Genomic DNA, 87,995 nt, shown 5'->3' on the forward strand with positions numbered 1-87,995 from the left:
TTTCGACGCTGTTGAAGTTGGCTTTCGCTCGCTTCAACCACCTTCACGCTACGTTTCGCTTGGCGCCCCGTGCCGTGTCAGTGGATGCGCATTATAGGGAGCCTGAACTTTTGCGCAAGGGCTTTTTAAAAGAAAACTTTGGATTTAGGCGCGTTCGTTTATTTTGCGAGCTAAACGAATAAAAAAGGGGCATTTCGCCCCTTTTTTACCGCTTTTTGACCTTATGGCCCGAAGAATCGGGTTTCCTGAATCGCTTCTACACCCGGGGTATCTTCGGCAACGACCCTGATATTTATCTTGGTGATAGGACGTTTAAGCTCTACCGGGTCAACCGACACACTGACGGGTAAGGTCAGCACTTCGCCGGCTTTCACCGTGACGCGGGCATCACCAATCCATTTGTGGTTGGCCAGACCTTCAACACTGAGGTTGTACACATGGTCGGCCTCGGTCTTGTTGAGGATCTTCAGGGTAAAGGTGTTTTCAATAAGACCACGGTTGTCTTCACGGTACAGGGCGTTGCGGTCGCGGATAACGTCGATGCGCAGTGGGGAAATGGTCGCAACCAATCCAACAAACACCAGCAGCATTGCCGTCAGTACTACACCATAGCCCACCAGTTTGGGACGAAGCACCTTTTCCTGTTTGCCTTCGAGCTTATTTTCAGTGGTGTAACTGATAAGCCCCTTGGCATAGCCCATACGGTCCATGGTCTGATCGCAGGCATCGATACAGGCGCCGCAGTTGATACATTCATACTGCATGCCGTTACGGATATCGATGCCGGTCGGGCACACCTGCACACAGAGATCGCAGTCGATACAGTCACCCAGGCCCATCTCTTTCGGGTCGGCCTTACGGGAACGTGGGCCACGGGTTTCACCGCGCGCCACGTCGTAACCCACTATATAGGTGTTCTTGTCGAACATGGCGGCCTGGAAGCGGGCGTAAGGGCACATGTGGATACACATGATTTCCCGCATCCAACCGGCGTTACCGTAAGTGGCAAAGGTGAAGAAGATGACCCAGAAGTACACTCCGCCGCTGGCATTGAGTGTAAGTATGTCGAGGTAAAGCTCGCGGGTCGGCACGAAATAGGACACAAAGGTGGTGGCGGTTAAGAAGGAAATCAGCAACCAGCTGGCATGCTTGGCCGTTTTACGCCAAACCTTATCGAAGTCCCACGGCATCTGATCCATCTTGATGCGCTTGTTGCGCGGCCCTTCGAGTTTTTCTTCAAACCAGATAAAGATGAAGGTCCACACGGTTTGCGGGCAGGTATAGCCGCACCAGACCCGGCCAAGGTAGGTGGTGACAAAGAAAAGACCAAAGGCCGCAATCATAAACAGCGCCGCCAGCAAGGTCAGATCCTGCGGCCAAATCGTCAGGCCGAAGATATGAAACTTCTGCTCCGCCAGATTGAACCACACGGCTTGCCTATCACCCCAGGGGATCCACGGCAAGAGCAGGAAAAACAACATAGCCACCCAGCCCATGCGCCGACGCAGGGTGCTCCATAATCCATCAACCGCACGGACATAAATACGGTTACGGGGATTGAATCGGTCGGCCTTGCTGGCATCGGGTTGGTGGATTTTAATCCGCTCGGCTTTCGAGTAGTCCTTGTTGTTTGGATCCGCGTTCATCTGACAGCCTTTTTACTGCTTTAATATTGCTCGAAAAGTGGCTTATTATAGCCATATATATAGTGCACATTCACTCGATTGGACCAAAAGATGAGAGGATGGATTATCATCGCGGCCCTCGCAGGCGGCCTTTATTACCTGTACACCGAAACCGACAAGCTGGATGAACCCATTGCCGAAACCCAGGCCGTACTGAAAAAAATCGAGCGAAAGCTCGACTCCCTCACCGGGACTCAGATAATCCGGGTGGACGGCAGACTGCAGAAACTCAAGTCAGAAATAGGTGAGCGGCTGTCGGCGGCTGAACTTGATGAGTTTGATGCGGTACTGACAGACAAAAACAGCGTGCTCGACTTCAAAGCCGAGTATTGCAGCGGCAGTAAGAACAGCCATCCGGTGTTCGACCGGGAAAACCTGCAATTCATTTGCGACAACCTCTGACAATTTTGTCGGTCATGCCAAGGGTTTTTACTTAAGACATTGACCGCAAATCCACTTGAGCCTAGCCTGTGGCAACTAATATGGACACAGGCAGGCTCTGACATGACTCAAAAAGTTTCTGATATTTTTGATCCAGATCTATGGACAGAAGTACCCGGTTTTGCATTCGACGATATTACCTACCATAGGGCCAAAGATCAGGGAACGGTGCGCATCGCCTTTAACCGCCCCGACTGCCTGAATGCCTTCCGCCCCAAAACCGTAGATGAGCTCTATACGGCGCTGGATCATGCGCGGCAATGGTCGGACGTAGGCTGCGTGCTGCTGACCGGCAACGGCCCATCTGCCAAGGGCCAGTATTCGTTTTCCTCCGGCGGCGACCAGCGTATTCGTGGTAAAGACGGCTACAAATACGAAGGCGCCGAGCCCGGCAGTGCCGATGTGGCCCGCATGGGCAGACTGCACATCCTCGAAGTTCAGCGCCTCATTCGCTTTATGCCCAAGGTAGTGATTGCCGTAGTACCGGGCTGGGCTGCTGGCGGTGGCCACAGTTTGCATGTGGTGTGCGACCTCACGCTGGCATCCAAAGAGCACGCGGTGTTTAAGCAAACGGATCCGGATGTAGCCAGCTTCGACTCAGGCTACGGCAGTGCGTATCTTGCCAAGATGGTTGGCCAAAAGCGGGCACGGGAAATCTTCTTCCTTGGCTTTAACTACAGCGCCGATGAAGCAGCCGCCATGGGCATGGTCAATCGCAGTATTCCCCATGCCGAGCTTGAAACAGAAGCGCTGCGCTGGGCAAAAGAGATTAACTCCAAGTCTCCCACCGCCATGCGGATGCTTAAATACGGCTTTAACCTGCCGGACGATGGGCTTGTGGGCCAGCAGCTGTTTGCCGGCGAGGCCACCCGCCTGGCCTACGGCACCGAAGAAGCGCGCGAGGGGCGTGATGCCTTTTTGGAGCGGCGGGATCAGGATTACAGCAAGTTCCCCTGGCACTACTGACCCAAGCTTGCAATCCACCAGCAAAAGACGCGGCCCCGGCTGCGTCTTTTTGGTTAATCGACTGTCTCGTTTGCCGCTATTGAACAAATTAACTTTACTTGCAATTGATAACTATTATCATCTAAGTTAATTCATCAATGGGGGACATCACCATGCTCAAGACCATGACCTTTGCCATACTGCACTTTACTGTGGCCTTCAGTATCACCTACCTGCTCACCGGCAGCGTGGTTATCGGTGGTGCCGTGGCACTGATTGAACCGACCATCAACACAGTGGTGTTTTACTTCCACGAAAAAGTCTGGAAGCGGATTGAAGCAAAAAAGTCCGCCGCCGTTGCTGAACTCGCGGCATAAAAAAGCCTCCCCGAAGGGAGGCAATGTTCGACATACAAAGGGTTACTCAACCGTCACCGACTTGGCCAGGTTACGTGGCTGGTCAACATCCGTGCCTTTAATCAAGGCCACATGGTACGACAGCAGCTGCAGCGGAATGGTGTAGATAAGCGGTGCCATAAACTCATCACAATGCGGCACCGGGATCACCTTCATGGTCTCATCCGAGGCAAACTCGGCATCCTTGTCGGCAAACACGTACATCAGGCCGCCACGGGCGCGCACTTCTTCCACGTTCGACTTTAATTTTTCCAAAAGCTCATTATTGGGCGCCACCACAATCACCGGCATATCGGCATCAATCAGCGCCAGCGGGCCGTGCTTGAGCTCGCCTGAGGCATAGGCTTCGGCGTGGATATAGGAGATTTCCTTAAGCTTGAGCGCACCTTCCATGGCGATGGGGTACTGATCGCCACGGCCAAGGAACAGCGCATGCTGTTTGTCGGCAAAGTCCTCGGCCAGCGAAGCGATGGCGTCATCCAGCCCCAGCGCCTGCTCAACCTTGGCCGGCAGTGATTGCAGGCTTTGGGTTAAAGACGATTGCAGCTCTGCAGGCATGCCATTGTTGCGGCCAATCACGGCGGTAAGCATCAACAGGCCAGCCAACTGCACGGTAAAGGCCTTGGTAGAAGCCACGCCGATTTCGGCGCCGGCCTTCATCATGTAAGCCATGTCGGATTCGCGCACCAGCGACGAGCCGGGCACGTTACAGATGGTCAGAGTGGCCTGATAGCCCATTTCTTTGGCCAGACGCAGCGCCGCCAGGGTATCGGCGGTCTCGCCGGACTGGGAAATAGTCACCAGCAGGCTGTTGGGGAACAGGTGTGACTTGCGATAGCGAAACTCAGAGGCGATTTCCACGTTGCACGACACGCCAGCCCACTGCTCCAGCCAATAACGGGCGGTCATGCCCGCATGGTAGCTGGTACCACAGGCAATGATTTGCACGTGCTTGATGTCTTTCAAAAGCTCGGCAGCCTTGTCGCCAAAGGCGCTGTCCTGTACCTGCATATTGCTGATACGGCCTTCGAGGGTGCGCGCCAGTGCCCGTGGCTGCTCGTAGATTTCCTTGAGCATATAGTGGCGATACTCGCCCTTGTCACCGGCATCGTGGGTGATTTCCGACTCTTTGGCTTCGCGCTCAACTTCATTGCCGTTCACATCGAAGATGCGCACGCTGCGGCGCATCACTTCGGCCACATCCCCTTCTTCGAGGAAGGCAAAAGTGCGGGTTACCGGCAGCAGCGCCAGTTGATCGGAGGCCACAAAGTTTTCGCCCAGACCAAAACCAATCACCAGCGGGCTACCGCTGCGGGCCACAACCATGCGCTCGGCGTCGCGGCGGTCAATCACCACAGTGCCGTAAGCGCCTTCGAGTTGCTTCACCGTGGCCTGCACTGCCGCCAGCAGGGTGTCGTGGCTTTTGAGTTCATGGTGCACCAGGTGGCAAATCACTTCGGTATCGGTATCTGAATTGAACTGATAACCCAGGCCCTTCAAGCGCTCACGCAGCTTGGCGTGGTTTTCGATAATGCCATTGTGCACCACGGCGATATCGCCCTCGGACTGGTGCGGGTGGGCATTGCGCTCGCTTGGCTCGCCGTGGGTGGCCCAGCGGGTGTGGGCGATGCCGGTACCACCGGCAAGCGGCGCTTCGGTGAGCGCATCGGCCAGCTCCTGCACCTTGCCCACACGGCGGGTACGGTTCATTTCATTGTGGTTGATGATGGCCATACCGGCCGAGTCATAACCACGGTATTCCAGACGACGAAGGCCCTCGAGCAAAATTTCGGCCACATCCCTTTGCGCCACGGCGCCAACGATTCCACACATGCTTGTATATTCCGTAAGGTCTGATAAACGGTTACTGGACGTCGGCCAGATACACCTTCACTCCGTGGGACTCGATGGTGGCCACTGCCTCTTTGGGCAATCTGTTGTCTGTGACCACACAGCTGACCTGACTCCAGGGCAGCTCGAGATTGGGAATGCGTCGGCCTATCTTGTCGGACTCCAGCATGACGATTACCTCCCGCGACACCTCGGCCATCACACGTGACAGGCCGACGAGTTCGTTGAAGGTGGTGGTGCCGCGGCTGAGGTCTATGCCATCGGCACCAATAAACAGTTGATCGAAGTCGTAAGAGCGCAGCACCTGCTCGGCCACCAGCCCCTGAAAGCTTTCAGAGTGTGGATCCCAGGTGCCACCAGTCATCAAAAGCGTCGGCTCCTGCTCCAATTCGTGAATGGCATTGGCCAGTTGCAGCGAATTGGTCATCACCACCAGCCCGCGCCGATGGGCAAGCTCGGGGATAAGCCCTAACGTGGTGCTGCCATAGTCGATGATGATGCGGTTATGGTCGCGGATAAGCCCGGCCGCAGCTTTGGCTATTGCCAGCTTCACCGGCGAAATGGCCACAGTCTGGGCATTCAGCTCCTGCGGCAGCGGCACGGCGCCGCCATAACGGCGAAACAACAGCCCGGCCTTTTCAAGCTCAGCCAAATCCTTGCGAATGGTCACCTCGGAGGTGGCAAACTCGCTCGCCAGCTGATCCACATTCACCTCGCCCTGGGCATTCAGGAGTTCGATAATGCTGCGGCGGCGCTGCTGAGTGTTGCGTTTGGTCATCCGTTTCTTTCATCTTAACTTTCGATTCGAAAGATAGATTATATATAAACGAAACAATTTTACCAAGAATGAAATTTAGCCAATAAAAAAGCAGCCCCAAGGCTGCTTTTTTACGGTTACGATTACGGTTGCGCTGCAAAGCGGAACTGAGCACCGGTCAACTGACGCTCAACTATCCGTTAATGTTCAGAAACGGGCGTTCAGCGCCAGGCTGAAGTTACGCTCCTGACCTATGGTGACCATCTGGTAGTTGCCACCGTCGAGGTAATCGGTGTCGAACAGGTTGCGCACGTTGGCGCGCACATCAAACTCATTGCCACCGATATCGAAGGTGTAGGCTGCGCCCATATCGAAGCGCACATAACCGTCTTTGGTGATGCTGTTCTGGTCGTCGGCAAAGCGCTCGCCCACATACACGGCACCAAAGTTAAGCGCGAAGGCATCGGTCATCTGGTAGCGGCTCCAGATATTGGCCGACCACTCGGGCGCATCTATCGGCGTTTTGCCATTGAGATGGTCGGCGGTTTTGTACTGGGCATCCAGATACATCATCGAGGAGGTCACAAACCAGTCTTCACCAAGCTGCCCCTGTGCGCCCAGCTCAAAGCCCTTGTGGTGCTGAATGCCGTCCTGACGGGTAACCTGGGTAATGCTCTTTTTACCCGGAACATCGATTGGAGTCTCCAATTGCTGCGTCACAATACGGTTATCGATTTCGATATCAAACACGGCACCGGTGAGCAGCAGGCCGCCGTTCATCAGCTCCCACTTGGCACCGAGTTCATATTGAGTACCGTACTCGGGATCAAGCTCTTGGCCATGACTCAGGTCAGCTTCGTCGTTGACCTTGCCCTGGGGCACAAAACTCTTTGAGTAATTGGCGTAGAGGCTTAAATCCTGCTGTGGCTGCCAAATCACCCCAAACTTGGGCGACAGCGCATTGTCGTTGCCGGATTCTTCTTTTTGCTCATCAAAACGCACGCCGGCGAGCAGCTTCCACTGATCATTGAGGCTGATAAGATCCTGCAGGTACACACCATAGAATTCATAGTCACTGGTGGACCAACTGTTATCTGTGGTGTAGGAAATATCAGGGCGGGGCGCAGCCACACCCGGCATCACGGTCTGGCGGCTGCCGGAGGTACGCAGCTGGGCATAACCGTAATCGAGCTTATTGGCACCCAGCAGCAGTTGGTGCGTCATGCCCGCAAGTTCAATCTCGCCATTCAAATCTACATAGGCAGTCTTGTGGCTCCAGTCATCGAAACGGTCAAAGGGGTTGATTTGATAACCTTTGTCCATCGCATCGGCCTTGTAGCGCGGCGCCGAATCGAAACGCTGACGGTTGAACTGCTGCTCGTTATAACCAAGTTTCAGGTTCCAGTTGTCGCTGATTTGCCAACCGATATCGGCACCGAGGTTGGTAATGCTGTTGTCGGTAAAAGCCCAGGGCATGTCCCAGATTTGCTCGCGGCCGCCAATCAGGTTGCCGTCTTTATCGAGCCAGCCACCCACGTCGATGCCGGTCTTGTCTTCGGTGCGGTCATAACGCAAGGACAGCAGCACATCGTCGGTCAGGTCGTAATCCAGTGCCACGAAGCCGAGCCAACGATTGCGCTCCTGCTGCTCGGCCTGCTCGCCCGGCAGTGGCGAATAGCTGCGCCAATATTCGGTATCCTGTTTTACGCCAACGGCGCGGTATCTTAGAGTTTCGGCTTCGTTGATGGCGCCGCCGGCATCCAGCTGAAAGCGGGTCGAGCCTGAATCGTCGGTATCAAAGCCAAGTTCAAACAGCCGCTCATAGGTCGGCTTTTTGGTGACCATGTTCACCAGCCCGCCGGGGCCGGACTGACCATAGAGCATGGACGATGGCCCCTTAAGCACTTCTACCTGGCTTAAGATTTCAATCGGCAGCACGTAGTGGGCAAACAGCTGATGGCCGTTGGCGAGGTAACCTGAGCCGGAGTCCAGCTCAAAACCACGCAGCGAGAACACCTGACGGTTCCAGCGCTGAGTTCCGGCGGTGATGGAGGAGTCGTTGACCAATACCTCGGCGAGGTTGGTGGCGAGCTGCTCGTCGGTCACAAAATCCGGGATCACATTCACCGACTGTGGGGTATCGAGCAAAGACAGGTCACCACGCATGGCGCCATTGGCGCTGCCCACTTTATAGGCGTTAAAGCTGCGACCTTTCACTTCAATCCGCTCAATGTCGCTGCCGGAAACCTTGGTGGATTGGGGATCGTCGGCAAGCGCCAGCGGGGATTGCAACGCGGCCACTACGGCCAGGCTCAGGGTGGAATATTTCTGTGACATGCCGTCCTCTCTTAGAGAATGTGTCGAAAGACTTACAAAACTGGCAGCACTATAAATGAGAATGGTTTGCGTTTAAGTTTCTTTACGGGAATTTACATTCACGGGTGACAGGGATCACAGAACACCATGCGCTCTAAATTGCCCTGAATTTGCCAATAAAAAACGGCGCCGCAGCGCCGTTTAATCAGTCTAAGCAGACTCCATTATTTTGGCTTTTTCACCGGACGTTGCCAGCCCTGAATGTGGCGCTGCTTAACCCGGGTGATCACCAGCTCATCTTCACCGACTTCGCGGGTAATGGTGGAGCCAGCGCCCAGAGTCGCGCCCCTGCGGATAATCACAGGTGCCACCAGCTGGGTATCGCTGCCGACAAACACATCATCTTCAATCACGGTCAGGTGCTTGTTGGCGCCATCGTAGTTACAGGTGATGGTGCCCGCGCCTATGTTCACGCCCTTACCAATGTCGGCATCGCCAAGGTACGCCAGATGCCCGGCCTTGGAGCCTTCACCCAGCACGGCTTTTTTCATTTCAACGAAGTTGCCGATATGGGCGTCTTTGTGCAGCTCAGCGCCGGGGCGCAGACGCGCGAACGGACCGGCACTGGCGCTATCGCCGAGTTTGGCACCTTCGATGATGCTGTACGGCTTGATTTCGGCGTTGTCGGCAATCTCACAGTCGATAAGGATGGCACCGGCACCAATGGTGACGTTATTGCCAAGCTTGACCTTGCCTTCAAAAATCACGTTCACGTCAATCATTACGTCCATGCCCACGGTCACGTCGCCGCGAATGTCGATACGGGCCGGGTCGCGCAGGTTGGCGCCATTAAGCATCAGCTCTTCGGCGCGGCGGGCCTGATAAGCACGCTCCAGTGCCGCCAGCTGCACCCGGTTGTTGGCGCCTTCGGTCTCGATGGGATTGGCGGGGTGAGCGGTATCAATCTCCACACCATCTGCGTGAGCCATGGCAATCACGTCGGTGAGGTAAAACTCGCCCTGGGCATTGTTGTTCTCGAGGCGGCCAAGCCAGCTCTTGAGCCGCTTGCCCGGCAGCGCCATGATGCCGCTGTTGATTTCGTTAATCTTAAGCTGCTCAGGGCTGGCATCTTTCTGCTCGACGATACCAACGACTTTGCCGCCTTCGCGCACCATGCGGCCATAACCGGTGGGGTTGTTCAGATGCACTGTCAGTACCGCCACGCCGTCCGGCTTGCGCGCAGCCAGCAGAGCTTCGAGGGTTTCTTTGCGGGTGAGCGGCACATCGCCGTAGAGCACCAGCACTGTATCATCGTCATTGATGTGGTCAATCGCCTGCGCCACCGCATGGCCGGTACCCAGCTGCTCGGCCTGCAGCACAAAGTTCAGCGGTTGCTCACCGAGTTTGGCCTTCAGCAGTTCGCCGCCATAGCCATACACCAGATTGATGTTATCGGCGTTGAGCTCGCGCGCCGTGTCTATCACGTGCTGAACCATGGGTTTGTGGGCGACGCTGTGCAGTACCTTGGGCAGGTCTGAGCGCATGCGGGTGCCTTTTCCGGCGGCGAGAATGACAACATTGAGTGACATAGGAGGTCCCTTATCTTTAATCTGGCGCAAGTGTACCCGATGGCCGCCTAAAATTCACCGCTGTGTAAAGGAGGCCAAGCGATTTTTGCCCAATAAAAAAGGCGCCCTGGGGCGCCTTTTTTGGGACACATTCACCTTATCTGGCAATGTTCTTCTTGATGGTTTCAACCACACGCAGCTGAGCTACGGCCTTGGCCAGCTCGATGGCTGCCGCGGCATAGTTGAAATCGGCACCGGCTTCGGCCATATGGGCCTCGGCGCGACGTTTGGCTTCCAGAGCCGCCTGCTCATCAATGTCTTCGGCACGCAAAGCCACATCAGCCAGCACAGACACAGAGTTGGGTTGTACTTCCAGCAAACCGCCGGACAGGTAAAACACCTCTTCTTTGCCGTGCTGCTTAACGATGCGCACCATGCCAGGTTTGATAAAGGTCAGCAGAGGGGCGTGACCGGGCATAATACCCAGCTCACCCTCGCCACCGGTCACTTGCAGATGTTCTACCAGACCGGAGAAAATGCGAGTTTCTGCACTTACGATATCAAGATGTACTGTCATGGCCATAGCGTTCTCCATTTAAGACTCAGGCAGGGCCCGATTACTTCTTGTTGGCTTTCTCAACGGCTTCGTCGACGGAGCCAACCATGTAGAACGCTTGTTCTGGAATGTGATCGAACTCACCGTCCAGAATGCCCTTGAAGCCACGGATAGTGTCTTTCAGAGGCACGTACTTACCTGGAGAACCGGTAAATACTTCCGCTACGTGGAAAGGCTGAGACAGGAAACGCTCAATCTTACGGGCGCGGGAAACGGTCATCTTGTCGTCGTCTGACAGTTCGTCCATACCCAGAATGGCGATGATGTCTTTCAGCTCTTTGTAGCGCTGCAGTACGTTTTGAACGCCGTTAGCCACGTCATAGTGCTCTTGACCTACTACTTGTGGATCCAGCTGACGAGAGGTGGAATCCAGTGGGTCAACCGCTGGGTAGATACCCAGAGAAGCGATTTGACGAGACAGTACCACGGTCGCATCCAAGTGGGCGAAGGTGGTAGCTGGGCTTGGGTCGGTCAAGTCGTCCGCTGGTACGTATACCGCCTGTACGGAGGTGATAGAACCAGTCTTGGTAGAAGTAATACGCTCCTGCAGAACGCCCATCTCCTCAGCCAGAGTAGGCTGATAACCTACGGCTGATGGCATACGGCCCAGCAGTGCTGATACTTCGGTACCGGCCAGGGTGTAACGGTAGATGTTGTCTACGAACAACAGTACGTCTTTACCCTCGTCACGGAACTTCTCGGCCATGGTCAGACCGGTCAGAGCTACACGCAGACGGTTTCCTGGTGGCTCGTTCATCTGACCGTACACCATGGCTACCTTGTCCAGTACGCCTGATTCCATCATTTCGTAGTAGAAGTCGTTACCTTCACGGGTACGCTCACCTACACCGGCGAATACTGACAGACCAGAGTGTGCCTTGGCGATGTTGTTGATCAGTTCCATCATGTTAACTGTCTTACCAACGCCCGCACCACCGAACAGACCTACTTTACCACCCTTGGCGAATGGACAAACCAGGTCGATTACCTTGATACCGGTTTCCAGCAGTTCAGTCGTGTTTGACTGCTCTTCATAGGAAGGAGCGGCACGGTGAATAACATAACGCTCTTCTTCACCGATAGGACCCGCTTCATCCACAGGCTCGCCCAGCACGTTCATGATACGACCGAGTGTGGCCTTACCAACAGGAACGGCAATAGCGGAACCAGTGTTTTCAACCTCGATACCACGACGCAGACCGTCAGAAGAACCCATGGCGATGGTACGAACCACACCGCCACCGAGCTGCTGCTGAACTTCCAGCACCAGACCGTTACAGGCGCCTTCACCTGTGATCTTCAGAGCGTCATATACCTGAGGTACGGCATGCTGTGGGAACTCTACGTCCACAACCGCGCCAATTACTTGGACAACAGTACCTGTGCTCATGATTAATCCTCTAAAACTTGTATTCGTTACCTAAGCCTTAAACCGCTGCGGCACCGGAAACAATCTCCGACAGTTCCTGCGTAATCGCAGCCTGACGGGCCTTGTTGTAAACCAGTTGCAGATCATCGATCAGCGTACCGGCGTTGTCAGTCGCAGCCTTCATTGCCACCATACGGGCGGCCTGTTCAGACGCGATGTTTTCCACAACACCCTGGTACACCTGAGACTCGACATAACGTACCAGCAGAGTATCCAGAAGGTCTTTCGGATCCTGCTCGTAGATGTAGTCCCAGTGATGTGCGATGTCATCATCTTCGGATTTTGGCAAAGGCAGCAGCTGCTCGATCACGGGCGTCTGGGTCATGGTGTTCACAAACTTGTTGAATACCACATACAGACGATCCAGTTTGCCTTCGTTGTAAGCCTGCAGCATCACGCGTACAGTCCCGATCAGGTCGGTGAGCTTTGGCGCATCACCGAGGCCTGAGGCGTGGGCTGACACCTTTCCGCCAAAAGCTTTGAAGAACTGCACTGAGCGGGCACCGATGGGGCAGAACTCTACCTCAACGCCTTGCGCTTTCCAGTTCTTCACGTCTGACACAACCTTTTTGAACAGGTTGACGTTCAGACCACCACAAAGACCGCGGTCGGATGCTACAACGATGTAGCCGACACGCTTGGCTTCTCTCACCTCTAAATAGGGGTGTTTGTATTCAAGAGAACCCTGGGCAACGTGACCGATCACCTTACGCATGCTTTCCGCGTATGGACGGCTGGCGGCCATGCGATCCTGCGCTCTGCGCATTTTGCTGGCAGCCACCATTTCCATGGCGGACGTGATCTTCTGAGTGTTTTTCACACTCGCGATCTTGGTTTTAATCTCTTTTGCGCCGGCCATCTCTACTCTCCAATCTGGACCTGAGGTGCCTTATGACACCTCGACGATATTTACCAGGTTTGGGTTGCCACGAACTTCTCGAGGCCAGCCTTCAGCTCAGTTTCGATTTCGGCATTGTAGTCGCCGGTATCGTTGATGAGCTTCATCAGGTTGGCATGCTCAGAGTTCATGAACGCGAGCAGAGCGGCTTCGAAGTCACCGATCTTCTTCAGAGCAACACCCTTCAGGAAGCCTTTTTCCGCAGCGAAGATCACTACGGCCTGTTCGGCTACGCTCATTGGGGCATATTGCTTCTGCTTCATCAGCTCGGTAACACGCTCACCGTGCTGCAGCTGAGCACGAGTTGCATCGTCAAGATCAGATGCAAACTGGGAGAACGCAGCAAGCTCACGATACTGTGCCAGTGCGGTACGGATACCACCGGACAGTTTCTTGATGATCTTGGTCTGGGCGGCACCACCTACACGGGATACCGAAATACCTGGGTTAACAGCTGGACGCAGGCCAGAGTTGAACAGGTTGGTTTCCAGGAAGATCTGACCGTCGGTAATAGAAATTACGTTGGTCGGTACGAACGCAGATACGTCACCGGCTTGGGTTTCGATGATTGGCAGAGCAGTCAAAGAACCGGTTTTGCCAGTTACAGCGCCCTTGGTGAACTTTTCAACGTACTCTTCGTTCACGCGGGAAGCACGTTCCAGCAGACGAGAGTGCAAATAGAATACGTCACCTGGGTAAGCTTCACGTCCTGGTGGACGACGCAGCAGCAGAGAGATCTGACGGTAAGCAACGGCCTGCTTAGACAGGTCATCGTACACGATCAGGGCATCTTCACCGCGGTCACGGAAGTATTCACCCATGGTACAACCAGAGTATGGCGCCAGGAACTGCAGGGCAGCGGCTTCAGAAGCAGAAGCTACCACTACAATAGTGTTGGCCAGAGCACCGTGCTCTTCCAGCTTGCGCACTACGTTGGCGATAGTAGAAGCCTTCTGGCCTACTGCAACGTACACACACTTGATGCCAGAATCGCGCTGGTTGATGATGGCGTCGATAGCCATCGCAGTTTTACCGGTCTGACGGTCACCGATGATCAGCTCACGCTGGCCACGACCGATTGGGATCATGGAGTCAACGGCTTTATAACCAGTCTGAACTGGCTGAGAAACTGACTTACGGTCAATAACGCCAGGAGCAATCACTTCAACAGGTGCGAAACCGTCGTTGTCGATTGGACCTTTACCGTCGATTGGCTGACCCAGAGTGTTTACCACACGGCCCAGCAGACCACGACCTACTGGAACTTCCAGAATACGGCCAGTGGTTTTAACTTTGGTGCCTTCCGCCAGATCGGCGTAAGGACCCATTACTACGGCACCTACAGAATCGCGCTCGAGGTTCAACGCGATTGCATAACGGTTACCTGGCAGTTCGATCATCTCACCCTGCATTACATCGGCCAGGCCGTGTACGCGGATGATGCCGTCACTGACCGCAACGATAGTACCTTCGTTACGGGCTTCGCTGACTACTTCGAACTGCTCGATCCGCTGCTTAATCAGATCGCTGATTTCAGTGGAATTCAGTTGCATGCTCAAACTCCCAATTACGATTGCAGCTTATCGGACAGGCGGGCCAGTTTGCCACGGACGGATCCGTCAATGACCAGATCCCCTGCCTTGATAATTACACCGGCGATCAGGCCGGCATCCACGCTGCAATTCAGCTTAACTTTGCGTGCGAGACGTTTCTCAAGCGAAACGCTAATCTGCTGTTTCTGTGCTTCTGTAAGCTCGGTTGCAGACACCACATCGGCTTCTACTTCCTTGGCCCACTCCAGGCGGTACTCAGCAAACAGCTGAGACACAGCAGGCAGCACTTCCAAGCGACCGTTTTCAGCCATCACCTTGACAAGGTTTTGACCGTGCTCGTTGAGCTGCTCACCACAAACATCAATAAAGAGTTTGGCGAGCGCACAACTGGCCATAGAGCCAGCGAGCAGTGGGCGCATGGTGTCGTTTTCACTTACCAGCGCAGCGAAACCAAGCATTTCTGCCCAGCTTTCCACCGCTTGTTTTTCAACGGCAAAATCAAAAGCTGCCTTTGCGTAAGGGCGAGCAATGGTGGTTAATTCAGCCATAACCCTTCTCCCTTATCAAATTTCAGCGACTAGCTTTTCAACTATGTCACTGTGTGCGGCTTGATCAATCGAACGCTCGAGGATCTTCTCAGCACCCACGAGGGCCAGAGTTGCAACCTGCTTACGCAGTTCCTCTTTCACGCGATTGCGTTCAGCTTCAATTTCAGCTTTACCCTGAGCGATGATACGTGCACGCTCAGCATCAGCCTCGGCTTTTGCTTCTTCAACAATCTGAGCCTTGCGCTTGTTGGCAGACTCGATGATTTCATTGGCTGTAGCTTTGGCTTCTTTGAGCTGCTCTGTGGCCTTGGCCTGAGCAAGCTCCAGGTCTTTTGCAGCGCGGTCAGCATTGGCAAGACCGTCAGCAATCCTCTTCTGGCGCTCTTCGATGGCATTCATCAAAGGGGGCCATACATACTTCATGCAGAACCACACGAAGATAAAAAAGGCGACCGTCTGACCGATTAGGGTAGCGTTGATATTCACAACAGCCTCCTATTTTGAGTTAAGACAGAAGCGGTTTTATTACAGCATTGCGCCCAGTGGGTTGGTGAACAGCATGTACAGAGCGATACCCACACCGATCATGGTTACGGCGTCGAGCAGACCAGCCACGATGAACATTTTAACCTGCAGCATAGGAGCCATTTCTGGTTGACGAGCAGCGCCTTCCAGGAATTTGCCACCCAGAAGACCGAAACCGATAGCGGTACCCAGTGCACCCATACCAATCAGCAGAGCAACAGCGATTGCAGTAAAGCCCAGAATAGTTTCCATCTGTATCTCCAAAATCTAAATCTAAATTAGTTGATGATTTAGCTAAAAAATTTCTTCAGCAATCCTTAATGATCTTCATGAGCCATGCTGAGATAAACAATCGTCAGCATCATGAAGATAAACGCTTGCAGCGTGATAACCAGAATGTGGAAGATCAACCAACCCAGTTGCAGGGTTACACCCAGAGAGGCGATCAGCCAGTTGGCACCATACATCAGCGCAATAAGGATGAAGATCAACTCACCCGCATACAGGTTACCGAATAGACGCAGTGCCAATGAGATTGGCTTGGCGATCAGGGTAACTGTCTCCAGCAGGAGGTTGACGGGTATCATTGCCCAGTGGTTAAAGGGCTGCAGTGTCAGTTCTTTCACAAAACCAGACACTCCCTTGACCTTGATGCTGTAATAGATAATCAGCGCGAACACACCCAGCGCGAGGCTGAGGGTAATGTTCAGGTCAGTCGTCGGAACCACTTTCAGGTAAGGCACACCGAGCAGAGCTGCAGTGTGTGGCAGCCAGTCAACTGGCACCATGTCCATGAAGTTCATCATGAAAACCCATACGAAGATGGTCAGAGCGAGTGGAGCGATCAGAGTGTTGCGGCCATGGAAAGTTTCTTTCACGCTGTTATCGACGAACTCCACGATCATCTCGACAAAGCACTGAAGCTTGCCGGGAACACCGGTAGTTGCCTTTTTGCCAACGCTGCGGAAAATCCACAGGAACAAAACACCAAGACCAACCGAAAAGAGCAACGAATCAATGTGCCATGTCCAGAAGCCTTCACCAACGGCAAGGTTGGTCAGGTGATGCTGGATATAGCCCTGCGGTGTTAACGCTTCACCAGTTGCAGCCATGATTCATCCCACTTTACTTTTGCTTGAAGTATAAAGGCGCTGTCCAATGCACAGTCAAAGCCAGGGTATAACAAACAAAAAGTGGCATGAAAACGACTTTTAGGTTGATAAACACCAGCGAAAACAATGCGATGGTTAACAGCAACTTTACCGCTTCCCCCCAGTAGAAGGTTTTCAGTACCTTCCCTGATGAACTTGCTCCCGAATGGGAAAAAGCGAGGGTTGCGAATACAAAATTAGGGAGCACAGCTACCGAGCCACCGGCCAAAGCCGATACCCCGTATTGCGCCCCCCAGACGACGAAGAAGAGAACCGATACACCCCCGGCCACCGCCGCCTGCATCAACACTAATTTATAGGCAGACCACCGGCCACGACGCGCCAAAACCTTGCTCAATTCTCATTCTCCGCATACGGACTTTTTGTTTCGGTGACCGGACAACAGAATGCCGTAAAAAGTCACAGTACAAAAAGCTTGCGAAAGTATACCTTTTCGGGCCTTCAATGCAACTTTGAGATGCGTAAAATCGCCACTTTTCAGCGGTTCTTCGACCAAAGATTCAAAATGGAAAGATTAACAATCGTCACAAATTTACATGAAACTCTGTTAACCGCACCAAATCAGCGAATTTTGCTGAGAATCCCGTCTAATTCAGCAAGATTTTGGTAGTTAATTACAATTTTTCCCTTGCCCTTACTGCCATGATTTATCGCAACCTTGGCACCGAGCTTCTCAATTAATTGCTGCTCGAGACGGGAAACATCGTGATCTTTTGCGGGCTTTTCAGCTTCTTTGGGGGGATTTAAGCTTCTATTAATTAATCGTTCAGTTTCGCGAACGGTCAGCTCTTTGGCGGCAACCAAACGTGCCAGATTTGTCTGCTCTTCACCCTCAACGGCGAGCAGTGCACGGGCATGACCCATGTCGATATCGCCGTATTCAAGCAAACGCTTGACGGGTTCGTTCAGACTGTTAAGACGCAGCAGGTTGGTGACTGTGGTGCGGGATTTCCCCACCGCATCGGCCACCTGCTGGTGGGTGAGTTCAAATTCTTCCAGCAGGCGCTGCAGCGCAATCGCCTCTTCCATGGCGTTGAGATCTTCGCGCTGAATGTTTTCAATCAGGGCGATGGCCACGGCGGATTCGTCAGGTACTTGCTTGATAATACAAGGAACTTTATCAAGCTTTGCGAGCTGGGATGCGCGCCAGCGGCGCTCGCCGGCGATGATTTCATACTTTTGCTCGGCGATTTTACGCACCACGATGGGCTGAATGATGCCCTGGGCCCGAATGGACTCAGCCAGCTCTTCCAGCGCCTCAGGCGACATGTCTTTACGGGGCTGATATTTGCCCGGCTGCAGCAGATCCACATCCAAATGGACCAAATCATCCTGTTTATCACTGCGCTCGGCCGCCATATCCAGTTTTTTACTGGCGGCGTGGCTGGTGCTTAGCAGCGCATCCAGTCCTTTACCCAAGCCCCGTTTTTTCAAAGTCATTGCTAATCCTTACGCCTGCTTTCTTGCCTGGGTTTGCTCGCCCCGGCGAATCATCTCTCCCGCCAGGGCCAGATAGGCCTTGGCGCCGGCACTGGACTTGTCGTAATACATGGCGGGCGCACCAAAACTTGGCGCCTCAGCCAGACGAATATTACGGGGGATCACAGTGCGGTAAACCTTCTCGCCAAAATGCTGCTTGAGCTGATCGGACACGTCATTGGCCAATCGATTGCGAGGATCGTACATGGTACGCAAAATTCCCTCGATGCCAAGCCCCGGATTGACCATGGCTGCCAGCTTGCCAATGGTGTCGATAAGGGCAGTGAGCCCCTCCAGCGCGAAGTACTCACACTGCATCGGCACCAGAACAGAGTCAGCCGCGGACATGGCGTTTACGGTCAGCATGTTGAGTGAAGGCGGGCAGTCGATAAAGATAAAATCATACTCGTCCCTGACGGCGGCGAGCGCATTGCGCAGGCGCACTTCACGGGCGAAAAATTCCATCAGCTTGATTTCGGCGGCGGTCACATCGCCATTGGCGGCGATGAGGTCGTATTTGCCGGGGGTGTCACGCACCACGACATCGGCAAAGGGCTTTTCTTCGACCAGAAGCTCATAGGCCGTGTTTTCGACCTCGTACTTGTCGATGCCACTGCCCATGGTGGCATTGCCCTGGGGATCGAGATCAATCAGCAGCACTTTACGTCTGGTTGCCGCCAAAGACGCGGCCAGGTTAATGCAAGTAGTTGTTTTTCCTACGCCACCTTTCTGGTTGGCTACGGCAATGACTTTACCCACGATCTCACCCTGTTGTTATTCTGTCGTTTACCCGAGACACAGCGCCTCGGACAAGTTGCTTGATGTTGCGTCCAATTGCAAGGCGCAGACTCACGCTTTGACCAATTTCAGCAGGTGGCGCTGCTCATCAAGCCCGGGCACCTCAAGCCTGATGGTTTCAAGCAAGGTGAATCCGGCGGGGATCCCGGCCATTTCATCCTCGCTGAGTTGGCCCTTGAGCGCATAAAAACAGCCATCGGCGGCGGGCAGGTGATGACACCAGCTGAGCATGTCACCCACAGAGGCAAAGGCGCGGCTCAGAACGCCGTCAAACCCTTGCTCAGGTTGATACAGCTCAACGCGGCTCTCGACTGAGCTGATGTTTTTCAGCCCAAGTTCCAGCGCTACCTGCTTTTGGAAGCGAATGCGCTTGCCGAGGCTGTCGAGCAGGACAAACTCTTTGTCCGGATTGATGATGGCCAGTGGAATGCCGGGCAGACCCGGGCCTGTGCCCACATCGATAAAACGTTCGCCCTTGAGGTGTGGTGACACCACCAGGCTGTCGAGGATATGACGGGTCAGCATCTGCGCCGGTTCGCGCACTGAGGTCAGGTTGTACGCCTTGTTCCATTTGTCCAGCAGCGCAACAAAGCCAAGCAGCTGTTGCTGCTGACTGTCACTGACTGTGAGTCCGGTTTTGGCGATGGCTTGGCTCAGTTGTTTGGCTAACACAGGATGATGCTCCGTCAATGCCACAAGAATGCGGATATTATGAAGGTCTGAAAAAACGAAAGGAAGGGCGCTGGCGCCCTTCCGCTCAGGGATTAACTGATTTCAGGCGCTTTTACGCAGCAAACCGCGTTTTTTCAGGTGCACCAGCAGAATCGATACCGCCGCAGGGGTCACACCGGAGATGCGTGAGGCCTGGCCGATGGTTTCAGGTTTGTGGGCATTGAGCTTGGCGGTGACCTCGTTGGAGAGGCCGGGCACTTCGCTGTAATCCAGATCCAGCGGCAGACGGGTGTTTTCGTTGCGCTCTGCCTTGGCGATTTCATCCTGCTGACGCTGGATGTAACCGGCGTATTTCACCTGAATTTGCACTTGCTCGGCGGCCAGCGGATCGGCAAGGCCCGGGCCAAAGCCGTCGATCTTCATCAGGGTATCGTATTCGATCTCAGGGCGGCGCAGCAGATCTTCCAAAGATGCCTCGCGGGTCAGTGGCGCGCTCAGCACGTCGTTGAGCTCACTCACCTGAGTCGAGTTTACATGCACCCAATGGCTGCGCAGGCGCTGCTGCTCAGTCTCGATGGAATCGCGTTTTTCGTTGAATTTCTGCCAGCGGACGTCATCCACCAGGCCAAGCTCCCGGCCTTTTTCGGTCAAGCGCAGATCCGCGTTGTCTTCACGCAGCAGCAAACGGTATTCGGCGCGGCTGGTAAACATGCGGTAGGGCTCTTTGGTGCCGAGGGTGGAGAGATCGTCCACCAGCACGCCGAGGTAGGCCTGATCGCGCTTCGGCGCCCAGGCTTCTTTGCCCTGAACCTTGAGTGCGGCGTTAAGGCCGGCCAGCAAGCCCTGGGCACCGGCTTCTTCGTAGCCCGTGGTGCCGTTGATTTGTCCGGCAAAGAACAAACCGTCGATGACTTTGGTTTCCAACGAGTTTTTAAGGTCACGCGGATCGAAATAATCGTATTCGATGGCGTAGCCGGGGCGCACTATCTCAGCATTTTCCATACCGCGAATAGAGCGCACCAGATTGATCTGCACATCAAACGGCAGGCTGGTGGAGATGCCGTTAGGGTAAATTTCTGTGGTCGTCAGGCCTTCAGGCTCGATAAAGATCTGATGTGAGTTCTTGTCGGCAAAACGGTGAATTTTGTCTTCAATGGACGGGCAGTAGCGCGGGCCAATGCCTTCAATCACCCCAGAATACATGGGGCTTCTGTCCAAACCGCCACGGATGATGTCGTGGGTTTGCTCGTTGGTGTGGGTGATGTAGCAGGAGATCTGCTGTGGATGCTGGCTCACATCGCCGATAAAAGACATCACTGGCAGCGGCGAGTCGCCTTTTTGCTCGGTCATCACCGAAAAATCTATGGTACGGGCATCAATACGCGGTGGAGTGCCGGTTTTTAAACGGCCAACACGCAGTGGCAGTTCACGTAATCGATGTGCCAATGCGATGGCTGGTTGATCGCCGGCGCGGCCACCGCTGTAGTTTTCAAGTCCGATGTGGATTTTGCCACCCAGGAAAGTACCTGCGGTCAGCACCACGGCTGGCGCTTCAAAGGCCAGGCCCATCTGGGTAATGGCACCCACCACCCGGCCGTTTTCCACCACCAGATCGTCTACCGCCTGCTGGAAGATCTTCAGGTTTGGCTGCAGCTGCAGCATGTTCAGGATCTTGGCCTTGTAGAGCGCTCTGTCTGCCTGGGCGCGGGTTGCTCGCACTGCAGGGCCTTTGCTGGAATTGAGGGTCCGGAACTGGATCCCGGCAAAGTCAGTGGCGATCGCCATGGCACCGCCCAGTGCATCGATCTCTTTGACCAGATGGCCTTTACCAATACCACCAATGGCAGGGTTACAGGACATCTGCCCAAGCGTGTCCACGTTATGGGTGAGCAGCAGTGTTTTACAACCCATGCGGGCCGCTGCCAGAGCGGCTTCGGTACCGGCATGGCCACCACCGACAACTATTACATCAAACCGTTCATGAAATTGCATGACACTACCTTAAACCTGAAATGGGACCGCTGTAATGAGCCGATTATTCTACCATTGCCTGAAGCCAAGTTGAACTTACTCTTTAAGGAAGAAGATCCATTGGGGATCAGCTTATAGATCTTAAGATCTTTATATAGATCTCCTTATTGTTATCTCTTATTAGGATCGCGCTTTTCTGTGGTTAAGCCTAAAAAGCATTTTAAATCATGAGTTAACGCGATCTTGAACCTGTGATCTGTACGCGATCTATCGAGATATAAGGTGGGGATAGATCGCTGTTTTATCCACAGGGTGGATCTTGCAGCAGATCGCCTGTTGAGTAATGCAATGGATGATCAGATCTAAATCATATCTTATCCACAAATTTATACTGAATTAACAAGTTTTGTGGATAAGAATGATCTAACTTGTGGGTGAGCAGGGATAAGATCAGTGAGGCGATCTCAGATTTGGTCGATCCAGCTTTGCAACCACAGAGCGGCTGCCTCTTCCGGCACAGGATCCTGTTGTACATCGATCCGGATCTTATCCACAAAAGCTTGTGCACCGCCGTCGGTCAATAAATCGACAAGCCCTTCTGGGCCTTCACAGAAGGTGTCGTAGCTTGAATCGCCGATGGCGCAAAGGGCAAAACGAACGCCCTGCAGATCGGGCATTGAGAGCTGCACTTCTTTGGCAAAAGGCTGCAAATTATCGGGCAGATCGCCGGCGCCGTGGGTCGAAGAAACCAACAACCACAAGGCTCTCTTGTCCAGTTTTTCCAGGCTGGGTTCGAGATAAGTGCTGCACTCATGGCCGGCCTCGGTAAGAATTGCCGCCAGTTCATCGGCCACATATTCGCTGCCGCCCAGGGTGGTGCCAATCAGAATTTCAATCTTTGCCATGGTTACATCCGTCGCTGAAAAGGATAAAAATGCAGGCGTCATGGTAGCCCAAAGCAAGGACGTGGGAAATGGAGCTGCCCCCGGCTTGCGCTCTTGCTATGGTAAATTGCACAGGCCGCAACTGAGTCCCGGAGCTTGTATATGACTAAAAAGCCAATGAAATGGGCGCTTTTCCTTGCAGCGGTGCTGCTGTTATTGCTGGCCGCTACCCTGAGCAGGCTTGAGATCCCGGATTCTGCCACCCCGGTGCTGGCAGGCGGCAGCAAACAAATGAGCGGCGACTGCGCCGAGTCACGCTTGGACCTCGACGAAAAATCCGACAAAAAAACCAGTCATTCAGATACTTACATTGATGATGCTGGAACTATCCCTGTGCTGGTGTGGAATATTCACAAGCAGGGCGATGGCGAGTGGCCACAGGCGCTTTGGTCTTGGGGCGAGGGCTGGCGGCTGATGATGCTGCAGGAGGTTGGTCTGACGGATGCCTTTAGTTCTGCGCTTGGCCGCGGCGGTTATGATTATGCCGCGCTGCAATCCTTTGCGTTTGCAGGGCAGGGGTATGGGCTGATGACTCTGTCACCGGCGCTGGTTTCAACGGCGTGTGGCTATTTGAGCCGCGAGCCCTGGATAGTAGTTCCAAAAGGATCGCTTGTCGCCCGTTATCGGCTCAGCAGCGGCGACAACTTGCTTGCGATTAACCTGCACGGGGTGAATTTTGCCTGGTCGCTGGAAGACTGGCAGGCGCAGCTTGAGCCACTTTTTAAGGCCGTAGCTGCCCATCAGGGGCCGGTTATTTTTGGCGGCGACTTTAACGCTTGGGGCGAAGATAGGCGGGAGATGCTTAAAAATCTTGTTGATTCACATGGGCTTGCCAGCGCCGCTTTTTCGCCGGATCACAGGCGAAGCGCCTTTGGCAACCGGCTCGACTGGCTGTTTTACCGTGGGCTTAACTTGAAATCGGCGCAATCTCCGGCAACGGAATTGTCGGATCATGCGCCGCTGCTTGCCTGGTTTGAGCTTATGCCCGGCTCAGTGCCTGATGATGGAACGCCAGATGCTCGTCAATAAAGCTCGCGATAAAGTAATAGCTGTGATCGTAGCCCGGCTGCATCCGCAGCGTTAACGGGAATCCGGCCTTTGCCGCTGCGTTCTGCAGCTGGATCGGCATCAGCTCTTTTTCAAGAAAGCTGTCGCCGTCGCCCTGATCCACCAGCATAGGGATATGATCGGCGCCACCAAGGATCAGCTCGCAGCTGTCGTACTCGCGCCAGCTTTCCCTGTCTTTACCCAAATAGTTGCCAAAGGCTTTTTGGCCCCAGGGGCTTTGGCATGGGTTGCAGATTGGGCTGAACGCCGACACGCTGGTGTAGCGGCCGGGGTTTTTCAGCGCTATGGTCAGGGCGCCGTGACCACCCATGGAGTGGCCGGCAATGCTGCGTTTATTGCTGACCGGAAAGTTGGCTTCAATCAGCTTCGGCAGCTCTTTCACCAAATAATCGTACATGCGGTAGTGCTTATTCCAGGGCGCCTCTGTGGCATTGAGGTAAAAACCGGCGCCGAGGCCAAAGTCCCAGGCGCCATCGGGATCGTCGGCAACGCCGTCGCCGCGCGGGCTGGAGTCCATGGCCACTATTGCCAGGCCGAGCGTGGCGGCGAGGCGCTGGGCACCGGCCTTCTGCATAAAGTTTTCATCGCTGCAGGTGAGCCCCGACAACCAATAAAGCACGGGTACGCTTTCGGTTTCGGCCTGGGGCGGCAGAAAAATCGCAAAGCGCATTTTGCAATCCAGGCTGGCAGATTGATGGCTGTACTGCTTATGCCAACCGCCGAAGCTGCGATTGGCACTGACAAGTTCCAGAGTCATGGCCGCTCCTTATTTGCGATCGTAGTGGATCACGCTGCGAATGCTCTTGCCTTCGTGCATCAGCTCGAACGCTTCGTTGATAGCATCCAGCCCCATGGTGTGGGTGATAAAGTCACTCAGGGCAAATTCACCGCGCAGGTACTGCTCAACAATGCCGGGCAGTTCGGAGCGTCCTTTCACGCCGCCAAAGGCACTGCCGCGCCACACCCGGCCAGTGACCAGTTGGAACGGACGGGTGGAAATTTCCTGCCCGGCGCCCGCCACGCCAATGATCACCGACTCGCCCCAGCCCTTGTGGCAGCACTCCAGCGCACTTCGCATTACATTCACATTGCCGATGCACTCAAATGAGAAGTCCACGCCGCCGTCGGTCATCTCAACAATCACGTCCTGAATCGGCTTGTCGTAGTCTTTGGGGTTGATGCAGTCGGTGGCGCCAAGCTTTTTGGCGAGTTCAAATTTGCTCTCGTTGATGTCGATACCTATGATCCGGCTGGCACCGGCCATGGTGGCGCCTATCACCGCCGACAAACCAATACCGCCGAGGCCGAAAATTGCCACAGTGTCGCCCTTTTTCACCTTGGCGGTTTTAAGCACGGCGCCCATGCCGGTGGTGACGCCGCAGCCCAGCAGACACACTTCTTCCAGCGGCGCTTCGGGGTTGACCTTGGCGAGGGATATTTCCGGCAGCACAGTGTATTCGCTGAAGGTGGAGCAGCCCATGTAGTGGTAAATCGGCTCGCCATCTTTATAAAAGCGGGTGGTGCCGTCTGGCATCAGGCCCTTGCCCTGGGTGGCACGCACCGCCGAGCACAGGTTGGTCTTACCCGAGGTGCAGAACTTACATTTGCCGCACTCGGCGGTGTAAAGCGGGATCACGTGGTCACCCACTGCCACGCTGGTCACGCCTTCGCCGACCATTTCGACAATGCCGCCGCCTTCGTGGCCCAAAATCGCCGGGAACACGCCTTCGGGGTCATCGCCTGACAGGGTAAAGGCATCGGTGTGGCACACGCCGGTGGCGACAATCCGCACCAGCACTTCGCCGGGTTTTGGCAGCATCACATCCACTTCTTCAACGGATAAGGGCTGGCCCGGGCCCCAGGCAATGGCGGCGCGGGATTTAATAAAAGATGCTGACATGGGGTTCCTCCCTGATATGTCGGTTTGGGGCAATTAGCCCGAATGGCACAGCCGCGCGCACAGCGTTGCGGCAAGCTTGATGGGATTGATTGTATTTCTTTGCTGATGATTGATAATCGCGCTTATTGGTAAATGACTTTTACTGAATGGGAATAATCATGCGCTGGGAAGGGATTTGTGAATTTGTGGCGGTGGCTGAGGCGCAGAGCTTTACCACAGCTGCGAGTCGGCTTTGCATAAGCACCGCGCAGGTGAGTCGCCAGGTGCGTGAGCTTGAAGAGCGCCTCGGCAGCAAGCTTTTGTACCGCACTACGCGCAAGGTGTCGCTCACCGAAGACGGGCAGCTTTTTTACCGTCACTGCCGCCAGGTGCTCGATGGTCTGGATGAAGCCGAGCGGGCGGTGTCGTCACTTAAAAACGAGCCGCGCGGGCTAATCCGCATGACGGCGCCCGTGACCTACGGCGAGCAATATGTGATGCCAATCGTATTGGAGTACATGCAGCAATTTCCGCAGGTGGAAGTGCAATGCGATCTGACCAATCAACAGCTGGATTTGGTGCAGGGCGGCTTTGATTTGGCGATTCGCCTCGGGGTGTTGCCGGATTCCTCAATGATGGCGCGAAAGCTGGCCGAGCGGGTGCAGTATCTGGTGGCATCGCCTGAGTATGTCAGCCGTCATGGTGCGCCCCATTCGCTGTCGGAGCTCAGTCGTCATCAATGTTTGCTCGGCAGCCTGCCATTCTGGCGTTTTCAGGAGGAGGGCAAGCTTCGTAGCCTGAAGGTGAAAGGGCGGCTTAGTTGCAGCAGCGGCAACACCCTGCTGGCGGCAGCACTGGCAGGTATGGGCATAGCCCAGCTGCCCGGCTATTACGTGGATGAAGCGATTCGTGACGGCCGTCTGCTGGTGTTGCTCAAGCCCTTTCAGGAACCCAAAGAGGGGATTTGGGGTTTGTATTCTCACAATCGGCAGCTGTCGCCCAAGATTGGACGACTGATGGACATGCTGGCGCAAAAACTGCCGGGTGCCTGACCGACGGTTTGCGTTATGTCTAAGACTTGACAGTTTCAACTTGTTGAACGGGACAACAAGTCTTAGTTTAAGGTGTTAACTGTATGGTTTTTCAGCCTACTGGATTTCACAAAAGGTTTTTACGCGTCTGGTTTTCAAACGGCAAAAGGGATTTTCGATGAACAATTTTATGGCGGGACTTAACAACTTCTGGGTGGGGCTCTTTGCCGGCATCATGCTGCCGCTGATTCTGGTGGCGGTGATTTTGTACGCCACGGTCGACAAGCTGACCGGCGTGCTGCAGGACTCGGCCATCGCGCCATTTTTATCCCGCAGCGAACAGACGCTGGATAAGGTCGATAACCTGTTGGTGACCTTGGATGACAAGGTCGACAGTGCCAGCCTTAAGGATTTGAACCTATTGGCGCCGCTTAAGGATGCGCAGCTGTTTCCGGAGTTGCAGGCGCTGGCCACTACCGTCACCGAACTTAAAAAGGCCGCTGCCGGGGCTCAGAATATCGACCGCGACGCTGTACTTAAAAACCTGCAGCAGCGGCTGCAGGACTCGCTGATAGCCAAGTTCCCACCAGAAAAAGCGGCCGCACTGGCCGAAAACCTGCGTCAAATCGCCGAGGTGCTCGCCAGTAACGAGGCGGTGGCCGAAAAACTGAATGCCATTACTGAAAACGCCGGCAACTGAGGTTTATCTCAGGCCGGCGTTTTTATTGCGAGGCGGCAGCTTGTGGCAATAGCAGCTTATTTGCCGATACAGAAAGAGCTGAATATCTTGCCCAGCAGATCGTCTGAAGTGAACTCGCCGGTGATTTCCGACAGCGCCTGCTGCGCCATGCGCAGCTCTTCGGCGAGCAGCTCGCCCGCCTGATAGACTTCGAGCTGCACCTTGCCAAATTGCAGGTGCTCTGCGGCCAGATCCAGTGCCTGCAGGTGGCGGCGGCGGGCGATAAAGCCGCCTTCGAGGTTACTCTGGTAGCCCATCAGCGCCTTGAGGTGCTGCTTGAGTTCCTCCACGCCAAGGCCTGTTTTGGCCGAAATCCGATACACGGCAAAGCCTTGCTCTTCGGTGGCTGCGAGCGACTCGCCGGTCAAATCGGCTTTGTTGCGTACCACGGTAATGCCAAGCCCCTTGGGCAGACGGTCGATAAAATCCGGCCAAATCTCGTGTGGGTCGACCGCAGCCGTACTGGTGCCATCCACCATAAACAGCACCCGATCGGCGGTCTCGATTTCGCTCCAGGCGCGCTCGATACCGATACGCTCCACTTCGTCTGTGGTGTCGCGCAGGCCCGCTGTGTCTATGATGTGCAGCGGCATGCCGTCGAGGTGAATATGCTCGCGCAGCACATCGCGGGTGGTGCCGGCGATGTCGGTGACAATCGCCGACTCTTTACCGGCCAGCGCGTTGAGCAGGCTCGATTTACCGGCGTTGGGGCGACCGGCAATGACCACTTTCATGCCTTCGCGGATGATGCTGCCTTGCTTGGCGCTGGAATGCACTTCGTCCAACTGGTCGATAATGGCGTACAGCGCGGCGGCAATTTTGCCATCACTCAAAAAGTCGACTTCTTCGTCGGGAAAGTCGATGGCGGCTTCAACATACAGGCGCAGATTGGTGATTTTATCCACCAGGGTGTGCACCTTGGCGGAAAAATCCCCCTGCAGCGAATGCAGTGCGCTCTTGGCGGCCTGTTCGCTGGTGGCATCAATCAGATCGGCAATCGCCTCGGCCTGGGTCAAATCCAGCTTGTCGTTCATAAAGGCCTGCTCGCTGAACTCGCCGGGGCGGGCGATGCGCACCCCTTTGACCTTGAGCACGGCGCGGATGAGCATGTCCATCACCACCTGGCCGCCGTGGCCCTGCAGCTCCAGCACATCTTCACCGGTAAAGGAGTTGGGGCCTTTGAAGAACAGGGCTATGCCCTGATCCAGCACAGCGCCGTCCGGGTCTTTGAAATCACAGAAATCGGCGTAGCGGGGTTTTGGCAGGTGGCCGAGCAGGGCATGGGCGACTGCGCTTGCCTGTTTGCCGGAAACCCGGATGATGCCAACGCCGCCACGGCCGGGGGCTGTGGCCTGGGCCACGATAGTGTCTGTAGTCACGTGCTTTTCCGCTTTGCTGTCTGGGTCAAGGAAACAAAAAGGCGACCTCAGGTCGCCTTTTTAGTGTATCGCCTGAAAAATGGGCTTATTTTAAGCCTTTTTTCTCCAGCTGGGCATAAATAATCTTCTGCTGAATGATGGCAACTATGTTACCCACCAACCAGTAGAGTACCAGACCGGCCGGGAACCACAGGAAGAACACGGTGAATACCACCGGCATCCACTGCAGCATCTTTTGCTGCATAGGGTCCATGTTTGGCGCAACAGGCTGCATCTTCTGCATCATCCACATGGAGGCGCCCATCAGCAGCGGCAGCACGTAGTATGGGTCCTGAACTGACAAATCCTGGATCCACAGCATGAATGGCGCGTGGCGCAGTTCAACGCTTTCCAGCAGCACCCAGTACAGGGCGATGAAGATTGGCATCTGCAGCAGAATTGGCAGACAGCCGCCCATCGGGTTTACTTTTTCTTTCTTGTACAGTTCCATCATGGCCTGACCCATCTTCTGACGGTCATCACCAAAGCGGTCCTTGAGCTCCTGCAGCTTGGGCTGGAGGTTACGCATCTTGGCCATGGACACATACTGTGCCTTGGTCAGCGGATACAGGATACCGCGCACTGTCAGGGTAACCAGAATGATGGCCACACCCCAGTTGTGCACCAGGCTCTGGAAGAACATCAGCACCCAGTGGATTGGTACGGCAAGCCACCACAGGAAGCCATAGTCCACTACCAGGTTCAGCGACTCAGACAACGCAGACAGAGCGGCCTGATCTTTAGGACCCACATAGAAGGTGGCAGAAATGGTTTCGCTGGCGCCAGGGGCTACGTCATGTACTGCGCCCTTGAAGCCAATATTGGCCATGCCGCCGGCACTGATGGACGAGAACAGGGTGTTCTTGTCAGAGGCAGCTGGTACCCAGGCTGATACGAAGTAGTGTTGCAGCATGGCAACCCAACCACCCAGAGTGGACTGGTCGAGGTCTTTCTTGCCCATGTCTTCGAAGCTGTACTTCTCGTAACGCACATCGGCGGTAGAGAAGGCGGCACCACGGTAAGTTGGCATCATCATGCTGCTTTCGCTGGCGGCGATGGTGTGCTTGATCTGACCGTACATCTGCAGTTGCAGGGCATTGGCGCTGTTGTTGGTGACGCGGTAATCCACGCCCACATCATATTTGCCACGCTTGAACACAAACACCTTGGTGAACGTCACACCTGCATCGTTGGTCACAGTCAGCGGCACTTCCAACGTGTCCTGGCCGTCAGCGAGGCTGAATTCGGTGGCGCTGGCAGTGAAGTTGGCACGGCCACTGGCGGCGCTGTCGATACCGTCACGGCCAATCAGGCCGCTTTGGGCGATGTAAGTGAAGGCGTTTTTCTGCTCAAGCAGAACAAAGGGTTCGTCTTTGCCTTGCTCCAGTTTATGGGTCAGCAGTGCTGCATGAACTATGTCACCGCCAACAGGGTTAATCTGTACGTCCAGCTGATCGGTTTTAACGTGGATCAGATTCTGGGTAGCGGCCACAGTGGCTGGCACGCCGGCATCGGCTGTAGGAACGTCGCTGTTAATAGCCTGACTGTTAGATTGCGGCGCAGTAGCAGAAGCTACTTCAGTGGCCGGCTTGGGGGCTTTGTCGGATTCCCACTGTTGCCAGAGCAAAAAGCTGACAAACAGAAGGCCGATAAGCAATAGATTGCGTTGTGATTCCATAGCCTATTTATTACACCTGTCTTTTTTTGGAGGGACGGGATCGTTGCCGCCCGGATGTAAAGGGTGACATTTTAATATGCGTTTGATTGCAAACCAACTGCCTTTTATAACACCGTGAAGCGTAATTGCCTCAATGGCGTAATGGGAGCAGGTGGGCTGGAAACGACATTTCGGCCCAAGGATAGGGCTGATGAAGATTTGGTAGCCTCGAATGAGCTTGGTAATCAACCATTGAAACGGCGACTGAGTTTGCGCCATAGCTTGTCTACCAGCTGGTGGAGGGCTTCGTTTTCAAGATCCATCACGCCACTTCTGACCAGCACGACTATATCGACGCCGGGGATTTGGTGTTGATGCAGGCGGAAACTTTCACGTATTACCCGCTTAACCCTGTTACGGTCATGGGCGCGTTTAACCTGTTTTTTAGGTACGGTTAAACCCACACGAGGATGACCCAGTGTGTTACGAACGGCAAGTAAAGTGATTTCAGCGGAAGAAGCTTTGAGAGGATCGGTGAAAACAGCTTTAAATTGCGCGGGAGTTAACAAACGTAACTCCCGCGTAAAGGTGTAGCTAGTCACCTAGATGTCGACCTGAATTAAGCAGACAGACGAGCGCGACCCTTGGCACGGCGACGAGCCAGTACCTTGCGGCCGTTAGCTGTAGCCATGCGAGCGCGGAAGCCGTGAGAACGCTTGCGCTTCAGGTTGCTAGGTTGAAAAGTACGTTTACTCATGGTGGCAATCCGTCTTTACTGGTTAACATTCCTTGACGCTGGTATCAATAATCTGAAATCAGAGACAAGGGCATAAAAAAGAGGCCGAATTGTAATCACCCAAACGTCAGCCGTCAAGAAGAACGGCACACCAGCGACACATTACAGGCCAATTTTTTCCCCGTAGACCCCACAAAGAACCCAACAGGATGTGGATAACTCTGTGTATCCACACTATATCTGGTGGATCCAGAAAGTGTAGATGAGATCGTGGGCCGCGCATTATAGATCAAGGTGGATCCCTTTAGAAAGCAGGATTTCAGTCCAATGGCCCATAAATAGATCCGATTCGATCTTGACTGATCCAAGTTATTCAGATCCAAGGATCTCCCTGTTGATAAATCCATTTTAAGGATAGCGATCCGCAAACAGTCCCGATAGAATACTCCTCCTTTGGGTAGATCTTTTGGGGACGGAACAGGTGGCGGTTTCACTTTGGCAACAGTGTATCGGCAGGCTGCAGGACGAGCTTTCTGCGCAGCAATTCAGCATGTGGATCAGACCGTTACAGGCCGAAATGGATGGGGATACCCTGGTGCTGTACGCGCCAAACCGCTTTGTATTGGATTGGGTACGCGACAAGTACATTAATTCCATCAATCAGTTTTTTACTGAGCAGATGGGTGATGACGCCCCCAAACTGCGTTTCGACATCGGCAGCCGTCCCTCTGCCAAACCCGTGCCGCCTGCGCCCACCGCAGTCAAGGCCGCGGCACCCCAGCCCAAGCCGGGTCACGCCTTTGGCGCGCCGCCTGAGCCTGCGGTCAGCAATCATCGCAGCAATATCAATCCGACCTATCAGTTCGATAACTTCGTTGAAGGTAAATCGAACCAGCTCGGCAAGGCTGCCGCACTACAAGTGGCTGAAAACCCTGGCGGCGCATACAACCCTCTGTTTTTGTACGGTGGCACCGGTCTGGGTAAAACCCACCTGCTGCACGCCGTCGGCAATGGCATTATCAAAAATAATCCCAATGCCAAAGTGGTGTACATGCACTCCGAGCGCTTTGTGCAGGACATGGTGAAGGCGCTGCAAAACAACGCCATCGAAGAGTTCAAGCGTTACTACCGCAGTGTGGACGCGCTCTTTATCGACGACATCCAGTTTTTTGCCAACAAAGACCGCTCGCAGGAAGAATTTTTCCATACCTTCAACGCGCTGCTGGAAGGCAATCATCAGATAATCCTGACTTCTGACCGCTACCCGAAAGAAATCGACGGGGTAGAGGACAGATTGAAGTCCCGCTTCGGCTGGGGCCTCACGGTTGCCATTGAACCGCCGGAGCTCGAGACCCGGGTGGCGATTCTGATGCGCAAAGCGCAGGAAAGCGGCATTAACCTGCCGGACGAAGTGGCCTTCTTTATTGCCAAGCGTCTGCGCTCCAACGTGCGCGAGCTTGAAGGCGCACTCAACCGGGTTATTGCCAACGCAAATTTCACCGGCCGGCCTATCACTATCGATTTTGTGCGCGAAGCACTGCGTGACCTCTTGGCTCTGCAGGAAAAATTGGTCACTATAGACAACATTCAGAAGACGGTGGCCGAATATTACAAGATCAAGATGGCCGACATGCTGTCCAAGCGCCGCTCCCGCAGTGTGGCGCGTCCACGACAGATGGCCATGGCCCTCTCCAAAGAGCTGACCAACCAGAGCCTGCCGGAAATCGGCGATGCCTTTGGCGGACGCGATCACACCACAGTGCTGCATGCCTGTCGCAAGATCGCCCAGCTGCGCGAAGAGAGCCACGATATCAAAGAAGACTACGCCAACCTGATTCGTACCTTATCTTCCTAAAAAAGACAGGGATTGGAGCACGATGAAATTTTCGATTGATAGGGATGCGCTGTTAAAGCCGTTGCAGCTGGTGAGCGGTGCGGTAGAAAGACGCCATAACCTGCCGATTCTGGCTAATCTTTTGGTGGAAGTAAGCGGTCACTCACTTAAGATGACCGGTACAGATTTGGAAGTGGAACTGGTGGGGCAGGCCACGGTTCACGGCGATATTCAGGAAGGCCGCACCACTGTGCCTGCCAAAAAGCTGCTGGATATCGTTAAGTCACTGCCCGAGCAAACCGAGCTTAAAATCGAGCAGCAGGAAAACAAATGGCTGCTGCGCTGTGGTCGCAGCCGGTTTTCGCTGGCTACGCTGCCGGCGGAAGAATACCCCAATGTCGAGGCGTTCCGCCCGGACATCGAATTTACCCTCAAGCAGGGCACCCTCAAGTCACTGATTGATGCCACTCAGTTTTCGATGGCCAACCAGGACGTGCGTTACTACCTCAATGGTTTGCTGATTGAAACCGAAGGCAATGTGCTGCGCGCCGTGGCCACCGACGGTCATCGTCTGGCGCTGAGCCATCGTCCGCTCGAAGCCACCCTGCCTGAAAAGCAGGTGATTGTGCCGCGTAAGGGCGTGGTGGAAATGTCCCGTCTGCTCGACAGCGAAGATCAGGACATCAGCATCGCCATCGGTGACAGTGCGATTCGCGCCACCACTGCCACTGCGGTGTTTACCAGCAAGCTGGTGGATGGTCGTTTCCCCGATTATCGCCGCGTGCTGCCAAAGGGCGGCGATAAAATCGTGATTGCCAGCCGTAACCAGCTCAAGCAGGCGCTGCTGCGGGCCTCTATTCTGTCGAACGAGAAGTTCCGTGGTGTGCGGATTCTGCTGGAAGATGGTTTGCTTAAGATCACCGCCAACAACCCCGAGCAGGAAGAAGCGGAAGAAATCATCGACGTGGATTACAACTCCACCACTCTGGAGATTGGCTTCAACGTCTCTTATCTGCTTGATGTGCTTAACAACCTGCGTTCCGATGAAGTCCGCGTGACTCTTATCGACAGCAACTCCAGCGCCCTGATTGAAAACCACGTGGAAGAAGACTCCATGTACGTGGTGATGCCGATGAGGCTCTAAGACCGTCTGCTGACGAGTCTTTTTCTGTATGAGCCTCAGCCGTCTGTCTATCGACGCCTTTCGCAATATTGATTCAGCCCAGCTTGCCCCAGGCGCCGGGCTGAATCTCATTTATGGCCACAACGGCAGTGGCAAAACCAGTATCCTCGAAGCCATCTATTTCCTCGGCATGGGCCGCTCGTTTCGAAGCCATTTGTCGCAGCGGGTCATTCAGAATGATGCCGATGCCCTGACCCTGTTTGCGCTGGCGGCGGGTCAGAACGGCGAGAGCCGCATCGGGCTTAGGCGCCACCGAAATGGCGACACCGAGGTCAAAATCGACGGTGATAAGGTCAAGCGGCTGTCGCAATTAGCCGAGGCGCTGCCTATTCAGGTGATCACGCCGGAGAGTTTTTCGCTGCTGTTTGAAGGCCCCGGCGCCAGGCGGCAGTTTATCGATTGGGGCGCCTTTCATGCCTCAAAGCAGTTTCATCTGGCGTGGATGAACACACGGCGGATTTTAAAGCAGCGAAATCAGCTGCTTAGAGATGGTTCTTCCTACGAGCACATCGCCTTCTGGGACAGGGAATTAATTCGCTATGCCCTTGAAGTGACAGACATAAGAAACCAATATGTACACTCGTTAAATGCCGTGCTTAAGGGTATAATCGGGGAGTTTTTACCCGATGCAGATGTACGGGTTTCTTTCACCCGGGGCTGGGACAGCAAAACGGAACTTTCCGACCTGCTGCAGACTCAGTATCCACGGGACTTAGCCATGGGCCATACGGTCAGTGGTCCCCACAAGGCAGACCTTCGCTTGCGGGTGGGCAATTTGCCCGCTCAGGATGCGCTGTCCCGTGGGCAATTGAAGTTGTTGGTGTGTGCCTTGCGGATTGCGCAGGGTAAATTGCTTAAACAACAAATAGATAAACACAGCATCTATCTGGTGGACGACTTGCCCTCCGAGCTGGATGCGAAACACAGGCAACTGTTGCTAAAAGAGCTTATCGACACCGGTGCACAGCTGTTTGTGACCGCCATCGAGCCTGCGGCAATTGTGGATTCCTTGCCTGTGCCCCCCGACAGGATGTTTCACGTACAGGCCGGCCGGGTAACAGAGACTAAATAAGGAAGGTGCGGCACTGAAGCGGTTGCCCCTGAGTGCCGTCGCAGTGCTTTTTGGGACTTATTTTGCTCCTTCCATAACCGACGAGAGAGATATATGTCAGAGAATACTTACGATTCGTCGAGTATTAAGGTACTTAAGGGCCTTGATGCAGTACGCAAAAGACCGGGGATGTACATTGGTGACACCGATGATGGCACAGGTCTGCATCACATGGTGTTCGAGGTCGTGGATAACTCCATCGACGAGGCTCTGGCGGGTTATTGCAGCGAAATCACCATCACCATCCACGTGGATGGTTCTGTTTCTGTAAAAGACGATGGCCGTGGTATTCCGGTAGCCATTCACCCCGAGGAAGGCGTGTCCGCCGCCGAGGTGATCATGACCGTACTGCACGCCGGCGGTAAGTTCGACGACAACTCCTACAAGGTGTCAGGTGGTCTGCACGGCGTGGGTGTGTCTGTGGTTAACGCCCTGTCGAAAAAACTGCAGCTGACCATTCGCCGCGAAGGCAAGGTGCACGAGCAGTTCTACACCCACGGTGTACCCGATGCGCCAATCAAGGTTGTGGGCGACGCCACTAAAACCGGCACCGAAGTGCGTTTCTGGCCAAGTGAAGAAACCTTCTCCGACACCCTGTTCCACTACGATATTCTCGCCAAGCGCGTGCGTGAGCTGTCGTTCCTCAACTCAGGCGTGGGTATCCGCCTGGTGGACGAGCGCGACAACAAAGACGAATTCTTTAAGTATGAAGGCGGTATCAGTGCCTTCGTTGAGTACTTAAACCGCAACAAGACACCGGTAAACAAGGACATCTTCCACTTCGCCCAAGAGCGTGAAGACGGTATTACCGTGGAAGTGGCCATGCAGTGGAACGATGGCTTCCAGGAAAACATCTACTGCTTTACCAACAACATTCCTCAGCGTGACGGTGGTACCCACCTGGCGGGTTTCCGCGGCGCGCTGACCCGTAACCTCAACAACTACATGGAAGCTGAGGGTTACAACAAAAAGAACAAGACCAACGCCACCGGCGACGACGCCCGCGAAGGTCTGACCGCCGTTATTTCGGTCAAGGTGCCCGATCCCAAGTTCAGCTCCCAGACCAAAGACAAGCTGGTTTCCAGCGAAGTAAAGAGCGCGGTTGAGCAGACCATGGGTGAAAAGCTGGGTGACTACCTGCTGGAAAACCCCAACGACGCGCGACTGATTGTCGGCAAGATCATCGACGCCGCCCGCGCCCGTGAAGCCGCGCGCAAGGCCCGTGAGATGACCCGTCGTAAAGGCGCACTGGATCTCGGCGGCTTGCCCGGTAAGCTGGCCGACTGTCAGGAAAAAGACCCCGGTCTCTCTGAAATCTACATAGTGGAAGGTGACTCGGCCGGTGGCTCTGCCAAACAAGGCCGAAACCGCAAGAACCAGGCGATTCTGCCGCTCAAGGGTAAGATCCTGAACGTAGAAAAAGCCCGCTTCGACAAGATGCTGTCTTCGCAGGAAGTGGCGACCCTTATCACCGCCCTTGGCTGTGGTATCGGCCGTGACGAGTACGACCCGGACAAGACCCGTTACCACTACATCATCATCATGACGGATGCTGACGTGGACGGCTCCCACATTCGTACCCTGCTGCTGACCTTCTTCTTCCGTCAGATGCCTGAGCTGATTGAACGCGGTTACGTGTATATCGCCCAGCCACCACTGTACAAGGTGAAAAAGGGCAAGCACGAGCAGTACCTGAAAGACGATGCCGCCCTGACGGAGTTTTTGACCACAGGCGCACTCGACGGTGCCTCGATTCACCCGACCCAAGGCGCACCCGGCATGAGCGGCGAGCCACTGGAGAAACTGGTGAATCAGTTCCGTGAAGTGGAAGCCATCATCGCCCGTCTGGATGTGCGTTATCCAGCGGTGCTGACCGAGCGCATGCTGTATCACCCAGTGCTGAACAACGAGATGCTGGCCGATGAAGCCAAGGTGCAGGCCTGGTGCCAAGCGCTGGTGGCCGACTTGACCGAGCGTGAAAGCAGTGGCGTGATTTACAGCGGCGCCGCCGCCCGTGATCCAGAGCGTCAGGTGTATCTGCCCAAGATCACCCTGCGCCGTCACGGTATCGACCATGACTATCAGTTCACCTACGACTTCCTTCAGTCCAGCGATTATCGCAAGCTTGGCGCCATGGCCAATGCCCTCGACGGTCTGATTGAAGAGGGTGGTTATGTGCAGCGCGGCGAAAAGGCCAAGCCGGTGACCAGCTTCGTTGAAGCCCTCGACTGGCTGGTGGGTGAGTCCAAGCGCGGTCTCTACATCCAGCGCTATAAAGGTCTGGGTGAGATGAACCCAGAGCAGCTGTGGGAAACCACCATGGATCCGGAAAGCCGCCGCATGCTGCAGGTGACCATTGAAGACGCCATCGCCGCCGACCAGCTGTTCACCTGTCTGATGGGTGATCAGGTTGAGCCGCGCCGCGAGTTCATCGAGTCCAACGCCCTTAACGTGGCTAACCTCGACGTGTAAGCGACTGTTCAATATGAAAAAAGGGAAAGCATTGCTTTCCCTTTTTGCTTTCTGATGTTTCGTATCCAGAGCAAGCTTGGCTTCTAGCTTTGTTTCATTGGCACAGCGCCGCAGTGTGTTGCCGCCTTATCAGCGTCCGGCGTTAACCAGCTCAATAATCCGCTGTGCTTTTTCGAAGTGATCCAGCCTGTGGGTGTGGATCCACCAGGTCGCGGCTTCCATCAACAGCTCCGGGTCGTCATTTTTGTTGGCAAAAAACGCATAAAAAGAGACCCCGACCTGCTCGCCTTTCTGGGCGATTTTCTTCTGGCAAACCGTGATTATCTTTTCCCGCAGTGAATTTCGCATCGCACCTTCCTCAGTAAAGCACTCATTGTAAACCCGCCCATCGCTTTGGCTTTCAAGGTTTGCAGCCGTCATTTTTGACCAGAAAAACTGCGCAAAATGTGTGGGTTTGTAAGCAGTTATTTCTATTAAAACAAGGAGTTTACCCGAGCTTCGCTGCTTGTTGTCACGGGATTGTCATTCCAGTGTCAAATCGCGTAGAAAAATACCAATGCCGGCCAAAATAGTACCGCCCAAGGCTTGGCTATCCCTGTAAGTTACCTGAAGAAAAAAACAACACCCAACAACAGGGAAGCAAAAACATGTTCAATCAACGGATTTTTAAAACATCCCTTCTGGCCGTGTGCGTGGGTCAGGCGCTGGCGGGCGTGAGTGTGCACGCTGTCGAAGCGGAAGGTCAGGCGGCAGCAGAAAACATGGAAGTGATCGAAGTGCGCGGTATTCGCCGCTCGGTCGAAGCTTCGATGAACACCAAACGCTTTGCCAACGCCGTGGTGGACGCGGTCACGGCCGAAGACATCGGCAAGTTTCCCGATAAAAACATCGGTGATGCGCTGCAGCGGATTTCCGGCGTGTCGGTTGACCGCCAGTACGGTGAAGTGAGCGGCGTAACCATTCGCGGTACCGCACCTGAGCACACCCGTATTTTGCTTAACGGTCAGACCGTTGCCAGCACGTCCTGGTACGATTTGGGCCCGGCGACCCGTACCTTTAACATGGAGCTTTTATCTGCTGAGCAGGTGGCCGGTGTTGAAGTGTACAAGACCCCGGAAGCCTCGATGGAAGAGGGTGCACTTGGTGGTACCGTTAACCTGAAAACCCGTAAGCCGCTGGATTTGGATGCCCATACCTATCAGGTGTCGGGCGAGCTGTCGCAAAGCAGCCTGTACGATGATACCAAGCCAAGCTATTCCTTTCTGGGCAGCTGGAAAGATGACGATTCCAAATGGGGTATCCTGGGTGCCTACTCGGTGGAAGAAATCGTTGATGGCCGCCATGTGCTCGAATCCCTGTCGGGCTATTATGAATATTTCCCGAAAAACACCGGCACAGGTCAGGAGTCCACCGTGGGCGCCTGGGGTATTGGCTCACAGGCGTTCAAGGCCGAGCGTGAGCGTACCAGCAGCCAGGTAACATTACAGTTTGCCCCAACAGAATCCCTTGATTTCACATTGGATTATTTCGCCTTTGAGCTGGATAACCCGCACGTAAACCACAACTTCCTCACCATTGGTGCCCGTGGCGCAGGTGCCAGCGACGTGGTTAACAACAGCAAGGGCGGCACCGAAAAGGCCACCATCAAGCCGGGTTATGCCTCTATCATTTACAACCCTGTGGTGCGCAATGCAGTCAACATGCAGTCTGACGTGCTGAACCTCTCAGGCAAATACAGCGGCGACACCTTTGAGCTGTCGGGCGTGATTGGCCGTTCTACCTCTGAAGGCGGCACCCAGGGCGGCGCGTCGAGCTGGTGGATCCCGGCAACCGACGACGGTGACCGCATTGGCGATCCGGCTTTCCCCAATGGTCAGGGCGGCACAGATGGCGGCTTCACTTACGATGCCACCGGCCCGTATCAGGTGTGGCTGACGAGCCTTGATGCCACCGATGCCAGCCAGCTTAAGTTTGCTCAGGAAGCCAACTACGAAACCACGGTGCAGGATCACGACGTGACCTACGCCCAGCTGGATTTCAGCCTGCCGCTGGATGGCGACTTCTTCAATAAGCTCGAAGCGGGTGTGAAGTACAACACCAGTGACTTTGAGCGCGTTGCCTTTAACCGTAACCCCAAAGAAGTTATCGGTTTTGTACCAAACGGCAACTTCTCCAACTGGAGCGGCGGCGTGTTCAACGGCCTGCACAGCCAGAGCAGCGGCCATACGCTTAACTCTTACGCTTATCTGGATACCGACAAGTGGTGGGCCTTTATCAGCGACAAATACGCCAAGGGCGAGCTGGTGGAAGTGGCCAACTTCGGCAACACCTTCACCGTATCGGAAGACATGCTGGCGCTGTATGTGCAGACCGATTTCAGCGGTGAAAACTTCCGCGGTAACATGGGCCTGCGTTACATAGATACCGACCAGACCTCGTCTGGCTACACCCGTAACGGCGCTGCCGTGTCGCCCTTTGAAGAAGATGCCAGCTACGACAATTGGCTGCCGAGCATCAACTTTGCCTACGACCTCAGCGATGACCTGATCCTGCGTGCCGGCGCCTCCAGCGTGATGTCACGGGTCAACTACAGCGACCTGAACCCGGGTCTGGCCATCGAGGCCAACTTCGGCTCTGCCAGCGGCGGTAACCCCTTCCTCAAACCTTACGAAGCCGATCAGGCCGATTTGGGTCTTGAGTGGTACTTTACCGAGTCATCCATGGCATCGGCCGCCATGTTCTACAAAGATATCAGCAACATGGTCTACAGCACTCAAACCGTTGAGTATGTGCAGGGCTGTGGTCCGACTGAGCCTGAGTGGAACAAGTGCCGGGTGACCAAGCCCCAGAGCGGCGGCGACGGTGAAGTGCTGGGCGTAGAGCTGCAGCTGCAGCACAACTTCGATAACGGCTTTGGCTTTATCAGCAACTACACCTATGTCGACAGCGAAACAGTCACCCCGGGTGGCGACACCCAGATGGTGCCGGGCGTATCCGAAAACACCTTCAACACCACAGTGTTTTTTGAAAACGACTACATCAGTACCCGCGTCGCCTACAACTGGCGCTCTGAGTACATAGGTGTTGGCAGCGTGCAGAACGTACTCAACGACAGCTATCAGCAGGTCGATGCGTCCATCATCTGGCACGCCATGGAAAACCTCGATATCAGCCTCGAAGGGGTTAACCTGACCAATGAAGTGATCCAGTCCTATGATGTGAATTATGGCCTGACCCAAAACACCATCGAGTTTGGTTCACGCTACTATCTGGGCGCGGCTTATCGCTTCTGATAACAGGTAGTTACAAAGAGCCGATCCTGTATCGGCTCTTTGTTTTTTCTGCGAAAAGTGTTTCAAACCAATGCAATCGGAGAGCCGGATGGAGCAAGCAGATGTGCTGATTGTGGGCGGTGGCAGTGCCGGCTGGATGGCCGCAGCGCTGTGCAGCAGCCAAAAGCCGCACTGGCGTATCACGCTGGTGGAGTCAGAGCGGCTTGGCACTATTGGCGTGGGCGAAGGCTCTACGCCGCACTTTGGCAGGCTGATGGCAAGCCTTGGCCTGAGCGAAGCCGAGTGGATGCCCGCCTGTGATGCCAGCTACAAGAGCGGCATCGATTTTGTGAATTGGGGCGGCGATGGTCAGCGCTACTTTCATCCGTTTCTTACGCCGATGGATGTGCGTAGCGCCGAAGTGTTCTTTCATGCCGCCAATGCCCGCCGCCGAGGCCGTGGCAGCTGGACGGCGCCGGACGGGTTTTTTCTTGCCAGCACTCTGGCGCGTCACGGTTTAACGCCAAAGCCGCACACGCCGCTGCCGGCGGCGCTGGAATACGGCTATCACTTTGATGCGCTTAAGCTCGCGGCGCTGCTGCGCGGCTACGCCGAAAAGCGTGGGGCGGTGCGTATTGCCGCCGAGGTGGTCGATGTCAGCCTTGGCGATAATGGCGAGGTAACGGCGCTGCGGTTAAATGATGGCCGGCAACTGTCGGCGCGCCATTACATCGATGCCAGCGGCTTTGCCGCGCGCTTGATAGGCGAGGCTCTCAAGGTGCCGTTTGAATCCTTCGATGACAAGTTGCTGTGCGACAGCGCAGTAACGGTGGCAACGCCGCCCAGGCCGGATAAAAGCCATACCCGCGCCGAAGCCTTAAGCTGCGGCTGGATGTGGCAAATTCCGCTGCCAAGCCGCACCGGCAATGGCTACGTGTACAGTCGCCGTCACTGCTCGAGCGCCGAGGCGGCCAATGAACTGACCACGCGGCTTGGGCTGGCACCGGATACCCCGGTCAGGCATCTGTCGATGCAGGTGGGGATGCGCAGCCGCTGCTGGCAGGGCAATGTGCTGGCACTTGGGCTGGCGCAGGGCTTTGTCGAGCCGCTGGAGGCGACCTCACTGATGGTCACCCAGTTCACGCTGGAGCAGTTTTTACAGCGGGTGGATAGGCCAGAAGATGACCTTCAGGCCGGATTTAACCGCCAGTGGCGCACTTTGATGCACGGCATAGTGGATTACATTCAGGCCCACTATCTCTGCGCCAGGCGCCGCGACAGCCAGTTTTGGCGCGAGGCATCGGCCACAGCGGCAAGCGCGCTGTTGCAGCAGTTGCTCGATACCTGGCGCAGCGGCGGTGATATCGATGCGCTGATGCACGCAAACGACAATCAGCTCGCCTATTTTCGCCCGTCCTGGTATGCCTTGCTGGCGGGGCTCGATGACAGAGACACAGGCCTTAACATGGCATTTCAGGGGCCGGAAGAGGCTATGCTGCGCGCCGCTGCCGATTCGCGCTGGCAACTGTTGCAGCGGCACTTTTTAACGCCTTAGCGCAGTTTTATTGGTGACGGGTTTATTGATGACCGATTCGCTTGACTGTGCGTGTGCGCGGCGGCTTAAATCGCCGCCGGTTTACCGCGAAAACGCTGCCTGAACTGGCTCGGCTGTATGCCTTTTAACTGCAAAAAGCGCCGGTTGAAGTTGGACAGGTTGTTGAAACCGCACTGATCGCTGATGGCCGAAATCGGGCTTTGCTGAGTGATAAGCAGCTTGCACGCCTTGGCGATACGCAGCTGATTGATAAATTCAGTGAGGGTTTTTTCGGTGCGCTTTTTAAAGAAGCGATGGAAATGATTGGTGCTCATGTGGGCGAGGCGCGCCAGCTCCTGCGCGTTTAAGTCGTTGGTGTAGTTATCATAAATATACTCGATCACCCTATCGAGTTTTTTCACCGCGTATTCCTGTTTGCCGCTGTTGGCGTACAGGGTGCTTGAGAGGGCGCAGGCCTCGCTGTCGGCAAGCATCAGCTCAAGCAGCTGCAGCAACAGCAGCAGACGCCGGTAGGGCGATGCCTGTTCCATCGACTGAAACAGCGGCAGCGCCGCCCTGGCCGAGGCGTCACTGAACAGCAGACCACGGCCGGCACGTTCAAGCAAACTCCCCAGCACCGCCAACTCAGGTTGTTCGGTCAGCTGCTGATGCAGCCAGGCGGCGGGAATTTGCGCCACATATACCGTTTGCGGCGTATCACTGAGTTTGGATTGCCAGGCGTGGGGCATGTCGGGGCCAATCAGCACCAGATCCCACTCATGGTACTGGCCTATGTGATCGCCCATGTACCTGAGCCCCTGGCCGCCGAGGGTAAGGCAGATTTCGTATTCGGGGTGATAGTGCCAGTTGAATTCCATTTCCTGCCAGTCGTAGCGGCAAAAACGCCAGGAGCTGTTTTCGTCGGGCAATACCTTTTCACACAAGGGCTTCATTCCTTGAACTCCTCAGTCGGAAACCTCGTCTTTACCGCCAGCTAAATTAGCCAGAATGCCATTGTGCTGTCGATAGGACCTTATGGTGATACCCATCTCGCCTTGGCTGATACTTTTCTCTTATTCGTCGTGATGAAGGCGGCTTTTGCGGCTCGGTGCTGCTGGTTGAAAAGTACCGATAGAGGTGGCGTGGGTATCACCTATGCCCGGTTGCCGGGCCCACAATAGGGAAAAATAACCAATGCGGACGCCATCTTGAATAACCGTATCCTCGTGCTTTATGCGCTGTGCACCTTTTTTGTGATTTCCCTTATCACCAACAGCATGGGGCCGATTTTCCCGGCCCTGATTGAAAGCTATGACATAGGTCTGACCCTGGCCGGATTGTTTCCGTTTGCCTTTTTTATCGCCTACGGGGTGATGTCGGTGCCGGCGGGCATGCTGGTGGAGGCGTTTGGCGAGAAGCGGGTGATGCTGCTTGCCTTTGCGCTGGCGGCATCGGGCTCGGCGCTGTTTTATCTGCTGCCGACCTTCACCGTGGCCATGGTGAGTTTGTTTTGTATTGGCGCGGGTATGAGTTTGCTGCAGGTGGCCATTAACCCCTTGCTGCGGGAGGCGGCCGGTGCCGGGCATTTTGCCTTTTTCTCTGTGCTGGCCCAGCTTGCCTTTGGCGGCGCGGCAACACTGGCGCCAATGATTTATCAGCACATAGCGGCGACTTCGCCAAGTGGCGGCTGGATTGGCATGTATGGTCTGTTTGCGCTGGTGGCGGCGCTGATGTTGCTGCTGACGCTGGCGGTGCCGATAAAGCGCCTTGAACTAAACCAGAGCGAGCGCGTTGGCAGCTGGCAAAAACACAAGGCGCTGTTTGCCGATGCCACAGTGCGTAAATTCTTTTTCGCCATCGCCGCTTACGTGGCGTTGGAGCAGGGCATTGCCAATGCCATCGCGGTGTTTCTTGAGCGATACCACGGCCTTGATCCGGTTGCGGTTGGCGCGTCTGTGGTCAGCGATTTTTGGCTCTACATGACCCTTGGGTGCCTGCTCGGACTTGGGCTGCTTAAGTTTATCGACAGCCAGAAATTACTGCTTGTATTTGCCCTGGGGGCGCTGGGAACTTTCCTCGCCGCCGTCTGGGGAGGAAGCCAACTGTCAGTCATCTGTTTCCCATTGGTTGGCTTCTTTATTTCTATCATGTGGTCGGTGATTTTTTCGCTGGCACTCAATTCCCGCACAGAGGATCACGGCGCCTTTGCCGGCATCCTTTGCAGCGGCATTATCGGCGGCGCTTTGATTTCGCCGCTGGTGGGTTTGGTTACTGAATCGATTGGCAGCCTGCAACTGGGGCTGATGCTGTTGCTGTTGCCGCTTGGCTTTATCGCCTGGGTCGCGGCCAGCGCCAAACCTTTGGTTCGTAACATTACTTTTATCAAAACAGGACAAGCGTCGGAGCAAGGGCGGGTTTCATGAGTATTGTGTGTTTGGATCTGGGGGGAACCAAACTTGCCATCGGGCGGGTAACAGGGGCGCAGGTGGATGGCGTGACCCGACTGGCGGTGCCGCAGCAGGCAGACTACGACACCCTGCTGCAGTTTTTGCAGCAGGCACTCGAGTCGGTGCTGTGTGAGTCGGATACGGGTATTGCCCTTGGGGTGCCGGGCACAGTATCGCTGCAAAGCGGGCAGCTGCTCGAAGTGCTTAATCTGCCGGCGCTCAATGGCCGGGCGTTGGCATTGGCGCTGACGGCGCGTTTTCGCTTGCCGGTCAGCATCAACAACGACGCCAATCTGTTTGCTCTCGGCGAGTCTGTGCTTGGCGGCGGTAAGGATTTGCTCGGCATTACCCTCGGCACAGGTGTGGGCGCCGGGGTGGTTTTTGATGGCAGGCTGTATTCGGGCAAGCATTGCTCGGCGGGAGAAATTGGCAGTTTTCAATATCTTGATGGCATTATGGAGCATTATTGCTCGGGGCAGTTTTTCTGGCGCGCCGGTTTGCGCGGCGAAGAGGCCTACGCGTTGGCGCTTGCCGGCGATGCGGCGGCGCTCGCGCTGTTTGAGCGCTTTGGCGAGCATCTGGGCGAGCTGATGGTGCAGGCGCTGCTGGCGTACGACCCCGCTGACATAGTGCTTGGCGGCTCGGTCAGTCAGGCATTTGAATTGTTTGCACCGGCGATGTGGCGCACCCTGACGGCACGGGTGCCGGCGGCGCTGCTTGATGGCCTCTGTATCCGCCAATCCACCGACCCCAATGCGGCGCTGATTGGCGCGGCGCACTGGTTTTTACAACATATGGGAACGAATACGCATGAAATGGCTGTGGCCTGATATCACGCCGGTGGCAAAGTTGGTCGCCGGTCTTTCACTGTTGAGCCTGCCAGCCGGATTTGCCTGCGCTGGCGAGCAATATCCTGACTCAGACACCCTTAAGCTGAGTTATGCCCTCGAAAACAGCGCCGCCATGCCGTGCCCCGGCAAGGAAAAGCAGTGTTATCTCACCAGTATTACCCTTACGGCGCCGCAAGCGGTCAGCGGCAAAGACTGGGCGATTTACTACAGCCAGCTGTCGCCTGCGTATCAGGTTGAAGGGGATGAGTTTACCGTTACCCATATCAATGGCGATTTGCACCGCCTAAGCCCGGGGCCTGGCTATCAGGGCTTGATTGCCGGTAAGTCGCATCAGGTGCGACTTTACAGTAAGGGCAGCCAGATAACCCGCTCTGAATTTATGCCCAACTTTGTGCTGGTGGCAGGTGATGCCGGCTCGCCGCTCAAGGTAAGCGAAATAGGCTCCACCAGGCTGCAGACCGACCCGCAAACCGGGCTTGAGATCCAGCCGTATCTTGCGCCCTTTAGCAGCATGGCGCAGTTTAAACTGGGCAAGAGTGACAACACGCCGCTGGCGGATGGCCGCTGGCTGTATGACTACTACGCCGCAATTGGTGCAGCTGCTGCAACTTCCATTGAATCAGGCCTTATCCCATCGCCAACCAAGCTTGAGAGGTTCGATGGCGCAGGGCCTTCACTTGCGGCCGGTTTTAAGCTTGAGCTGGCTGGCGCCGATTCTGGCCGTATCAAGCCTGCGGTCGCGTCGGCGCTTACCCGGCTTGCGTCCCTTGGCTTTGCCGAAAAGGCGGGTGGGGCGCCGCTCAGGCTGGTACTGGCGGCAGATGAATTTGCGGGCGATGATGTTGCTGGCGCTAGCGTTATGGTCGAAAAACAGGCCGCCGATAACACGGCATCTGCAAGCCGCAGCGAAGCCTACCGGCTGACGCTGGGCGCTGACGGCATCACCCTGGTGGCCGGTGGAGAGGCTGGGCTTTTTTATGGTCTGCAAAGTCTGGCCGGGCTTATTGCGCCCGGTGAGGCGCAGCTGCCTGCAGTCAGTATTGAGGATAGCCCGCGCTATGGTTTTCGCGGTATGCACGTGGATCTGGCGCGTAACTTCCATTCCCTTGAATTTCTTGAGCGTTTGATAGTGCAGATGGGGGCGTACAAGCTCAATAAGCTGCATCTGCATCTGGCCGATGACGAAGGCTGGCGGCTTGAAATTCCGGGCCTTGCTGAGCTAACCGAAGTAGGCAGCCGCCGCTGTTTTGATTTGGATGAAAACCGTTGTTTGCTGCCACAGCTTGGCAGCGGCATCAGCGGCGAGTCGCAGGTGGATGGGTATTTGTCGGTGGCCGATTATCGCCGCCTGCTCAAGCTTGCCAAGGCACATCATATCGAGGTGATCCCCTCGCTCGATATGCCAGGCCACTCCCGCGCCGCCATTCAGGCAATGGAAGCGCGGTATCGCAAGCTGCTGGCAGCGGGTAAAGAAGAGGCGGCAAAGGAGTTTCTGCTGACCGAGTTCGACGACAGCACGCGCTACTCCTCAATTCAGTATTATCATGACAATACGCTCAACGTGTGCATCGACAGCACCTACAGGTTTGTCGCCAAGGTGGTGGACGAAATCGCCGCGATGCATCAAAGCGAAGGCATGCCGCTCAGGCTCTATCACATAGGCGCCGATGAGACCGCCGGTGCCTGGGTCGACTCGCCTGCCTGTAAGGCATTGAAAGCCAAACAGGGCGATATCCACAGTCTCAACGGTTACTTTATCGAGAAGGTGGCGGCCATGCTGGCCGGTCGCGGCATTCGCGCCGCTGGCTGGAACGATGGCATGGGCGAAACCCGACCCGAGCGGATGCCGGCGGATGTGCAGTCCAACGCTTGGGGCTTGCTGGCTGAGGGCGGCCATAATGTGGCGCATCGGCAGATGAATCTGGGCTGGCAGGTGGTGATTTCGACCCCGGAAACGACCTATTTTGATTTCCCTTATGTCAGCCATCCCGAGGAAACCGGCAATCATTGGGCGACCCGAGCGCTGGACAGCTTTAAAGTGTTCAGCTTTATGCCGGATAACCTGCCGGCCCATGCCGAACTGATTACCGATGTGCGGGGCAAGCGCTTCAGCGCCGACGACACAGAGCCACTTAAACCGGGCAAGCGTGCCGCAGGGCTGCAGGGGCAACTGTGGAGCGAGATGGTTCGCAGCGACGACATGGCCGAGTACATGATTTACCCGCGCATGCTGGCACTGGCCGAGCGCGCCTGGCACAGGGCAGATTGGGAGCTTGAATATCAGGCCGGACGGAATTTCAGTAAGGATACTGCCTATTTTGACAAGGCTTCTGAGCAGGCGCGCGCCCGCGACTGGCAGCGCTTTGCCACCGCCCTTGGGCAGCGCGAGTTACCCAAGCTGGAGCAGGCCGGGATTTTTTACCGCATCGCACCGCCGGGAATAAAGGCCGAGGGCGGGCTTCTGTATCTCAATCACCCTTACCCCGGCACCAAACTCGAGTATCGCCTCGATGGCGGCAACTGGCAGCCCTGGACAGCACCGGTTGCGGTAACAGGGAAAGAAATCGAGGCGCGGGCAATCGCCGCCGACGGCAAACGCCGCTCCCGCAGTGAACAGCTGCGTTTATCTGGCGCATGAATTTCAGATGATGAATGAGCCAAAAGGGAAAGCCATGCTTTCCCTTTTTTATACGCCCGAGGTTAGCAGGTAAAAGTATTCGCCGTATTGCGCTGATTTGCCATGGGCTGCAGCAGTACTGCTGAAGGTCCACCAGCTCTCAGCCACCATATCTTCATATATCTTGTCCAAGCCCTTGGGTGTCAGCTCAAAGCCCCGTATTTCACAGCTGGTTTTTTTGCAGTTGATGGCCTCAATGGCCACCTCGCCGGACTGGGCATGGGTCAGGATAAAATCACTTATTCTCTGTTCCATCACCACCGCCCAGGCATCATCTTTAGGTTCGGTTTGCAGGGTGTTGAACAGTTCGGCAATCATGCCTTTCTTGTTGGCCATCAAGCCCGAGAAAGGCGCGGGCAGATTGAGCTCTGCTTCCTGCTCACTGACAGCGTGCACATCCTCGTTGGCTGGATTGGATGAAGGTGGCTTAGATTGCTCGGCCGTTATTTCATCAAGCTCGGCCTTAAGATAGTGATTCTCACGGCTCAGGTTGGCAATGGTTTGCTCGAGCGCTTCTACTCGGTGCTCTTGCTCGGTCGCCTGCAATAACGCGCTGGTGTCTGCGCTTTGCGCGGCTGTGCTTGATGATGAGACAGGGTCGCGGCGCTCTGCCGCTGGCTGAGGCTCAAGTGCGGCACTAAAGGCTTGGCTATCCAACGCCTTTGCGTCTTGTTGGCTGCTGTCCTGGTCTGCGCTTATCCAGACGCCGGCGCTGAGCCCCAGTGCAAAACAGCCTGCACCAAGCAGTGAATATCGTAAAACTGTCACTCAAACCTCCCTGTTTTCCGGCTGCGCCGGTCATGTATTTTTTGCGCCGCACCGCCTGCGGTTGAACCTTATCCGCTGAGTAAGTTGCGGTTACCGTTTTGCTAGTTTGGTGGGCGCCAGCTTTCAACGATGCTATTTATTGGGCCGGTTGCCCCGTGACTGCACCTGAGCCGATGCCAGCTCATTCATCAGCTTTGGCCGTTTTATAAGCTATTTGTTTGCCAAGGCTTTATCAAGTACTTGCTGAATAAAGAAAAAGGCAAGGCTGTACTTTGAAGTTCTCTTATGCCGATAGGCCGATACCTGCGGTGTAAAGTGCTGGTACAGCTTTTCAAAGGCGGCGATATTGCCCGCCTGCGCCTCGAGTACCCACAGCTCCAGTTGTGCCTGTTGTTGCAAGTCTCCTCCCTGTGTTGGCTGGGTTTGTACCTTAAAGACGAGCGGCGCAGGTAAAAGGTTCACCGGGCGCTGTTATCACGGGAAGATCAGAAGGCGGCGCTTTGCACCTGGCCAGTAAAGTCGAGGCATTCGCGTACCCGGCGCTGCTGCACCTGGCTAAGGCTGTCGATATCAAAGAAGCGGTATTCGCTGTGCTCGGCGCTCAGGATTATGTCGGCTTGGGTTAAGCGGGCACGAAAGATAAAGGCCTGTGAGTTGTAGGCCGAGTGAAAATAGACGCCGCTGAGGTAGTCGATGGTGACGGGCTGACCCAGCTCTTCAAGGCACTCGCGAAGCAGCGCCTGATGTATGGTTTCGCCGGGCTCCAGTGCGCCGCCCGGCAGTCCCCAATGGCAGTTGCCGTAATTGGCTTTGAGCAGCAGCACCTGGCCCTGGTCATTGGTGATAACCCCATGGCTGCTTAACCTGAAGGTATCGTCGAACGCCATCAGTGGGTTACGCCTGCGCTCTCGTGGATGTCGGTGGCTGTGGTGGCCGCGGTTGCCAGCATCAGCCGCAGGCCGTGAATAACGGTTTCCAGCGCCATTGATGGGTTGCCGGGGTGGCTGATGACCTGCTCGGGCGCAAAGGGAATATGCAAAAAGCCGGCGCGGCATTCGGAAATGTCCGCGAGCTGATGCAACAGGCCAAACAGCACATGGTTGCAGACAAAGGTACCGGCACTGTTGGAAATAGATGCCGGAATACCTGCTTCCCGCAGCGACTTCACCATCGCCTTAATCGGCAGGGTGCTGAAATACGCCGCCGGGGCGCTGGCGTTTACCGGAGTGTCGATGGGTTGATTGCCACGGTTGTCGGCGATGCGGGCATCGTCGATATTGATGCCGATGCGCTCAAGCGTCAGCTCGCTGCGCCCGCCGGCCTGACCGACACAGAGCACCAGCACAGGTTCGTGCCTGTCTATCGCCTCAGTAAGCACCGCCAGCGATTCGTGAAACACGCAGGGCAGGCGGATGGCCTTGATGCGGTGGCGGCAAATCAGCTCGCCGTCCAGGTGTTTTACTGCTTCCCACGACGGATTGATGTTGTCGCCGCCAAAGGGTTCAAAGCCGGTCAGTAATATCAGCGGAACGGGTTTCATAGGCTCGCCTTAATCAAACACGATGAAATACATCAGCAGAATATTGGTCGCCAGCAACGTCAGCGCCGTTGGGATCTGCACCTTGATAACCTGATACTTGTCGTCCAAATCCAGCAGCGCTGCCGGAACTATATTGAAGTTGGCGGCCATCGGGGTCATCAGGGTTCCACAGTAACCCGAATACATGCCAATAGCCATCAGCGGCGCCGGGCTGGCGCCATGCTGCTCAATCAAAAATGGCAGCGCTATTCCGGCCGTCATCACCGGAAACGCGGCAAACGCATTGCCCATCACCATGGTAAAAAGCGCCATGCCAATGCAATAAATGGCCACCAGCGCAAAGCGGTTGTTGGGGTCAACAAACAGGCTCACCAGCGCCTTGATGCTGTCACCGGTTTGCGCCACCACAAACACGCCGCCGAGCATGGCCAGCATCTGCGGCAATATCGCCGCCCAGCCTATGCTGTCCACCAGCCGGCGCGACTCGGCCACCGCCTTGAGCGGGCTATCGCCGGTCAAACGCCAGCCCGCGATAAGGGCAAGGGTGCAGGCAAGGGTCAGCGCCGCCAGTGTCTGGTGTTTGGGATCAAACAGCATCAGCTCGCCGGTGCTGACATCTGACAGCAGCAGGGTGGCGGCAACGGTAAAGAGTGGAATAAGCAGCGCCGGCACAAACACCTTGTTGCCAAGGGCTCGGGCGCTTTGCTGCTTTTGTGCATCGCTTCGCGGCGTATAGCTGCCGGCGCTGACCTTGCCCATGCCCGCAAGCAGGGCGATGACTATTACCATGGCGCCGGCAATCCGGTGGGCAAGCTGCTCACCAAGCCAGGTTACCGCCAGATCGCCAAATAAAAACAGACTGCCGAACAAGCCCCAAAACAGGGCGGTGGTGAGCCGTTTGGGATGGGCTTTGTCTTTGAGGGTGTGCCACACCAGATACATGACTATCAGGCCAATCAGCAGGTAAATACGCTCGATACTGATAAGGCTCACAGGTCACTCCCCGCTGTTTGGCTGCTGGCCGGAGTATCAGCAACCTGGCCTGATGAAGGCACTTCTTGCTGATTCGGGTGCTGATTCGCTTGCTGGTGGCGGGCGATATCTCGCCTGATCCTCGCTTCGAGCCGTGATAAACGGAACAGATGAATAACCAGCGCTGCCAGCGCCGTTGGGATAGCCCAAAGGCCGATGTGCAGCGGCTCAATGCCGGCGATGCCGTTTTCTTTGAGAAAGGCATCCATCAGCAGCACGGCGCCAAAGGCGATAAAAATATCTTCGCCAAAAAACAGCGCCACGTTGTCGCAGGCGGCCGCGTGGGCGGCAATGTTATCGCGCACCGGTTTTGGCAGCGGGCCATATTGATTGGTCGCCGCCGCTTCGGCCATGGGCGAGAGCAGCGGCCGCACAGTTTGGGCGTGGCCACCAAGGCTCAATAGCCCGAGGGCGGCGCTGACTTCGCGCACCACAAAATACAGGCTCAGAATTCCCCTTGTGGTCACGCCCTTGACCGTGGCTATCCAGTTTTGTGCGTGCTCCTTCAGGCCGTGGCGCTCCAGCAGGGCAATGACAGGCAGGATTAGTAAAAACGATGCCAGCTGGCGGCTGGAGAGAAACTTGTCGCCAAAGGTCTCAAGCAGCGCAAACATATCCATATTGACTGCCCAGCCTGTGATGAGGCCCGCCACTGTCACCACCAACAGCGGATTGAAGCGCAGCGCAAATCCCAGCACCACCACAGGAATGCCAATCAGCGGCCAATAGTTGAGTTGCAGCAGCTGCTCAAGCATAGCGGCGTTCATCCAGTAAGTGGCGAATTCGCCCGGCAAAGGCCAGCGCCTCGGGATTGTCGCCATGCAGGCACAGGCTGTCGGCATAAAGCCTAAGGCGGCTGCCATCCACGGCGCACAGGGTGCCATCCAGAATTGCCGTTACCTGAGTTATGGCATCGGCCGGATTGTCTATTAGAGCACCTGGCTGTTGGCGCGACACCAGCGCACCGTTTGGCTGATAGCGCCGGTCGGCGAAGGCCTCGGCAAGCACCTCGATGCCGGCGGCGGTTGCCTGCTCAAGCAGCGGGCTTGCTGCCAGCGCCATCAGCTTAAGGCTCGGGTCGACGGTTTTGATGGCCTCGATAACACAGTTGCCGATAAGGGGATCGAATGCAGCCTGATTGTAGAGTGCGCCATGGGGTTTCACGTGGAACAAACAGGCTCCCTGCAGCTGGCAAATTCGCTGAAGGGCGCTGATTTGAGCGACCAGACTCTCGGTTAAGTCGGCCGCTGTTATGTTCATCGGCTGGCGGCCGAAATTGGCTTTATCCGGGTAAGAGGGGTGGGCGCCAATCAGACAGCCATGTTGCCTTGCCAGCGTGACGGTGGCGCGCATACTGGCGTCATCGCCGGTATGGCCGCCACAGGCGATATTGGCGATGTGAACCAGGGCCAGAATTTGCCCATCATAGGGATAACCTTCGCCGACATCGGCGTTTAGCGTCAGTGTGTCAGGCATGGGGTGCTCCTGCGCCCAGGGCTCGGCCCAGACGATAAAAATACTGCTGCCAGCGCTCGCCCACTGCTCTGGCTTCATCAAGGCTTACCGGCACAAATTGCAGCGTTTGCCCCGGTCTGGCCTGGGCCAGTTTCCACATGTCGGCTTCAATTACCGTGGCAATAATGGGATAGCCGCCCGTGGTTTGGGCATCATTTAACAGCACTATGGGTTTACCGGATGGCGGCAGCTGGACAACGCCGGGGAACACGCCGCGGGAGCCAATTTCCAGCGGTGTGTGGAGACTCAGCGGCTCGCCATCGAGGCGTGCGCCCATGCGGTTGCTGCTTGGCAATAATGTCCAATGGCTTTTGGCAAACTGAGCCGGATTGGCCAGCCAGTCAAAGTGTGGGCCGGCGAGTACGCGGATTTGGTTATCCCACAGCCGCTGCATGGCGCCAACCGGATGCTTGAGATTGTGCTCCTTGCCAAGCGCCAGCCGGTCACCGCTTTTGAGCGCGCGACCTTCAACTCCGCCAAGGCCACTGGTTAAGTCTGTGCTGGCGGAGCCCATAAAGGTTGGCACCTGTATGCCGCCGTCCACCGCCAGATATGCCCGCATACCAGCTTTGGGGCCGTGCAGGGTGAGGGTTTGCCCCGACTTGATGGCGGTGCGCCAGCCACACCAGGCGCTCTTGCCATCGATTTGGGCATTGAAATCGGCACCCGTGAGGGCAATCCAGGCATCGCGGTAAAATCTAAGCCGCGACAGCCCCAGCGCAAATTCGAGCACAGGCGCATTGTCGTCATTACCAAGCAGGCGGTTGGCGAGCAGCATGGCCTGGCTATCCAGTGCGCCACTGCGGGGCAGACCAAGATGGCCAACGCCGATGCGGCCAGCGTCCTGCACCGTGGTCTGAATACCGGCCTGTATGACCTCAAGCATCAGCAGTCTCCTGCCACAAATTGCAACCTGTCGCCCGGCGCCAGCAGGCAGGGCTCAGTTGCAGCTGCATCGAACAGTGGCACCTGGGTGTGGCCTATCAGTTGCCAGCCGCCGGGCGCCGTCGCGGGGTAAATGCCGGTTTGGCTGCCGCCAATGCCAACGCTGCCTGCCGCGACCTGCAGCCGGGGCTCGGCGCGTCTTGGGGTGTGCAGCTGCTCGGGCAGGCCGCCAAGGTAGGCAAAGCCCGGCAAAAAGCCCATAAACAGCACCCGATACTCGGCGCTGCAATGGGCGCGGATGATGTCCTGCTCTGATACCTGATGCAGCCGTGCCACTTCGGCCAGATCCGGCCCCGTGTCGCCGCCGTAGCGCACCGGAATGCGGTGCAGCTTGCCTTCGGGAATACTGCCTGGCAGCGACGGCAGCACTTGCCTTAGCCACTCAAGCCACTCGCTCGGCTGCTGGTCTTTTTCAAGGGAGAGGGTGAGATTGTTCATGCCGGGCACGATTTCCAGTGCGCCGCTGCGCCCGCGACAACGCTCGGCCAAAGACCAAATCAGCGCCTGCTTGCGGAGGCATTGCGAAGGGCTGTCGCCCGGCGTGCCGAGTGCAACAAAGACTTGATGTTCGCCAAAAACGGACAGTTGCGGCACTGTCTGGGTCATGCAGGATTGCCGGTTTGGAATAGTCCTCCGACCCTAAGAAATGGCACCTCATATGTCAATAAATTGATTAATAATTGTTGTGAAATCTGGCGTTCGTTAAGCGCGGATTAAGCTATGTATCACGGCGTAGAAATTTGCACTGTCAGTGGCTGGAAGTGGGCTGGCTATTTGCCCCGCAGCACCTAGTATTAAGACAGTCATTCAGGGAAGTGCATGGCTTTACGCCACTCCTTTGGCCTTCCCGCTTCATGCGTTGTCCCTCTGGGAGTGTGTTAATGAGGCTTTTCAGTAAGCTATTCAATATTCGCGACAATGTGATTGTTGAGCGCCCGCGCAGCCTCACAGGAGAGGGGCTTGCCAGCAAGACACAGGAGCGCCATGCCAGCCTCAGTCAGCCCAGAGTTGCCCTGCATGCCGCCCCCGAGGCTGAAGTGATCAATTGGGTGGACGTCACTGCACTTTTTTACAGCCTGCTGTTTGCCGGTGGCAAAGACAACGGTGGCGTTGCCAATAACCTCGAAAAGCGCGTCATCGGCGATGTCGAGCAGGCACTCGCCATTCCCGATGTTATCGCCGCCAAGGTACTGCGCCTGCCCCATGACATTATTGAACTCGACAGGCAGCTGGCCAATCCCGAAGTCGATACCGATGAGGTGCTTAAGCACATCAAGCGCGACCCTGTGCTCAGTGCAGAGGTGATAAAGCTGTGTAACTCGCCGGCCTTTAAACGTGGCGTCAAAGACATTACCAGTTTACAGCAGGCGGTGGTCGCCCTTGGCCGCGAGCAGCTGCGCCGCTTCGTTACCAGCGTGAAAATCCGCGAAGTCGTTGAAATAAAACCAATCTATTTTCGTCGCTTCGGGGCTGAAGTGTGGCGTCATTCGTTGCAGGTGGCCTATCTTGCCTCCGAGCTGACGCCGGCTGCAGGCGATAAAGACACTGCCTTTATGCTCGGCTTGCTGCATGACGTGGGCAAGATTGCCATTTTCCAGATGCTGCTTGACGCCTTTGCCAGAGCAGAGCCCGGTGAGCAGCCCAAATCGTCACTGTTTCGGCAGGTGATGACTTCCAAATCTTTGCTATTAAGCGCACTGTTGGCCCGCAGCTGGCATTTGCCGCCGCTGTTTTCCAACACGCTGGCGGTCTTGTCCAACCCACATCAAATGCCCGCCGAGCCTTTGCCCAAGGCAATCTGGACCGCCAATCATATCAGCGAATGTTCCATGTTATGGCAGGCAGAGCGGCTGCGTGAGCCTGAGCTGTTGCTGCTGCTTGAGCGGATTGGAATGGATAAACCGACCTTTGATGAGTTGCACGAAAAGCTGCTGCTGCTTTCATGATAAATTAACTGATTGTATTAAAATAAAAAACGCGCCATCAGGCGCGTTTTTTATGTTGGCGTAACGCCGTGTTACTGCACCACTACTGCAGCAGAGAAATATCGGCTACGTGCAGGAACTGGTCGCGCAGGTTGCCAAGCAGTGCCAGACGGTTGTTACGCAGTGCCTGGTCGTCGGCCATCACCATCACGTCTTCGAAGAACTGATCCACGCTCTCACGCAGGGCAGCGAGTTCAGCCAGTGCCTGTTGGTAGTTACCGGCAGCAAACAGCGGGGCAATCACAGGTGTGACTTCGGCAAGCTTGGCGGCCAGTGCCTTTTCAGCGGCTTCGCTCAGCAGTGCAGCATTGATGCTGTTTGGCAGTTCACCTTCCACCTTGGCCAGAATGTTGGACACACGCTTGTTGGCGGCGGCCAGGGCTGCGGCCTGCTCCAGGGTGCGGAAGTGGCTTACCGCCAGAATACGGTCATCAAAATCCGCAGGGCGGGTTGGACGACGGGCCAGCACCGCAAGGATAACGTCGGTGCTGATGCCCTTGTCCTGATACCAGGCGCGGAAGCGGGCCATCAGGAACTCGAGCACTTCATCGGCAGCCTGAGCGTTGGTGAGGTTGTTGCCGTGCAATTCGACTGCTTTGGCAATCAAATCAACCAGATCCAGCGGCAGCTTGTTCTCTACGATAATACGCAGCACACCAATGGCGGCGCGGCGCAGCGCGAACGGATCGGCGGCGCCTTTAGGTGCCTGACCGATACCGAAGATACCAGACAGGGTGTCGAGCTTCTCGGCCAGGGCCACGGCGCAGGAAACACCGGCGCTAGGCACGCTGTCGCCACTGAACTTGGGCTTGTACTGCTCTTCCAGTGCCACAGCAACGGCTTCGGCTTCACCGTCGAGGCGCGCATAGTGCATGCCCATGGTGCCCTGGGTGTCGGTGAATTCCATCACCATGTTGGTCATCAGGTCGCACTTTGACAGGAGACCTGCACGGGCGGCTTCGTCGCTGCTGGCGCCAATCTTAGCTGCAATAAAGCCGGCGAGGGCAGAGATGCGCTCGGCGCGGTCTTTCAGTGTGCCTAGTTGCTTCTGGAACACCACGGTGTCCAGACTCGCCAGACGGCTTTCGAGCGTGTGTTTTTTGTCGGTGTTGAAGAAGAATTCAGCGTCGGCCAGACGTGGGCGAACCACCTTCTCGTTACCGGAGATGATTTGTGCCGGATCTTTGGACTCGATATTGGCCACAAAGATGAAGTTTGGCAGCAACTTGCCTTCGCTTGAAAACACCGGGAAGTACTTCTGGTCGCCCTTCATGGTGTATACCAGCGCTTCGGCGGGCACGGCCAGGAACTTCTCTTCGAAGTGGGCGGTAAGTACCACTGGCCATTCAACCAGCGAGGCTACTTCTTCCAGCAGGCCTTCTTCGATGTCGGCATTGCCGCCAATCACGGCTGCGGCTTTTTCGGCATCAATCTTGATGATGGCTTTACGTGCGTGATAGTCGGCGATGACTTTACCGCGCTCTTTCAGGGCAGCCAGGTAGTTGTCGGCATGATCCAGGCTAAAGCTTGGCTCGCCCATAAAGCGGTGACCGCGGATGATGCGGTCAGACTGGATCCCCAGCACTTCACCGGCAATCAGCTCACTGCCAAGCAGCAGGGTAACTGTGTGCACAGGGCGGATAAACTGAGTGCTGTTGCTGCCCCAACGCATTGGCTTGGGAATAGGCAGCTTGTCCAGCGCGCGCTGGGTCATGGCAGGCACGAGTGCTTTGGTTGGCTCACCGGCGACATTGGCACGATATACCAGCCATTCACCTTTGTCGGTGGCGATGCGCTCGGCTTCGGCTACGGTAATACCGTTGCCACGGGCCCAGCCTTCGGCGGCCTTGGTGGGGTTACCGTCGGCATCGAAGGCGGACTGCACGGCAGGGCCGCGCTTCTCAACCACCTTGTCTTCCTGTGCGGTAGCCAGACCCTTAATGTACAGGGCCAGACGACGTGGAGCGGCATACCATTCGATAGACTCGAACGGCAGTTCGGCCTTGGTCAGCTCCTCGCTGAAGTTGGCCTGAAAGGATTCAGCCAGGGTGCGCAGTGCTTTTGGCGGCAGCTCTTCGGTACCGATTTCGATGAGCAGGTTTTCGAATTTCATTTAATCTTCCTCTTATTTTGCGCGGCTTAGTTGCACTACTTATTTGCACATCGGGAAGCCGAGGGCTTCACGGGCCTTGTAGTAGGCTTCGGCAACGGCCTTGGCCATGGTGCGTACACGCAGAATGTAGCGCTGACGCTCGGTCACAGAGATAGCGTGACGGGCATCCAGCAGGTTGAACGCGTGTGAGGCCTTCATGACTTGCTCGTAAGCGGGCAGAGGCAGAGGAGTTTCCAATGACAACAAATGCTGACAGGCTTTTTCGCATTGGTCGAACATGCCGAACAGGAAGTCTACGTCGGCGTGTTCAAAGTTATAGGTAGACTGTTCTACTTCGTTTTGGTGGAACACATCGCCATAGGTGATGCGGCCCATTGGACCATCGGTCCATACCAGATCGTAAACACTGTCTACGCCCTGGATGTACATGGCCAGACGCTCCAGACCATAGGTGATTTCACCGGTCACTGGGCTGCATTCGATGCCGCCCACTTGCTGGAAGTAGGTGAACTGAGTCACTTCCATACCGTTGAGCCACACTTCCCAACCCAGACCCCAGGCGCCCAGCGTTGGCGATTCCCAGTTGTCTTCCACAAAGCGGATATCGTGGATTTGGGTGTCGATACCCAGGGCGCGCAGCGAGCCCAGGTACAGCTCCTGAATGTTGCTTGGTGACGGTTTCAATACGACCTGGAACTGGTAGTAGTGTTGCAGGCGGTTCGGGTTTTCACCGTAGCGACCATCGGTTGGGCGGCGTGAAGGCTGCACATAGGCGCTGCTCATTGGCTCTGGGCCGAGGGCACGCAGGAAGGTCTGAGGGTGGAAGGTGCCGGCACCGACTTCCATATCCAGAGGTTGGACAATGGCGCAGCCTTGCTGAGCCCAGTAATCCTGCAGGGTCAGAATAAAGCCCTGAAATGTCTTTACGTCGTATTTCGTCGTCATGTCTGATGCTGTCAGCTAAAGAGAAAATGGGTTCGATTATACCTTGTAGATCCGCGCTTATGTAGGCTATTTTTTAGCGAACTTGCGGCTTTGAAGGGACTTTTGATGACGGATAACAAAACGAGATGTGCCTGGGTGAGTGATGATCAGCAATACCGCGACTATCACGACCGGGTTTGGGGACGGCCGGTTTACGATGCCAAAGAGCTGTTTGCCAAGCTGTGCCTCGACGGTCAGCAGGCGGGCTTGTCGTGGATCACCATACTTAGAAAGCAAGCCAACTACGAAGCCGCCTTTGCCAACTTCGAGCCAGAAATCATCGCCGGGTTTGATGAGGCCAAGGTTGAAGAGCTCTTGCAGAACCCCGGCATAGTGCGCAATCGTGCCAAGGTAAAGTCCATTATCGGTAATGCCCGTGCTTATCTTAAGTTTGAAGCCGAGGGCAGGGATTTCAGTGAATTCTTATGGGGATTCGTTGGCGGCAAGCCCAAGGTGAATCATTTTCGCAGTATCTCTGAGGTACCGGCCCAGACTCCTGAGTCTGAAGCTATGTCCAAGGCGCTTAAGAAACTTGGCTTTAACTTTGTCGGCCCCACCATTTGCTATGCCTTTATGCAGGCGGTTGGCATGGTCAATGACCATACTATTGATTGTCATTGCTACCGTGAGTCGGGTTTTTAGTGGCCTGGTGGCGGCAATAAAAAAGGTGTTCCACGTGGAACACCTTTTTTGTTTAACGGTTGCCGTTACATCTGTTCGAAGAAGAAGGGCTCGCGTTTACGCTTGTCACCATTAAGCTGATCCATGGTTTCGGCATCAAACAGCTTACCGTTGACCATTGTGTGGGTGACCTTGTCGGTCACGCGGATATCAGCCAGCGGGTCGCCATCGATAATAATCAAATCCGCCAGTTTGCCTGCCTTGATTGAACCCAACTGATGATCCATGGCGAAGGTTTTGGCCGGGTTAATGGTGGCGGTTTTCAGCACCTCCATATTGCTCATGCCGCCCTGGGCGAACATCCACATTTCCCAGTGAGCCGCCAAACCTTCACGCTGACCGTGGGCGCCGATGTTTGGATGCACGCCGACCTGATTCAGCTCATTGGCAACGCGGGCCACGTTGAAGTGGTTGTAATGGCCTTCTGGTGCAGTTGGGCGGCGCATAGAGCGGGCGGTCAGTAAATCGCTTGGCACATACTTCGACAGGCGTGGGTGGGCCCAAACATCGGTTTTGTCATACCAATAGTTCTCACCTGAGATGCCGCCGTAGGCCACTACCAGAGTGGGTGTGTAGCCAACCTTGGTCTGGCTCCAGAATTGCTTTATGTCGTTATAGATGGCGCCGGCCGGTAGCGAATGCTCTACCGTGGTGTGGCCGTCGGCAATCATCGACAGGTTATGCTGCAGCAAGCTGCCGCCTTCGGGCACGACCATCATTTCCAATTCACGGGCTGCGGCTATCACCTGTTGGCGCTGATTACGGCGTGGTTGGTTATAGCTCTTCACACTGAAGGCGCCGACCTTCTTTAAGCGCTCAAGGTGGAACTTCGCGTCTTCCAACGAGTCGATATGGCTGGTGTAGCCGGGCAGGTTGGCGCCATACAGAATGGTACCGGTCGAGAAGATCCGCGGGCCAACAATTTTACCGGCCTTTTGCTGCTCGGAAGCGGCAAAGATTTCGGTGGTGTCGTTAGATGGGTCATGGATGCTGGTAACGCCGAGGGCGAGGCCAGCGTACAGGTTCCAGTTTTGCTGTGGAATGATTTCATCTTCGCCCTGTGAGCCGTGGGCGTGGGCATCGAACAGGCCGGGCATCAACGTTTTACCGCTGATGTCGATGACTTCGGCGTCACTGGGGATTTCGACATCACCCTGATTGCCAACGGCAACGATCTTGTTGTCCTTCACCAGCACTACGCCACCATCTATGACGGCATCGTTTTCCATGGTGATGACTTTACCGCCAATAAAGGCGATGGTTCCACGTGGAACATCCGCATCCTGCTCAAAGCCGATGGCGGTAATCTTGGGTTCAACTTTGGCATCCGCCTTGGCCTGATAGCTGCTATCTACCGGCATTTGGTACAGCTCTGGGCCGAGGGTCCAGTACAGTTGGTTGCTGGTGCCGTTCCAGCTGATGCTCTCGCCGGCACGCACGCTCAGCTGAGTCACTGGCAGATTGCTGGCCTTGGGGCCAATCTCAACGGTTTCGCCGTGTTTGGCAAAGGGCGTGACAAACACCTTAAAGCGCTCTGCAAAAGCCAGCTGCTCGCCATCGGGAGAGATGCGGAACTCAGTCGCATGCTTGCTGCTGTAGTGGGTGCGCTTTTCGAAACCGCTCATATTGATTGACGAAAACTGTGGCGTTTCGCCGCTCTCCATAAAGAACACCCGGCTGTTATCACTGCCAAATTGTGGCTGAAAGCCAACAGCACTGATGCGGGTATTTTCTTTATTGCTTAGGCTCACCTTATACAGGCCCGGGTCTTTACCCCAGGTTGGCGAGGTGATGTATCCACCGCTGGTTTTGCGATACACCAGGGTATCGCCTTTGGGAGAAAACACCGGCTCGACATACTTGCCCGGTGACTGAGTCAGCTGAGTGGTCTTACGGCTGGAAAGGTTCAGCAGCTGGACAGTGCCTTGCTGCTGATCGTTCCAGGTGGTGAAGGCCAGTTGTTTGCCATCACGCGACCAGGTTGGGTACAGCTCATTGATGTTGTCATCGAGCTTGGTCAGGCGGGTAGGTTTGCCATCAGGCAGGGCTCGCAGCCACAGTTTACCCAAAGCTTCAAACACCAGTTGTTTGCCGTCGGGTGACACCTGCGCCATACGCAGCATCTTCACGTCAAACTTGTCCATGTCGAGGTTTTGGGTGAAGCGCACCGAAGGCTGAACATCGAGTTTGGTTTTAACGTGGAAGGGGATTTCCTTGGCTTGTTTGCTCTCGACATTCAGGCGCTGAATTTTACCCTTGGCCCACAGCAAGATGTCTTTGCTGTCTTTGTCCCACGACATAGTAGGGTAAACGCCATGGATGGCCCAGGTTTCCTGCATGTCACGGTCAAGCTCGCTATAAAGCTTTTGCTTTTCACCAGACTCGAGGTCGAGCAAATACAGGGTTGACTGGAAACCATCGCGGCGAATAAAGGCGAGCTTCTTGCCGTCTGGGCTCGGGGTTGGGCGAATTGCGCCGCCGGTGCCTTCGACCAAGACTTCAATCTCACCCGTTTGGGTGTCGTAGCGCTTGATTTTGTAAATGCCGGACACTGAGTCTTTGGAGTAGTGGAAGGTTTTGCCCGGTGTCGCGTCCTGGCTGAAATAGATATAGCGGCCATCGGGTGAGTAAGCCGGTTCGCCGAGATCTTTCTCATCATTTGGTTTTTCGGTGAGCTGCACACCTTCGCCGCCGGAAACATGGTACAGCCACACTTCACCGGCACCTAAACTGCGGCTGGCGGTAAAGTGTTTGCGGCCGACCAGATATTGCGAGTCCGGGCTCCAGGCTGGGCTGTTGAGCAGGCGGAAGGTTTCTTTGGTCACGGCGCGGGGATTTTTGCCGTCTGCATCCATCACCCACAGGTTGTCGCCGCCGTCCTGATCCGAGGTGAAGGCAATGTACTTTCCGTCGGGGCTATATACGGGCTGCATTTGCCAGGCGATGCCGCTGGCGAGCACTTCGGCTTCGCCACCCTTGGCCGGAATACGATAGATGTCACCGAGCAGGTCAAACACTATGTATTTGCCATCGGGGCTCAGGCTCAGGTTCATCCAGGTGCCTTCGGTAACATCTATGCTGGCTTTTTCGAGCGGGGCATTTTTTGGCGCGTTAACTTGCCATTCTTCGCCGGTTTTGTCGGACGAGGTATCGGCAAACAATGCTGGGCTGCAGACGAGCGCCACCGCAGCGCACAGCGGCTTGAGTCGGGTCTTGAACATCGGGGTTTCCTGCTTGTTTTAGTTATTGAGATAGCGCGACCAGGGTCTGGTGCGGGTCAGCGCAAAGCATTACAAAATTGCTCTGTTATCTCACAATTTGCCAAACAGGAAAACCACAAATCTGTTTCAAGACATAATAGTGGCGGGCTGGTTCAAAGCCCTTTTTTGACGAGGTAACGATAGGGAGCTTGGCTGGTATCACTGGCGAGCAGCGTGTGATCCATAAACTCGCAGAAGCTGGGGATGTCGCGGGTGGTTGCCGGGTCGTCCGCAATAATCAGCAGGGTTTCACCTTCGGCCATGGTGCGAACGGTTTTGCGTACCATCATCACGGGTTCGGGGCAGCGCAGCCCCAAGGCATCCAGTTGTTTGGTTGGGTTGGCAAATACGTCGGTCATTTGAGTCTTCTATCGCTGTAACAGTTGTCGCTAATGTTACTCCTGTCGATTTATTTCACCAAGCAGTGCAGCTTGAAACTGTGGTGTCGATTGTTTCACGTGGAACCTATCATTATTGCGGATGGCGTTTTATATGGCCTAAACCGTATGTTAGCCGCGAATAAAAAATGCGCACAGCAGCGCGTTTTTGTCTAAAAACGCAGCTAAATCAGATCTTTGAATAAGCAATAACAGGAAGTTTTTTGCGGGTATTCACAAGCGTGCTAGTGTACTCAGCCTCATAACGATAACAATTATCATTTGATTAAAAATGGCTGAATTTTCTTTTAAAAAGACTCTCTGGTTTGGCTTATTGGCGATAGGTTTGGTCCCCTTGTTACTGACCGGTATGGTCATTCAACATATGGCTCAATCCTCCATGACCAATCAGGCCTTCAACAAATTGCTGGCGGTACAACAACTCAAATACGTTCAAATAGGTGACTACTTCGCGAGTACCCGCGCGGACTTGTCCATGATGGCTGCTGCGGTTGCCGATATGGTGAAGTACGCGAGCGATCCATCCCTTGGACGCATCGGCGCTGACCATCAGGATTACTTCAATCAACTGGTGGCCGATTATGGCTACTATGATGCCTTTATCATCGACTTGCGGGGTGAGGTGGTGTTCAGTCAGGCAAAGGAAGCTGACTTTGGCACCAACTTAATCAGTGGGCCATTTCAGGACTCCAACTTGGCGAAACTGTTTCAACAGGTTGTGGCCAGTGGCAACGAGGAGATGGTCGACTTTGCACCCTATGCCCCGAGTCGCGGTGAGCCAGCGGCCTTTATCGCCAGACCAGTTGTGGTTGGCGGTAAAACCATTGCCGTGGTTGCGCTGCAGTTGTCTATCGACAAAATTAACCGCCTGATGACCCAAAGGGCCGGAATGGGCGAAAGTGGTGAGAGCTATCTTGTTGGCGCTGACCATCGGATGCGCTCGGACTCTTATCTTGATCCAAAGGGGCGTTCTGTCCGTGCGAGTTTTGCGGGCACGGCGGATGCCAATGGCGTGAAAACCGAGTCGGCGATTGCGGCGCTAAGGGGTCAGGAAGGGCTCAAAATCATCCAGGATTACAACAACAATCCTGTGCTGTCTGCCTACATGCCATTATCACCCGATGGCAGTGGAAAACTGACTTGGGCCCTGATTGTGGAAATCGATGAGGCCGAAGCGCTGGAATCTGTTGTGGCTATTAGAAATAGCCTGTGGATAGCTTTGGGGATTTCTGCCCTGGTGGTGGTGTTTTTTGCTGTGCTGATTCTGCGTTCGGTAACCCGTCCTTTGGGTGGAGAGCCGCGGGTAATGCAGCAGATTTCTGAGCGCATTGCCGCAGGCGATTTGGCAATTGAATTCAGTCGCCGCGACAAGACTGGTGTGTACCTGGCGATGGAGACTATGTCGCGCAATCTGCGGGAAATAGTGGGCCGCATGGTGGGCATTACAGCGCAGCTGTCGGCGGCGTCGGAGCAAACCCGGGTTGCCAGCGAAGAAACCAACCAAAGCCTGTTTCAGCAGCAGGCCAATATCGAGCATGTGTCGGCCGCCATCCATGAAATGAGCGCAACCATAGTTGAAGTGGCAAATAATGCCCGGCAGGTTGCCGACTCCACTCAGGCGGCTTATTCGTTATCCCAGATAGCCGATACTCAGGTTCGCAGCAATATTGAGATTATCAGTGCTTTAACTTCGGCAATTGTTGATGCTACCGGCGTTATTCGTGAAGTCGAAAGTCAAAGTCAGGGCATCAGCAAGGTGCTCGAAGTCATTCGCGGCATTGCCGACCAAACCAACTTGCTGGCGCTTAACGCTGCCATTGAGGCGGCGCGGGCCGGTGAGCAGGGCCGTGGCTTTGCTGTGGTAGCCGATGAAGTGCGCCAACTTGCACAAAAAACGGCGCAGTCAACCCGGGATATTGAACAGATGATTGCGCTGTTGCAGCAGGGCACGCAAAACGCGGTTGGGGTGATGGGTCAGAGTTCAACCCATCTTAATCATACCGTTGAAAGCGCTGAGTCAACCGCCGAAGCTATCCGTAACACTCACCTCGAAATCGAGTCGATTGCGGCCAATGCTTCGCAAATTGCCACGGCATCGGCGCAGCAGGCGCAGGCGGCAGAAGAAATCAGCCAGAGTCTGGCGGTGATTGCCGATGCGGCCCATGTGAATGCCGCAAGCTCAGAGCAAACCGCAGCGGCGTCGGCGCAGCTCAGTGAGCTGGCGATGGACCTTAAGGGCATTACTTCGAGCTTCAGGACTTAGCCATCAAAATGTGAGCGTTTGTCGCCAAGGTTTCACGTGAAACATAAAAAAGCCGACCCTGAGGTCGGCTTTTTTACGGCTTGGATTAAGGCTTAAACACGCTCAAACACGGTGGCAATGCCCTGGCCGAGACCGATACACATGGTTGCCAGACCCAGGGTGGCATCCTTGTGTTCCATCAGGTTGATAAGGGTGGTTGAGATACGGGCGCCGGAGCAGCCCAGTGGATGACCCAGGGCGATAGCACCGCCATTGAGGTTCACCTTGTCTTCGACCACATCCATCAGACCCAAATCTTTCACGCAAGGCAGCGACTGGGCGGCAAAAGCTTCGTTCAGCTCAATCACATCCATGTCCTGAATGCTGAGACCAGCACGGGCCAGCGCCTTCTGGGTGGCTGGAACCGGACCATAACCCATGATGGCGGCATCGCAACCGGCAACGGCCATGGAGCGTACGCGGGCGCGGATTGGCAGGCCGAGGGCGCGGGCCTTGCTTTCTTCCATCACCAGCATGGCGGCAGCGCCGTCAGACAGGGCCGAAGACGTACCGGCGGTGACTGTGCCGTTGGCCGGGTCGAACACAGGGCGCAGCGCGGCGAGTGACTCGAGGCTGGTCTCGGGGCGGACCACTTCATCGTAATCGACCTTGATCAGCGCGCCGTTGGCATCGTGACCTTCGATGGCAAAGATTTCTTTGGCGAAGCGGCCTTCAAGGTTGGCGGCGTGGGCGCGCTGGTGTGAGCGCACGGCGAACTGATCCTGCATCTCACGGCTGATGCCATGCAGTTTACCCAGCATCTCAGCGGTCAGGCCCATCATGCCAGAGGCCTTGGCCACGTTATTGGCGAGGCCGGGGTGGAAATCCACACCGTGGTTCATGGGGACGTGGCCCATATGCTCGACACCACCGATGATGAAGGTGTCACCCATGCCGGTCATGATGGCGCGGGAAGCCTGATGCAGCGCTTCCATGGAAGAACCACACAGACGGTTAACGGTCACGGCACCGGCGGTTTTTGGAATACCGGCCAGCAGCGAGGCGTTGCGGGCGATGTTGAAACCCTGTTCCAGGGTTTGCTGCACACAGCCCCAGATCACGTCTTCAATGCTGTTTGGGTCCAGGCCAGGATTACGCAGCAGCAGGGCTTTCATCAGCTCGGCAGACAGGCTTTCGGCACGGACATTACGGAATACACCCGCCTTGGAGCGGCCCATGGGAGTACGGATGCAATCTACGATAACGGCTTGTTTCATTTTGATAATCCTTCCCTAATCAGGCCTTTGGATAGTAGCTGCCATTGTTCTTGGCGAGTTCGCGCATGGCGTCAGTGACCTGATACAGGCCGCCCAAATGGGCAAATTTATCGGCAAGTGCCACGAAGTTGGCCACACCCAGGGTGTCGAGGTAACGGAATACACCGCCGCGGAACGGTGGGAAACCAAGGCCATACACCAGGCCCATATCGGCTTCGGCTGGGCTTGCGACTATGCCTTCCTCGAGGCAGCGCACGGTTTCGATGATCATAGGGATCATGGTACGGGCGATGATTTCGTCGGCATCAAAGCTCTTCAGTTCACCAAAGGCAGACTTGAGCAGCTCGTAAGAGTCGGCAACCACTTCTTTTTTCGGCTTACCGCGCTTGTCGATGCTGTACTGATAGAAGCCCTTGCTGTTCTTCTGGCCAAGGCGTCCGGCTTCGTACATCACATCGATGGCATCTTTGCCGGACTTGCCCATACGGTCGGGGAAGCCTTCGGCCATCACCGCCTGAGCGTGGTGGCCTGTGTCCAGACCTACAACGTCCAGCAGATAAGCTGGGCCCATCGGCCAGCCAAATTGCTTTTCCATCACCTTGTCGATGGCAACAAAGTCGCCGCCATCGGCGAGCAGACCGTTGAAACCGGCGAAATAGGGGAACAGCACGCGGTTAACGAAGAAGCCGGGGCAGTCGTTGACCACAATCGGGGTCTTACCCATCTTGCTGGCGTAAGCCACAACCGAGGCTACGGTTTCTTCGCTGGTGTCTTTGCCGCGGATCACTTCGACCAGTGGCATCTTGTGTACTGGGTTGAAGAAGTGCATGCCGCAGAAGCGGGCTGGGTTCTTCAGACTCTTGGCCAGCAGGTCGATGGAGATGGTTGAGGTATTGGAGGCGATGATGGCATCGTCTGCTACCTGACCTTCCACTTCGGCCAGCACCATGGATTTGACCTTGGGATTTTCGACCACGGCTTCTACCACGATATTGGCGGATTTGATGGCCGCGTAATCGAGTGACGGGGTGATGTTGTTCAGCACCTTGGCCATCTTGTCCGGAGTGGAGCGGCCGCGCTCAACCTGAGCCGACAGCAACTTGGCAGCTTCATTGAGGCCTAAATCCAACGCCGCCTGATTGATGTCTTTCATCACAATCGGCGTGCCCTTGCTGGCGCTCTGGTAGGCGATACCGCCGCCCATGATACCGGCGCCGAGTACGGCGGCCTGGGTCACTGGCTTGGCAAGCTTGCCAGCCTTCTTGGCTTTCCCTTTAACAACCTGATCATTAAGGAAAATACCAATCAGAGCCGTGGCAACGTCGGTTTTGGCCAGTTGCATAAAGGCCTGATGTTCGACCTTGAGCGCACCGGCTCTGTCCATGCGGGCGGCCTGTTCAACCACGTTTACCGCGGCCATTGGCGCTGGATAATGCTTACCGGCAACGGCAAACACCATGCCTTTGGCGGTGGTGAAGGCCATCATGGCTTCGAGCTTGGGCAGATTCAGTGGTGCCTGTTTGCGGGCACGGCGCGCTTGCCAGTCGAGTTTACCGGTCACGGCGTCTTTGAGCATTTGGGTGGCGGCGGCCTCGAGTGCGTCGGGCGCAACCACGGCGTCGATGGCACCTACTTTCAGGGCATCATCGGGGCGCTGATCTTTACCTGTGGTAATCCACTCCAGCGCATTGTCAGCACCTATGATGCGCGGCAGACGCACTGTGCCGCCAAAGCCGGGGATAATGCCGAGTTTGGTTTCAGGCAGGCCGATGCTGGCGGTGGTGTCGGCGATACGAAAATCGGTGGCAAGAATGGTTTCACAGCCGCCGCCCAGGGCAAAGCCCTTGATGGCTGAGGCGGTCGGGAACGGCAGGTCTTCGAGTTTATTGAACACGGCATTGGCCTGTTCGAGCCAGGCGAGCAGCTTGGCATCTTCCTCGGCAAACAGACCCAAAAATTCGGTGATATCGGCGCCGACGATAAAGGCATCTTTGCCCGTGGTCAGCAGGGCGGCTTTGGCATCGGAGGCCTTGATGGCGTCGAGGGCGGCATCGAGGGAGCCGAGGGTTTCACGATCGAACTTGTTGACCGAGCCGGATGAATTGAAACACAGCCTGGCAATCTTATCAGCAGTCAACTCGACCGTAATGGTAGGGCTTTGGTAGATCATGTGCTTGCTTTCCTTTTGGTCAGGAATCCGGCCTGGCGGCGGACTCTCCTTTTTTTCACAGCAATGTCGGCCATCATTTGACCAGTTGCCGTCCAGTTTGCGGCGAAAAAACAAAAATTACAACACCCAATTAAAACGGTTGTTTAATTGTTTGCCGGCGAGGATGAATTTGCGCCTTTGTGATACACTGCACAGCACTCAGAATAGTTCGCCAACACGGTGTTTGGGATGTGATTTTTCAAAAAATCCGGCGGCTGGCGTATATCGATGACAGGATGAAAAACATGGAAAACTTGGCCCCGCTTTACGTTAACCATATTGCCGAGCAGAACCGCCGGGTGGCGGATGTGTTGGCCCGTGAGCAGCTAAAAGGATTGGCGATTCATTCCGGTCAGTATCACCGGCAATTTCTGGACGATATCAACTATCCCTTCAAGCCAAATCCCCATTTCAAAGCCTGGTTGCCTGTGCTCGATAACCCCAATTGCTGGGTAATTGCCAACGGTATCGATAAGCCGGTGCTGGTGTTTTATCGGCCGGTGGATTTCTGGCACAAGGTGAGCGATGTTCCCGACAGTTTCTGGACCGAGCATTTTGAGATTAAGCTGCTGACCAAGGCTGAAAAAGTGGCCGACCTGCTGCCCAAGGATCTCGATGGCTGGGCCTACATAGGTGAGCATCTGGATGTGGCCGATGTGCTCGGTTTCAAGAGCCGTAATCCAGAAGGTGTGATGAACTATCTGCACTGGCATCGCAGTTTCAAGACCGACTATGAGCTTGAATGCATGCGCGAAGCCAACCGCATCGCTGTGATAGGCCACCACGCTGCCCGCGACGCCTTTTATCAGGGCGCCAGCGAGTTTGAAATTCAGCAGCATTATCTGTCGGCCATAGGTCAGGGCGAAAACGATGTGCCCTACGGCAATATCATCGCCCTTAACCAGAATGCCGCCATCCTGCACTACACCGCGCTTGAGCATGTGAATCCGGCCGAGCGCTTATCCTTTTTGATTGATGCCGGCGCCTCATTCCATGGCTACGCCGCCGACATCACCCGCACCTATGCTTTTGGTAAAAACCTCTTTGATGAACTTATCAAGGCGTTGGATAAGCTGCAGCGCGAAGTAGTTGATATGATGCGTCCGGGCGTGCGCTTTACTGATTTGCATCTGGCAACCCACAACAAGTTGGCGCAGGTGCTGATAGATTTTGATATCGCCCGTGGCGATGCGGCGAGTTTGGTTGAGCAGGGCATTACCCGGACCTTCTTCCCCCACGGCCTTGGCCATATGCTCGGACTGCAGGTGCATGATGTAGGCGGCTTTGCCAACGACGAGCGCGGCACCCATCTGCCGGCGCCCGAGCTGCATCCGTTCCTGCGTTGTACCCGGGTGCTGGCACCCAAGCAGGTGCTGACGGTGGAACCGGGTTTTTACATCATAGATTCGCTGCTTTCAGAGCTTAAGGCCGAGGGCCGCGCCAAGCCGGTGAACTGGGAAATGGTCGACATGCTGCGGCCCTTCGGTGGCATCCGCATCGAAGACAACGTGATAGTGCATCAGACCCGCAACGAAAACATGACCCGGGATTTAGGGCTCAACTGAGGCGATGGAGCAGTATCCCATCCCGCTGGGCGAGCATTGGTTCGAAGAAGAGATTAAAGCGAGCCGCTTTATCACTTATCTGTGCCATTGCGACTCGCCTGAGCAAATGAAGTTGGTACTCACTAACGTTAAAGTGCTTTACCCCGGCGCAAGTCACTACTGCTGGGCCTATCTTGCCGGCGCGCCGGATAATGGCGTTGATATGGGCTCAAGCGATGATGGCGAGCCTTCGGGCAGTGCCGGCAGGCCTATGCTCGCCACCCTGCAGGGCGCAGGTGTGGGCGAGATTGCTGCCGTGGTGGTACGTTACTACGGCGGCACCAAACTTGGGGTCGGCGGGCTGGTGCGCGCCTACACCTCGGGTATCAAAAAGCTGCTGGCGGATTTGCCCACTCAAATCAAGGCGCTGAAATATCCGGCAAAGCTCAGCTGCAGCTATCCGCAGCTTGGCGATATCGAATACCTGCTTGGCAAGTATGAGGCAGAGATTACCCACAGGGATTTTGGCGCTGAGGTGGTGCTTTGCGTGCGTTTGCCAAAGGCGGCGCTTGCAGGGCTTAACGCTGAACTTGCGACCCTGACTCAGGGGCAGATCCAGATCCGCTTTCAGGAAGGCGAATGAGTGTCAGCGTCGGGGTTTTGTGCGACAATCGCTCGAATAATCAAAAAGTACCCAAATTGAAGGGAATGCAAGCAGCCTTTTCATGCAATACAGAACAATAATAAGGATCACCGGCCTGCTGATGGGGCTCTTTTCCATCACCATGTTGCCACCTGCGCTGGTTGCCATCTATTACAAGGATGGCGGCGGCACGGCGTTTATTCAGGCCTTTGTGGTGAGCCTTATTCTTGGCTTTATGTGCTGGTACCCTAACCGGCAGTACAAGTCTGAGCTGCGCACCCGCGAAGGCTTTTTGATTGTGGTGCTGTTCTGGACCGTACTTGGCTCAATCGGTGCTTTGCCCTTTATCTTCTCCTCGACCCCGGATTTGAGTTGGACCGACTCCTTCTTTGAGTCTTTTTCGGCGCTGACCACTACGGGGGCCACGGTCATTGTCGGGCTCGATAGCCTGCCCAAGGCGATTCTGTTTTACCGCCACTTGCTGCAGTGGCTTGGCGGTATGGGGATCATCGTGCTGGCGGTGGCGATATTGCCTGTGCTTGGCATCGGCGGAATGCAGCTCTACCGCGCCGAAATTCCGGGGCCGGTAAAAGACAGCAAGATGACGCCGCGCATCGCCGAAACCGCCAAGGCGCTGTGGTATATCTACCTTTTGCTCACCGTAGCCTGCGCGCTGGCGTACTGGGCGGCGGGCATGTCGGTGTTTGACGCGGTATGTCACTCGTTTTCGACCATCGCCATCGGCGGCTTCTCAACCCACGATGCCAGCATGGGCTACTTCGACAGCCCAACCATCAACATGATTTGCGTAGTGTTTTTGTTGATTGCAGCGGTGAATTTCAGTGTGCACTTTGCCGCCTTCAGTCGCCGTGGGATTAACTTTCGGGTGTATTTCAAAGACACCGAATTCAAGATTTTGGTGGTTATCCAGCTGCTGCTGACGGCGGTTTGCTTTGCCACCCTTTATCATTCAGGCATTTACGATTCGCCGGAAGAGACCCTCGATTACGCCCTGTTCCAGGCGGTTTCTATTTCAACCACCGCCGGTTTTGGTACCGAGAGTTTCCACCTCTGGCCGCTGTTTTTGCCAATGCTGCTGATTTTCTCGAGTTTTATCGGCGGCTGTGGCGGCTCGACCGCCGGCGGGATCAAGGTTATCCGCGTACTGCTGCTGTTATTGCAGGGCAGCCGTGAGCTTAAGCGCTTAATCCATCCCCGGGCCATGTTTTCTATCCGGATTGGCAACTCTGTGCTGCCGGATCGGGTGGTGGATGCGGTGTGGGGCTTCTTTTCGGCCTATGCGCTGGTGTTTGTGATTTGTATGCTGCTGCTGATGGCCATGGGGCTGGATGACATTACCGCCTTCAGTGCCACGGCGGCCTGCCTTAATAACCTTGGCCCCGGCCTTGGCGAAGTGGCCAGCAACTATGCCAGCATTGGCGATGGCGCCAAGTGGGTGCTGGTTGTTGCTATGTTGTTTGGCCGACTGGAAATTTTTACCCTGTTGGTGCTCTTTACCCCGACTTTCTGGAAGACCTGATAATGAAAACCCTGATCCTTTACTCCACTGTCGATGGCCAGACGCTGCGGATTTGTGAGCGGATAAAGACCCACTGTGAATCGGCCGGTGAGCAAGTCACTGTGGCTGATATCTCGGCGGCGGACGGCTTGCTGGGTGAGGCCGACAAGGTATTGGTGGGGGCGAGCATTCGTTATGGCAAGCACAGACCGGCGCTGTTTGAGTTTGCTGCTAAGCATCAGCAGGTGCTCGCAGGCAAGATAAACGCGTTTTTCACCGTAAACGTGGTGGCGCGCAAGAGTGAGAAAAACACCCCGCAAACCAATCCCTACATGAAAAAGTTTTTGCAGTTGTCCGCGTGGCAGCCACAGCAGCTCGGGGTATTTGCCGGCAAGATAGATTACCCGCGCTACGGCCTGTTCGACCGCAGCATGATCCGCTTTATCATGTGGATGACCAAAGGCCCCACCGATGTGACCGGCAACTTTGAATTTACCGATTGGGACAAGGTAGACAGCTTCGGCGCCGATTTTGCCGCCCGCAAGACGCGAGCGTAAGCATCACACGCTGCAGTAGCGTTGATGCAGAATCGAGATAATCTCAGTAACCTGCTCGTTTTTGAGTTTGTAGTACACCAATTGTGAGCTTTTACGGGTATCGACCAAATCTTCGGCGCGCAGCACCGCCAGGTGCTGTGACAGCGCAGACTGACTCAGCGGCACTATCTCGTTGAGCTCGGTGACACTCAGTTCATTATCCAACAAGAGACACAGGATCATCAGCCGGTAAGGGTTGGCGATGGCCTTGAGCCACTTGGCGGCCGATTCGGCGTTGCCGACCATGGCATTTACATCGATTGTCTTGGGCATCGGAAACCTCGCACGGCATTTTGATTAGATGATTCTAATTGAATGGTCAATTCTTGGCAATTTCCCGCGCCATAACTGTGATGGGAGCGGCAATTGCGTATTTTTGATGCCCGTTTGTGAACTCAGTACGCGACGCGGCGGCGCCAGCTTGTCAGAATGGAAACTCCCTTTTATCGGAGAGTGTGCCATGACAGCCAAGCGTAAGATCTTGCTAATCTTTTATTCCCGCGGTGGCCACACCCAAAAGATTTCAGCGGCAATTGCCGCCCGCATTAGTGCCCAGGGGCATGAGTGTGAGCTCTTATCTGTGGCCGAGGCGCTGGAGCGCGAACCCAAGTGGGAGCAGTATGATGTGGTGGCGCTCGGCGCCTGCGTGCTTTACGGCAGCTATCACAAGTCTGTGTTTGAGCTGGTCAGCCGTTATCAGGCGCCGCTTGCGCGCATGGCAAACAGCTTTTACTGCGTGAACGTGGTGGCGCGTAATCCCGAAAAACGCCTGCCTGAAAACAACAAATACCTGCAGAAGTTTATGAGCCTGTCGCCCTGGCAGCCCAGGGATGTGAAGATAATCGCCGGTAAAGTCGATTATCCGTCCTGGCCTTGGTACGACGCGCTGATGATACGTCTCATCATGAAGATGACCAATGGCCCGACCGACCCCAAGGCGGTTATCGATTACACCGACTGGGACGATGTTGCGCGCTATGGCGAGCATCTGCTGACCTTGGCTGAGGGAGAGTGGCGCAACTCGACTCCCGCATCAGTCACGCCCAATCAGCTAATGCCGCGCTAGTATTGCCAGAATTTGGGGTGGAACAATACGGCCACCGTAAGCAGCTCAAGCCGCCCCAGCAGCATGCCGATACTTAACGCCCATTTGGCGCTGTCGGGCATGCTGGCAAAGTTACCGGCGGGGCCAATCACGGGGCCAAGGCCGGGGCCCACGTTGGTTACGGCGGTAATGGCGCCGGTGAGGCTGGAAATAGGATCCACGCCGACCGCCACCAAAAATACCGCCAGTGCCACGGTTACGCCGACAAACAACAGGATAAAGGTCACCAGCGAGCGGATAATGTCTTCGCTGATGGGGCGGTTATTGTACTTCTCGCTGAAATTGCCGCGGGGGTGAATTTGCTGCTTGAGCTGTTCGCGCATGATGGCAAAGGCAATCTGAAAGCGGAAGATTTTGATGCCGCCGGAGGTCGAGCCGGAGCAGGCGCCGGCAAACATCAAAAACAGAAAGGCCACATTGGCCAGCGCCCCCCAATTGCCGTAATCGGTGAGGCCGTAGCCTGTGGTGGTGACCACTGACACCACGTTAAAGCAGGTCAGCCGCAGCGCATCCATAAATCCCATCGACTGCGCATCCGCAAGCCAAAACGCCAGCGCCACACTCACCAGAGTCACAAACAGCAAAAAGCCCTTCACCTGGGCATCATTCCACACCGACAAGGTACGGCCACGCAGCATCTGCACAAACAGCAGCAGCGGCAGGCCGCCTGCCAGCATAAACAGGGCGCCAACCCAATGTGCCGCGTTGTCAAAATTGGCCATCGACGAGTCGGAGGTTGAGTATCCGCCGGTCGAAAGCGTGGTCATGGCGTGGTTAACCGCATCAAACCAGTCCATGCCCGCGAGGTGATAGCAAATGCCGCACAGCACAGTGAGCAGGATATAAATCTGGAACAGGTTTTTGGCCATATCCTGGGTGCGCGGAGTGGATTTATCGCTCCAGTCGGACGATTCGGTACGAAACAGCCGCATGCCGCCCACGTTCAGAAACGGCAGCACCGCCACCGCCATCACGATAAAGCCGATACCGCCGAGCCACTGCAGCAGTGAGCGCCAGATAAGAATACTGCGATCCATGGTATCGAGCCCCGACAGCACGGTGGAGCCCGTGGTGGTAATGCCCGACATGGTTTCAAAAAAGGCATCCGTGTAGTCAATGCCGTGGTACAGAGTAAAGGGCAGAGCGGCGAAGATGCTGACCACTAGCCAGGTGACGCTGGTCAGCAGGAACATGTCGCGGATATTGAGGTGAATATGGGGCTGTTTGCCGCCGCTGATGCAAAAACTGGCCACCAGACCGGTGACCATGGCCGAAATCATAAAAGCGCCGGAGGTTTCATCTCCGTGTACTAGCGCAAACACCAGCGGAATAACCATAAAGCCTGCCAACATCGACAGGAAGGTGCCGAGGATGAACAGCAGCGCTCGCAGGTTCAGCATGGGATCCCTTACTAGAAGAAAAACGCGCTGGGTTGGAACAGCTTTTCCACTTCGCCGATAAATTTCTTGTTGACCAGGAACAGGATCACATGGTCGCCCTGTTCGACCACGGTTTTATCGTGGGCCATCAATACTTCATCGTTACGCACTATGGCGCCGATGGTGGTGCCGGGCGGCAGGCGGATTTCGCCGATGCGCTTGCCGACTACCTTGGAGGTGCTTGGGTCGCCGTGGGCGATGGCTTCGATGGCTTCGGCGGCGCCGCGGCGCAGCGAATACACGTTACAGATATCGCCCTGACGAATGTGGGTGAGCAGCGCCGAAATCGTCGCCTGCTGCGGCGAAATGGCGATGTCGATATTGGCTTCCTGCACTATGTCCACGTAGGCTTCGCGCTGAATAAGCACCATCACCTTTTTCGCGCCCATGCGCTTGGCGAGCAGCGCCGACATGATGTTGGCTTCATCGTCGTTGGTGACGGCAATAAACACATCGGTCTGGTCTATGTGTTCTTCGAGCAGCAACTCCTGATCCGAGGCATCGCCGCAAAATACCGTGGTGTTCTGCAGTTTTTCCGACAGCGCCTCGGCGCGTTCGGCTCTGTGCTCAATCAGTTTAACTGAGTGATTACGCTCTAGTTTTTTGGCAAGGCCCAAACCGATGTTACCACCGCCGGCAATCATGATATTGCGATAGCTGTTGTCGAGCTTTTGCATCTCACTCATCACGGCGCGGATATGGCGGCTGTCGGCGACGAAGAACACTTCGTCATCGGCCTCGATGATGGTGGTGCCGCGGGGCATGATGGGGCGACCCTGGCGGAAAATCGCCGCCACCCGGGTATCAATATTGGGCATGTGCTCGCGCAGCGCCGCCAATGCGTTGCCGACCAGCGGACCGCCGTAGTAGGCGCGCACCGCAACAAGGCTAAGCTTGCCCTCGGCAAACTCCAGCACCTGCAGCGCGCCCGGGTATTCCACCAAACGCTGAATGTAAGAAGTGACGAGCTGCTCGGGGGCGATCAGCTCGTCAATCACAAAGCCGCCGCGGGTGCGGTTATCGGAGTTTTTGGTTTCGCTGTCGATAAACAGCCGCTCTTGCATTTGCAAATATTGCTCGGAGCGAATGCGGGCGATTTTGGTTGGCGTACCAAACAGGGTATAGGCAATCTGGCAGGCGGCCATGTTGCACTCATCGCTGTTGGTCACAGCGATAAGCATGTCAGCATCCTCGGCTCCGGCCGAGCGCAGCACATCGGGGTGCGCGCCATGGCCCACCACAACCCGCAAATCGTACTTGTCCTGCAGGCTGCGGAGTTTGTTTTTATCGCTGTCGACTATGGTGATGTCGTTGTTTTCGCCCACCAGGTTTTCTGCGAGGGTACCACCGACCTGTCCGGCACCCAGGATGATAATTTTCATGGCCTTTGCCTAATTCCTACTAAAGCAGCGCTTTCTTTAAGCGGGCGTAATAAAACCCGTCCATGCCGTCCTGGCCAGGCAAAATTTGCCAGCCCACGGCCGCAGGATCGGCCTGTTGGGGCAAGGCTTCCAGGGTCGCATCAGGGGTGCGCTCAAGGAAGGCGGCAATTTGCTCCCGGTTTTCATCGGGCAGGACTGAGCAGGTTGCGTACAGCAGTGTGCCACCTGGCTTGAGCCACTGCCAGCAGTTGTCGAGAATTTGTTGCTGCAGCTTGGCCAATTCACCGATGTCGTTGTTTTGACGCAGCCATTTGATGTCGGGATGACGACGGATAACCCCCGTGGCGGAGCAGGGCGCATCCAGCAGAATGCGGTCAAACTTGTCGCCTTGCCACCAACTGCCGATATTGCCAGCATCGCCGTGGATAACCTTGGCCGTCAATTTGAGCCGCTCAAGGTTTTGCGACACCCGCTCGAGGCGTTTTTCGTCAAAATCGACGGCGACCAGCTCGATATCGGCAAGCTCCAGCAAATGGCAGCTCTTGCCGCCGGGGGCGGCGCAGGCATCGAGTACCAGCTCGCCGTGTTGTGGGTCAAGCAGGGTCGCGGCCCACTGGGCGGCGCCATCCTGCACCGAGCTGCTGCCATCGGCAAAGCCGGGCAGGCGGCTGACGTCGGTTGGGCTTTCAAGCTTGATGGCATCATCGCTGCTGCCGGCACTGGCAGCAATTTCCGCCTCAGCCAGTGCGCCAAGATAGGCATCGCGGCTTTGTACGCGGCGATTGTTTCTAAGCCACATGGGCGGGCGCTGATGTGAGGCATCGATAATCGCCTGCCAGTCGTCGGGATAGGCATCCTTCAGGCGGCGGATTATCCAGGCCGGGAAGTTGTATTTGAGAGTGTCGTTCGATTCATCGAGCGCCGGATGCTGCCGCTGAATGTTGCGCAGCACGCCGTTAACCACTTTGACCAGATTTTCAAATCTGAGTGCGCGGCAACCTTCGGCGGTTTCGGAGATGGCGGCGTGGGCTGGCACCCGGGTGAAATACAGCTGGTAAGCGCCAATCAGCAGCAGTTGGTGCAAAACCCGCTGCTTGCCTTTGAACGGCTTTTCCATAAAGCCGCTGACCAACTTGTCGAGCTGAGGTAACTGCCGCATCACGCCGTAGCAAAGCTCGGCCAGCAGCGCCTTGTCTTTGCCGTCGCGCAGAAATTGCTGCTGGGTGGGCAGGGCGACCGAGAGCGACACGCCGCGCTCGAGCACATCAAAAATTGCCTTGGCGGCAAGGGCTCGGATATTCATCAGGCATCGGCCTCGGGGCTGGCGAGCAGGGTGCCGGTCTGGAACCATTCTGCGCGGCTGTTAAGGATATCAGCCACATCCATGGGCTTTTTGCCGGGCAGCTGCATCTTTTCGATGCGCAGCACGCCTTCGCCGGTGGCGATGTCGATGCCTTGTTTGCTGGCGGCAATGATAGTACCGGCGGCCTGATTGCTTTGCTCGGCCTGAACCTCGGAAAGCACATCGGATAGCACCTTGGTCTGCCATACCTTGATGGTCTGGCCCTGATGCTCAAAGTAGCTTACTGGCCAGGGGTTAAAGGCGCGCACTTCCTGCCACAAGTTTTTGGCGGGTTTGGCAAAGTCGAGTCGGGCCTCTTCTTTACTGAGCTTCTCGGCGTAGTTGGCCAGGGCTTCATCCTGTTTCTCGGCCGCAAGGCCGCCATCACTCAGGGCCGCGAGTGCATCAAGCAGCGCACTTGGGCCTTGCTCGGCCAGCTTTTCATAAAGGCTGGCTGAGGTGTCATCATCTTCTATCGGCAGGCGGGTCTTGAGCAGCATGTCGCCGGTATCCAGCCCTACGTCCATCTGCATGATGGTGACGCCGGTTTCAGCATCACCGGCCCACAGCGCGCGCTGGATAGGCGCAGCGCCGCGCCAGCGTGGCAGGATGGAACCATGCACATTGATACAGCCAAGACGTGGGGTATCCAGCACAACCTTGGGCAGGATAAGGCCATAGGCCACTACCACCATGATGTCGGCACCGAGGGCGGCGAGCTGCTGCTGGGCAGGCTCTTTACGCAGCGACTTGGGCTGATACACAGGAATGTTGTGCTCAAGCGCTAGCGACTTCACCGGGCTTGGCGTCAGCTTGTGGCCACGTCCGGCCGGGCGGTCCGGCTGGGTGTAAACGGCGATGACCTGATGCTCTGAACCAATCAGCGCCTCAAGATGGCGCGCTGCAAAATCCGGCGTACCGGCAAAGATGATTTTTAATGGCTTCAAAATGTTACCTGATATTACTTGTCGTGACGGGCGGCTTTTTCCAGCTTCTGGCGAATGCGCTGGCGCTTCAGTGGTGACAGGTAATCCACAAACAGCTTGCCGACCAGGTGATCCATTTCGTGCTGCAGACAGATGGCGAACAGACCATCGGCTTCGACGGTGAACTCTTTGCCGTGACGATCGAGCGCTTTTACTGTGATTTGCTCGGAGCGGTCGACTTTGGCATAGACGCCGGGAACCGACAGACAGCCTTCTTCGTTACAAAAATCACCACTTTTGGCGACGATTTCCGGATTGATAAAGACGTTCGGGCGTTCGATGTCGTCCTGCAGATCCATCACAATCAAACGTTGATGAAAATCCACCTGGGTGGCGGCCAGACCAATTCCCTTTTCTTCGTACATAGTCTCGAACATATTGTCGATTTGGGTTTGAAGTTCAGGAGTAAATTCGGTTACCGGCTTGGCAACGGTTCTCAAGCGTTCATCGGGGAAGCGTAAAACATTTAATAAGGGCATAGTTAAACTCTTAACAACTCTGTCAAATTTGCGCCAGTTGGTTATACTGACTTTGCTATTGGGTCAATTTTAATCCGTAGCGACAATCAATAACAGTAAAAGCTCGCTTAACGAGCCAAACAACATGGACGCTCCCATGAAACGGTTAATTCTAGTCGCGTTAATGTCGGTCACCAGTTCGTTTGCCATGGCAGATACCCTGACTCTTAAGCCAGGCCATCCGGACACCTACATCGTTGAGAAAGGAGATACCCTGTGGGATATTTCCGGCAAATTCTTAAGCGATCCCTGGCGCTGGCCAAAGCTGTGGAATGCCAATCCACAAATTGCCAACCCGCACCTTATCTACCCCGGCGATCGCCTGACCCTGGTGTTTATCGACGGTCAGCCGCGATTGGTGGTCAAGCCTCAGGTGCGCAAGAGCCCCGAGGGCCGGGTGCTGCCCAAAGGCGGTGCTATTCCGGCGGTCAGTCTCGAACTCATCCAACCTTACCTGAGCCAGAATCGGGTGGTCGACCCCGAGTGGTTTGCATCTCAGCCCAAGGTGCTGGGTGGTGAGAGTCCGTCCCGCTTCCATGTTGAAGATGACATTATTTACGTGCAGGCGCAGTTGCCCAAAGGCATGAAAGTCGCGGCGTATGACGTAGGCCGCAGCTTTATCGACAAAACTACGAATGAGTCTTTGGGTCAGGAGGTGATTCTGACCGCCAGCGGCCGGGTAGTGGAGTCGGGTGATATTTCCAAAGTGAAATTGGAAACCAGTCTGCGTGAAACCCACCCCGGCAACCGGGTGCTGCAGATTGAAGATGAGTCGCTGCTGTCGGCGTACTTTATGCCCAAGGCCGCCGATGTCGCCGATGCTTACGTCATTGGCAGCGAAAAAGACATACGCGAAGCCGGCAAACTCGACGTGGTTTACATCAGCAAGGGTAAGGCCGATGGTGTGGAAGCCGGCGATGTGTTTGCCATTCACCGCGATGGCGACACCGTGGTGATCAACGAAGATGGCACCCCTGTATCGACGGTTGACCGCAACGCCTATGGCGACCTGATGGCCAAGTTTGGCAGCGACAATGCCATTCAGCTGCCGGATGTGTATCACGGTAATCTGATGGTATTCAAAGTGTTTGATAAGGTCAGCATGGGGCTTATCATGGTGAATGACCGCCCGGTCCGCGCCGATGACAAACTGTCTGTGCCTTCAGCGACTGAAATTAAGGGTGAATAAATCGCAGCCAGTCTGGTCGACTGGCTGATTGTCGGCGCTGTTTCCGGGCTTGGACCCGCCCGGATCCGGCAATTTCTCGAACACATGGATGTGGAAGAGTTAAGGCAAAGGCTTGAGCACGAACCGGACTCATTGTCTTTGCCGCCCTCTCTGCGGTCCGGCCTGACCATTGATTATCGTAAAGTCGATGCCGCACTGGCCTGGCAAGAGGCGAGTGAGTATCACCATCTCATCGTTCCCGATTCTCCCGAATACCCGCCGTTACTCGGCGAAATCACCGACGCGCCCACATTGTTGTTTGTCAAAGGACAAGCTCAGGAGCTGCTGCGCCCGGCCATCGCCATGGTTGGCAGCCGTGATGCCAGTTACAGCGGGGTGCAGGTGGGCCGAATGCTCGCCTCGGCACTGGCGTCAGAGGGCCTGGCTGTGGTCAGCGGTCTTGCTGCCGGAATTGATGGCGCCTGTCATCAGGGGGCTTTGGCTATTGGCGGCGTGACCCATGCCATTTTGGGCACGGGTGCAGATGAAATTTACCCCAAGCGACATCAGGCGCTGTATCACGACATTCAGGCGCGCGGCTGTATCGTCAGTGAGCTTTGGCCTGACACCAAAGCCTTTGCCGGCAACTTTCCTAAGCGTAATCGTATTATCGCCGGCATGGCGCTCGGCACTGTGGTGGTAGAGGCTGCCCGCAAGAGCGGCTCACTCATCTCGGCAAGGCTTGCGATGGAAGCGGGCCGTGAAGTGTTTGCTGTGCCCGGCAGCATACTCGATGAGCGTCATCAGGGCTGTCATGATTTGTTGCGAGCGGGGGCAAAACTTGTCACCAATGCTGCCGATATAGTGGAAGAGCTCGGTGCCATATTGCGTTGTCAGCTTGATATGTTACCCTCGCGGGCCCATGTAGAGCTGCCAGGCGCGCAGGAGTTGCCATACGCAGAGCTCTTGGCTAGTGTAGAATATGAGACCACACCCTTAGACAGGTTGGTGGAACATAGTGGTAAACCAATAGATCTTGTGCTGGAACAAATGCTTGAGTTGGAGTTACAAGGTTGGGTTGCTGCAGTACCCGGTGGTTACGTCAGAATCAGGAGGAATTAGCCATGTTTGACATCCTCATGTACCTATTCGAGAACTATGTTCAGAATGACCTGGAAGTGGATATGCTGGTGGACGAAGACCAGCTGAAAAAGGAATTGGTGCTCGCCGGTTTTCGCCAGGCCGAAATTATCAAGGCGCTGAACTGGCTTGAACATCTGGCTGAGCTGCGCGACAGCGAACAGCCGTTTCTTGACACCCATGAGCAGACCTCGTTCCGCATTTATACGCCACAAGAGATGGAGCGCCTCGATGTCGAGTGCCGCGGCTTTCTGATGTTTCTTGAGCAAATTAAAGTGCTTAACGTCGAAGGCCGTGAAATGGTCATCGACCGGGTTATGGATCTGGACGAAACCAGCCTGACGTTGGATGACCTTAAGTGGGTGGTGATGATGGTGCTGTTCAATGCCCCGGGTCAGGAGCTTGCCTACAATCAAATGGAAAACATGATGTTTGACGAGCAGCCCGGCCGATTGCACTCCTAATCCGTCGCCAAGTAAGCTGTCGTCGATTAAGTTGTTGCCAGTTATGCCAATGAATAGATAAAGGAGACCAAGGGTCTCCTTTTTTGTTGCCTGCGGGACGGCTGGTTTGCGGTTGTGCTGGCATGGCCAGCGCGGCAGTTGATAAAATAGCGCCACTATGCAGCAGAGGTCGCCATGTCCAAAATAGATAACAGCCTGTTCAGTGCCCACGAGCATGCGCTCGAGCGGGAATACGAATTGTGCCCCGAATGTGGCAGTGAGCTGTCGGTGCGTCACAGCAAACATGGCAGTTTTATTGGCTGCAATAACTACCCCAATTGCCAGTATACCCGCCCTCTGGTGCAGCACGAGTCCATCGAATCCCAGATTATCGAGGGTTCATCCTGCCCCGAGTGCGGCCATGAGCTGGCGGTAAAATCCGGCCGGTTCGGGATTTTTATTGGCTGCAGCCATTATCCCGAGTGTACCCATATCGAGAAACCCGATCAGGCACCCGCCGAAGAGGCCATTGCCTGTCCTGTGTGCGAAAAAGGGGTGATGGAACACAGAACCAATCGTTACGGCAAAGGCTTTTACGCCTGCTCAACGTACCCCGAGTGCAAGTATCTGGTTAACTACCCGCCGGTGGCGGAGTCCTGCCCCGACTGTGGCTTTGGTCTGCTGGTGCAGCGTAAAGGCGCCGCTGGAACCCGGCTCGAGTGCCCAAATAAACCCTGTAAATACAAAAGGCCGCTCTGATGCCTGCGATATTCTCGCCTTGGGTTTAACTGGTTATAATGTCGGCCAGCAACAGATACCGTGGATTTTGAGCTGCCGCGACGGTACATCATCAAAGGCGCGTTACCAAAGTCAGATCATCAAAGTCACATAGTATCTGGCGTCACACTAAATAAAGCGCTGCGTAAATGGATTTGATCATTTTAATGCTGCGAATTTCAGTCTACATAAGGAAAGCACCATGGGACTTCCCAATGCCGATGCGGTAAAAGCGTTTCTGTTACAGCTGCAGGCCAATATCTGTGCCGGTCTGGAACAGCTGGATGGAGCGGCCTCGTTTGCCACCGACAGCTGGCAGCGCGCCGAAGGCGGTGGTGGTATCAGCCGGGTGCTGACCGATGGCGCCGTATTTGAGCAGGCGGGAGTTAACTTCTCCCATGTGATGGGCGCGTCCATGCCGGCATCGGCGACCGCGCACCGGCCTGAGCTTGCTGGCCGCAGCTTTGAGGCCATGGGCGTGTCGTTGGTTATCCATCCCAAAAACCCGTACATTCCGACTACCCATGCCAACGTGCGCTTTTTCATCGCCCGTAAAGAAGGCGCCGATCCTGTGTGGTGGTTTGGTGGCGGCTTTGACCTGACGCCTTATTACCCGTTTGAATCGGATGTAAAAGAGTGGCACCAGACCGCCAACGACCTGTGCGCACCTTTTGGCGCCGAGGTGTATCCCAAGTATAAAGAGTGGTGCGATAAGTACTTCTTCCTGCCGCACCGCGGCGAAACCCGTGGTGTGGGTGGTTTGTTCTTCGACGACCTTAATCATTGGGAATTCGAGCGCTGCTTTGACTTTATGCAGGCCGTGGGCAACGGCTTTATCAAGGCTTACGGCCCGATAGTAGAGCGTCGTAAAGCCACTGAATATGGTGAACGCGAGCGCGATTTCCAGCTTTATCGCCGTGGCCGTTATGTGGAATTTAACCTGGTGTATGACCGTGGCACCCTGTTCGGGCTGCAGACCGGCGGTCGCACTGAATCGATTCTGATGTCGATGCCGCCGCTGGTGCGTTGGCAATATGCCTATCAGCCAGAGGCTGGAACGCCTGAGGCGGCGCTTTACGAGCGTTTCCTCAAGCCCCAGGACTGGCTCGCCAATTAATGCTTCAAACTAACCAATAAACCGGGCTTCAGGTTTATTGGTTACGCATATGATCTGCCAGAGTCGCAATTGCCTGGTAGATCACCTCACGATGCTCGGGATTGGTCAGCTCTTTGTTGAGCGCGTACTTCATACAGGTCAGCCACTGATCCCGCATTTCCTCATCGATGGCAAAAGGCATATGCCGTGCCCGCAGTGCCGGATGGCCGTATTTTTGCTGGAACAGCTGTGGCCCTCCAAGCCAGCCACTCAAAAACTCATACAGCTTTTGCTCAGATTGGGCGATGGGGCCCGGATGCATCGCGAGTAGCTTTTGGGTGTCGTCGCCTTGCTGCATCCTGGCGTAAAAACTGTGGGCAATGGCACGTATGGTCTTGTCGCCGCCAATCATGTCGTAGGCATTTGATTGCGTAGGATCTCTGTCGTCGCTGGCACCTGCGCGAAAAATCTTCTTTATCCAGTTCATGGCGAAAGCCCTGTGGTTGCGCTGTTGAAATCGGGCGCAGTATACCAAAGGAGCACGTTTTGGTTGAGGGCGTGAAAAATCCTCCGTTTACTGCCATTGCAGCAACGGAAAGTGCAGGGGTAGACTGACGCATCCCTTTTTGATGTTTGCCCGCGCATCAATTACGCCGACAAAAGCATGAGCGTCGACTCGGGCACGAGCATCTTTTTGAACCTAAACGACCGGATGAACATGAGCGACCAGGTAACCAAAAGTGAACAGCCCGTCAGCCCCGCGACCGGGCAAATCGACAGGTATGCGGTGTTTGGTAATCCCATCGGCCACAGCAAATCGCCGCAAATCCACGCCATGTTTGCCGAGCAAACCTCGCAACCGATGAGTTACGAAGCCGTGCTGGCTCCTAAAGATGGCTTTGCCACAGCTGTGGCCGAGTTTATGGCAAACGGCGGGCGCGGCGCCAATGTGACAGTCCCTTTTAAAGAAGAAGCCTTTGCCCTCTGTGACGAGCTGAGTGACGATGCGCGCGTTGCCGGTGCAGTTAACACCCTGATTAAACTTGACGATGGTCGTCTCCGCGGTGACAACACCGATGGCCTTGGGCTGGTGGGGGATTTACTGCGTCATGATGTTGGACTTAAAGGGCGCCGGATTTTGCTGGTTGGCGCAGGCGGCGCCGCCAGAGGCGCATTACTGCCACTTATCAGAGCTGGCGCACAGCTGAGCTTATGTAACCGCACCCGAGCCAAAGCCGAAACGCTGGCGAATTTGATCCCCGGCGCCGACATTCAGGTGGTCAACGGAGAGAGCATCGACACGGCCTTTGATGTCATAATCAATTCAACCTCAGCAAGCCTCAGCGGCGAACTGCCGGCACTGTCAACGCATGCCATAAACAGCCGCACGGTTTGCTACGACATGATGTATGCTGCGGCGCCAACGCCGTTCAACCTATGGGCCAAGCAACAGGGCGCTGCGGCTTGTATCGATGGACTTGGCATGTTGGTTGGGCAAGCGGCTGAAAGTTTTTATCTCTGGCGCGCCGTCAGACCCGATAGCAAACGGGTGCTGATGACCTTGCGTCAAAGTCTTCTTCTTGGAAACTGAAATGAATCAAAGTGTGATATTTGCCGATGCCATCAGCATCGATGGGAAAAAACAATTGCTGAAGCTGGTTGCCCATCAGCAGGGAATGCGGATTGAGTGCGTACTCAGTTTTGCGCGGCTGCAGCAGCTGTGCAAAACCCCCGTTAATGTAGATAACGCGGCGTCGCTGCTCGAAGGGGTGAGATTTGAAGTGGAAGAGCTGGCCGAAACCCTTATCGAAGAAGATGCCTTCGATGAATGGGGACGCATCGAAATTTGATGATCCCCGGCTGAGCCTGACGTCCTCTTATATAGCTCAGGCTTTGTCAAACAGCTGTTGCTGCAGGTACTCGTCTTTCAGCAACACATAGTTTTGTGCTGACAGGGGCAGGAAGGCGAGTTCGGCGTCGGTCAGCGGTCTTGCCTGCTTTACCGGGCTGCCTACATAAAGGTAGCCACTCTCCAGTACCTTGCCCGGCGGCACCAAAGAGCCCGCACCCAGGATAACATCGTCGCTCACCACCGCACCATCGAGCACTATGGCTCCCATTCCAATCAACACCCGGTTGCCGATGGTACAGCCATGCAACATGGCCTTATGGCCTACAGTTACATCATCACCAATGATCAGCGGATGGCCATCGGGCTTGGCAGGGGTCTTACGGGTAACGTGTAAGCAGGTGCCATCCTGAATGCTGCTTCTATTGCCAATGCGGATATGGTTCACATCACCACGGGCGGCCACCATGGGCCACACGCTGGCATCATCGCCCAGCACTATGTCGCCAACCAGCACGCAGGCTTCATCTATATAGACACGTGAGCCCAGTTTTGGCTCTGTCGCTTTATACACTCTCAACGCTTTTGACATTTAATTTCCAGTAAATGGCAGTTTTTTCGCATTATAAAGCGCATAAATCGGCCGGTCAGGTTGTTTTTCCTTCAAACGAGGTAAAAAAACAAAAAAAGCCCGAATTGCCCCTTGCGCAAAAGTTCAGGCTCCCTATAATGCGCATCCACTGACACGGCACGGGGCGCCAAGCACTGAGGTGCAACGCAAATCGAACGTGAAAGTAGTTGAAGCGAGCGAAAGCCAACTTCAACAGCGTCGAAAGAAAGTTTGCAAAAACTGCTTGACGCGAAAGTAGGAAAGCGTAAAATACGCAGCCCTGACCCGGTGAGCCAAGCGCGACCGGATGTTCTTTAAAAATCAGATAAGACAAGCAAATCTGTGTGGATACTCGCAGGTTGATGAAGTCGACAAAACGATTTTATCAATGAAAGA

Annotated in this window: 82 protein-coding genes; 31 read left to right on the forward strand and 51 right to left on the reverse strand. The window is 55.4% G+C overall.

Features of this window, described 5'->3' with window-relative positions; translation table 11 throughout:
- Positions 1-182 (forward strand): hypothetical protein (locus KJI95_RS17020; RefSeq protein ID WP_214508403.1); only part of this gene is annotated, 182 nt, incomplete at its 5' end.
- A gap of 39 nt (positions 183-221) precedes the next feature.
- On the opposite strand, the gene ccoG is transcribed toward KJI95_RS17020, so the two are convergent.
- On the reverse strand, positions 222-1,646 hold the full coding sequence (ccoG, locus tag KJI95_RS17025) for a cytochrome c oxidase accessory protein CcoG (protein ID WP_214508404.1): 1,425 nt from the start codon (positions 1,644-1,646) through the stop codon (positions 222-224).
- Positions 1,647-1,736: 90 nt separating this feature from the next.
- Here ccoG and KJI95_RS17030 point away from each other — a divergent pair, with 90 nt between their 5' ends.
- From KJI95_RS17030 to KJI95_RS17040, 3 genes are all read left to right on the forward strand, one after another.
- Positions 1,737-2,087 (forward strand): hypothetical protein, encoded by a 351-nt coding sequence (locus KJI95_RS17030; protein WP_214508405.1) that lies wholly within the window; start codon positions 1,737-1,739, stop codon positions 2,085-2,087.
- A 102-nt stretch (positions 2,088-2,189) separates the two neighbouring features.
- Positions 2,190-3,092: a 1,4-dihydroxy-2-naphthoyl-CoA synthase gene (locus KJI95_RS17035; protein ID WP_214508406.1), complete on the forward strand. Its 903-nt coding sequence runs from the start codon at positions 2,190-2,192 to the stop codon at positions 3,090-3,092.
- Between the two features lie 152 nt (positions 3,093-3,244).
- Positions 3,245-3,448 carry a DUF2061 domain-containing protein gene (locus KJI95_RS17040; protein ID WP_214508407.1) on the forward strand — a complete coding sequence of 68 codons (204 nt, stop codon included), beginning with the start codon at positions 3,245-3,247 and terminating at the stop codon, positions 3,446-3,448.
- 42 nt (positions 3,449-3,490) lie between these two features.
- Here KJI95_RS17040 and glmS read toward each other — a convergent pair whose 3' ends face one another.
- From glmS to mioC, 18 genes are all read right to left on the reverse strand, one after another.
- A complete protein-coding gene (gene glmS / locus KJI95_RS17045) occupies positions 3,491-5,320 on the reverse strand; it encodes a glutamine--fructose-6-phosphate transaminase (isomerizing) (RefSeq protein WP_214508408.1) in 1,830 nt (609 codons plus the stop codon).
- 31 nt (positions 5,321-5,351) lie between these two features.
- Positions 5,352-6,116: a DeoR/GlpR family DNA-binding transcription regulator gene (locus tag KJI95_RS17050; protein ID WP_214508409.1), complete on the reverse strand. Its 765-nt coding sequence runs from the start codon at positions 6,114-6,116 to the stop codon at positions 5,352-5,354.
- 186 nt (positions 6,117-6,302) lie between these two features.
- The gene (locus KJI95_RS17055; RefSeq protein WP_214508410.1) at positions 6,303-8,432 is read right to left on the reverse strand and encodes a TonB-dependent siderophore receptor; all 2,130 of its coding nucleotides are present in this window, start codon (positions 8,430-8,432) and stop codon (positions 6,303-6,305) included.
- Between the two features lie 203 nt (positions 8,433-8,635).
- Positions 8,636-10,000: a bifunctional UDP-N-acetylglucosamine diphosphorylase/glucosamine-1-phosphate N-acetyltransferase GlmU gene (glmU, locus tag KJI95_RS17060; RefSeq protein WP_214508411.1), complete on the reverse strand. Its 1,365-nt coding sequence runs from the start codon at positions 9,998-10,000 to the stop codon at positions 8,636-8,638.
- A 136-nt stretch (positions 10,001-10,136) separates the two neighbouring features.
- The gene (locus KJI95_RS17065) at positions 10,137-10,562 is read right to left on the reverse strand and encodes a F0F1 ATP synthase subunit epsilon (RefSeq protein WP_214508412.1); all 426 of its coding nucleotides are present in this window, start codon (positions 10,560-10,562) and stop codon (positions 10,137-10,139) included.
- Between the two features lie 34 nt (positions 10,563-10,596).
- Entirely contained in the window at positions 10,597-11,985 is a 1,389-nt protein-coding gene (atpD, locus tag KJI95_RS17070; RefSeq protein WP_214508413.1) for a F0F1 ATP synthase subunit beta, read from the reverse strand.
- Positions 11,986-12,022: 37 nt separating this feature from the next.
- A complete protein-coding gene (gene atpG, locus KJI95_RS17075; protein ID WP_214508414.1) occupies positions 12,023-12,883 on the reverse strand; it encodes a F0F1 ATP synthase subunit gamma in 861 nt (286 codons plus the stop codon).
- A 50-nt stretch (positions 12,884-12,933) separates the two neighbouring features.
- Positions 12,934-14,475: a F0F1 ATP synthase subunit alpha gene (gene atpA / locus KJI95_RS17080; RefSeq protein ID WP_214508415.1), complete on the reverse strand. Its 1,542-nt coding sequence runs from the start codon at positions 14,473-14,475 to the stop codon at positions 12,934-12,936.
- A gap of 14 nt (positions 14,476-14,489) precedes the next feature.
- Complete coding sequence (gene atpH / locus KJI95_RS17085) at positions 14,490-15,023, reverse strand: F0F1 ATP synthase subunit delta (RefSeq protein ID WP_214508416.1); 534 nt, start codon at positions 15,021-15,023, stop codon at positions 14,490-14,492.
- A gap of 15 nt (positions 15,024-15,038) precedes the next feature.
- On the reverse strand, positions 15,039-15,509 hold the full coding sequence (atpF, locus tag KJI95_RS17090) for a F0F1 ATP synthase subunit B (protein WP_214508417.1): 471 nt from the start codon (positions 15,507-15,509) through the stop codon (positions 15,039-15,041).
- Positions 15,510-15,548: 39 nt separating this feature from the next.
- Complete coding sequence (atpE, locus tag KJI95_RS17095) at positions 15,549-15,800, reverse strand: F0F1 ATP synthase subunit C (RefSeq protein WP_011761755.1); 252 nt, start codon at positions 15,798-15,800, stop codon at positions 15,549-15,551.
- A 65-nt stretch (positions 15,801-15,865) separates the two neighbouring features.
- Positions 15,866-16,660 carry a F0F1 ATP synthase subunit A gene (atpB, locus tag KJI95_RS17100; RefSeq protein WP_214508418.1) on the reverse strand — a complete coding sequence of 265 codons (795 nt, stop codon included), beginning with the start codon at positions 16,658-16,660 and terminating at the stop codon, positions 15,866-15,868.
- Between the two features lie 13 nt (positions 16,661-16,673).
- Positions 16,674-17,057 carry an ATP synthase subunit I gene (locus KJI95_RS17105; RefSeq protein ID WP_214508419.1) on the reverse strand — a complete coding sequence of 128 codons (384 nt, stop codon included), beginning with the start codon at positions 17,055-17,057 and terminating at the stop codon, positions 16,674-16,676.
- A gap of 224 nt (positions 17,058-17,281) precedes the next feature.
- Complete coding sequence (locus KJI95_RS17110; RefSeq protein ID WP_214508420.1) at positions 17,282-18,160, reverse strand: ParB/RepB/Spo0J family partition protein; 879 nt, start codon at positions 18,158-18,160, stop codon at positions 17,282-17,284.
- Between the two features lie 9 nt (positions 18,161-18,169).
- Complete coding sequence (locus KJI95_RS17115) at positions 18,170-18,958, reverse strand: ParA family protein (protein ID WP_214508421.1); 789 nt, start codon at positions 18,956-18,958, stop codon at positions 18,170-18,172.
- 90 nt (positions 18,959-19,048) lie between these two features.
- Positions 19,049-19,669 carry a 16S rRNA (guanine(527)-N(7))-methyltransferase RsmG gene (rsmG, locus tag KJI95_RS17120; RefSeq protein WP_214508422.1) on the reverse strand — a complete coding sequence of 207 codons (621 nt, stop codon included), beginning with the start codon at positions 19,667-19,669 and terminating at the stop codon, positions 19,049-19,051.
- Between the two features lie 102 nt (positions 19,670-19,771).
- A complete protein-coding gene (gene mnmG, locus KJI95_RS17125; RefSeq protein ID WP_214508423.1) occupies positions 19,772-21,661 on the reverse strand; it encodes a tRNA uridine-5-carboxymethylaminomethyl(34) synthesis enzyme MnmG in 1,890 nt (629 codons plus the stop codon).
- Positions 21,662-22,104: 443 nt separating this feature from the next.
- Positions 22,105-22,545 carry an FMN-binding protein MioC gene (gene mioC / locus KJI95_RS17130; RefSeq protein WP_214508424.1) on the reverse strand — a complete coding sequence of 147 codons (441 nt, stop codon included), beginning with the start codon at positions 22,543-22,545 and terminating at the stop codon, positions 22,105-22,107.
- A 141-nt stretch (positions 22,546-22,686) separates the two neighbouring features.
- On the opposite strand from mioC, the gene KJI95_RS17135 reads away from it, so the two are divergent.
- On the forward strand, positions 22,687-23,613 hold the full coding sequence (locus KJI95_RS17135; protein ID WP_214508425.1) for an endonuclease/exonuclease/phosphatase family protein: 927 nt from the start codon (positions 22,687-22,689) through the stop codon (positions 23,611-23,613).
- Here KJI95_RS17135 and fghA read toward each other — a convergent pair.
- Together fghA and KJI95_RS17145 are read right to left on the reverse strand one after the other, a co-directional pair.
- Entirely contained in the window at positions 23,564-24,409 is an 846-nt protein-coding gene (fghA, locus tag KJI95_RS17140; protein ID WP_214508426.1) for an S-formylglutathione hydrolase, read from the reverse strand. The genes KJI95_RS17135 and fghA overlap by 50 nt on opposite strands.
- 9 nt (positions 24,410-24,418) lie before the next feature.
- Positions 24,419-25,552: an S-(hydroxymethyl)glutathione dehydrogenase/class III alcohol dehydrogenase gene (locus KJI95_RS17145; protein WP_214508427.1), complete on the reverse strand. Its 1,134-nt coding sequence runs from the start codon at positions 25,550-25,552 to the stop codon at positions 24,419-24,421.
- A gap of 155 nt (positions 25,553-25,707) precedes the next feature.
- On the opposite strand from KJI95_RS17145, the gene KJI95_RS17150 reads away from it, so the two are divergent.
- Positions 25,708-26,583 (forward strand): LysR substrate-binding domain-containing protein, encoded by an 876-nt coding sequence (locus KJI95_RS17150; RefSeq protein WP_214508484.1) that lies wholly within the window; start codon positions 25,708-25,710, stop codon positions 26,581-26,583.
- 157 nt (positions 26,584-26,740) lie between these two features.
- Positions 26,741-27,262, forward strand: coding sequence for a hypothetical protein (locus tag KJI95_RS17155; protein ID WP_214508428.1), 522 nt, complete (start codon positions 26,741-26,743; stop codon positions 27,260-27,262).
- A 56-nt stretch (positions 27,263-27,318) separates the two neighbouring features.
- On the opposite strand, the gene mnmE is transcribed toward KJI95_RS17155, so the two are convergent.
- The 5 genes from mnmE to rpmH form a co-directional block, all read right to left on the reverse strand.
- Positions 27,319-28,680 (reverse strand): tRNA uridine-5-carboxymethylaminomethyl(34) synthesis GTPase MnmE, encoded by a 1,362-nt coding sequence (gene mnmE, locus KJI95_RS17160; protein WP_214508429.1) that lies wholly within the window; start codon positions 28,678-28,680, stop codon positions 27,319-27,321.
- A gap of 85 nt (positions 28,681-28,765) precedes the next feature.
- Entirely contained in the window at positions 28,766-30,397 is a 1,632-nt protein-coding gene (gene yidC, locus KJI95_RS17165; RefSeq protein ID WP_214508430.1) for a membrane protein insertase YidC, read from the reverse strand.
- Between the two features lie 3 nt (positions 30,398-30,400).
- Positions 30,401-30,655, reverse strand: coding sequence for a membrane protein insertion efficiency factor YidD (yidD, locus tag KJI95_RS17170; protein ID WP_214508431.1), 255 nt, complete (start codon positions 30,653-30,655; stop codon positions 30,401-30,403).
- Positions 30,622-30,978 (reverse strand): ribonuclease P protein component, encoded by a 357-nt coding sequence (rnpA, locus tag KJI95_RS17175; RefSeq protein ID WP_214508432.1) that lies wholly within the window; start codon positions 30,976-30,978, stop codon positions 30,622-30,624. Before rnpA ends, yidD begins: the two co-directional genes overlap by 34 nt.
- A 17-nt stretch (positions 30,979-30,995) precedes the next feature.
- Entirely contained in the window at positions 30,996-31,133 is a 138-nt protein-coding gene (rpmH, locus tag KJI95_RS17180; RefSeq protein ID WP_011758135.1) for a 50S ribosomal protein L34, read from the reverse strand.
- Positions 31,134-31,593: 460 nt separating this feature from the next.
- On the opposite strand from rpmH, the gene dnaA reads away from it, so the two are divergent.
- From dnaA to gyrB, 4 genes are all read left to right on the forward strand, one after another.
- The gene (gene dnaA, locus KJI95_RS17185) at positions 31,594-32,967 is read left to right on the forward strand and encodes a chromosomal replication initiator protein DnaA (protein WP_214508433.1); all 1,374 of its coding nucleotides are present in this window, start codon (positions 31,594-31,596) and stop codon (positions 32,965-32,967) included.
- Positions 32,968-32,989: 22 nt separating this feature from the next.
- Positions 32,990-34,090, forward strand: a complete 1,101-nt coding sequence (gene dnaN / locus KJI95_RS17190) for a DNA polymerase III subunit beta (protein WP_214508434.1) — start codon at positions 32,990-32,992, stop codon at positions 34,088-34,090.
- 28 nt (positions 34,091-34,118) lie between these two features.
- Positions 34,119-35,201 (forward strand): DNA replication/repair protein RecF, encoded by a 1,083-nt coding sequence (recF, locus tag KJI95_RS17195; RefSeq protein ID WP_214508435.1) that lies wholly within the window; start codon positions 34,119-34,121, stop codon positions 35,199-35,201.
- 93 nt (positions 35,202-35,294) lie between these two features.
- Entirely contained in the window at positions 35,295-37,712 is a 2,418-nt protein-coding gene (gene gyrB / locus KJI95_RS17200; protein WP_214508436.1) for a DNA topoisomerase (ATP-hydrolyzing) subunit B, read from the forward strand.
- A 129-nt stretch (positions 37,713-37,841) separates the two neighbouring features.
- Here gyrB and KJI95_RS17205 read toward each other — a convergent pair whose 3' ends face one another.
- A complete protein-coding gene (locus tag KJI95_RS17205) occupies positions 37,842-38,060 on the reverse strand; it encodes a DUF6500 family protein (RefSeq protein ID WP_214508437.1) in 219 nt (72 codons plus the stop codon).
- Between the two features lie 299 nt (positions 38,061-38,359).
- Here KJI95_RS17205 and KJI95_RS17210 point away from each other — a divergent pair, with 299 nt between their 5' ends.
- Positions 38,360-41,005 (forward strand): TonB-dependent receptor, encoded by a 2,646-nt coding sequence (locus KJI95_RS17210; protein ID WP_214508438.1) that lies wholly within the window; start codon positions 38,360-38,362, stop codon positions 41,003-41,005.
- Positions 41,006-41,093: 88 nt separating this feature from the next.
- Complete coding sequence (locus tag KJI95_RS17215) at positions 41,094-42,539, forward strand: tryptophan halogenase family protein (RefSeq protein WP_214508439.1); 1,446 nt, start codon at positions 41,094-41,096, stop codon at positions 42,537-42,539.
- Between the two features lie 65 nt (positions 42,540-42,604).
- On the opposite strand, the gene KJI95_RS17220 is transcribed toward KJI95_RS17215, so the two are convergent.
- A complete protein-coding gene (locus KJI95_RS17220; protein WP_214508440.1) occupies positions 42,605-43,471 on the reverse strand; it encodes a helix-turn-helix domain-containing protein in 867 nt (288 codons plus the stop codon).
- Between the two features lie 255 nt (positions 43,472-43,726).
- On the opposite strand from KJI95_RS17220, the gene KJI95_RS17225 reads away from it, so the two are divergent.
- The 3 genes from KJI95_RS17225 to KJI95_RS17235 are packed head-to-tail and all read left to right on the forward strand — an operon-like array spanning position 43,727 to position 48,454.
- Positions 43,727-44,941 carry an MFS transporter gene (locus KJI95_RS17225; RefSeq protein WP_214508441.1) on the forward strand — a complete coding sequence of 405 codons (1,215 nt, stop codon included), beginning with the start codon at positions 43,727-43,729 and terminating at the stop codon, positions 44,939-44,941.
- Positions 44,938-45,795: an ROK family protein gene (locus KJI95_RS17230; RefSeq protein WP_214508443.1), complete on the forward strand. Its 858-nt coding sequence runs from the start codon at positions 44,938-44,940 to the stop codon at positions 45,793-45,795. Before KJI95_RS17225 ends, KJI95_RS17230 begins: the two co-directional genes overlap by 4 nt.
- On the forward strand, positions 45,776-48,454 hold the full coding sequence (locus KJI95_RS17235; protein WP_214508444.1) for a beta-N-acetylhexosaminidase: 2,679 nt from the start codon (positions 45,776-45,778) through the stop codon (positions 48,452-48,454). The genes KJI95_RS17230 and KJI95_RS17235 overlap by 20 nt, the downstream gene beginning before the upstream one ends.
- Positions 48,455-48,502: 48 nt before the next feature.
- Here KJI95_RS17235 and KJI95_RS17240 read toward each other — a convergent pair whose 3' ends face one another.
- The 9 genes from KJI95_RS17240 to pxpB form a co-directional block, all read right to left on the reverse strand.
- On the reverse strand, positions 48,503-49,261 hold the full coding sequence (locus KJI95_RS17240; RefSeq protein WP_214508445.1) for a bZIP transcription factor: 759 nt from the start codon (positions 49,259-49,261) through the stop codon (positions 48,503-48,505).
- 210 nt (positions 49,262-49,471) lie between these two features.
- Complete coding sequence (locus KJI95_RS17245; protein ID WP_214508446.1) at positions 49,472-49,723, reverse strand: hypothetical protein; 252 nt, start codon at positions 49,721-49,723, stop codon at positions 49,472-49,474.
- Positions 49,724-49,746: 23 nt separating this feature from the next.
- A complete protein-coding gene (locus tag KJI95_RS17250; RefSeq protein WP_214508447.1) occupies positions 49,747-50,148 on the reverse strand; it encodes an NUDIX hydrolase in 402 nt (133 codons plus the stop codon).
- Positions 50,148-50,801, reverse strand: a complete 654-nt coding sequence (pcp, locus tag KJI95_RS17255) for a pyroglutamyl-peptidase I (RefSeq protein ID WP_214508448.1) — start codon at positions 50,799-50,801, stop codon at positions 50,148-50,150. Before pcp ends, KJI95_RS17250 begins: the two co-directional genes overlap by 1 nt.
- 9 nt (positions 50,802-50,810) lie before the next feature.
- Complete coding sequence (locus tag KJI95_RS17260) at positions 50,811-51,794, reverse strand: DUF979 domain-containing protein (protein WP_214508449.1); 984 nt, start codon at positions 51,792-51,794, stop codon at positions 50,811-50,813.
- Positions 51,791-52,576 (reverse strand): DUF969 domain-containing protein, encoded by a 786-nt coding sequence (locus KJI95_RS17265; protein WP_214508485.1) that lies wholly within the window; start codon positions 52,574-52,576, stop codon positions 51,791-51,793. The genes KJI95_RS17260 and KJI95_RS17265 overlap by 4 nt, the downstream gene beginning before the upstream one ends.
- 4 nt (positions 52,577-52,580) lie before the next feature.
- Positions 52,581-53,309 (reverse strand): 5-oxoprolinase subunit PxpA, encoded by a 729-nt coding sequence (pxpA, locus tag KJI95_RS17270; protein WP_214508450.1) that lies wholly within the window; start codon positions 53,307-53,309, stop codon positions 52,581-52,583.
- Complete coding sequence (locus tag KJI95_RS17275) at positions 53,302-54,234, reverse strand: 5-oxoprolinase subunit C family protein (protein ID WP_214508451.1); 933 nt, start codon at positions 54,232-54,234, stop codon at positions 53,302-53,304. The genes pxpA and KJI95_RS17275 overlap by 8 nt, the downstream gene beginning before the upstream one ends.
- Entirely contained in the window at positions 54,234-54,899 is a 666-nt protein-coding gene (pxpB, locus tag KJI95_RS17280; RefSeq protein ID WP_214508452.1) for a 5-oxoprolinase subunit PxpB, read from the reverse strand. The genes KJI95_RS17275 and pxpB overlap by 1 nt, the downstream gene beginning before the upstream one ends.
- 269 nt (positions 54,900-55,168) lie before the next feature.
- Here pxpB and KJI95_RS17285 point away from each other — a divergent pair, with 269 nt between their 5' ends.
- The gene (locus KJI95_RS17285) at positions 55,169-56,239 is read left to right on the forward strand and encodes an HDOD domain-containing protein (RefSeq protein WP_214508454.1); all 1,071 of its coding nucleotides are present in this window, start codon (positions 55,169-55,171) and stop codon (positions 56,237-56,239) included.
- 82 nt (positions 56,240-56,321) lie between these two features.
- Here the strand turns inward: KJI95_RS17285 and glyS are convergent, their stop codons facing one another.
- On the reverse strand, positions 56,322-58,391 hold the full coding sequence (glyS, locus tag KJI95_RS17290) for a glycine--tRNA ligase subunit beta (RefSeq protein ID WP_214508455.1): 2,070 nt from the start codon (positions 58,389-58,391) through the stop codon (positions 56,322-56,324).
- 39 nt (positions 58,392-58,430) lie between these two features.
- Positions 58,431-59,336: a glycine--tRNA ligase subunit alpha gene (gene glyQ / locus KJI95_RS17295; protein ID WP_214508456.1), complete on the reverse strand. Its 906-nt coding sequence runs from the start codon at positions 59,334-59,336 to the stop codon at positions 58,431-58,433.
- 105 nt (positions 59,337-59,441) lie between these two features.
- Here glyQ and KJI95_RS17300 point away from each other — a divergent pair, with 105 nt between their 5' ends.
- Positions 59,442-60,017 (forward strand): DNA-3-methyladenine glycosylase I, encoded by a 576-nt coding sequence (locus KJI95_RS17300; protein WP_214508457.1) that lies wholly within the window; start codon positions 59,442-59,444, stop codon positions 60,015-60,017.
- 65 nt (positions 60,018-60,082) lie between these two features.
- Here the strand turns inward: KJI95_RS17300 and KJI95_RS17305 are convergent, their stop codons facing one another.
- Together KJI95_RS17305 and tusA are read right to left on the reverse strand one after the other, a co-directional pair.
- Entirely contained in the window at positions 60,083-63,277 is a 3,195-nt protein-coding gene (locus tag KJI95_RS17305; RefSeq protein ID WP_214508458.1) for an amidohydrolase family protein, read from the reverse strand.
- A gap of 152 nt (positions 63,278-63,429) precedes the next feature.
- Positions 63,430-63,675, reverse strand: coding sequence for a sulfurtransferase TusA (tusA, locus tag KJI95_RS17310; protein WP_214508459.1), 246 nt, complete (start codon positions 63,673-63,675; stop codon positions 63,430-63,432).
- Positions 63,676-63,985: 310 nt separating this feature from the next.
- Here tusA and KJI95_RS17315 point away from each other — a divergent pair, with 310 nt between their 5' ends.
- Positions 63,986-65,977: a methyl-accepting chemotaxis protein gene (locus tag KJI95_RS17315; protein WP_214508460.1), complete on the forward strand. Its 1,992-nt coding sequence runs from the start codon at positions 63,986-63,988 to the stop codon at positions 65,975-65,977.
- A gap of 92 nt (positions 65,978-66,069) precedes the next feature.
- Here the strand turns inward: KJI95_RS17315 and fadA are convergent, their stop codons facing one another.
- Both fadA and fadB read right to left on the reverse strand, forming a co-directional pair.
- Positions 66,070-67,233 (reverse strand): acetyl-CoA C-acyltransferase FadA, encoded by a 1,164-nt coding sequence (gene fadA, locus KJI95_RS17320; RefSeq protein ID WP_214508461.1) that lies wholly within the window; start codon positions 67,231-67,233, stop codon positions 66,070-66,072.
- Positions 67,234-67,252: 19 nt separating this feature from the next.
- Positions 67,253-69,403: a fatty acid oxidation complex subunit alpha FadB gene (fadB, locus tag KJI95_RS17325; RefSeq protein WP_214508462.1), complete on the reverse strand. Its 2,151-nt coding sequence runs from the start codon at positions 69,401-69,403 to the stop codon at positions 67,253-67,255.
- A 284-nt stretch (positions 69,404-69,687) separates the two neighbouring features.
- Here fadB and pepQ point away from each other — a divergent pair, with 284 nt between their 5' ends.
- From pepQ to hemG (KJI95_RS17345), 4 genes are all read left to right on the forward strand, one after another.
- Entirely contained in the window at positions 69,688-71,007 is a 1,320-nt protein-coding gene (gene pepQ / locus KJI95_RS17330) for a Xaa-Pro dipeptidase (RefSeq protein WP_214508463.1), read from the forward strand.
- 4 nt (positions 71,008-71,011) lie between these two features.
- On the forward strand, positions 71,012-71,629 hold the full coding sequence (locus tag KJI95_RS17335) for a YigZ family protein (RefSeq protein WP_214508464.1): 618 nt from the start codon (positions 71,012-71,014) through the stop codon (positions 71,627-71,629).
- Positions 71,630-71,711: 82 nt separating this feature from the next.
- The gene (locus tag KJI95_RS17340; RefSeq protein ID WP_214508465.1) at positions 71,712-73,169 is read left to right on the forward strand and encodes a TrkH family potassium uptake protein; all 1,458 of its coding nucleotides are present in this window, start codon (positions 71,712-71,714) and stop codon (positions 73,167-73,169) included.
- A 2-nt stretch (positions 73,170-73,171) separates the two neighbouring features.
- Positions 73,172-73,705 (forward strand): menaquinone-dependent protoporphyrinogen IX dehydrogenase, encoded by a 534-nt coding sequence (gene hemG, locus KJI95_RS17345; RefSeq protein ID WP_214508466.1) that lies wholly within the window; start codon positions 73,172-73,174, stop codon positions 73,703-73,705.
- Positions 73,706-73,708: 3 nt separating this feature from the next.
- On the opposite strand, the gene KJI95_RS17350 is transcribed toward hemG (KJI95_RS17345), so the two are convergent.
- Complete coding sequence (locus KJI95_RS17350) at positions 73,709-74,017, reverse strand: ArsR/SmtB family transcription factor (protein WP_214508467.1); 309 nt, start codon at positions 74,015-74,017, stop codon at positions 73,709-73,711.
- Between the two features lie 187 nt (positions 74,018-74,204).
- Between KJI95_RS17350 and hemG (KJI95_RS17355) the strand changes: the two genes are divergently transcribed.
- Complete coding sequence (gene hemG, locus KJI95_RS17355) at positions 74,205-74,810, forward strand: menaquinone-dependent protoporphyrinogen IX dehydrogenase (protein ID WP_214508468.1); 606 nt, start codon at positions 74,205-74,207, stop codon at positions 74,808-74,810.
- Here the strand turns inward: hemG (KJI95_RS17355) and KJI95_RS17360 are convergent.
- The 5 genes from KJI95_RS17360 to def are packed head-to-tail and all read right to left on the reverse strand — an operon-like array spanning position 74,807 to position 80,477.
- A complete protein-coding gene (locus tag KJI95_RS17360; RefSeq protein WP_214508469.1) occupies positions 74,807-76,249 on the reverse strand; it encodes a TrkH family potassium uptake protein in 1,443 nt (480 codons plus the stop codon). The two genes, hemG (KJI95_RS17355) and KJI95_RS17360, sit on opposite strands and share 4 nt — an antisense overlap.
- An 11-nt stretch (positions 76,250-76,260) precedes the next feature.
- Positions 76,261-77,670 carry a Trk system potassium transporter TrkA gene (gene trkA / locus KJI95_RS17365; RefSeq protein ID WP_214508470.1) on the reverse strand — a complete coding sequence of 470 codons (1,410 nt, stop codon included), beginning with the start codon at positions 77,668-77,670 and terminating at the stop codon, positions 76,261-76,263.
- Positions 77,671-77,689: 19 nt separating this feature from the next.
- Positions 77,690-78,973 (reverse strand): 16S rRNA (cytosine(967)-C(5))-methyltransferase RsmB, encoded by a 1,284-nt coding sequence (rsmB, locus tag KJI95_RS17370; protein ID WP_214508471.1) that lies wholly within the window; start codon positions 78,971-78,973, stop codon positions 77,690-77,692.
- On the reverse strand, positions 78,973-79,959 hold the full coding sequence (gene fmt / locus KJI95_RS17375; protein ID WP_214508472.1) for a methionyl-tRNA formyltransferase: 987 nt from the start codon (positions 79,957-79,959) through the stop codon (positions 78,973-78,975). Before fmt ends, rsmB begins: the two co-directional genes overlap by 1 nt.
- A 14-nt stretch (positions 79,960-79,973) precedes the next feature.
- Positions 79,974-80,477 carry a peptide deformylase gene (gene def, locus KJI95_RS17380; RefSeq protein WP_214508473.1) on the reverse strand — a complete coding sequence of 168 codons (504 nt, stop codon included), beginning with the start codon at positions 80,475-80,477 and terminating at the stop codon, positions 79,974-79,976.
- Positions 80,478-80,601: 124 nt separating this feature from the next.
- On the opposite strand from def, the gene KJI95_RS17385 reads away from it, so the two are divergent.
- From KJI95_RS17385 to hemF, 5 genes are all read left to right on the forward strand, one after another.
- A complete protein-coding gene (locus KJI95_RS17385; RefSeq protein WP_214508474.1) occupies positions 80,602-81,705 on the forward strand; it encodes a LysM peptidoglycan-binding domain-containing protein in 1,104 nt (367 codons plus the stop codon).
- Positions 81,706-81,843: 138 nt separating this feature from the next.
- Positions 81,844-82,806, forward strand: a complete 963-nt coding sequence (dprA, locus tag KJI95_RS17390; protein WP_490156925.1) for a DNA-processing protein DprA — start codon at positions 81,844-81,846, stop codon at positions 82,804-82,806.
- Between the two features lie 2 nt (positions 82,807-82,808).
- The gene (locus KJI95_RS17395) at positions 82,809-83,288 is read left to right on the forward strand and encodes a DUF494 family protein (RefSeq protein WP_214508476.1); all 480 of its coding nucleotides are present in this window, start codon (positions 82,809-82,811) and stop codon (positions 83,286-83,288) included.
- A gap of 174 nt (positions 83,289-83,462) precedes the next feature.
- Positions 83,463-84,026 carry a DNA topoisomerase family protein gene (locus tag KJI95_RS17400; protein ID WP_214508477.1) on the forward strand — a complete coding sequence of 188 codons (564 nt, stop codon included), beginning with the start codon at positions 83,463-83,465 and terminating at the stop codon, positions 84,024-84,026.
- Positions 84,027-84,246: 220 nt separating this feature from the next.
- Positions 84,247-85,161: an oxygen-dependent coproporphyrinogen oxidase gene (hemF, locus tag KJI95_RS17405; RefSeq protein ID WP_214508479.1), complete on the forward strand. Its 915-nt coding sequence runs from the start codon at positions 84,247-84,249 to the stop codon at positions 85,159-85,161.
- A gap of 34 nt (positions 85,162-85,195) precedes the next feature.
- Here hemF and KJI95_RS17410 read toward each other — a convergent pair whose 3' ends face one another.
- Complete coding sequence (locus KJI95_RS17410) at positions 85,196-85,627, reverse strand: group II truncated hemoglobin (RefSeq protein ID WP_214508480.1); 432 nt, start codon at positions 85,625-85,627, stop codon at positions 85,196-85,198.
- A 231-nt stretch (positions 85,628-85,858) separates the two neighbouring features.
- Between KJI95_RS17410 and aroE the strand changes: the two genes are divergently transcribed.
- Entirely contained in the window at positions 85,859-86,731 is an 873-nt protein-coding gene (gene aroE, locus KJI95_RS17415; RefSeq protein ID WP_214508481.1) for a shikimate dehydrogenase, read from the forward strand.
- A gap of 1 nt (position 86,732) precedes the next feature.
- A complete protein-coding gene (locus tag KJI95_RS17420) occupies positions 86,733-86,990 on the forward strand; it encodes a DUF1488 family protein (protein ID WP_214508482.1) in 258 nt (85 codons plus the stop codon).
- 36 nt (positions 86,991-87,026) lie between these two features.
- Here KJI95_RS17420 and KJI95_RS17425 read toward each other — a convergent pair whose 3' ends face one another.
- Positions 87,027-87,581 (reverse strand): gamma carbonic anhydrase family protein, encoded by a 555-nt coding sequence (locus KJI95_RS17425; RefSeq protein ID WP_214508483.1) that lies wholly within the window; start codon positions 87,579-87,581, stop codon positions 87,027-87,029.
- Positions 87,582-87,995: the final 414 nt, after the last annotated feature.

Origin of the sequence: Shewanella jiangmenensis (assembly GCF_018596335.1) — a bacterium.
GTDB lineage: Bacteria > Pseudomonadota > Gammaproteobacteria > Enterobacterales > Shewanellaceae > Shewanella > Shewanella jiangmenensis.

Excerpts from the sequence above, each read along its gene's own strand:
- ccoG (WP_214508404.1), bottom strand. The coding sequence starts at position 1,646 with ATGAACGCGGATCCAAACAACAAGGACTACTCGAAAGCCGAGCGGATT.
- KJI95_RS17030 (WP_214508405.1), top strand. The coding sequence starts at position 1,737 with ATGAGAGGATGGATTATCATCGCGGCCCTCGCAGGCGGCCTTTATTAC.
- KJI95_RS17035 (WP_214508406.1), top strand. The coding sequence starts at position 2,190 with ATGACTCAAAAAGTTTCTGATATTTTTGATCCAGATCTATGGACAGAA.
- KJI95_RS17040 (WP_214508407.1), top strand. The coding sequence starts at position 3,245 with ATGCTCAAGACCATGACCTTTGCCATACTGCACTTTACTGTGGCCTTC.
- glmS (WP_214508408.1), bottom strand. The coding sequence starts at position 5,320 with ATGTGTGGAATCGTTGGCGCCGTGGCGCAAAGGGATGTGGCCGAAATT.
- KJI95_RS17050 (WP_214508409.1), bottom strand. The coding sequence starts at position 6,116 with ATGACCAAACGCAACACTCAGCAGCGCCGCCGCAGCATTATCGAACTC.
- KJI95_RS17055 (WP_214508410.1), bottom strand. The coding sequence starts at position 8,432 with ATGTCACAGAAATATTCCACCCTGAGCCTGGCCGTAGTGGCCGCGTTG.
- glmU (WP_214508411.1), bottom strand. The coding sequence starts at position 10,000 with ATGTCACTCAATGTTGTCATTCTCGCCGCCGGAAAAGGCACCCGCATG.
- KJI95_RS17065 (WP_214508412.1), bottom strand. The coding sequence starts at position 10,562 with ATGGCCATGACAGTACATCTTGATATCGTAAGTGCAGAAACTCGCATT.
- atpD (WP_214508413.1), bottom strand. The coding sequence starts at position 11,985 with ATGAGCACAGGTACTGTTGTCCAAGTAATTGGCGCGGTTGTGGACGTA.
- atpG (WP_214508414.1), bottom strand. The coding sequence starts at position 12,883 with ATGGCCGGCGCAAAAGAGATTAAAACCAAGATCGCGAGTGTGAAAAAC.
- atpA (WP_214508415.1), bottom strand. The coding sequence starts at position 14,475 with ATGCAACTGAATTCCACTGAAATCAGCGATCTGATTAAGCAGCGGATC.
- atpH (WP_214508416.1), bottom strand. The coding sequence starts at position 15,023 with ATGGCTGAATTAACCACCATTGCTCGCCCTTACGCAAAGGCAGCTTTT.
- atpE (WP_011761755.1), bottom strand. The coding sequence starts at position 15,800 with ATGGAAACTATTCTGGGCTTTACTGCAATCGCTGTTGCTCTGCTGATT.
- atpB (WP_214508418.1), bottom strand. The coding sequence starts at position 16,660 with ATGGCTGCAACTGGTGAAGCGTTAACACCGCAGGGCTATATCCAGCAT.
- KJI95_RS17110 (WP_214508420.1), bottom strand. The coding sequence starts at position 18,160 with ATGACTTTGAAAAAACGGGGCTTGGGTAAAGGACTGGATGCGCTGCTA.
- mnmG (WP_214508423.1), bottom strand. The coding sequence starts at position 21,661 with ATGCAATTTCATGAACGGTTTGATGTAATAGTTGTCGGTGGTGGCCAT.
- mioC (WP_214508424.1), bottom strand. The coding sequence starts at position 22,545 with ATGGCAAAGATTGAAATTCTGATTGGCACCACCCTGGGCGGCAGCGAA.
- KJI95_RS17135 (WP_214508425.1), top strand. The coding sequence starts at position 22,687 with ATGACTAAAAAGCCAATGAAATGGGCGCTTTTCCTTGCAGCGGTGCTG.
- fghA (WP_214508426.1), bottom strand. The coding sequence starts at position 24,409 with ATGACTCTGGAACTTGTCAGTGCCAATCGCAGCTTCGGCGGTTGGCAT.
- KJI95_RS17145 (WP_214508427.1), bottom strand. The coding sequence starts at position 25,552 with ATGTCAGCATCTTTTATTAAATCCCGCGCCGCCATTGCCTGGGGCCCG.
- KJI95_RS17155 (WP_214508428.1), top strand. The coding sequence starts at position 26,741 with ATGAACAATTTTATGGCGGGACTTAACAACTTCTGGGTGGGGCTCTTT.
- yidC (WP_214508430.1), bottom strand. The coding sequence starts at position 30,397 with ATGGAATCACAACGCAATCTATTGCTTATCGGCCTTCTGTTTGTCAGC.
- yidD (WP_214508431.1), bottom strand. The coding sequence starts at position 30,655 with ATGGCGCAAACTCAGTCGCCGTTTCAATGGTTGATTACCAAGCTCATT.
- rpmH (WP_011758135.1), bottom strand. The coding sequence starts at position 31,133 with ATGAGTAAACGTACTTTTCAACCTAGCAACCTGAAGCGCAAGCGTTCT.
- dnaN (WP_214508434.1), top strand. The coding sequence starts at position 32,990 with ATGAAATTTTCGATTGATAGGGATGCGCTGTTAAAGCCGTTGCAGCTG.
- recF (WP_214508435.1), top strand. The coding sequence starts at position 34,119 with ATGAGCCTCAGCCGTCTGTCTATCGACGCCTTTCGCAATATTGATTCA.
- gyrB (WP_214508436.1), top strand. The coding sequence starts at position 35,295 with ATGTCAGAGAATACTTACGATTCGTCGAGTATTAAGGTACTTAAGGGC.
- KJI95_RS17205 (WP_214508437.1), bottom strand. The coding sequence starts at position 38,060 with ATGCGAAATTCACTGCGGGAAAAGATAATCACGGTTTGCCAGAAGAAA.
- KJI95_RS17210 (WP_214508438.1), top strand. The coding sequence starts at position 38,360 with ATGTTCAATCAACGGATTTTTAAAACATCCCTTCTGGCCGTGTGCGTG.
- KJI95_RS17215 (WP_214508439.1), top strand. The coding sequence starts at position 41,094 with ATGGAGCAAGCAGATGTGCTGATTGTGGGCGGTGGCAGTGCCGGCTGG.
- KJI95_RS17220 (WP_214508440.1), bottom strand. The coding sequence starts at position 43,471 with ATGAAGCCCTTGTGTGAAAAGGTATTGCCCGACGAAAACAGCTCCTGG.
- KJI95_RS17230 (WP_214508443.1), top strand. The coding sequence starts at position 44,938 with ATGAGTATTGTGTGTTTGGATCTGGGGGGAACCAAACTTGCCATCGGG.
- KJI95_RS17235 (WP_214508444.1), top strand. The coding sequence starts at position 45,776 with ATGAAATGGCTGTGGCCTGATATCACGCCGGTGGCAAAGTTGGTCGCC.
- KJI95_RS17250 (WP_214508447.1), bottom strand. The coding sequence starts at position 50,148 with ATGGCGTTCGACGATACCTTCAGGTTAAGCAGCCATGGGGTTATCACC.
- pcp (WP_214508448.1), bottom strand. The coding sequence starts at position 50,801 with ATGAAACCCGTTCCGCTGATATTACTGACCGGCTTTGAACCCTTTGGC.
- pxpA (WP_214508450.1), bottom strand. The coding sequence starts at position 53,309 with ATGCCTGACACACTGACGCTAAACGCCGATGTCGGCGAAGGTTATCCC.
- KJI95_RS17275 (WP_214508451.1), bottom strand. The coding sequence starts at position 54,234 with ATGCTTGAGGTCATACAGGCCGGTATTCAGACCACGGTGCAGGACGCT.
- pxpB (WP_214508452.1), bottom strand. The coding sequence starts at position 54,899 with ATGACCCAGACAGTGCCGCAACTGTCCGTTTTTGGCGAACATCAAGTC.
- glyS (WP_214508455.1), bottom strand. The coding sequence starts at position 58,391 with ATGAAATTCGAAAACCTGCTCATCGAAATCGGTACCGAAGAGCTGCCG.
- glyQ (WP_214508456.1), bottom strand. The coding sequence starts at position 59,336 with ATGACGACGAAATACGACGTAAAGACATTTCAGGGCTTTATTCTGACC.
- KJI95_RS17300 (WP_214508457.1), top strand. The coding sequence starts at position 59,442 with ATGACGGATAACAAAACGAGATGTGCCTGGGTGAGTGATGATCAGCAA.
- KJI95_RS17305 (WP_214508458.1), bottom strand. The coding sequence starts at position 63,277 with ATGTTCAAGACCCGACTCAAGCCGCTGTGCGCTGCGGTGGCGCTCGTC.
- tusA (WP_214508459.1), bottom strand. The coding sequence starts at position 63,675 with ATGACCGACGTATTTGCCAACCCAACCAAACAACTGGATGCCTTGGGG.
- KJI95_RS17315 (WP_214508460.1), top strand. The coding sequence starts at position 63,986 with ATGGCTGAATTTTCTTTTAAAAAGACTCTCTGGTTTGGCTTATTGGCG.
- fadA (WP_214508461.1), bottom strand. The coding sequence starts at position 67,233 with ATGAAACAAGCCGTTATCGTAGATTGCATCCGTACTCCCATGGGCCGC.
- fadB (WP_214508462.1), bottom strand. The coding sequence starts at position 69,403 with ATGATCTACCAAAGCCCTACCATTACGGTCGAGTTGACTGCTGATAAG.
- pepQ (WP_214508463.1), top strand. The coding sequence starts at position 69,688 with ATGGAAAACTTGGCCCCGCTTTACGTTAACCATATTGCCGAGCAGAAC.
- KJI95_RS17335 (WP_214508464.1), top strand. The coding sequence starts at position 71,012 with ATGGAGCAGTATCCCATCCCGCTGGGCGAGCATTGGTTCGAAGAAGAG.
- KJI95_RS17340 (WP_214508465.1), top strand. The coding sequence starts at position 71,712 with ATGCAATACAGAACAATAATAAGGATCACCGGCCTGCTGATGGGGCTC.
- hemG (WP_214508466.1), top strand. The coding sequence starts at position 73,172 with ATGAAAACCCTGATCCTTTACTCCACTGTCGATGGCCAGACGCTGCGG.
- KJI95_RS17350 (WP_214508467.1), bottom strand. The coding sequence starts at position 74,017 with ATGCCCAAGACAATCGATGTAAATGCCATGGTCGGCAACGCCGAATCG.
- hemG (WP_214508468.1), top strand. The coding sequence starts at position 74,205 with ATGACAGCCAAGCGTAAGATCTTGCTAATCTTTTATTCCCGCGGTGGC.
- KJI95_RS17360 (WP_214508469.1), bottom strand. The coding sequence starts at position 76,249 with ATGCTGAACCTGCGAGCGCTGCTGTTCATCCTCGGCACCTTCCTGTCG.
- trkA (WP_214508470.1), bottom strand. The coding sequence starts at position 77,670 with ATGAAAATTATCATCCTGGGTGCCGGACAGGTCGGTGGTACCCTCGCA.
- rsmB (WP_214508471.1), bottom strand. The coding sequence starts at position 78,973 with ATGAATATCCGAGCCCTTGCCGCCAAGGCAATTTTTGATGTGCTCGAG.
- def (WP_214508473.1), bottom strand. The coding sequence starts at position 80,477 with ATGCCCTTATTAAATGTTTTACGCTTCCCCGATGAACGCTTGAGAACC.
- KJI95_RS17385 (WP_214508474.1), top strand. The coding sequence starts at position 80,602 with ATGGACGCTCCCATGAAACGGTTAATTCTAGTCGCGTTAATGTCGGTC.
- KJI95_RS17395 (WP_214508476.1), top strand. The coding sequence starts at position 82,809 with ATGTTTGACATCCTCATGTACCTATTCGAGAACTATGTTCAGAATGAC.
- KJI95_RS17400 (WP_214508477.1), top strand. The coding sequence starts at position 83,463 with ATGTCCAAAATAGATAACAGCCTGTTCAGTGCCCACGAGCATGCGCTC.
- hemF (WP_214508479.1), top strand. The coding sequence starts at position 84,247 with ATGGGACTTCCCAATGCCGATGCGGTAAAAGCGTTTCTGTTACAGCTG.
- KJI95_RS17410 (WP_214508480.1), bottom strand. The coding sequence starts at position 85,627 with ATGAACTGGATAAAGAAGATTTTTCGCGCAGGTGCCAGCGACGACAGA.
- aroE (WP_214508481.1), top strand. The coding sequence starts at position 85,859 with ATGAGCGACCAGGTAACCAAAAGTGAACAGCCCGTCAGCCCCGCGACC.
- KJI95_RS17420 (WP_214508482.1), top strand. The coding sequence starts at position 86,733 with ATGAATCAAAGTGTGATATTTGCCGATGCCATCAGCATCGATGGGAAA.
- KJI95_RS17425 (WP_214508483.1), bottom strand. The coding sequence starts at position 87,581 with ATGTCAAAAGCGTTGAGAGTGTATAAAGCGACAGAGCCAAAACTGGGC.